This is a genomic window from Geopseudomonas sagittaria (assembly GCF_900115715.1).
Lineage (GTDB): Bacteria > Pseudomonadota > Gammaproteobacteria > Pseudomonadales > Pseudomonadaceae > Geopseudomonas > Geopseudomonas sagittaria.
The window spans coordinates 276262-387685 of the sequence record NZ_FOXM01000001.1; the positions used below are offsets into that span (position 1 = coordinate 276262).

The following is a 111424-nucleotide window of genomic DNA, read 5'->3' on the forward strand; positions in this document are numbered from 1 at the left end:
CTTCGTCGGCATCGAGGCCTTCACCCACCTGGGCGAGGAGTTCCGCAACCCGCGCCGCGATTTCCCCCTGGCCCTGCTGCTCGGCGTGCTGCTCGCAGGGCTGGTGTACTGGGCCTGCTCGGTGGCGGTGCTGAGCTTCGACGCCTACGGCGATGCGCAGCGCAACGCCACCTCGCTGCCCTGGCTGCTGGAGCGGCTGCTCGGCCCGCAGGCCAAGCTGCTGGTGGCGGTGGTCGGCTACCTGGCCTGCTTCGCCTCGATGAACGTCTACGTGCAGGGCTTCGCCCGGCTGATCTGGAGCCTGGCCGACGAGGGCAAGCTGCCTTCTGCCCTGGCGCGGCGCAACCACCACGGCGTGCCGAGTACCGCGTTGCTGCTGGTGGTGCTGGCCTGCGCGCTGTGCGCGATCGGCGCCGCGCTGCTGCAACTGTCCACCGACGCGCTGATCCGCTACGCCAACGGCAACTTCGTGCTGGTCTACCTGCTCAGCATGGCCGCCGGGGCCGTGCTGCTCCGCGGCCGCTGGCGGATCGTCGCCGCCGTCGCCAGCCTGCTCTGCGCGCTGGTACTGGTCATGCTGGGCCGGGATGCCCTCTACGCACTCGGTCTGCTGGCGCTACTCGCACTGCTCGACGTCGGTCGACGCCGCCGCACCGCGGTGACCTGAGCCGCTCCGCGCTGTCCCCGCGGCAGCGTCCTTGGTTATGCTGCGGGCAGAGCCACGAAAGGAATCCCCATGCGCCGTCTGCTGCAGGACCTGTCGATCATGCTGCGCGCCAACCTCTGGCTGGTGCCGGTGCTGGCTGCGCTGGGCAGCGCGCTGTTCTACTTCGTCGCCCCGCCGCCGCCGATGCAGCTGCGCATGAGCAGCGGCTTCGATGGCGGCGGTTATGCCGTCTTCGCCGAGCGGCTCAGGGACGAGCTGGCCAAGGAAGGCTTCGAACTGGAGCTGGTGCCCAGCAGCGGCGCCCGCGAAAACCTCGCCCGCCTGCTCGACGACAACAGCGGCGTGCAGATCGGTCTGGTGCAGAGCGGCCTCGAACTGCAGCTGAACGAGGCCGAGCGCGCCCGCCTGCACAGCCTCGGCGCGGTGTACCAGGAGCCGCTGTGGCTGTTCCAGCGCCGGGAGCTGCACATCGACGGCCTGCGCGACCTGCTGGCGCTGCGCCTGGCCTTTGGCTCGGCGGGCAGCGGCACCGCCGCAGTGAGCGCCGCGATGCTCGCCGCCAACGGCATCGCCCCCGAGCAGTACCCGAGCCACTGGCAGGCGCGCGCCGGCAGCAAGACGGCCGACGCCCTGCTGGCCGGCGAGCTGGATGCGGCCTTCTTCATCGGCCCGGCGGAAAATGCGCTGATCCAGCGCCTCGCCGCCGCGCCCGAACTGACTCTGGTGAACTTCCGCCGCGCCGCCGCCTACCAGGCGCGCATGCCCTTCGTGCGCGCCATCGCGGTGGGCGAAGGCCTGCTCGACCTGGCCAACAACAGCCCGCAGCACGACATGGTCACCCTGGCGCCGGCCGCCTCGCTGGTGGTCAACGACGGTTTCCACCCGGCTCTGACCCCGCTGCTGCTCGCCGCCGCCCGCGAGGTGACCAGTCGCGGCAGCCTGCTCGACGCCCCCGGCGCCTACCCCAGCGCCGAGCCGGCCACCTTCGCGCTGCTCGACGAAGCCGCCTACTTCTACAGCAACGGCCTGCCGCTGCTGCAGCGCTTCCTGCCGTTTCGCATCGCCTCGCTGGCCGACCGCTACATCATCCTGGTGATTCCGCTGCTGGTGGTGCTGATCCCGCTGCTCAAGGCGGTCGGCCCGCTGTACCGCTGGCGCATCCGCGCGCGCATCTACCGCTGGTACAAGTACCTGCGCGAGATCGACCGCCAGCTCGACGCCGGCACCCTGCCGGCGCGGCTGGACGCGGAAATCGACCATCTGGAAAGCCTCGAGGAACAGCTGGCGCGGGTCGAGGTGCCGCTGGCCTACTCCAACGAGCTGTACCAGCTGCACCTGCACCTGCGCTACGTGATCGAGCGCCTGCAGGCGCTGCAGCAGCGACGCAGCGCCGAGTAGCCTTTCAACAAACGCCCATGCCCTGCATCAACAAGACCAGCCCGCCCTGCTGCCAGCCCCACCAAGCCAGGGCGAGCAGCCCCGCCAGCAGCAGGGCCGCGGCCAGCCAGGCCAGCGCGCGGCGCATCAGGCCGACTCCAGCGGCGCCCGCAGGCGCGCCACCGGCTGCTCGCGCACCGGCCAGTTGAGCAGCGCCGCCATCACGCTGAGACCGATGCAGATCTGCCAGACCAGGTCGTAGCTGCCGGTGCGGTCGTACAGCCAGCCGCCCAGCCAGCCGCCGAGGAAGGAGCCGAGCTGGTGGAACAGGAAGACGATGCCGCCGAGCATCGACAGGTTGCGCACGCCGAACAGGGTCGCCACCGTGCCGTTAGTCAGCGGCACCGTGGACAGCCACAGCAAGCCCATCGCCATGCCGAAGGCGTAGGCGCTCCACTCGCTGAGCGGGGCGAAGAAGAACAGCGCGATCACCACGCCGCGGATCAGGTACAGCGCGACCAGCAGTTTGGGCTTGGAATAGCAGCTGCCCAGCCAGCCGGCGGTGTAGGTGCCGAACACGTTGAACAGGCCGACCAGCGCCAGCACCGTGGTGCCAACCTGGGCCGGCAGGTGCTGGTCGACCAGGTAGGCCGGCAGGTGCACGCCGATGAACACCACCTGGAAGCCGCAGACGAAGAAGCCCAGCGCCAGCAGCCAGAAGCCGGGATGCCCGGCTGCCTCGCGCAGCGCCTCACCGAGGGTCTGGTGCTGTTCGGCGAGCGCCGGCGGCCGGGCCGGCGCGCGCAGCAGCGCCGCCAGCGGCACGATCAGGGCGATCAGCACGGCCAGCGCCAGCAGCGCACCCGACCAGCCGAGCCAGCCGATCAGGCCGAGGCTGCCGGGCAGCATGACGAACTGGCCGAAGGAGCCGGCCGCCGCGGCGATGCCCATCGCCATGCTGCGCTTCTCCACCGGCGCCGCCTGGCCCACCGCGCCGAGCAGCACCGAGAACGAGGTGCCGGACAGGCCCAGACCGATCAGCAGGCCGGCGCTCAGCGACAGCGATGCCGGCGAGTCGCTGAAGGCCATCAGCGCCAGGCCGGCGACGTACAGCACGCCGCCGACCAGCACGGTGCGCCTGACCCCGAAGCGGTCGGCGAAGGCGCCGGTGAACGGCTGGATCAGGCCCCAGACCAGGTTCTGCAGGGCGATGGCGAAGGCGAACACCTCGCGCCCCCAGCCGAAGTCGGCGCTCATCGGCGCGAGAAACAGGCCGAAGCCGTGGCGCACGCCCAGCGACAGGGCGAGGATCAGTGAGCTGCCCAGCAGCATCCAGCCGCAGCGGCGCCAAAGCGAGGTCATGGCGGTCTCCATCGGACAAAAGGCGAGGATATCACTCGGGTATGCCGTTGCGGCCGTCTCCGCCGGCCATCGGTTACACTGGCGCATCCGAATTTTCCGCCACGAGAGCGCCATGCCGATCCGTCACGCCATCGTCCACCTGATCGACAAGAAGCCCGACGGCAGCCCCGCCGTGCTGCACGCCCGCGACAGCGAGCTGGCCGAGTCGCCGGCCATCGACAACCTGCTGGCCGACCTCAACGACAGCTACAACGCCAAGCCGAACAAGGTCTGGGGCTACTTCCAGCCCGAGTCCGGCGCCCACCCGTTCAGCGGTTGGCTCAACGAATACCTCGACGGCGGCCTGAGCTTCGTCGCCTTCAGCCGCCAGGCGGTGGAGCACCTGCAGAAGCTGATGGAGGAGTCCAACCTGTCCACCGGCGGCCACGTGCTGATCGCCCACTACCAGCAGGGCATGACCGACTACCTGGCCATCGCTCTGCTCCACCACAGCGAGGGCGTGGCGGTCACCGACAGCCTCGACGTCACCCCGGCCAAGCACCTCGACCTCGGCCAGCTGCACCTCGCCGCGCGCATCAACATTTCCGAGTGGCGCAACAACCAGACCTCGAAGCAGTACATCTCGCTGATCAAGGGCAAGGGCGGCAAGAAGGTTTCCGAGTACTTCCGCGACTTCCTCGGCTGCCAGGAAGGCGTCGATGCGCCGAGCGAGACGCGCACCCTGCTCAAGGCGTTCAGCGACTTCGTCGAGAGCGAGGACCTCGCCGAGGAGCAGGCACGCGAGAAGACCGAGACGCTGGTCGACTACGCCAGCAGCCAGGCACGCCGCGGCGAGCCGATCGCCCTCGAGGAGCTGTCCGAGCTGATGGACGAGGAGCAGCCGCGCGCCTTCTTCGAGCACATCCGCAACAAGGACTACGGCCTGGCCGCGGAGATCCCCGCCGACAAGCGCACCCTCAACCAGTTCCGCCGCTTCACCGGCCGCGCCGAGGGCCTGTCGATCAGCTTCGAGTCGCACCTGCTCGGCTCGAAGATCGAGTACGACGAGGAACACGACACCCTGACCATCCACCAGCTGCCCAGCCAGCTGAAGGACCAGCTCAAGCGGCGTAAGGACTGATCCGCCGGGCGCAGCTACGCTTGGCCCTTGTGGGGGAGCGAACTCGACGCGCGGCGGCTGATCCCTGGCGGAGCTGCATCCCGCATCGCCGCGGGGGCGCGCCTCCTACAGGTTCGCCGTGGCTCCTGCTCTTGTGGGAGGCCCGACCTCGGGGCGATGCTCTTGGGGCTTTATGGAGGGGCTGCACCCCGCATCGCCGCGAGGGCGCGCCCCCTACAGCGCAGGCAACTAGCGCCAGGAGAGATCGCCATGCTGCGCCTGTCCGACACCCTGCTCGACGCCTGTCTGGGCGATCCGTGCGCGCTGGCGGCCGGCGAGGCCGAGCGGCTGTGCGGCCTCGACCACGACGGCGCCAGCACGCAACTGGCGGCGCTCAAGCCGTGGCTGGTCGAGCAGCAGCGCCTGCTCTGGGCACGCCAGCAGGAGTCCCTGCTGATCTGGCTGCAGGGCCCGGACTGCGCCGGCAAGGACGGCGCCATCCGCCGCGTGTTCGGCGGCCTCGACCCGCAGGGCCTGACGGTGCACGGCTTCCGCCAGCCGAACGCGGCGGAGCGCGCCGAGGGCTTTCTCGCACGCTACCGGCGCCGCCTGCCAGCGCCGGGGGAGATCACCCTGTTCAACCGCACGCCCTACGAGGGGGTGGCCTGCGACCTGTTCGACGGCTTCATCGCCGCGCCAGCCATCCCGGAACGCCTGGCGCAGCTGGCCACCTTCGAGGAGCAGCTGGCCGGGCGCGGCATCCGCCTGCTCAAGGTCTACCTGCAGATTTCGCGCACCGAGCAGAAGGCGCGCCTGCGCAAGCGCCTGCTCGACCCGCGCAAGCACTGGAAGGTCGGCGCCGAGGACCTCGAGGCCCATCGCCGGTTCGAGGAACGCGAGGCGCACTGGGCCGCCATCCTCGCCGCCAGCCAGCGCCCGCAGGCGCCCTGGCAGGTGATCCCCGCCAACCACAAGTGGCTGCGCGACCTGCTGGTCGCCAGCCTGGTCGCCCGCGAGTTCGAGCGCCTCGACCAGCGCTGGCCGACCCCGCCGCTGCCGTTCGGTCTCGACGAGCTGGAGCGGGCCTGAACGCGCGCGGTTCGCGCCTGTAGGAGGCCCGACCTCGGGGCGATACTCTTGATCCCTGGCGGGGCTGCGCCCCGCATCGCCCCGAGGTCGGGCCTCCTGCAAGAACCGGCGCTTGACCGGAAACATCCGTTACAACGTCTCGGCCATCTCCGCCCACTGCACCACCAGCCGCTCCTTGGCCGGCTTGCCCAGGCGCTTGATCGCCCGCTCGCGCGACAGCGCCGCGCCCTTGCCTGCGCAGGCCTCCACGTAGACCAGCGCCACTGCCGGGCTGCTATGGAAGAAGCGCGCGCCCTTTCCGCTCTGGTGCACGCCGAAACGCCGCTGCGGATCGTCGCTGACGCCGCAGTACAGCGCACCATTGGCGGCGCGCACCAGATAGACGAACCAGGGTTTGCCGGCGACCGTCATCGGGCCACTCCGTCAGGGAAAGGGCCGCCATTATAGGACGTCGCACGCACGCCTTTTGCCGCACGCGGCAAGCGGCGATAATCGCGACCTTGGCCACCCCCGCCCGGGCACGCCACACCATGCCCTCCAGCCCTTCAGTGCCGGCCGGCTGCACAGCAACCGCGCCGCCGGCGCGTTTCGAGGCTCGCTGAGCTTCTACCTATCAATGGAATCTCCCATGCACGACACCCTGATCCTCGAGCCCGCCCAGCCAGCCACGGCCAGCGTGATCTGGCTGCACGGCCTCGGCGCCGACCGCTTCGACTTCCAGCCGGTCGCCGAGGCGCTGCAGGGCGTGCTGCCCGGCGTGCGCTTCGTGCTGCCGCAGGCGCCGACCCGCCCGGTCACCCTCAACGGCGGCTGGAGCATGCCGTCCTGGTACGACATCATCGCCCTGCAGCCCGAGCGCGCCATCGACATGGACCAGTTGGAGGACTCCGCCAGCCAGGTGCTGGCGCTGATCGAGGCGCAGCGCGCCGCTGGCATCCCCGCCGCGCGGATCTTCCTCGCCGGCTTCTCCCAGGGCGGCGCCGTGGTGCTGCACAGCGCCTTCCGCCGCTGGTCCGGCGAGCTGGGCGGGGTGCTGGCGCTGTCCACCTACGCGCCGACCTTCGCCGTCGACCAGCAGCTGGGCGCCATCCAGCAGAGCCATACGGTGCTGTGCCTGCATGGTCGCGACGACCAGGTGGTCCCGCACGCCCTCGGCCGCCGCGCCCACGACTGGCTGGCCGCGCGCGGCGTCGAGGTGACCTGGCGCGACTATCCGATGGGCCACGAGGTGGTCAACGAGGAGCTACGCGATATCGCCCTGTGGCTGGCCGAACGGCTGGCGGACTGAGCGGGAACAGCCCCGGTCACCGAGCGTGATGGGAACGGCGCAGAAACCGCGTGGCGGCTTCGCCATACTCCCATCTTGCTTTACACTGCAACCTGTATCTTCAATCCAGATCGAGATGACCGTGCTCAAGGCACTCAAAAAATTCCTCAGCAAGGACGCGGCGGCCCAGGTGGCCCAGCCCGTCACCCCAGTGGCTGCCGACGCCGAACCGCGCAGCAGCGCACCGACCAGCACTGCCGCGGCGCCGGCCGAGCAGCCCCGCGCCGAGGGCGGCCGCGCGAAGAAGCCGCGCAGCAACAAGCCCCGTGGCGACAAACCGCGCGACGACCAGCCGCGCGAAGAGACCAGCGTCGCAGGCCAGCCGGCAGGCAGCGAGCAGCCTGCCGCAAGCCAGCCCAAGGCCGACAAGCCGCGCCGCGAGCGCGCCCCGCGCAAGCCGGTGGTGGATAACTGGAAGCCGGAAGACTTCGTGGTCGAGCCTGCCGAAGGCAAGACCCGCTTCCACGACTTCCGCCTCGCCCCCGAGCTGATGCACGCCATCCACGACCTCGGCTTCCCCTACTGCACGCCGATCCAGGCGCAGGTGCTCGGCTACACCCTCAAGGGCCAGGACGCCATCGGCCGCGCGCAGACCGGCACCGGCAAGACCGCCGCGTTCCTGATCTCGACCATCACCCAGCTGCTGGAAACGCCGCCGCCCAAGGAACGCTACATGGGCGAGCCGCGCGCGCTGATCATCGCGCCGACCCGCGAGCTGGTGGTGCAGATCGCCAACGACGCCCTGGCGCTGACCAAGTACACCAAGCTCAACGTGATGAGCTTCGTCGGCGGCATGGACTTCGACAAGCAGCTCAAGCAGCTGGAATCGCGCTACTGCGACATCCTGGTGGCCACCCCCGGCCGCCTTCTCGACTTCAACCAGCGCGGCGAAGTGCACCTGGACATGGTCGAGGTGATGGTGCTCGACGAGGCCGACCGCATGCTCGACATGGGCTTCATCCCGCAGGTGCGGCAGATCATCCGCCAGACCCCGCCGAAGGGCGAACGGCAGACCCTGCTGTTCTCCGCCACCTTCACCGAAGACGTGATGAACCTGGCCAAGCAGTGGACCATCGAGCCGGCGATCGTCGAGATCGAGCCGGAGCACGTCGCCAGCGACACCGTCGAGCAGCACGTCTACGCGGTGGCCGGCAGCGACAAGTACAAGCTGCTGTACAACCTGATCACCCAGAACGACTGGATCCGGGTGATGGTGTTCGCCAACCGCAAGGACGAGGTGCGCCGCATCGAGGAACGCCTGACCCGCGACGGCATCAGCGCGGTGCAGATGTCCGGCGACGTGCCGCAGCACAAGCGCATCAAGGCCCTGGAAGGCTTCCGCGAAGGCAAGATCCGCGTGATGGTCGCCACCGACGTGGCCGGCCGCGGCATCCACGTCGACGCCATCAGCCACGTGATCAACTTCACCCTGCCGGAAGATCCCGACGACTACGTGCACCGCATCGGGCGTACCGGCCGTGCCGGCGCCAGCGGCACCTCGATCAGCTTCGCCGGCGAGGACGATGCCTTCGCCCTGCCGCCGATCGAGGCGCTGATCGGCCGCAAGATCCAGTGCGAGATGCCGCCCGCCGAGCTGCTCAAGCCGGTGCCGCGCAAACACTGAGTCCTGCCCGCACCCTCTCCCGTCCGCGGGAGAGGGGCGCATTTCCTGCTCCCCCGCCCCGCGCCATCCCCTGCCCATGTCCCGATTGCTACCGTTACTGCTCGTCCTGTTCCTCGCCCTGCCCGCCCATGTCCCACCCGTGCAGGCCGAGGGCTTCCTGTCGCGCCTGCTCGACAAGCCGGTCCCCGGCGGCGTCGCCGTGGTCGACCTGGGCGACGCCGCCGAGCGCCCCGCCGCCCGCTACCAGGGCAAGCCGGTGCTGGTGGTCCGGGAGGATGGCCAACGCTGGATCGCCGTGGTCGGCCTGCCGCTGACCGTAAAGGCCGGCCGCGAACAGCTCGAACTGGACGACGGCCGCCGCCTGGCCTTCAGCGTCGGCAGCCGTCACTACAAGGAACAGCGCATCACCCTGAAGGACCAGCAGCAGGTCACCCCGAACGCCGCCAACCTGGCGCGCATCGAGCGCGAACTGGCGGTGCAGACCGAGGCCTATCGCCGCTTCAGCCCGCGCCAGCCGAGCAACCTGCTGTTCGACAAGCCGGTCGCCGGGCCGCTGTCCAGCCCGTTCGGCCTGCGCCGCTTCTTCAACGGCGAGGAACGCAACCCGCACTCGGGCCTCGACTTCGCCGTGCCGGCCGGCACCCCGGTCAAGGCACCGGCGGCGGGCAAGGTGATCCTGGTCGGCGACTACTTCTTCAACGGCAAGACGGTGTTCGTCGACCACGGCCAGGGGCTGATCAGCATGTTCTGCCACCTGTCGCAGATCGGCGTGCAGGTCGGCGACGAACTGGCGCGCGGCGCGGTGCTCGGCAAGGTCGGCGCCACCGGCCGCGCCACCGGACCGCACCTGCACTGGAACGTCAGCCTCAACGACGCCCGGGTCGACCCGAGCATCTTCATCGGCGCCTTCCGGCCCTGACGGGCACCCTCCTGCACGGCTCGCCAAGCGGCCCACGCCGGCTAAGCTGCACCAGAGGCACGTATCCGGGAGCGCCGCCGCGGCGGCTCGCTTCCGGCGCCCAGGAGTAGCTCATGCCCGAACTCGCGCTGGCCCTCGACTGGCTGCAGACCCGGCCCTACCTGCTCACCGCGCTGAGCGCCGCCCTGCTGCTGGGCATCGCCTGGCTGGCCAACTGGCTGGTCAAGCACCTGCTGGCGCGCGCCCTGCACCGCAGCCTGAGCGCCACGCCACTGGGCCGCCACCTGCCCAGCTACGAGCAGAGCATCGTCCGCCGCCTCGCCAACATCGTGCCGGCGCTGATCCTGTCCAACGGGGTGGACCTGGTCCCCGGCCTGCACCCGGCGGCGGTGACCGTGGTGGAGAACGTCTGCCGCGCCTTCATCGTGCTGACCATCGCCCTGGCCATCGGCGGTGCACTGCGCCAGGCCAACCGCCTCTACGAGCAGCGCCCGGGCGCCCACCTCAAGCCGATCAAGGGCTACCTGCAGGTGCTGGAGATCGCCGTGTACACCCTGGCCAGCATCCTGATGATCGCCACGCTGGTCGACCGCTCGCCGCTGATCCTGCTCTCCGGCCTCGGCGCCATGGCCGCGGTGCTGATGCTGATCTTCCAGCACACCCTGCTGTCCGTGGTGGCCAGCGTGCAGATCTCCTCCAACGACATCATCCGCGTCGGCGACTGGGTGGAGATGCCGCAGCTCAACGCCGACGGCGACGTGATCGACATCGCCCTGCACACCGTCAAGGTGCAGAACTGGGACAAGACCATCACCTGCATCCCCACCAAGCGCTTCATCAGCGACCCGTTCAAGAACTGGCGCGGCATGCACGAGTCGGGCGGGCGACGGATCAAGCGCAGCCTGTACCTGGACCAGGACAGCGTGCGCTTTCTGGTTGCCGCGGAGGTCGAGCAGCTGCGCCACTTCGCCCTGCTGCGCGACTACCTCGCTCAGAAGGAGAGCGAGCTGGAGACGTGGAACCGGCAGCTGCGCGCGCAGGGCGCCGCGCCGCTCAACCAGCGCCGCCTGACCAACCTCGGCACCTTCCGCGCCTACGTGGAGGTCTACCTGCGCCACAACCCGCAGATCCGCCAGGACATGACCCTGCTGGTACGCCAGCTCGCCCCCACCGCCACCGGCCTGCCGCTGGAGCTGTACTGCTTCACCGCCACCACCGTGTGGGCCGACTACGAGCGCATCCAGGCGGACATCTTCGACCATCTGCTGGCGATCCTCCCGGAGTTCGGCCTGCGCGTATTCCAGTATCCGAGCGGTGCCGAACTGCGCGAGTGGCGGCTGCCGCACACCGAGTAGCGCGAACGGCAGACTGCACACGCCTGACGCCCCGGTGGGGCGGCAGTGCCTGTGGGAGGCCCGACCTCGGGGCGATGCTCTTGATCCCTGACGGGCCTGCGGCCCACATCGCCGCGAGGTCGCGCCTCCCACCAGGGCCAGGCGCGCATGGCCGGGATCAGAAGCTCAGATCCACCCGCGTCCAGTAGGTACGCCCTGGCTCGTTGATGCGGGTCTCGGCGGGGAAGCCGAAGCCGGCGTTGCCGGCCAGGTTGAGGTGCTCGGAGTAGGCCTTGTCGAGCAGGTTGTCGACGCCGGCGCTGAACTTGAGGTTCCGGCTCAGCCGATAGGCGCCGTTCCACGACAGCACGCCGAAGCCCGAGCTCTCGTCGAAGTCCTTGCCGACCACGGTGCCCTGGTTCTCGGCGATGCGCTTCTGCGCCGCCACCACGCGCCACAGGCCGCTGGTGCTCCAGTTGTCACGCTCGTAGGTGAGAGCGAAGCGCGCTTCCAGCGGCGGGATCTGCGGCAGGGCGCGGTCGTCCGAGGTGTTCTCGCCCCAGGCGTAGGCCAGGGTGGCGTCGCCCTTCCAGTTCGGGGTGAAGCGGTAGGCCACGCCGGCCTCGGCGCCGGCGATGCGCGCGTCGACGTTCTCCACCACGGTGCGGGTCATGCCGGCCATGATCCCCGGCACGTAGTCGAACAGGATGTAGTCCTCGACCACCCCGGCATAGGCAGAGGCCCAGGCCTCAAGCCCCCCCTGGCGGTACTGGATGCCCAGGTCGAGCTGGGTGGTCTTCTCCGGCTTGACCGTCTCGAAGGCCTGGATGCTGCCCACCGGGCCGGCGCTGGCGGAGAACAGCTCCCAGTAGTCGGGGAAGCGCTCGCTGTGGCCGAGGCCGAGGTAGGTGGTGGCCGGCAGGCGCTGCAGGTCCTCCTCGTAGCGCAGGAAACCGCTGTACAAGGTGTCGTGGCGCTCCTCGTCGGCGCTGGGGTTGGCCCAGGTCTGGCTCAGCATGGTCATCGGGTTGTGGCTGGTGAAGGTCTGCCGGTAGTCGTGGGCCTCGGCGCGGTCCAGGCGCGCGCCGCCGATCAGACGCTGGTCGTGGTCGAGCTGCCAGGTCAGCTCGCCGAACAGCCCATAGTTGTGGGTGTCGGCGTCCTTGTTCCAGGCGAACTGGTCGGCATCGGTGTAGGTGCGGGTCATCATGTTGAAGGTCGAAGCGCGCTTGCGGTGCTCGCTGCGCTGGGCATCGATGCCGCCGACCAGCTCGACTTCGTCCCAGCGCCAGGTGCCGGCCAGGCGCCCGCCGAGGGTACGGCGATCGACCTGGCTGGCCATGGGGTTGCGCATCATCGCCATGCTGGCGCTCGGGTCCGGATCGCGCAGACGGAAGTTGTCCATGACGTGGTCGGCATAGTTGTAGTAGACGTTGGCCTCGAGGCCGTGGAACACCTCGCCGATGTACTCCTTCTTGAAGCGCAGGCCGAGGCTCTCGCGGGCGAACTGGGTGCCGTCCATGCCGCGCCCGGCGTAGCGCGACTCGCCGTCGCCCTTGCCGGCGGTCAGCTCGACCAGGGTGTTGGCGTCCGGAGTCCAGCCCAGTGCCACGTCGCTGTTCCACTTGTCGAAGCGCGACGGCACCGTGTCGCCGTTGCCATCCGCGTAGTCGTCGGCCTGCGAGCGGTTGGCCAGCACCCGCGCATAGCCGTCCTGGCTGCCGGCGGCGGCGTCGATGCTGCGGTCGAAGCGGCCGTTGGAGCCGGCCAGCAGGCTGGTGTTCAGGCGCCAGTCCGGCGCACTGAACTGCTCCGGGTCGCGCTCGAACAGCACGGTGGCCGCCGAGGCGCCCGGCCCCCACAGCACGGTCTGCGGGCCCTTGATCACGGTCAGGCGGTCATAGCTCGCCGGGCTGATGTACGAACTCGGCGCGTCCATGCGGTTGGGGCAGGCGCCGAGCATCTCGCCGCCGTTGGTGAGCAGCTTGATCCGCGAGCCGAACATGCCGCGGAACACCGGGTCGCCGTTGACCCCGCCGCTGCGCACCGCGGAGAAGCCGGGGATGGTCTTCAGGTAGTCGGCGCCGTCGCTGGCCGGCGCCGGCTGGCGCGGCTGCCGCGGATCGGTGACCACGGTCAGCGGCGACTGCGGCGCCACCGTGGTGATCACCAGCGGCGCGACCTCCTCTTCGCCGCTCTCGGTATTCTGCGGCTCGGCCGCCTGCAGCGGCAGGGCCAGCACGCCGAGCAGCGCGGCATGCGCCGGCCACCAGCGGCGCTGGAACGGATGGAGGGCGAACGGACGGGACAGGCGCGACTGCGCCAGGGACGGACGGGCGATAACGGACATGTAGGTATTCCACGCAAAAAGACGGACTGCAGGTCGTCAGGCGTGCGCGCACGGGCACGCACGCGGGCAGACGGCCGGGTTCAGGACGGTTTCAGGCGTGGAAGAAGGGCGGACCGCGCGGCTCGCGGCTGGACGGCGGCGCCTGGGGCAGGCTCTGGCGCGGCGGCAGGAACTGGTGGACGACGCTGGACGGCGCCGGCAGGGCCAGCTGCACGGCCGGCGGCAGCGCGGGCGTGCCGGCCAGCAGGTTGCAGTAGCCGCACTGCTCGAGGCACTGCACCCACTCGGGCGGGCCCTGCTCCTGCGCGGAATACTCCGCCAGGGCCTGGCCCTCGCCGCAGTGCAGGGCTTCCAGGTCGATGGCGAACGCCAGCGGCAGGCTGTCCAGCGCCCGCAACTGCGAGTACAGCGGACCGGCGAACGCCATGAGCATGGCGAACAGGCCAAGCCAGGCTGCCAGACGCATGCGCCCTTGCCGAATCACCCGATGCCGTCTCCCTGGAAAGAATTGCGCGGCCAGTCACCGCGGTAAGCGCTCGAAATGATCGCACAGGGCCACGCGCCCACCCTAGTGCGACACGGCGCCGCAGCGAAAAACGCCGCGCAAGCGAGCACAACAAAGCGCGCAGCAAACAGCATGGCAATGCGCCAAAAAGCAATTCTTGGTGAAAAATTCCAATTTTCAGACAATGCTTGCCATCCATGCGCAGCAGCCACTAGGGTTTACGCCATGAACACGGCCTCCCCCCGCATCCCGCAGCGGCAATACCTGGGACTGCGTGACTGAAGCGGCGCCGTTCACCCCGTTATGCCCGCCGCCCTGCGGCCACCGATTTCAGGAATTCGCCATGCCCATGCTGAAAGATCCGTCGACCAAGTACCGCGCCTTCCCGCAGATCGCCATCCCCGACCGCACCTGGCCGAGCAAGGTGATCGACAAGGCGCCGATCTGGCTGAGCTCCGACCTGCGCGACGGCAACCAGTCGTTGATCGAGCCGATGGATGCCGACAAGAAGCTGCGCATGTTCCAGATTCTGGTCGCGGTCGGCGTCAAGGAAATCGAGGTGGGCTTCCCGTCCGCCTCGCAGACCGACTTCGACTTCGTCCGCGAGCTGATCGAGGGCGGCCACATCCCCGACGACACCACCATCCAGGTGCTGACCCAGGCCCGCGAGGACCTGATCCAGCGCACCTTCGAGTCGCTCAAGGGCGCCAAGAAGGCCATCGTCCACTACTACAACGCCACCGCGCCGAGCTTCCGCCGCATCGTCTTCAACCAGGACAAGGCCGGGGTGATCCAGATCGCCGTGAATGCCGGGCAGATCATCAAGCGCCTGGCCGAGCAGAACCCTGACACCGAGTGGCGCTTCGAGTACTCGCCGGAGATCTTCAGCTCCACCGAGCCGGAGTTCGCCGTCGAGGTGTGCAATGCGGTGATCGGCGTGTTCCAGCCGACCCCTGCGCAGAAGCTGATCCTCAACCTGCCGGCGACCGTCGAGGCGGCCACCCCGAACGTCTACGCCGACCAGATCGAGTGGTTCTGCCGCCACATCGACAAGCGCGACAGCGTGCTGGTCAGCCTGCACACCCACAACGACCGCGGCACCGGCGTGGCCGCCACCGAGCTGGGCCTGCTGGCCGGCGCCGACCGCGTGGAAGGCTGCCTGTTCGGCAACGGCGAGCGCACCGGCAACGTCGACCTGGTCACCGTGGCACTGAACATGTACACCCAGGGCGTCGACCCGCAACTGGACTTCTCCGACATCGACGGCGTGCGCAAGGTGGTCGAGGAGTGCAACCAGCTGCCGGTGCACCCGCGCCATCCCTACGTCGGCGATCTGGTGCACACCGCCTTCTCCGGCTCGCACCAGGACGCGATCCGCAAGGGCTTCGCCCAGCAGGACCCGGACGGCGTCTGGGAAGTGCCCTACCTGCCGATCGACCCGGCCGATATCGGCCGCAGCTACGAGGCGGTGATCCGCGTCAACAGCCAGTCCGGCAAGGGCGGCATCACCTTCCTGCTCGAGCAGGAGTACGGCATCAGCCTGCCGCGGCGCATGCAGATCGAGTTCAGCCAAGTGGTGCAGCGCGAGACCGACCGCCACGGTCTGGAGATGAGCGCGCGGCAGATCCACGAGCTGCTGGTCGCCGAATACCTCGACGGCCCGGCGACCTACGCCCTCAAGGGCCATCGCCTGCAGGAAGCCGACGGCGTCACCGCGGTGGAGGTGGAGATCGAGCACGACGGTCGCGTGCAGACCCTGAAAGGCACCGGCAACGGCCCGCTGGAGGCGCTGGTCGCCGCCCTGCCGGTCGCCGTGGAGGTGATGGACTACAGCGAGCACGCCATCGGCGGCGGCAGCAACGCCAAGGCCGCGGCCTACCTCGAGCTGCGCGTCGACGGCGGCCGTCCGCTGCACGGCGTCGGCATCGACGCCAACCTGACCACCGCCAGCTTCCGCGCCCTGTTCAGCGCCCTCAACCGCGCCCTGCAGCAGAGCGAGGCGCAGGCGGCCTGAGCCTGAGCCTGAGCCTGAGCCGAGCGCGACCCCGAGCGCCCCGCACCGCAAGGTCCGGGGCGTTTTTCATTCCCGCTCAGAAATCCACCTTGCCCCGCCCCGCCTTGATCGCCCCGCGCTTGCTCTTGCCCTCCAGGCGACGCTTCTTCGAGCCCAGCGTCGGCTTGGTCGGCCGGCGCGCCTTCTCCACCTTGGCCACGCTGCGGATCAGCTCGGCCAGGCGCTGCAGGGCATCGGCGCGGTTCTGCTCCTGGGTGCGGTACTGCTGGGCCTTGATGACGATCACCCCCTCTGAGGTGATGCGGCTGTCGCGCAGCGCCAGCAGACGCTCCTTGTAGAACTCCGGCAAGCTTGATGCGTGGATGTCGAAGCGCAGGTGCACCGCGCTGGACACCTTGTTGACGTTTTGCCCGCCGGCACCCTGGGCACGGATCGCGGAAAGCTCGATCTCGCTGTCGGGCAGGTGGACGGCATTGGAGATTTCCAGCATGGCGGGCTCGGCACGGGGGGGGACCCGCACAGGATACCCCGTCGCACCCCGCGCTGGACGGCCCGCCGCGCCCTGCAGTAGGGTGACGGCGAAGCCGGATTGGCCTGCGGAGATGGATATGCAGCACGAGCGTCTGTATTGGACACTGGGCCTGAGCGTACTGGCCGCGCTGATCGTCTCCGGCATCTCCCCCTACGACCGCGCCACCTGGTGGCTGGAGGTCTCGCCGGTGCTGATTGCCGCGCCGCTGCTGCTGGCCACCGGGCGGCGCTTCCCGCTGACCACCCTGCTCTATGTGCTGATCACCCTGCATTGCCTGGTATTGATCCTCGGCGGCGCCTATACCTACGCACGGGTGCCGGCGGGTTTCTGGGTGCAGGAGCTGTTCGACCTGGCCCGCAATCCCTACGACAAGCTCGGCCACTTCATGCAGGGCCTGGTGCCGGCGCTGATCGCCCGCGAGATCCTCCTGCGCGGAGGCTTCGTCGCCCCGGGGCGCATGCTGGCCTTCCTGGCGGGCTGCGTGGCCATGGCGATCAGTGCCTTCTACGAGCTGATCGAGTGGTGGGTGGCGCTGCTCGCCGGCGGCGGCGCCATCGAGTTCCTCGGCACCCAGGGCGACCCCTGGGACACCCAGGCGGACATGTTCTGGGCGCTGATCGGCGCCAGCGCCGGCCTGCTCGGCCTGACCCGCCTGCAGGACCGGCAGATCGCCGCGCTGCGGCCAACCGACCAGCACAAGGGGTAAACCGGCCATGCCCTACCGTCTCGCCGCTGACGCCATCCTGGTCGTACACCTGGGCTTCGTGCTGTTCGCGCTGTTCGGCGGCCTGCTGGCGGCCTGGTGGCGCGGCTTCCTGCTGCTGCATCCACCGGCGGCGGTGTGGGCGATCTTCGTCGAGCTGACCGGCCGCGGCTGCCCGCTCACCGGCTGGGAGCAGCAGCTGCGCCTGCGTGCCGGCGAGGCCGGCTACAGCGAGGGCTTCGTCGAGCACTATCTGCTGCCGCTGCTCTACCCGGACTGGCTGACCCTGCCGGTGCAGTACGTGCTGGCGGCGTTCGTGCTGCTGGTGAACCTCGCGATCTACGCCTGGGTGTGGCGCCGCCGGCGCCGCCGCTAGCGCATCTTCGAGCCGCTCTGCACCTCGTCGCCGGCGATCATGAACTTGCCGTAGCCGCGGTGGTGCAGGGTGCGCGGCACCTTCACCGTCGGATCGTGCCAGGCCTGCAGCACCTCGAGGACGAAGAAGTTGTAGCTGCCGACCAGCTGGCGATCGACCACCCGGCACTCCAGGTTAGCCCAGCACTCCTCCACCCGCGGCACCGCCACCTGCGCCGAGGGCTCGGCGGTGAGACCGTATTTCGCGAACTTGTCGACCTTGTCGCCATGGCTGTTGCCGCAGGCCACCAGTTGGTCGAGCAGCTCGGCGGACGGCACGTTGAGCACGCACTCGCCGGTCGCCTCGAGCGCGGCGAAGGAGTGGTTGGCCGCGCTGACCACGCAGCCGACCAGCGGCGGCTCGAACTCCAGCATCGTGTGCCAGGACATCGGCATCAGGTTGGCCCGTCCGGCCTGCGCGGTGCCGAGCAGCACCACCGGGCCGGGTTCGAGGATGGCGTAGACTTCGGCGAGAGGCAGGAACTCTTTCATCGGGTGGCTCCGGGAAGGAAGACGCTGACCCGATCAACCATAGCCCCACGGGAGGCATGCCGCGTGACCCGCTCGACCGATAGCGGCGCGCAGCCGGGCCGCTGGCTGCTCTACCGCATCGACGACAACGGCAACGAGGTGGCCATGCGCCGCTTCGCCAAGCGCGCCGACGCGGAGGCCGCCATGCGCGACTACGAAGCGCGCGGCCACAAGCAGGCCTACCTGGTGCGCGAGGAGCGCGGCCCCCCGTCGCCTTGACAGGGGGGCGCCCCCTGCCTAAACCCCTAGGTACCCTGTCCGAGCACACCGAGAGGATGGGTGTCATGCCCGGACTGACGGCGCCACCAGGCGCTGCGTCATTCGGCATCCCTAGCCGCTGCCCTGCGCCGGCAGCCATTCCCGGAGAGGTTCCATGCCAGAACCCATCGATCTGCGCCGCCGCCAGCTGCTGGCAGGAACGGCCACCGCCATCGCCGCCGTCAGCCTGTCCGGTCTGCCGTGGCGGGTGCAGGCCCAGGAAGCCCTGCCCCTGCCGGACTACGTGAAGTGGAAGACGGCCGAGACGCTGATCGTGCACAGCGCCAACACCCTGGAAACCCGCCGCGGCGCCATCGGCACCAGCGTGGTCACCGCCAGTGATCGCCTGTTCGTGCGCAACAACCTGCCGGCGCCGGATGCCGCCATCGTCGCCGACCGCGACGCCTGGGGCGTCGCCTTCGCCGGCGTCAAGCAGCCGCGCAGCCTGACCGTGGCCGAGCTGAAGAGCCTCGGCGTGGAGACCGTGGCCTGCGTGCTGCAGTGTTCCGGCAACGGCCGCGGCTTCTTCCCCCACAAGCCGAGCGGCACCCCCTGGACGGTCGGCGCGGCCGGCTGCGTGTTCTGGAGCGGGGTGCCGCTGAAGGCGGTGGTCGAGGCGCTCGGCGGCGTCGCGGACGGCATGGCCTTCATCACCGGCACCGGCGGCGAAACCCTGCCGCCGGGGATCGATGCGACGACCGTGGTGGTAGAGCGCTCGGTGCCGCTGCGCGCCCTGGAGCAGGCCCTGCTGGCCTGGGAGCTGAACGGCGAGCCGATCTCCCTGGCCCACGGCGGCCCGCTGCGCCTGGTGATCCCCGGCTACTACGGGGTCAACAACATCAAGTACGTCAGGCAGCTGGCCTTCACCGCCGAAGAGACCAAGGCCAACATCCAGACCAAGGGCTACCGGCTGCGCCCGGTGGGCGTGCAGGGCGCGCCGGATCAGCCGTCGATGTGGGAGATGAACGTCAAGTCGTGGATCAGCCAGCCGCTGGAGCAGATGAAGGCCGGCCGGGTGGTGATCCAGGGCGTGGCCTTCGGCGGCGCCCGGGCGGTGAAGAGCGTCGAGGTGTCGCTGGACGGCGGACAGAGCTGGCGGCCGGCGCCCTTCGTCGGCCCGGACCTCGGCCCCTACGCCTGGCGGCCGTTCGTCCTCGCCGTGGAACTCAAGCCCGGCAACTACAGTCTCGCCAGCCGCGCCACCGACGTCGATGGCAACGTGCAGCCGCGCGAGCGCATGGACAACGACAACGGCTTCGCCCACAACGGCTGGGAAGACCACGCGGTGAAGCTCGCCGTGGTCTGATCCGGCGGCGGGCGCGCGGTGCGGCGCCCGCCCGTCCCTACGCCTGCGGAGACCCGCCCATGGCTCGCCAGACGCTCTGCGTACTCGCCCTGCTGCTCGCCGCGCCGGCCGTGGCCGACGACGACCTGTTAGCCCAGGGCCGCCAGGTGTTCCTCGAACAGGCGCAGCCCTCCTGCAGTCTGTGCCATACCCTGCGCGAGGCCGGCGCCAGCGGCGCGGTCGGCCCCGATCTGGACCAGCTCAGGCCCGACGCCGCGCGGGTGGAGTCCGCCGTGCGCAACGGTCTCGGCGTCATGCCGCCCTTCGCCGAAAGTCTCAGCGACGAGCAGATCCGCGCCGTGGCGGCCTACGTGTCCAGCGTGGCGGGGCAGTGACGGCTCAGATCTTCAGCTCGAAGGCATCGGCATCCCGGTAGGCCGGGAAACGGGTGCGGAACTTGGCCAGCGCCTGCGCCGACAGGGTCACCTGAAACACCCCATCGGCGTCGCCAGCCGCCAGCAGGCTGTCGCCCTGGAAGTCGAGGACCTGGCTGTCGCCGGCGTGCGGGTAGCCGTTGCCGTCGGCCCCGATGCGGTTGACCGCCGCCACGTAGCAGAGGTTCTCGATGCCGCGCGCCGGCAGCAGGCGGTTCCACGGATTGCGCCGCGCCGCCGGCCAGCTGGCGATGTACAACAAGAGGTCGGTGTCGTGGGGGTCGCGGCTCCACACCGGGAAGCGCAGGTCGTAGCAGACCAGCGGGCGCACCTGCCAGCCCTTCAGCTCCAGCAGCACGCGCTCGGTGCCCGCCGCATAGTGCTCGTGTTCGCCGGCCATGCGGAACAGGTGGCGCTTGTCGTAGTGGGCGCAGCTGCCGTCCGGACGCGCCCAGTACAGGCGGTTGCGGTAGCTGCCGTCGCTGGCGCGGGTGATCACGCTGCCGACCACCACGGCATTCAGGCGCGCGGCCTGCGCCTGCAGCCAGGCGCGGCTCGGGCCGTCCTCGGCCTCGGCCAGCGCCGCAGCGTCCATGGAGAAGCCGGTGCTGAACATCTCCGGGAGGATCACCAGATCGGCGCCCTCGGCCTGATCCAGCAGCCAGGCGAAGTGGGCATGGTTGGCGGCCGGGTCCTGCCAGACCGGCGCGGTCTGCACCAGGGCCAGCTTGAGGTCGGGCAAAGTGCTCAGGTCACGCATGGGGAGTCTCCAAATTCGATGAATCCGCAAGTCGCCCCCTCTCCCGCCTGCGGGAGAGGGCTGGGGTGAGGGCCTGAATGGCAGGGCGCCCCTCTCCCCCGGCCCCTCTCCCCCAAGGGGCGAAGGGAGCAGAGCAGGTCATACCCGGCACAGCTTGTCGGCCGCCTGGCGCAGGGTGTCCTCGCGCTTGGCGAAGCAGAAGCGCACCAGGCGCAGGTCCTTGGGCGGGCTCTGGTAGAACACCGACACCGGAATGGTCGCCACGCCGTGCTCGCGGGTCAGCCACAACGACATCTCCACGTCGTTCAGGTCGTCGCGGATCGCCGAGTAGTCGGCCAGCTGGAAGTAGGTGCCGGGGGTGCGCTTGAACTGGAAGCGCGAGCCCTTGAGCAGGTCGCAGAACAGGTCGCGCTTGGTCTGGTAGAAGGCCGGCAGCTCGGCGACGTGCTCGGGATGGGCGCTCATGTAGTCGGCCAGCGCCCACTGCAGCGGGGTGATGCCGCAGAAGGTGACGAACTGGTGGACCTTGCGCAGCTCGGCGCTGAGCGCCGGCGGCGCCACCACGTAGCCAGTCTTCCAGCCGGTGACGTGGTAGGTCTTGCCGAACGAGCTGACCACGAAGGCGCGCTGGTACAGCTCCTCGTGGGCCAGCACGCTGGCGTGCTGCACACCGTCGAACACCAGGTGCTCGTAGACCTCGTCGCTGATCAGGTAGATCTCGCGCTCGCGGATCAGCGCCGCCAGCTGGGCCAGTTCGGCAGAGGAAATCCGCGCGCCGCTGGGGTTGTGCGGGCTGTTGAGGATGATCAGCCGGGTGCGCGGGCTGATGGCGTCCTGCAGGCGCTGCCAGTCGATGGCGAAGTCCGGCAGCGCCAGCGGCACGTGCACGCAGCGCCCGCCGGCCAGCTCCACCGAGGGCTCGTAGCTGTCGTAGCAGGGATCGAAGACGATCACCTCGTCGCCGGGGCGCACCAGCGCCTGCACCGCGCAGAAGATCGCCTCGGTGGCGCCGGGGGTGATGGTCACCTCGCTGTCCATGTCCACGCTGCGGCCGTAGCTGCGGGAGATCTTCGCCGCCACCTGCTCGCGCAGCGCCGGCAGGCCGGTCATCGGCGCGTACTGGTTGTGCCCGGCCATCACGTGGCGGCCGACCGCCTCGCGCAGTGCCTGCGGGCCGTCGAAATCGGGAAAGCCCTGCGACAGGTTGAGCGCGCCGGTCTGCGCGGCGAGCTGGGACATGGTGGTGAAGATGGTGGTGCCGACGTTGGGCAGTTTGCTGACGATCATCGGAGTTCCTGAGCGAATACGGAGCGCGGACGCAAGCGGCGAGGATAGCCGATCCGTTGGCGCAGGGCAGCCGCGGCGGCGGCAATTTGTCCCCGCGCGGGCCTAGCGCGCTGCGCTATGCTGAGGCCCAGTCCAGCGAGAAAGGATGCTCCCATGAACAAGGCCCAACGCCGCTCCGAGAAGTTCTTCCGCCTCGCCCTGTGGGCGGTGGCGGTGGTGTTCGCCGGTTTCCTGATCAACCTCGGCGGCGCCGTGGTGAAGAACCTGCCGCTGGTCGAGCAGCGCTTCACGGTGGAGGACTTCCTCGACAAGGAGGCCGCCGAGCGCATCGAGCAGGAGATCAAGCGCCAGCGCGAGCTGGCCCAGGATGCCCAGGACGCCCTCGAGCAGAGCCGCCTCAAGCTGGAGGCGGCGCGGCAGAACAGCCAGACCGCCCGCGACAGCCTGAGCGCCTGGCTGGCCAGCCGTCAGGTGACCCAGCAGTCGGCGCGCGACGAGGAGCTGCTGCAGCGCACCGAGGCGCTGGAGCACCTCCGGCTGGCCGAACGCCAGGTGCGCAGCGCGGTGGAGGCCGAGCAGCAGCGCCTGCTCGACGCCCAGCAGGCGCAGCAGCGCGCGCAGCGCCAGCTCGACGCGCTGCGCGGCGCGGCCTTTGATCAGATGAGCAGCGAACAGAGCCGGCAGGAGCTCAAGGTGTTCCTGATCCGCCTGGCGCTGACCCTGCCGCTGCTGCTGATCGCCGGCTGGCTGTTCGCCCGCCAGCGCAAGAACACCTGGTGGCCCTTCGTGTGGGGCTACATCTATTTCGCGCTGTTCGTGTTCTTCGTCGAACTGGTGCCCTACCTGCCGAGCTACGGCGGCTACGTGCGCAACATCGTCGGCGTGGTGATCACCGTGCTGGTCGGCCGCCAGGCGATCGTCTCGTTCAACCGCTACCGCCAGCGCCAGCTGGAGGCCGAAGCCAAGCCCGACGCCGAGCGACGCAAGGAGATTTCCTACGACACCTCGCTGCTGCGCCTGGCCAAGAAGGTCTGTCCCGGCTGCGAGCGGCCGGTCGAGCTGGACAACCCGCAGATCGACTTCTGTCCGCACTGCGGCCTCAGCCTGTTCGACCACTGCGGGCAGTGCCAGACGCGCAAGAGCGCCTTCGCGCGCTTCTGCTTCGCCTGTGGCAGCGGCGCGGCCCAGCCATCCGAGCCGCCGGCGACGTAAAGACTACTTCTTGCCGGAGCGCTTGCCGCCGCCCAGGCTGGGCATCTTGCGCACCGCCTTGACCCTCGGTTCGCTGCTGTCGATCCAGTTGCCCAGCGGCTTGCCGGCCTTGCCCGGCTTACCCAGCTCGACCTTCGGTTTCTTGGGTTTCTTCGGCTTCTTCAGCACCAGGCCGTCGATGGTGGTCTGCGGCACGCGGTGCTCGGGGATGAAGTCCGGCTCGTCGCGGCGCGGCAGCACCTGGCGGATCAGCGCCTCGATGGCGGCGAGCAGCTGCACCTCGTCGGCGCAGACCAGCGAGATCGCCTCGCCGGTTGAGCCGGCGCGGCCGGTGCGACCGATGCGGTGCACGTAGTCCTCGGCGACGATCGGCAGATCGAAGTTGACCACCTGCGGCAGGTCGTCGATGTCCAGGCCGCGGGCCGCCACGTCGGTGGCCACCAGCACCTGCACCTCGCCGGCCTTGAAGCGCTCCAGCGCGCGCAGGCGCGCCGGCTGCGGCTTGTCGCCGTGGATCGCATCGCTGCTGACGCCGAGGCGCTGCAGCTCGGCGACCAGTTCGTCGACGCCCTTGCGGGTCTTGACGAACACCAGCACCTGGCCCCAGCGCCGCGCCTTGAGCAGGTGGCAGAACAGCTCGCTCTTGCGCTTCTTGTCCACCGGAATCAGCCACTGCTTGACCGACTGCGCCGCGGCGTTGCGCGGACTGACCTCGATCGACAGCGGGTCGCGCAGCAGCACGCGGGACAGCTCGCGGATGGTCTCGGAGAAGGTGGCGGAGAACAGCAGGGTCTGCCGGCGCTGCGGCAGCATGGCGAACAGCTCGTTGAGCTCGCGGGCGAAGCCGAGGTCGAGCATGCGGTCGGCCTCGTCGAGCACCAGGGTCTCTACCTGCTCGAAGCGCACCGCGTTCTGGCGGAACAGGTCGAGCAGGCGGCCGGGGGTGGCCACCAGCACGTCGACGCCCTTGCGCAGGCGCATCATCTGCGGGTTGATGCTCACCCCGCCGTAGGCGGCCAGGGTGCGCAGCGGCAGGTGCTGGCCATAGACGCGGAAGCTCTCGTGGACCTGCTCGGCCAGCTCGCGGGTCGGCACCAGGATCAGCGCGCGCACCGAGTTGGGCGCCACCTGCCCTGCCAGGCTCAGGCGCTGCAGCAGCGGCAGGGCGAAGCCGGCGGTCTTGCCGGTGCCGGTCTGCGCCGCCGCCATCAGATCGCGGCCCTTGAGCACGGCGGGAATCGCCTGGCTCTGCACCGGCGTGGGCGTTTTGTAGTCGAGGGCGTCGAGCGCGCGCAGCAGGGGATCGATCAGGCCGAGGGAGGCGAAGGTCATGACAGGGGCAACCGGCAGGGAAAACAGGGCGCCAGTTTACCTGCAATGCTCGCCGGCTGCCGGGCAAGCGCATCAGCGGTGCAGGTGCGAATTCATTCGCGACCTGCGCCCGCGGCACGGCGAACCGGCGAACCCCAATGCGGGTCGGTCGCAGATGCATCGGCTCCTACAGGCAGGATCAGCCGCGCAGCAGCAGGCTGCCCTCGATCGGCACGTAGCGGTCGGCGGCGCGCACCAGAGACTGCGCGGTGAGGCCCGGCACGCCGTACACGGTGGCCGCGGTGCCGCCGCGGCGCACGCGCTCGAGCAGCAGGTCGAAGTCGCCGTCGCCGGAGGCCAGCACCACCTCGTCGACCCGCGCCGCGGCGTCGAGCACGTCGATGGTGATGCCGACGTCCCAGTCGCCCTTGGCCGTGCCGTCGCTGCGCTGGATGTACGGCTTGAGCTTCACGGTGAAGCCGAGCTTGCGCAGGGTCTGCTGGAACTGCTGCTGGCGCGGGTCGCCGCGCTCGATGGCGTAGGCGTACGCCTCGACGATCTTCCCGCGTGCCGCCAGCTCGGCCCACAGCGCGGCGTAGTTGAAGTGGCAGCCGTGCGCCTGGCGCACCGTGTAGTAGAGGTTCTGCACATCGGCGAACAGGGCGATGGTCTTCAACGGGATTCCTTGCGGCGAGGCGGCCCCACCATTATCCGGCCAATCCGCAGCCTGGGGCGAATTCATTCGCCAACGCGGCCATGTCAGGCGAATGAATTCGCCCCTACGAGGGCTTCAGCCCCGACAGCCGCGGCACCAGCACCCGCTCGAACAGCCGCGGCGCGAGGCGCGCCAGCAGCTGCGCGCCCCAGTTGACGTTGGACAGCACCAGCAGGCGCTTGCGGCGCACCGCGCCGCGGTAGATCGCCTCGGCGGTGTCCTGCGGCGAGTAGACCTTGCCAAGCAAGGGCAGCGGCGACGGCGTCACCGAGCCGTCGCCGACCAGCGCGTGTTTGCGCAGGTCGGTGGCGGTGAAGCCGGGGCACACCAGCATGACGTTGACCCCGCTGTCCGCCAACTCCAGGCGCAGGGTGTCGAACAGCCCATGCAGGGCATGCTTGCTGGCGTTGTAGGCACTCTGATAGAGCATCGGCGCGAAGCCGGACAGCGAGCTGAGCACGACGATCTGCCCGCGCCGGGCCTGGATGCTCGTCAGCGCCGCCTGGGTGCAGTGCAGGGCGCCGAAGAAGTTGACCGCCATGACCCGCTCGAACACGGCCAGATCGGTTTCGGCGAACGGGCTACGCTGGGCGATGGCCGCGTTGTTGACCAGCACGTCGATGCCGCCGAAACGCTCCACCGCCAGCGCCACTGCGGCGCGCACCGCCTGGGCGTCGGCGACGTCGCAGCGCAGCGCGAGGGTTTCCGCGTTGTGATGGTCGGCCAGGTGCTGGGCCAGGCTGTCCAGCGCCGCCTGGTCGAGATCGAGCAGCACCAACCGCGCACCGCCCTGGGCGAAGCGCACCGCCAGGGCGCGACCGATGCCGGCGCAGCCGCCGGTGATCAGCACCACCTTGCGGTCGAAGACCTTGTTGCGAAATACCTTGCGGATGACTCGGCGCATGGGTCCCTCCTGGCGTGCTCGATGGTTTTCCTACTTCAGCCGCTGGTGCGTACCGTCACACAGTGGCGGCGTGCCGGTGTGCTTGCAGCCGCAGAAGTACAGGGTCTCGCTGCGCTGGGCGTGAAACAGTAGCGGGGTGAACTCGCTGCCCTTGTGCGAGCCGTCGCAGAACGGCTGGCTCTGGCTACGGCCACAGCGGCACCACCAGTAGTCCTTGCCGGCCTCGACCGCCACGCCATAGGGGCTGCGCCGGGCAATATGGGGTTCGCTCATGACGGCGTCTCCGGCTGCTTCACCTTTCCAGCATAGCCGGCCGTCCGCCGCGCACCGTTCAGAATCCGCTCGCCTGCCACAGCAGGCGCAACGCCAGCAGCGTCACTATCCAGGCAAACGCCCGCTTGAAGTGCGCCGCCGGAATCCGGTCGAGCAGCCTCAGGCCGAGCCAGCTGCCGGCCACGCCCGCCACGATCATCAAGCCCACCAGCGGCAGCCAGTCCCAGAAGGCGAAGCCGACCGCCGAGAACACCGCCATCTTCAGCAGATGCTGGGCGCTCATGCAGCCGGCGAAGGTCGCGGTGGTCGCCAGCTTGTCCATGTCGTGGCGATGGATGAAGCCGGCCACCAGCGGGCCGGTGGCACCGACGAACATCGACACCAGCGTGGTCAGCGCTCCGGCCAGCAGTTGCCCGGCGGTACCCAGGCTGTGCCGACCCGGCTTGGGTCCCCAGACCAGATAGAGGATGAAGGCGGCGACGCTGAACTGGATCCACTGCAGCGGCAGCTGGACGACGATCAGCGAGGCGAGCAGCGCGCCGACCAGCGCGCCGAGGGCGAAGCGCTTGAGCAGTCCCAGGTCGATGTGTCGGCGGGTCATCCAGGCGCGGTTGCCGTTGGAGCCCAGCTGCACCAGCCCGTGCACCGGAATCAGCGCCGCCGCCGGCACGATGCCGGCCATGATCGCCAGCAGCAGGACACCGCCGCCGATGCCCATGGCGGCGGTGAGCAGCGAGGTGAAGCCGGCACTGACGATCAGGATGCTGGCGTCCAGCTGGGAGATGGAGGCGGGCAGCAGGTCCATGGCCGGGTCTCGTGGCAGAAAGGAAGCGGGCATTGTAGGAGGAAGCGTACCCTCGGCACGACACCACCTTCGCCCGATGGCTCCCACGCTCCGCGTGGGAGCCCGAGCCATGGACGCGTGGGCACGATCAAGCGCCGTCCCTACCCATCCTGTCTCAACTCGGCCGGCGTGGCTTGGCCCGTGCGGTGGGCTCGGCGACCAGCGGGTCATCCGGCCAGTAGTGCTTGGGATAGCGGCCCTTGAGGTCCTTCTTCACTTCCGCGTAGGTGTTGGCCCAGAAGCTGGCCAGGTCCTGGGTGACCTGCACCGGGCGCTGCGCCGGCGACAGCAGGTGCAGCTTGACGCCGAGGCGCCCGCCAGCGATGCGCGGCGTGGCGGCCAGGCCGAACAGCTCCTGCAGGCGCACCGCCAGCACCGGCGGCTCCTCGCCGTAGTCGAGGCGGATCTTTGATCCGGACGGCACCTCGAGGGTTTTCGGCGCCAGCTCGTCGAGGCGCTGCGGCAGCGGCCAGGGCAGCAGGCCGTGGAGGATCGAGCCCAGATCCAGGGCGGCGAAGTGGCTGAGGCGGCTGACCTTGTCCAGATAGGGCAGCAGCCAGTCCTTCAGCGTCGCCAGCAGCGCCGCGTCGGAGACGTCAGGCCACTCGCTGGCGCCCTTGCCCGCCAGGTCGAGGCGGCGCAGCAGCAGGATGCGCGCCTGCCACTGGCGCAGCTCGGGGGTCCACGGCAGCAGCTCGAGGCCCTTGCGCCGCACCAGGGCGAGCAGCGCGCGGCCGCGCGCCGCCTCGTCCAGCCCGCTCAGCGCCTCGCTGGACAGCACCAGCTCGCCGACCTTGCGCTGGCGCTCGGCGCGCAGCACGCCCTCGCGCTCGTCCCAGTCGAGCAGCTCGGCGACGCTGACCTGCTCGGCCAGCGGGCCGTCGAACAGCATGGGGTCGAGGTCGGCGGCCAGGTAAATGCGCTCCTCGCGCTGGCCCTGGCGACTGCCCAGATCGGCGATCACCAGCCACTCGTGCTTCATCAAGGCGTCGGGTTCGCCGAACTGCGCGGCGCGGCCGTTGGCCAGCCGGTAGTCGGCACCGCCGGCGCGCCGCTGGCGGGCGATGCGGTCGGGATAGGCGAAGGCCAGCAGGCAACCGAGCCAGCGCGGCTGCTCGGGATCGCTGACCGCCTGCTCGACCCGCTTCGGCAGCAGGCTGCGGAACTGCCGGGCCAGCTGGCGGGCGCGCTGCACGCCCCCGTGGGCGCCGCGCGCGGCGCGGCTTTCGCCACTGAGCAGGGCCAGGCGCGAGTGCAGGTCGGCGCCGGCGCCGCGCAGGATGTCGCGCTCGGAGAGCAGCGCGGCCAGATCGGCGGCCAGCGCGCCGAGGCCCAGCGCCAGGCCGCGCAGCAGCAGGTGGGCGAGGCGCGGATGGGTCGGCAGCGTGGCCATCGCCTGGCCGTGGGCGGTCAGCACCCAGCCGTTGCCGCGCGGCGCCAGCGCGCCGAGGCGCTGCAGCAGCTCGCGGGCCTGGGCCAGCGCGGCGGCCGGCGGCGGATCGAGCCAGACCAGCTCGCTGACGTCGTCGACACCCCAGCGCGCCAGCTGCAGGGCGAGGCCGGTCAGGTCGGCCTGGAGGATCTCCGCGCTGGCGTGGGCGGCCAGTTGCTCGTGCTGGCTCTGCGACCACAGCCGGTAGCACACGCCCGGCTCGAGGCGCCCGGCGCGGCCGGCGCGCTGGGTGGCCGAGGCCCGCGAGATGCGCTGGGTGTCCAGGCGGGTCATGCCGCTGGCCGGGTCGAAGCGCGGCACCCGCTCGAGGCCGGCGTCGACCACCACCCGCACGCCGTCGATGGTCAGGCTGGTCTCGGCGATGTTGGTGGCCAGCACCACCTTGCGCTGCCCCGCCGGCGCCGGTTCGATGGCCGCGCGCTGGGCGGTGAGATCCAGCTCGCCGTGCAGCGGACAGAGCAGAATGTCGGCGCGGCCGCCCAGCGCCTCCTCCAGCGCCGCCTGCACCCGGCGGATCTCGGCCTGGCCGGGCAGGAACACCAGCAGGCTGCCGGCCTGCTCGGCCAGCGCCTGCAGCACGGTCTGGGTCACCCGCGGCTCCAGCGCCTCGCCGGGCTGGCTGGCGCGGCCCCACTGGATGTCCACCGGGAACATGCGCCCCTCGCTGCGCACCACCGGCGCGTCGCCCAGCAACGCGGCCAGGCGCTCTCCCTCGAGGGTCGCCGACATCGGCAGCACCTTGAGCGGCGGGCCGTCGCGCAGCAGTTCGCGGCCGTTGAGCGCCAGCGCCAGCGCCAGGTCGGCGTCCAGACTGCGTTCGTGGTATTCGTCGAAAATCACCAGACCGACGCCCTCCAGCCCCGGGTCGTCCTGCAGGCGACGGGCGAGGATGCCTTCGGTGACCACCTCGATGCGCGTGCGCGGGCCGACCTTGCTGTCCAGGCGGATGCGGTAGCCGACCGTCTCGCCGACCGGCTCGCCCAGCTCGCTGGCCAGGCGCTCGGCAGCGGCGCGGGCGGCCAGGCGGCGCGGCTCGAGCATGACGATGGTCTGCCCGTCCAGCCAGGCTTCGCCGAGCAGGGCCAGCGGCACGCGGGTGGTCTTGCCGGCGCCGGGCGGCGCTTCCAGCACCACTTCGTGGCGGCGGGCGAGCGCCGCGCGCAGCGCAGGCAGGACGGCATCGATGGGCAGGGCGGACAGGCTCATGGGGGCTCGCAACGGCAGACGGCAAGGGCGGCGATTATAGCGGCGAAGCGCGCGCGCCTTTCGGGTGTCATGGCCGAGCGCGTAAACTGTCGCCTCGCTTCTGGCACGGGTCCTGCACCCTGCCAGCCCCGCCGACCTTTTCAAGGAGAAGATGCATGCGTACCCCCCAACGGATCGTCAGCGGCCTGCTCGCCGCCGCCCTGCTCGTTCAGCTGAGCGGCTGCGGAACCCTGTTCTATCCCGAGCGCCGCGGCCAGCTCAAGGGCCAGATCGACCCGGCGGTGGCGGCGCTGGACGCCATCGGCATCCTATTTTTCGTGATCCCCGGGCTGATCGCCTTCGCCATCGACTTCGGCACCGGCGCCATCTACCTGCCGGAGGGCCGCTACTCGGTAGCCCCCGAACGCCTGCAGGATGCTCTCGGCAGCGACGGCCGCGTCGACCACGCCCGCCTGCGCGCCATACTGCAAGAGGAGCTGGCCCGCGACCTGCCGCTGGACGACCCGCGCCTGATCCACCGCGACGGCAACGCCAGCCAGCTGGCCGCCTACGGCCTGCGCCCGACCGCCTGAGGAGAACTGCGATGAGTCTGAGCCGCGAACACGGCCGTCTGATGCGCCTGGCCTCGGGCGCCGCCCTGGCCACCGCGCTGACCCTGGTCGCCGCCAAGGCCTTCGCCTGGTGGCTGAGCGGCTCGGTCAGCCTGCTCGCCGGCCTGACCGACTCGCTGCTCGATGGCGCCGCCTCGCTGCTCAACCTGATCGCGGTGCACTACGCGCTGCGCCCGGCCGACGAGGACCACCGCTACGGCCACGGCAAGGCCGAGGCGCTGGCCGGTCTCGGCCAGGCGGTGTTCATCGCCATCAGTGCGGTGCTGGTCGGCATCCGCGGCTTCGAGCGCCTGCAGGAGCCGCAGGAGATCACCGCCACCGGCATCGGCGTGGCGGTGATGCTGCTGTCGCTGGCGATGACCGGCGTGCTGCTGGTGTTCCAGCGCCATGTGGTCAAGGTCACCGGCTCCACCGCGATCCGCGCCGACTCGCTGCACTACGCCTCCGACCTGCTGCTCAACGCCAGCATCCTGGTGGCGCTGCTGCTCGCCGCCTACGGCTGGACGCGCGCCGATGCACTGTTCGGCATCGCCATCGCCGCCTACATCCTGTGGAGCGCACTGACCATCGTCCGCGAGTCGGCGGCGGTGCTGATGGACAAGGAGCTGCCGCTGGAGATCAGCGAGCGCATGATGCAGCTGGCTCTCGGCATCCCCGGCGTGCTCAACGCCCACGACCTGCGCACGCGCATGTCCGGCACCCGCTGGTTCGTCCAGCTGCATCTGGACCTGCCGGCCAGCCTGACCCTCAGCGAAGCCCACGATCTGTGCGAGGCTGCCGAGTTCGCCATCCGCGCCGAGTTTCCGCGTGCCGAGGTACTGGTGCACGCCGACCCGCAGCACTGAACGCGTCCTGAAATGCCGGGCAAGAAAAAGGGGCCTGACGGCCCCTTCAGATGGTTTCTTCCGGATCGCGGCTGCGGTGACAGCCTGCTCTTCGCAGCACCTTGTGGGTGGTGCGGGCCTGGGGCCGCAACCTGGTGGGTTGCCGGCGGCGCGGTGCCTGATCGGGCTCTGCGCGGGGTGAGCGTCCGGGCCGTGAAACTGATTCAAACTGTACGCGCAGCGGCGCGGCAGATGTTTGCGAAAATTGCACAAATAACCCACGCTTGCGCAATCATTCACCAATAAAGCATGCTTTGGCGCAATCAAACGGAAATAACCCGCTGTCATGAGCAAACTCGACCGCTACGATCTGCGCATCCTTGCCGAACTGCAGCGCGATGCACGCATCTCCAACCAGGAACTGGCCGAACGCATCGGCCTGTCACCCTCGCCGTGCTCGCGGCGGGTCAAGCAGCTGGAGGACGACGGCTACATCCTCCGCCAGGTCGCCCTGCTCGACCGCAAGAAGCTCGGCCTGACCCTCACCGTGTACGTGCTGGTCGGCATGGACCGCCACACCCCGGAGCGCTTCGAGCACTTCGAGTCGGCCATCCGGCGCTGCCCGCAGGTGCTCGAATGCAGCCTGGTCACCGGCATGGAGGCCGACTACCAGCTCAAGGTGGTGGTGCCGGACATGGACCATTACCAGCAGTTCCTGCTCGGCACCCTGACCCGCATCGAGGGCGTGTCCAGCGTGCGTTCGAGCTTCGTGCTCAATCAGGTGCTGGCCGGCACCGAACTGCCGCTGGAGCATCTGCGCTGAGAACCGGAGTGACAAAAATGTGACGCTCTCGGTTTTTTGCATTTGCCTGAAACTGATCAGGGTCTATAATTCGCCCGCGTTTTTATGCATGCCTGCGTGGCCGAACACATAACAACATCGCCCGCCCCCTGATCGTTACCCCTTATCCTGCAGGAGGGATCGATGGACCCTGAAGTATTCGAGCACTGGATGATGACCGGACTGATTGCCGTCCTGGTCGGCTTCATGGCTTTCATCGTCTGGGACCTGGCGAAAAAATCCAATGCCGGCAAATTCGGCACAATGATTCTCTTCTTGGCCCTCGGTTTGGGCGTACTAGGCTTCGTCATCAAGACCGTGGTGATTGGCAGCCTCGAAGGCGTGTAACCCCAAGCATTCGCAAGCCATACCACAGCCCCCAGCCAGGATGATGCGGGGTTGCGGAGCTTATTTGCCCCCAAGGAAAATCATGACCCCTGCCAACCGAGTGATGCAAAGCTATGGCCGCTGCTGCGCCAGCCCGAGCTTTTTCGACACTTTCTACCAGCACTTCCTCGCCAGCTCGCCGGCGATCCGTGACAAGTTCACCAAGACCGACATGAGCTCCCAGAAGCACCTGCTGCGTGCCGGCATCCTCAACCTGGTGCTCTACGCTCGCGGCATGTCCGACACCAAGCTGCGCGCCCTCGGCCAGAGCCACTCGCGCGAAGGCTTCGACATCCGCCCGGAACTCTACGACCTGTGGCTGGACTCGCTGATGCTGGCGGTCCGGGAGCACGACTCGGCAGCCACCAGCGAAGACCTGAGCGCCTGGCGCGAAGTGCTCAACAAGGGCATCAACGTGATCAAGTCGTTCTACTGATCCGCCCGCCGGCGAATGCTTTCAGCTCGCCGGTCGCTCTCCCGCGCAGCCGCTCACAGCTGCGCCGGCACCTCCCGCCACTCTCCCGGCGCCAGCCCGTCCAGGCTCCAGGGACCGATGCGCACCCGCACCAGACGCAGGGTCGGCAGCCCCACCGCCGCGGTCATCCGCCGCACCTGGCGGTTGCGCCCCTCGCGGATGGTCAGTTCCAGCCAGCTGGTCGGCACGCTCTTGCGAAAGCGCACCGGCGGCTGGCGCTCCCACAACGCGGGCTCGTCGATCTGCCGCGCCTCGGCCGGCAGGGTCGGCCCGTCATTGAGTAGCACCCCGGCGCGCAGCCGCTGCAGCTGCGCGTCGCTCACCTCGCCCTCCACCTGCACCCAGTAGGTCTTCGCCAGCTTGAACTGCGGATCGGCAATGCGCGCCTGCAGGCGGCCGTCGTTGGTCAGCAGCAGCAGACCTTCGCTGTCGCGATCCAGACGTCCGGCCGGATAGACGCCCGCCACCTTGACGTAATCCTTGAGGGTGGCGCGGCCATCGGCATCGGCGAACTGGGTGAGCACGTCGAACGGCTTGTTGAGCAGCAGCAGCCGCGGCTCGGCGGGTGGCGCCTTGGCCACGCGCCGCGCTGCCGGCGCCTTCGCCACGCCAGAACGACCACCAGCGGCACCCCGCGGGGCGCGAACGGCGGACGGGCTACGGGGGGGACGCGACATCGGCACTGCTCCTGCAACAAGGGTGCGCCGCGGCGCTGCGCAACGGACGGGGGGCGGCATTCTAGCCGCCACACGCTGCTCAGTCGAACGCCTGCAGGCGACTGCGTGCCAGCAGCGCCGCCACTTCCACGCCCCGCGGCAGACAGCCGTAGACCGGCGCCGAGGCATCCACCCGCGCGGCGATGAAGGCGTCGCTGACCACCTGCGGCGCGCCCTGCAGCAACAGGCTGGCCTGCAGTGCCACGGCGATCTCGCCGCACAGCTGGCGCGCGCGGTACTCCAGCCCCTCGCGATCCTGCAGGGCCAGCTTGAGGCGCAGCACCTGCGCCTTCAGCCGCGCATCGCCGTGGCCGTCGCCCAGCTCGGCGAACAGCGCCTCGGCCACCGCCGGCACCTTCTCCAGGGTGCGCAGCACGTCGAGGCACTGCACGTTGCCCGAGCCCTCCCAGATCGAGTTGACCGGCGCCTCGCGGTACAGCCGCGGCAGGATGCTTTCCTCGACGTAGCCGGCGCCGCCTAGGCACTCCTGCGCCTCGCCGATGAACGCCGGCGCACGCTTGCACACCCAGTACTTGCCGACCGCGGTGAGCAGGCGGGCGAAGTGGCGCTCCTGCTCGTCCTCCGGGCGCTCCAGGGCGTGGCCGAGGCGCAGGCTGAGGGCCAGCGCGGCCTCGCTGTCCAGGGCCAGGTCGGCCAGCACGTTCTGCATCAGCGGCTGCGCCTCGAGCACGCGACCGCCGACCTGGCGCTGCGCGCAGTGGTGCAGGGCCTGGCTCAGCGCCTGGCGCATCAGCGCCGCCGAGCCGGTCATGCAGTCGAAGCGGGTCAGCGCGACCATCTCGAGGATGGTGGCGATGCCACGGCCCTCCTCGCCGACCATCCAGGCCAGGGCGCCGCGGTACTCGAGCTCCGCCGAGGCGTTGCTGCGGTTGCCCTGCTTGTCCTTGAGACGCTGGATATAGATGCGGTTGTGGCTGCCGTCCGGGCGCAGGCGCGGCAGCAGGAAGCAGCTCAGGCCCTGCTCGCTGTACGCCAGGGTGAGGAAGGCGTCGGACATCGGCGCCGAGCAGAACCACTTGTGGCCGAGCAGCTCGTAGGCCTGCCCGGGACCGGGCGCGCCGAGGGCGAAGGCGCGGGTGCTGTTGGCGCGCAGGTCGGTGCCGCCTTGCTTCTCGGTCAGCGCCATGCCCAGGGTCAGGCCGCGCTTTTCCCCGGCCGGCAGCGGACGCGGGTCGTAGTCGAGGCTGAGGATCCCCGGCAGCCAGGCCTCGGCCAGCTCGGGCTGGCGGCGCAGCACGGCGACGCCGGCGCAGGTCATGGTCAGCGGGCAGGCGCTGCCGGCCTCGGCCTGGTTGTGCAGGTAGAACAGCCCGGCGCGCAGCGCCTGGGCGCCGGGGCGCGGCTCGCGCCAGGGCAGCGCGTGCAGGCCGTGGCTGATCCCCGCCTGCAGCAGGCGGTGCCAGGCCGGATGGAACTCCACCTGATCGATGCGGTAGCCGAAGCGGTCGTGGCTGTGCAGCTCGGGCGGCTGGCGATTGGCGGCGAAGCCGGCGGCCAGCAGCGGGCCGCCGGCCAGCTCGCCGTACTCCGCCAGGCGCGCCTCGCCCCAGCCGGCACCGAAGCGCTGCAGCCACTCCTGCAGCGGTCGGTCGCCGCGGTACAGGTTGCTGCCGTCCAGCGGGGTCGGCTGGTTGGTGACTGTGTGGGTTTCCGCGTATTGCTCCAGACTCATCGTCCACCTCCGCCATGCTGCATCTGTTGCAGTGAAGCAGAACCATCCGTTTTCGCCCGCCAGCCCCCTCTGGCCGGCCGGTTCGGGCAGCCAGCCGCGCGACTTTGATGTAAGCTCGACAGCCATGAACAGATACCCTTCGCGCCCCGTTGTCCTCTGTCTTTCCGGCCACGACCCCAGTGGCGGCGCCGGCCTGCAGGCGGACATCGAAGCCCTGCTCGCCCAGGGCTGCCACGCTGCGCCTGCGGTCACCGCACTGACCGTTCAGGACACCGTCAATGTCAGCGACTTTCGCGTCCTCGACCGCGCCTGGGTGCTCGCCCAGGCCCATGCGGTGATCAGCGACCTGCCTGTCGCCGCGGTCAAGCTGGGCATGCTCGGCTCGCTGGAAATGGTCGACACCGTGGTCGAGATCATGCAGTCGCTGCCCGGCGTGCCGCTGGTCTGCGATCCGGTGCTGCGCGCCGGCGGTGGCGGCGCCCTCGGCAAGGACGAGGTCGGCTACGCCATGCGCGAACGCCTGCTGCCGCTGTGCCGCATCGCCACGCCGAACCTGCCGGAAGCGCGCATCCTCGCCGAACTGCCCGAGGGCAGCGCCGACCAGTGCGCCGCCAGACTGCTGGCGCACTGCGAGCACCTGCTGATCACCGGCGGCCATGGCGACGAGCACGAGGTGCACAACCGCCTGTACTCGCGCGACGGCAGCCAGCACACCTTCACCTGCATGCGCCTGCCCGGCAGCTACCACGGTTCCGGCTGCACCCTGGCCAGCACCCTGGCCGGGCGCCTGGCGCTGGGCGAGGAGCTGGTCAGCGCGGTGCGCACCGCGCTTGCCTACACCTGGCGCACCCTGCGCGATGCCGAGCAGCCCGGTCACGGCCAGTACGTGCCGCGCCGCCTGCCGCTGGATTTCTGCTCCTGACCCTTACTGCCGTGACTCCTTGCCTGGAACAGCGCCGATGAAAACCCTGCGCGGACTCTACGCCATCACCGACAGCCAGCTGCTGGCCGATGGCCGCCTGCTGCCCTACGTCGAAGCCGCGCTCAAGGGCGGGGCGAAGCTGCTGCAATACCGCGACAAGTCCGAGGACGCCGCACGTCGCCTGCGCCAGGCCGAGGCGCTGCGCGAGCTGTGCCTGCGCCACGGCGCGCAGCTGATCATCAACGACGACGCCGAGCTGGCCGCGCGCCTGGGCGTCGGCCTGCACCTGGGCCAGGAGGACGGCTCGCTGGCCGTCGCGCGCGCCCTGCTCGGCCGCGACGCGATCATCGGCGCCACCTGCCACGCGCGCCTGGAGCTGGCCGAGCAGGCCCGCCAGGAAGGCGCCAGCTACATCGCCTTCGGCCGCTTCTTCGACTCGCAGACCAAGCCCGGCGCGCCGGCCGCCACCCCCGAACTGCTCGAGCAGGCCCGCGCCCGCTTCCGCCTGCCGATCGTCGCCATCGGCGGCGTGACCCTGGACAACGCGCCAGCACTGATCAACCGCGGCGCCAGCATGGTCGCGGTGATCCATGCCCTGTTCGCCGCCGAGAATGCCGCCGAAGTCGAGCGCCGCGCGCGCGCCTTCAGCCAACTGTTCGCCGACATCTGACCTTTCGAGAGACTTTTCCATGTCCCGCTCCGAGATCCTGTTCCACAACGCCCAGAAGCACATCCCCGGCGGCGTCAACTCGCCGGTGCGCGCCTTCCGCAGCGTCGGCGGCACTCCGCTGTTCTTCAAGCATGCCGAAGGCGCCTACGTCACCGACGAGGACGATAAGCGCTACGTCGACTACGTCGGTTCCTGGGGGCCGATGATCCTCGGCCACAGCCATCCGGCGGTGCTCGACGCGGTGCGCGAGCAGCTGCAGCACGGCCTGTCCTATGGCGCACCGACCGCCATGGAAACCGAGATGGCCGAGCTGGTGTGCAGCCTGGTGCCGTCGATGGAGATGGTGCGCATGGTCAGCTCCGGCACCGAGGCGACCATGAGCGCCATCCGCCTGGCCCGCGGCTACACCGGGCGCGACAGCATCATCAAGTTCGAGGGCTGCTACCACGGCCACTCCGACAGCCTGCTGGTCAAGGCCGGCTCCGGAGCGCTGACCCAGGGCGTGCCCAGCTCCGCAGGGGTGCCGGCGGACTTCGCCAAGCACACCCTGACCCTGCCGTTCAACGACATCAACGCGGTGGAACAGACCTTGGCCGAAGTCGGCCAGAGCGTGGCGTGCATCATCGTCGAGCCGGTGGCCGGCAACATGAACTGCGTGCCGCCGGCGCCGGGCTTCCTCGAGGGCCTGCGCACGCTGTGCGATGCGCACGGCGTGGTGCTGATCTTCGACGAGGTGATGACCGGCTTCCGCGTCGCCCTCGGCGGCGCCCAGGCCCACTACGGCATCACCCCGGACCTGTCGACCTTCGGCAAGATCGTCGGCGGCGGCATGCCGGTCGGCTGCTTCGGCGGCAAGCGCGCGATCATGGAATGCATCGCCCCGCTCGGCCCGGTCTACCAGGCCGGCACCCTGTCCGGCAACCCGCTGGCGATGGCCGCCGGCCTGACCACCCTCAAGCTGATCAGCCGCCCGGGCTTCCACGTCGAACTGAGCGACTACACTGCACGCATGCTCGACGGCCTGCAGCAGCGCGCCGCCGCCGCCGGCATCCCGTTCGTCACCACCCAGGCCGGCGGCATGTTCGGCCTGTACTTCAGCGGCGCCGACGACATCGTCACCTTCAATGACGTGATGGCCAGCGACGCCGAGCGCTTCAAGCGCTTCTTCCACCTGATGCTGGACGGCGGCGTGTACCTGGCGCCGAGTGCCTTCGAGGCCGGCTTCACCTCCATCGCCCACGGCGACGCCGAGCTGAAGATCACCCTGGACGCCGCCGAGCGGGCCTTTGCCGAACTGAGCAAGGGTTGAACCTGCGGCACGGACGCCCCGCCTTGCGGGGCGTCCGTGCCGCAAACTGCGCCGGCCGGCAGATACTGGCCAATGGCCGGCAGGAAAAGCCGCTATTGCCCCTGTCATGACCCGGCCGCTTATTCCATAATGGGAACGCCAGCACGCCACGCTGGCCGAGCCTCCGCCCGCCGAACCAGGAGATGTCCGGATCGCCATGAACCGTGCTGGCTGCACCCTGCTGATGGGTTGCCTGTTGTCGACCGCCCCGCTGCTTGGCCATGCCGAGAGCAACTCCCTGCTGATTCCGGCGACCAGCCGCTGCGTGCTCGATACCCGCCCCGAGGATCTCGGGCAGGCGCTGGCCCACTGCCGCAGCCTGGCGGAGAGTGGCGACAGCCAGGCGCAGTACGAGCTGGGCGAATACTTCTACGATGCCAGCCGTCACCCGCAGGACCTGCCGCAAGCGCTGCACTGGTACGAGCAGGCCTCGCTGCAAGGCCATGCCGAAGCGCAGCTGCGCCTCGGCACGCTGTTCTGGCGCGGCGAAGGCGTGCCGGCCAACAAGGTGCAGGCTTACGTGGTGCTGAAGATGGCGGCGGTCAACGGCGCCGAAGAGGCGATGGACAGCGCCGACCTGGTCGCCGAAGAGATGAACCGCGAGCAGCTGGAGCAGGCCAACCGCGTGCTCGGCGAGATCTTCCGCAACTACCTGCAGGAGCTGCAGGCCAGCGACATGCGCTCGCCGTTCGCACCGCTGCCCTGAGGGCAGCCGCGCGCGCTGGATCCGACTTGCAGGAGGCGCGCCCTCGCGGCACTGCGAGCCATCAGGCCGGCCCAACCGCTAGAGCATCGCCCCGAGGTCGGGCCTCCCACCAGAGCTGCGAATCATCCGCTATGCCTATCAGCGCTCCGGCATCGGCGGCATGGGGAACGGCATGACATTGCTGCCGCCCTTGGCCTCGCTGATCTTCGCCGTGCCCAGGCGCTCGACCTCGTCGATGCGGATGATCGCGTGCATCGGCACGAAGCTGCGCAGCACGCCGTCGAACTGCGCCTTGAGCTTCTCCTCGCTGGGATCGACCACCACCTGGGTGCGCTCGCCGAAGACGAATTCCTCGATCTCCAGGAAGCCCCACAGGTCGCTCTGGTAGATGGCCTTGGCGTACATCTCGTACACCTGACCCTGGTTGAGGAAAATCACCTTGAAGATGGGGGCGGGCTTGCTCATGGTTTGACGAACCGACGGGGACTGCGGGAAAGGCGCGCATGTTAGCACGTCCTTCTGGCCGCCAAGCCTAGGAAGGCCCGGCGGCGCTCCCTATAATGCGCGGTCCATTGATCCTCCCGACGAGCACCCATGGCCAAGAAGCTTTTCATCGAAACCCACGGCTGCCAGATGAACGAGTACGACAGCTCGCGCATGGCCGACCTGCTGGGCGAACATCAAGCCCTGGAGCTGACCGAGCGCCCGGAAGAGGCCGACGTCATCCTGCTCAACACCTGCTCGATCCGCGAAAAGGCCCAGGAGCGGGTGTTCTCCCAGCTCGGCCGCTGGCGCGAGCTGAAACAGCAGAACCCGGCGCTGGTGATCGGTGTCGGCGGCTGCGTGGCCAGCCAGGAAGGCTCGGCGATCCGCGAGCGTGCGCCCTACGTCGACGTGGTGTTCGGCCCGCAGACCCTGCACCGCCTGCCGGAGATGATCGACGCCGCGCGCAGCACCAAGAAGCCCCAGGTGGACATCTCCTTCCCCGAGATCGAGAAGTTCGACCGCCTGCCCGAGCCGCGCGTCGACGGCCCCAGCGCCTTCGTCTCGGTGATGGAAGGCTGCAGCAAGTACTGCACCTTCTGCGTGGTGCCCTACACCCGCGGCGAGGAAGTCAGCCGGCCGCTGGCCGACGTGCTCAGCGAGGTCGTGCACCTCGCCGAGAACGGCGTGCGCGAGGTGAACCTGCTCGGCCAGAACGTCAACGGCTACCGCGGCGATGCCGGCGACGGGCGCAGCGCCGACTTCGCCGAGCTGCTCCATGCGGTGGCGGCGATCGACGGCATCGAGCGCATCCGCTATACCACCAGCCATCCGCTGGAGTTCTCCGACGCCATCATCCAGGCCCACGCCGAGATTCCCCAGTTGGTGAAGTTCGTCCACCTGCCGGTGCAGTCGGGCTCCGACCGCATCCTCGCGGCGATGAAGCGCAACCACACCGCCCTCGAGTACAAGTCGCGGATCCGCAAGCTCAAGGCCGCGGTGCCGGACATCAGCATCAGCTCGGACTTCATCGTCGGCTTCCCCGGCGAGACCGAGCGGGACTTCGAGCAGACCATGAAGCTGATCGAGGAGGTCGGCTTCGACTTCTCCTACTCGTTCGTCTACAGCGCCCGCCCCGGCACCCCGGCCGCGGATCTCGCCGACGACACCCCGGAGGAGGTGAAGAAGCAGCGCCTGGCGATCCTCCAGGCGCGCCTCAGCCAGCAGGGCTTCGAGATCAGCCGGCGCATGGTCGGCTCGACCCAGCGCATCCTGGTCAGCGACTACTCGAAGAAGGACCCCGGCCTGCTACAGGGCCGCACCGAGAACAACCGGGTGGTCAACTTCCGCTCCAGCAACCCGCGCCTGATCGGCCAGTTCGTCGACGTGCACATTGACGAGGCGCTGCCGCACTCGCTGCGCGGCAGCCTGCTCGGCGAAAGCGGCGCCTGATACCGCGCCAGCCCGCGGTGCCGGCCCCCATGGCCGGCACCGCACGACCTCCCGACCATGGCAGCGCTTTCCCCCCCGGGCACCTGCGGTTATTCTTCATCCATCACTCAGCCGAATGGCGGCCAACAGAAGACCTTGAACGCTCCCCTGGAACACCATCGCTTCATCCTGGAACCCTTCGAAGCACGCCGCTTCGCCAACCTCTGCGGACAGTTCGACGAGCATCTGCGCCTGATCGAACAACGCCTGGCCATCGAGATCCGCAATCGCGGCAACCAGTTCGAACTGGTCGGCGATGTCCAGCGCACCCAGACCGCCGAGCGCCTGCTGCGCCGCCTGTACCGCGAAACCCACAACGGCACCGAGCTGAGCCCGGAGATCGTCCACCTGTTCCTGCAGGAATCCGGCCTCGAAGACATCGCCATGCCCGGACAGGTGTCGAGCGTCACGCTGAAGACCCGCAAGGTGCACATCACCCCGCGCGGCACCAACCAGCAGCGCTACGTCAAGGCAATCCTCGACAACGACATCAACTTCGGCATCGGCCCGGCCGGCACCGGCAAGACCTACCTGGCGGTGGCCTGCGCGGTGGACGCCCTGGAACGCGAGCAGGTGCGCCGCATCCTGCTGGTGCGCCCGGCGGTGGAAGCCGGTGAGAAGCTCGGCTTCCTGCCCGGCGACCTGGCGCAGAAGATCGACCCCTACCTGCGCCCGCTGTACGACGCCCTCTACGAGATGCTCGGCTTCGAGCAGGTGGCCAAGCTGATCGAGAAGCAGGTGATCGAGATCGCCCCGCTGGCCTACATGCGCGGACGTACCCTGAACAACAGCTTCATCATCCTCGACGAGAGCCAGAACACCACCCTGGAACAGATGAAGATGTTCCTCACCCGCATCGGCTTCGGTTCCACCGCGGTGATCACCGGCGACGTCACCCAGGTCGACCTGCCGCGCGGCACCAAGTCGGGCCTCGCCCACGTGGTCGAGGTGCTGCGCGACGTGCCGGGGATCAGCTTCACCCACTTCAAGGCCAAAGACGTGGTGCGCCACCCGCTGGTGCAACGCATCGTCGAGGCCTACGACCGCCACGAGCAGCGCCTGCAGGGCCTGGACGCCAGCGCCGGCGAACGCGAGAGGAACGACCGCGATGCAGGTTGAACTGGATCTGCAGCTGGCCACCGAGGCCGCCAACCTGCCCAGCGAGGCGCAGCTGCGCCAGTGGTGCGAGCTGGCCCTGCGCCAGCGCAGCGCGCCGTCGGAGCTGACCATCCGCATCGTCGACGAAGCCGAAGGCCGCGAGCTCAACCTCACCTGGCGCGGCAAGGACTACGCTACCAACGTGCTGTCGTTCCCGGCCGAGATTCCCGAGGGTCCGGGCGGCGTTCCGCTGCTCGACATCCCGCTGCTCGGCGACCTGGTGATCTGCGCCCAGGTGGTCGCCCGCGAGGCGGGCGAACAGGGCAAGAGTCTGGATGCCCACTGGGCACACCTGACCCTCCACGGCTGCCTGCACCTGCTCGGCTACGACCACATCGACGACGACGAAGCCGAGGAAATGGAAGCGCTGGAACGACAATTGCTGGCCGAACTTGGCTATCCCGACCCCTATGCGTGTGACGAAGAGTAAGGACACATGAGCGACGACCGATCGAGCCAGGGGCAGAAGTCCTGGCTGGAAAGAATCACCCAGGCTTTTGCCCATGAACCGAAAAGTCGCCAGGAGCTCCTCGAGGTCCTGCGTGACGCCCATGACAACAAGCTGCTCGACACCGAGGCGCTGGCGATCGTCGAAGGCGCCATCCAGGTCTCCGACCTGCAGGTGCGCGACATCATGATCCCGCGCTCGCAGATCATCACCATCAAGGCCAGCCAGAGCCCGCAGGAGTTCCTCCCCGCGGTCATCGAGGCCGCCCACTCGCGCTACCCGGTGATCGGCGAGAACCTCGACGAGGTGCTCGGCATCCTGCTCGCCAAGGACCTGCTGCCGCTGCTGCTGCACGGCAACGAGCTGTCCTTCGACCTGCAGAAGATGCTCCGTCCGGCCACCTACGTGCCCGAATCCAAGCGCCTCAACGTGCTGCTGCGCGAGTTCCGCAGCACCCACAACCACATGGCCATCGTCATCGACGAGTACGGCGGCGTCGCCGGCCTGGTGACCATCGAGGACGTGCTCGAGCAGATCGTCGGCGACATCGAGGACGAGCATGACGTCGAGGAAGACAGCTTCATCAAGGCGCTGCCCAGCGGCGACTTCATCGTCAAGGCGCTGACCCCGGTGGATGAATTCAACGAGTTCTTCGAGGCCGAGTTCTCCGAGGAGGAATTCGACACCATCGGCGGCGTGGTGATGAGCGCCTTCGGCCACCTGCCCAAGCGCAACGAGGTGATCGAACTGGGCGACTTCCGCTGCCGGGTGCTGAATGCCGACAGCCGGCGCATCCACCTGCTGCGCCTGACCCCGCGGGCGCGCTGAGGCACCGCGCCCAGCGTAAGCTGCTGAGCGCCCCCACGCTCCCGCGTGGGGGCGCTCAGCGTCCAGCCACGGCTACCCGCCCGCGCCCCGCTCCTTTAAGCTGCCCTGCCCCGCATTCTGCAAGGATTCCCCATGCGCTGGATCTCCCGCCCCGGCTGGCCGGGCCACCTGCTGGCCCTCGCGGCCGGCGCCCTCACCCCGCTGGCCCTGGCGCCCTTCGACCTGTGGCCGCTGGGCCTGCTGTCGCTGGCGCTGCTCCACCTCGGCCTCGGCCAGCTGGACGGCAAGGCCGCCGCCTGGCGCGGCTGGCTGTACGGCTTCGGCCTGTTCGCCGCCGGCACCAGCTGGGTCTACGTCAGCATCCATGACTACGGCGCCGCCTCCGCCCCGCTGGCGACGCTGCTGACCCTGCTGTTCGCCGCCGGGCTGGCACTGTTCTTCGCCCTGTTCGCCTGGGTCTGGGTGAAATGGCTGCGCCGCGAACGCGCCCCGCTGGGCAATGCGCTGGCCTTCGCCGCCCTGTGGCTGGCCCAGGAAGCCCTGCGCGGCTGGATCTTCACCGGCTTCCCGTGGCTGTACATCGGCTACAGCCAGCTGCACGGTCCGCTGGCCGGGCTGGCTCCGCTCGGCGGGGTGTGGCTGCTGTCGTTCGCCATGGCGCTGAGCGCCGCCCTGCTGGCCAACCTGCCGGCGCTGCTGCCGCGCGGGCGCTGCGTCCTGGCCGCCGCGCTGCTGCTGGCTGGCCTGTGGGGCAGCGGCCTGTGGTTCAAGGACCATCCCTGGACCTCTCCGGCGGGCGCGCCGCTGAAGGTTGCCGCCTTCCAGGGCAATGTCGAACAGAACCTCAAGTGGGATCCCGAGCAGCTCAACGCCCAGCTCGCCCTGTACCGCGACCTGACCTTCGCCGAGGCGCCGGCCGATCTGTACGTATGGCCGGAAACCGCGGTGCCGGTGCTCAAGGAGTACGCCGAGGGCTACCTGGCGGTGATCGGCCGCTTCGCCAGCGAGCGCAACGCGGCGCTGATCACCGGCGTGCCGGTGCGCCAGGCCGACGCCGCCGGGCAACCGCGCTACTACAACGCCCTGCAGGTGGTCGGCCAGGGCGCTGGCACCTACCTCAAGCAGAAGCTGGTGCCGTTCGGCGAGTACGTGCCGCTGCAGGACCTGCTGCGCGGGCTGATCGCCTTCTTCGACCTGCCGATGTCCGACTTCGCCCGCGGCCCGGCCGACCAGCCGCTGCTGCAGGCACGCGGCTACCGCATCGCGCCCTACATCTGCTACGAGGTGGTCTATCCGGAGTTCGCCGCCGGCCTCGCCGCGCAGAGCGAGCTGCTGCTGACGGTGAGCAACGACGCCTGGTTCGGCACCTCGATCGGCCCGCTGCAGCACCTGCAGATGGCGCAGATGCGCGCCCTGGAAAGCGGCCGCTGGATGATCCGCGCCACCAACAACGGCGTCACCGCGCTGATCGACCCGTTCGGGCGCATCGCCGCCGAGGTGCCGCAGTTCGAGCGCGCCGTGCTGCGCGGCGAGGTGGTGCCGATGCACGGTTTGACGCCCTACCTGCAGTGGCGCACCTGGCCACTGGCCGGGGTCTGCGTCCTGCTGCTCGGCTGGAGCCTGGTCGCCGCCCGGCGCAAGCGTCGGTTGTTTGCCGCCCTCGGCTGAGCCGTGTAGAAACAAGAAGGGCGACCCGCGGGTCGCCCTTCTTGTTGGAGCTCTCTGCCTCGCCGTATGGGTTTGGCCACCCAGCAACCGGCCGCCAGGCAGGCCATGGCGATGCCTGACGGCATCGATGGTGGGTTACGCCGCTGCGCGGCTAACCCACCCTACAAGACGGGCGCAGGCTCGCTCATCAGCCCTTGGTGTGGCCGTGGGCCTGCTGGTCGGCATGGTAGGACGAGCGCACCAGCGGACCGGAGGCGACGTTCTTGAAGCCCATCTTCTCGCCCTGCTCGGCGAACCAGGCGAAGGTGTCCGGGTGCACGAAGCGCTGCACCGGCAGGTGGTTGCGCGAGGGCTGCAGGTACTGGCCGAGGGTCAGCATGTCGATCTCGTGCTCGCGCATGCGCTGCATGGTCTCGATGACTTCCTCGTCGGTCTCGCCGAGGCCGAGCATCAGGCCCGACTTGGTCGGCACGCCCGGCACGCGCTTCTTGAACTCTTCCAGCAGGTCCAGCGACCACTCGAAGTCCGAACCCGGACGCGACGACTTGTACAGGCGCGGCACGGTTTCCAGGTTGTGGTTGAACACATCCGGCGGCTCGCTGGCGGTGATGTCGAGGGCGATTTCCATGCGCCCGCGGTAGTCCGGCACCAGGGTTTCCAGCTGCACGCCCGGCGACAGCTGGCGGATCTCGCGCAGGCAGTCGGCGAAGTGCTGGGCGCCGCCGTCGCGCAGGTCGTCGCGGTCCACCGAGGTGATCACCACGTACTTCAGGCGCAGGTCGGCGATGGCCACCGCCAGGTTCTTCGGCTCGTCGGGGTCCAGCGCATTCGGCCGGCCGTGGCCGACGTCGCAGAACGGGCAGCGGCGGGTGCAGATGTCACCCATGATCATGAAGGTGGCGGTGCCGCCGGAGAAGCACTCGCCGAGGTTCGGGCAGGAGGCTTCCTCGCACACGCTGTGCAGCTTGTGCTTGCGCAGCAGCTGCTTGATCCGCTCGACCTCCGGGGTGACCGGGATGCGCACGCGGATCCAGTCCGGCTTGCGCGGCAGTTCCTCGGTGGGAATGATCTTCACCGGAATGCGCGCGACCTTCTCGGCACCGCGCAGCTTGACCCCGGCTTCCACCTTGCTCGGGCCCTTGCCCGCCGTGTCCATAGAACTCATATGCTTTCGATTCCGCCCGTCTGGGTCTTCGGTTCAGCGTAGCCGAGCTGGGTCACCAGCTGCGCACGCAGACGCGCACGCACTTCGGCAAATTCGATCGGTTCCCGGGCCACGTCCTTGAGCTGGGTCATCGCCATCCCGGCATAGCCGCAGGGGTTGATGCGCCGGAACGGTTCCAGGTCCATGTCGACGTTCAGCGCCAGGCCATGGAAGGAGCGGCCGTTGCGGATGCGCAGGCCGAGCGAGGCGATCTTCGCCGCGCCGACGTAGACGCCGGGGGCATCCGGCTTGGCATAGGCGTCGACGCCGTAGCTGTCCAGCAGCGCGACCAGGCTGCGTTCCATGCGGCTGACCAGTTCGCGCACGCCCACGCCGGAGCGGCGCACGTCGAGCAGCAGGTAGGCGACCAGCTGGCCGGGGCCGTGATAGGTCACCTGACCGCCGCGATCCGCCTGGATCACCGGAATGTCGCCGGGCATCAGCAGGTGCTCGGCCTTGCCGGCCTGGCCCTGGGTGAACACCGGCGGGTGCTCGAGCAGCCAGATCTCGTCGCTGGTATCGGCGTCGCGCTGGTTGGTGAAGCGCTGCATGGCCTGCCAGGCCTGCGGGTAGTCCACCAGGCCCAGCTCGCGCACGCCGAGGACGGCGGGCATCAGAGCACCACGTGCACGCGGCCGGTGGCGCGCAGCTCGACATGCAGCGCCTGCAACTGCTCGACGCCGGTGGCGCGGATGGCCACCTGCACCGAGACGAAGCGGCCATTGCTGCTGTCGCGCATGCTCAGGGTGGTGACATCCAGATCCGGCGCGTGGCGGCGGACGATGTCGAGCACCAGATCGGCAAACCCCTCGCCGGCGTCGCCGATCACCTTGATCGGGTAGCCCTCGCAAGGAAATTCGATTTTCGGCGCCTGGATTTCGCTATCGGTGTTGGTATCGGTCATGGTCACTTCGGGCTTGTGGCCCGCCATGCGGACGCCCCCGGTCGGAGCGTCACGCGCAGGTCAATCGGTCAGTTGAACAAACCATAGAAAAACAGTCGGATACTATCCCACACGCGGCGGAAGATACCACCCTCCTCGACGGCCTCGAGGGCCACCAGCGGCGCGCTGTGCAGCACCTGCTCGCCGAGGCGCACCTCGACCTTGCCGACTTCCTGGCCGGCAGCCACCGGCGCCTCGATCATCGGCTGCAGGGTCATGCTGGCTTGCAGCTGCTGCAACTGGCCACGCGGCAGGGTCAGGGTCAGGTTCTCGGCCAGGCCGGCCTTGAGCTGCCGCTCGGCGCCCTTCCACACCGGCGCCTGGGCCAGTTCGGCGCCCTTGGCGTAGAACTGGCGGGTCTCGAAGAAGCGGAAGCCGTAGGTCAGCAGTTTCTGGGTCTCGGCGGCGCGGGCCTGCTCGCTGTTGGTGCCGAACACCACGGCGATCAGGCGCTGGCCGTCACGCACGGCGGAGGCCACCAGGCAGTAGCCGGCTTCCTCGGTGTGGCCGGTCTTCAGGCCGTCGACGGTCTTGTCGCGCCACAGCAGCAGGTTGCGGTTGGGTTGCTTGATGTTGTTCCAGAGGAACTCCTTCTGCGCGTAGAGGGCGTAATGCGCCGGATCCTCGTTGATGATCGCGCGCGCCAGCAGGGCCATGTCGCGGGGCGAGGAATGGTGCTCCGGATGCGGCAGGCCGGTGGCGTTCATGAAGTGGCTGTTGGCCATGCCGAGACGGGCCGCCGTGGTGTTCATCAGGTCGGCGAAGGCGTCCTCGCTGCCGGCGATGTGCTCGGCGACCGCCACGCTGGCGTCGTTGCCGGACTGGATGATGATGCCTTGCAGCAGGTCGCCGACGCTCACCTGGGTATTGACCTGGACGAACATCCTCGAGCCGCCGGTACGCCAGGCGTTCTCGCTGATGGTCACCAGGTCGCTCTCGCCGATCTGGCCACGGTTGATTTCCAGGGTGGCGATGTAGGCGGTCATCAGCTTGGTCAGGCTGGCCGGCGGCAGGCGCTCGTCGCCGCTCTGCTCGACCAGAACCTTGCCGCTGTCGGCATCCATCAGCAGCCAGGCCTTGGCCGCCAGTTGCGGCGGCGCGGGGACGACCTGCTCGGCCGCCCAGGCGCTGGGCATGGCGGTGAACAGGACTAGCAGGAACAGGCGGTGCACGAAGGTAGTGATGTTCATCCGTCTCTCGAATAGCGAAGTAGGTCAGTCAGGCCCCTGCGGGCATTACCACGAATGCGGCTTCAGTCCGGCCGCACCAGTCGCGGCTGGCCGAGGCTGGCCAGCCGCAAGGTGTCCTGCAGCTGCAGGACCTCATCCTGAGTGTCGATCGGCCCCAGCCTCACGCGGTGCAGCACCTGCTGGTTGTGCACGACCGAGCTGATAAACACCGGGGCAGTCCCCACCAGGCCGTTCAGCTTGGCCTTGAGGAGTTCCGCAGCGTCCGGGTTGGCGAAGGCGCCCACCTGGAGATACAGCCCAGCGGCTGGGACAGAAGCGTTTTTTTTTACCGCCAGCTCGACCGGCAGCACCGCGGCGGCATGCTGCGCCGGCGGAGGAGTATAGGCCTCGATCGGCGCGCCGACCGGCTGGGCGACAGTGCGCACCGCGCCCGGCGCCGGCAGCGTCAGCGGCTTGCTGCTGCGCGGTGCGTTGCTGGCCAGCATCATCGGTACCGGACGGCCCTGCTGGGCCCACCACTGGTGGGGATCGATGCCCTCGACCTTGACCCGCGCGGTGCCGCTCTCGGCGTAGCCGAGCTTCTTCGCCGCGGCGAAGGACAGGTCGATGATGCGGTCGGAATAGAACGGCCCGCGGTCGTTGACCCGCAGGATCACGCTGCTGCCGTTGTCGAGGTTGGTCACCTTGACGTAGCTGGGCAGCGGCAGGGTCTTGTGCGCGGCGGTCATGCCGTACAGGTCGAAGGTCTCGCCGTTGGCGGTGGCCTGGCCGTGGAACTTGGTGCCGTACCAGGAGGCGGTACCGGTGGCCCGGTAGTTGCGCGCATCGTTGATCGGGTAGTAGGGCTTGCCGAACACCGTGTAGGGGCTGGCCTTGACCGGGCCGTTGTGCGGCATCGGTACGGCATCGGGGATGCGCGACACGTCGACGTCCCACCAGGGCGCGCCGTCGCGATGCGGCCGGGCGTAGCTCGCCGGGCCGGAGATCCGCCCGTCGGCACCGGCTGGTTGCGGTGCCTGGGTCGAGCTGCAGCTGGCCAGCAGCAGGCCGCTCAGTGCCAGGGCCAGCGGGGCAATCGCGCCAGGACGCATGCTCAGGGCTCCTGACGCTGGGTCAGCAGCGCGGTGGACAGCTGGTGCACGGCCATGGCGTACATCACGCTGCGGTTGTAGCGGGTGATCACGTAGAAGTTGGGCAGGCCCATCCAGAACTCGTCGCCCTGGGCGCCTTCGAGGCGGAAGGCGGTCACCGCGTAGTTGTCGTCCACCGTGTCCAGCGGCGTCCAGCCAAGCTGGCGCAGGTCGCCGACCGACTTGACCGGCTCCAGGCCCTGGGTCAGGCCGTCGGCGAAGCGGGTGCCTTCGATGCGCGCGCGGGTCACCACCGGGTCGCCGGCGACCCAGCCGTGGCGCTGGAAGTAGCTGGCCACGCTGCCGATGGCGTCCACCGGGTTGTTCCAGATGTCGATGCGCCCGTCCTTGTCGAAGTCCACCGCGTAGGCGCGGAAGCTGCTCGGCATGAACTGCGGCAGGCCCATGGCGCCGGCGTAGGAGCCGCTCAGGGTCAGCGGGTCGACCTGCTGCTCGCGGGTCAGCAGGAGGTACTCGCGCAGCTCCTTGCGGAAGAAGTCGGCGCGCGGCGGATAGTCGAAGCCGAGGGTGGCCAGCGCGTCGAGCACGCGCCAGTTGCCGGTGTGGCGGCCGAAGAAGGTTTCCACGCCGATGATCGCCACGATCACCTGCGCCGGTACGCCGTACTCGCGCTCGGCGCGCGCCAGCGTCTCGGCATGGCGGTTCCAGAACTCCACGCCCTGGGCGACGCGCGCGTCGGTGATGAAGATCGGCCGGTACTCCTTCCACGGCTTGACCCGCTCGGCCGGCCGCGAAATCGCGTCGAGGATCGGCTGCTTGCGCTCGGCGCCGGCGAACAGCTGGCGCAGCGGGGCCTCGGCGAAGCCGTGCTCGCGGGTCATCTCGGCGATGAAGGCGTCGACCTGCGCCGCATTCTCGTAGGCACCCGCCAGCCCCGGCGCGGCGCCGATGGCGCCGAGCAGCCCGATGGCCGACAGTTTCACCCACTCTCGCAGTTTGTGCATTGTGCTCTTCACTCTCGGCCTCAAACCTGGGCGATCCATTTACGGTGTGTGTGGATCGCCATCAAAATGCCAAATCCTGACAGCAGCGTCACCAACGAAGTTCCGCCGTAGCTGATGAAAGGCAAGGGCACCCCCACCACCGGCAGCAGTCCGCTGACCATGCCGATGTTGACGAATACGTAGACGAAGAAGGTCAGGGTGATGCTGCCCGCCAGCAGTTTGCCGAACAGCGTCTGCGCCTGCACGGTGATCACCAGGCCGCGGGCGATCAGCAGCAGGTAGACCACCAACAGCAGGCACACGCCCACCATACCGAACTCCTCGCTCAGCACGGCAATGATAAAGTCCGTGTGACTTTCCGGCAAAAAGTCCAGATGCGACTGGGTGCCGAACAGCCAGCCCTTGCCGAACACCCCGCCGGAGCCGATCGCCGCCTTGGACTGGATGATGTTCCAGCCGGTGCCCAGCGGGTCGCTCTCCGGATCGAGGAAGGTCAGCACTCGCTGCTTCTGGTAGTCGTGCAGCACGAAGTACCACATGGCCACCGCGATCGGCACCGCCGCCGCCACCGCGCTGGTGATCCACAGCCAGCGCAGGCCGGCGATATACAGCACGAAGGCGCCGGAAACGAGGACCAGCATCGCCGTGCCGAGGTCGGGCTGCTTGAGGATCAGCACGAAGGGCACGCCGATCAGCGCCAGGGCGATGGCCAGGTGCTTGAAGCTGGGCGGCAGGCTGCGCCCGGACAGGTACCAGGCGATGGTGATCGGCATGATCAGCTTCATGAACTCCGAGGGCTGGAAACGGATCACCCCGGGAATGTTGATCCAGCGCGTGGCACCCATCGCCGTGTAGCCGAAGAACTCGACGCCGAGCAGCAGGCCGACCCCGCCGGTGTAGGCCAGCGGCGCCCAGCGTGCCATCAGGCGCGGCTCGATCTGGGCGATGACCACCATCGCCAGCAGGCCGATGCCGAACGAGGTGGCCTGCTTGAACAGCAGCCCCCAGTGCTTGCCGCCGGCCGACCAGAGGATGAACAGGCCGACCGCGCCCAGGGTCAGCAGCAGCAACAGCAGGGGCCCGTCGATATGCAGGCGCTGCAGCAGGCTGGCGCGCCGGCGCAGCACGTCCTCGCCGGACAGGGTACGGTCGAAACTACTGCTCACGGGCAACCTCCGCCGTCTGGGGCGCTGCGAACTCGGCCTTCAGCCGGCCCTGTTCGTCGAGCAGCCAGGCATCCAGCACCTGCTTGGCCACCGGCCCGGCCACGCCGGAGCCGGACTCGCCGTTCTCCACCATCACCGCTACGGCGATCTTCGGGTCGTCGGCCGGGGCGAAGGCGACGAACAGCGCATGGTCGCGGTGCCGCTCGCGAACCTTGTTGCGGTCGTAGCGCTCGCCCTGGCGGATCGCCACCACCTGCGCCGTACCGCTCTTGCCGGCGATCAGGTACGGCGAGCCGAGACCGATCTTGCGGGCGGTACCACGCTCGCCATGCACCACCTCGACCATGCCGTGGGTGACCTGATCCCAGTAGCGGGGATCCTTGGCGACGATGTCCGGCGGTGGCTCGCGAGCCTCCAGCAGATCGCTGGCCACCAGCTGCTCGGGGGTCATGCCGTCGGCATCCATGAGCAAACGCGGGCGCCGCCACTGGCCGCGGCTGGCGACCAGCGCGGTGGCCTGGGCCAGCTGCAGCGGCGTGGTCAGCATGTAGCCCTGGCCGATGCCGGTGATCACCGTCTCACCCGGGTACCAGGCCTGGCGGCGGTTGATGCGCTTCCATTCGCGCGAGGGCATCAGTCCCGAGGCTTCCTCGAACAGGTCGAGGGACACCCGCTGACCGATACCGAAGGCGCTCATGTAGTGGTGCAGGCGGTCGATGCCGAGCTTCATCGCCAGGTCGTAGAAATAGGTGTCGTTGGAGCGCGCCAGGGCCAGATCCAGGCTCACCCAACCGTCACCACTGCGGTTCCAGTTGCGGTACTTGTGGGTATTGCCGGGCAGCTGATAGAAGCCCGGGTCGTAGACCCGCGATGCCGCGTTGATCACCCCGGCATCCAGGCCGGCCAGCGCCACCTGCGGCTTGACCGTCGAGCCGGGCGGATACAGGCCACGCAGCACGCGGTTGTACAGAGGCCGGTCGATGGAGTCGCGCAACGCGGCGTACTCCTTGAAGCCGATGCCGGTGACGAACAGGTTGGGGTTGTAGCTCGGCTGACTGACCATCGCCAGCACCCCGCCGGTAGCCGGCTCGAGGGCGATGATCGCCCCACGTCGACCGGCCAGCGCCGCCTCGGCGGCCTCCTGCAGCTTGAGATCGAGGTGCAGGCGGATGTCCTTGCCCGGCACCGGGTCGGTGTGCTTGAGCACCCGCAGCACGCGACCGCGGGCGTTGGTCTCGACTTCCTCGTAGCCGACCTGGCCGTGCAGCAGGTCCTCGTAGAACTTCTCTGTTCCGGTCTTGCCAATATGGTGGGTGCCGCTGTAGTCGACCGGATCGAGCTCCTTCAGCTCGCGCTCGTTGATCCGTCCGACATAGCCGACCGAATGGGCGAAGTGCTCGCCCTGCGGGTAGTGGCGCACCAACTGGGCGACCACGTCGACCCCCGGCAGGCGGAACTGGTTGACCGCGATGCGGGCGATCTGCTCCTCGGAGAGTTCGAACAGGATCGGCACCGGCTCGAACGGCCGGCGCCCCTGGCGCAGGCGCTTCTCGAACAGCGCACGCTCCTCCTCGCCCAGTTCGAGCACCTCGACGACGGTATCCAGCACCTGCGGCCAGTCGCCGGCGCGCTCGCGGCTCACCGTCAGGCTGAAGCTCGGCCGGTTGTCGGCGATGATCACTCCGTTGCGATCGTAGATCAGCCCGCGGGTCGGCGGCAGCGGCTGCACGTGGATGCGGTTGTTCTCCGCCAGGGTCGAGTGGTGCTCGTACTGGATCACCTGCAGGTAGTACATGCGCGCCACCAGCACGCCGGTGAGCAGCAGCACGAACAGCGCGCCGACGATCGCGCGGCTGCGCACCAGGCGGGCGTCGCGTTCGTGGTCCTTGAGCTGGATCGGCTGCGGCATGGGCGGGGGCGGACGCTACTTGTGGTACGGATGGCCGGACAGCACGGTCCAGGCCCGGTAGATCTGTTCGCCGAGCAGCACCCGCACCAGCGGGTGCGGCAGGGTCAGTGGCGACAGCGACCAGCGCTGCTCGCTGCGCGCGCAGACCTCCGGCGCCAGCCCTTCCGGGCCGCCGACCATCAGGTTGACGGTGCGCGCATCGAGGCGCCAGCGATCCAGTTCGACGGCCAGCTGCTCGGTGCTCCACGGCTTGCCGTGGACCTCGAGGGTGACCACCCGCTCGCCGGGCTGCACCCGCGCCAGCATCGCCTCGCCCTCCTGACGGATCAGGCGGGCGATGTCGGCGTTCTTGCCGCGGGTGCTGAGCGGAATCTCCACCAGCTCGAGGGTCAGCTCCGGCGGCAGGCGCTTGACGTACTCCTGCCAGCCGTCCTCGACCCAACGCGGCATGCGCGAGCCTACGGCGATCAGTCGGATGCGCATGCCCGCCGCTTACTCGTCGGCGTGCTGGGCGCGGCTCTGCTCGGCGCCCTGCCACAGGCGCTCGAGGTCGTAGAACTGGCGGGTGGCCGGCTGCATCACGTGCACCACCACGTTGCCGAGGTCGAGCAGGCCCCACTCGCCGCTGTCCAGACCTTCGCTGCCGATCGGCTTGACGCCCTGCGCCTTGACCTTCTCCAGCACGGTGTCGGCCAGCGACTTGACGTGACGGCTGGAGCTGCCCGAGGCGATCACCATGAAGTCGGTGATGCTGGTTTTATCGCGCACGTCGATGGTGGTGATGTCCTGGGCTTTCATGTCTTCCAGGGCGGCAATCACCACCTGGACCAGTTGTTCGGATTGCATTGTCAAAGGTTCACTCTTGTGTCGAAGGGGTGGCACGGTACAGACCGTGCTCATGGATGTAGGCCAGCACCGCGTCGGGCACCAGAAAACGAACGGAGCGAGCGCCAGCCAGGCGCTCGCGGATCTGCGTGGCGGAAATCGCCAACGGCATCTGCCAGACGAAGGCGATCTGCCCGGCCGGGCCCTTGAGCGCCTGCGGATCGGCCACGCTGCGCGCGGCCAGCAGGTCGCGCAGCATCTCCGGCGCCTCGCTGTCGGCATCCGGCCGCTGCAGCACCAGAATGTGGCAGTGGTCGAGCAGCTCCTGCCAGCGATGCCAGGTCGGCAGGCCGCAGAAGGCGTCCCAGCCGACCAGCAGCAGCAGTTGGACCTCGCTGCCCAGCTCGGCACGCAGCGACTCCAGGGTATCGATGGTCCACGACGGCTTGTCGCGCCACAGCTCGCGATCGTCTACCAGCAGCGGCGCCACGCCTTCCACCGCCAGGCGCACCATGTCCAGGCGCGCCTGGGCGCTGACCTGCGGCGTGCCGCGATGCGGCGGACGCGCGCTGGGGATCAGGCGCAGCTCGTCGAGGGCGAACTGTTCGGCCACCTCCAGTGCGGCACGCAGGTGGCCGATGTGGATGGGGTCGAAGGTGCCGCCGAGCAGACCGATGCGCTGGGTCATCAGCCGCGCACGTGACCGTCGCCGAACACCACGTACTTCTCGCTGGTCAGCCCCTCCAGGCCGACCGGGCCGCGGGCGTGCAGCTTGTCAGTGGAGATGCCGATCTCGGCGCCCAGGCCGTACTCGAAGCCGTCGGCGAAGCGGGTGGAGGCGTTGACCATCACCGAGCTGGAGTCGACCTCGGTGAGGAAGCGCCGCGCATCGGTGAAGCTTTCGGTGATGATTGAGTCGGTGTGGTGCGAGCCGTAGTGGTTGATGTGCTCGATGGCCTGCTCGAGGCCATCGAGCACGCGGATCGACAGGATCGGCGCATTGTACTCGGTGTGCCAGTCCTCCTCGGTCGCCTCCAGCACGTCGGCACCGAGCAGCGCGCGGGTCGCCGCACAACCACGCAGTTCGACGCCCTTGGCGCGGTAGATCTCGGCCAGCGGCGGCAGCACGCGGGCGGCAATGCCCTGGTGGACCAGCAGGGTCTCCATGGTGTTGCACGGCGCATAGCGCTGGGTCTTGGCGTTGTCGGCGACGCGGATCGCCTTGTCCACGTCGGCGGCGATGTCGATGTAGACGTGGCAGATGCCATCGAGGTGCTTGATCACCGGCACCCGCGCGTCGCGGCTGATGCGCTCGATCAGGCTCTTGCCGCCGCGCGGCACGATGACGTCGACGAACTCGGGCATGGTGATCAGCGCACCCACCGCGGCGCGGTCGGTGGTTTCCACCACCTGCACGCAGGCCGCCGGCAGGCCGGCCTCGGCCAGGCCCTGCTGGATGCAGGCGGCGATGGCGCGATTGGAATGGATCGCCTCGGAACCGCCGCGCAGGATGGTGGCGTTGCCGGACTTCAGGCACAGGCTGGCGGCGTCGATGGTCACGTTGGGACGCGACTCGTAGATGATGCCGATCACGCCCAGCGGCACGCGCATCTTGCCGACCTGGATGCCCGAGGGCAGGTAGCGCATGTCGCGGATGGTGCCGATCGGATCGGGCAGGCCGGCTACCTGGCGCAGGCCCTCGATCATGTCGTCGATGCGCGCCGGGGTCAGCGCCAGGCGGTCGAGCATGGCCTCGTCGAGACCGCTGGCACGGCCGTTGTCGAGATCCTGCGCGTTGGCGCGGATCAGCTCGTCGCGGGCCGCGTCGAGGGCGCGGGCGGCGGCCAGCAGGGCGTTGTTCTTCTGCGCGGTGGTGGCGCGTGCAGTGACGCGCGAGGCTTCACGTGCGGCGCGACCCAGGCGGGTCATGTAGTCGAGTACGGACTCGGTCATGGTCTCGGCGATCCGGCGGCTGGAAAAAGTGGATGATTATAGCCCTGCCGCCACCGCATAGCCCAGCGCCGCGGACGGCCGGGTGCGTCGCCCGCTTGCTATGCTGGCCTCATCACCCTGCCGACCGAGCGCCCATGCCGTCTCCCGCCCTGCCATCCGGCCTGCCCTGGCCCGGCGCCCATCCGCTGGCCGACGCCTTCTTCGACCGCGACGCCTGCCTGGTCGCCCGCGAACTGCTGGGCAAGGTGATCCGCCACCGCTTCGACGGCCTGTGGCTGAGCGCGCGGATCATCGAGACCGAGGCCTACTACCTGGCCGAACGGGGCAGCCATGCCTCGCTGGGCTACACCGAGAAACGCCGCGCGCTGTTCCTCGATGGCGGACACATCTACATGTACTACGCCCGCGGCGGCGACTCGCTGAACTTCAGCGCCCACGGCGCCGGCAATGCGGTGCTGATCAAGTCCGCCCTGCCCTGGCAGGATGCGCGGAGCGGCGCGGATGCGCTGGCGCGCATGCAGGCCAACAACCCCGACCGCCAGGGCCGGCCGCGACCGCCGGAACAGCTCTGCGCCGGGCAGACCCTGCTGTGCCGCGCGCTCGGCCTCAAGGTGCGCGACTGGGACGGCCGGCGCTTCGACTGGCAGCGCCTGTTCGTCGAGGATGTCGGCGAACGGCCGGCGCAGATCGTGCAGACCACCCGCCTGGGGATTCCGCACGGACGCGACGAGCACCTGCCCTATCGCTTCGTCGATGCGACCTACGCGCGCCACTGCACACGCAATCCGCTGCGCCGCGGCCAGGTCGCCGGAACGGACTTCCACCTGATCGACCCGCAGGAGCACAACGCATGAGCCAATGGCTCGATACCCTGACCACCTGGCTCGGCGCTCAGCCCGAATGGCTGGGCCTGGCGATTTTCCTGATCGCCTGCATCGAATGCCTGACCATCGTCGGCATCGTGGTACCGGGCACCGTGGTGCTGTTCGCCGTCGCCGCGCTGGCCGGCAGCGGTGTCCTCACCCTGTGGCAGACCCTGCTGATCGGCTACGCGGGCGGCCTGCTCGGCGATGCGCTGTCCTATGCCCTCGGCCGGCGTTTCCACCAGGACATCCGCCGCCTGCCGCTGCTGCGCCGCCACCCGGAGTGGCTGGCCCAGGCGGAGTTCTACTTCCAGCGCTACGGGGTGGCCAGCCTGCTGCTCGGCCGCTTCATCGGCCCGCTCAGGCCGATGCTGCCGACCGTGGCCGGGATGCTCGACATGCCGCTGCCGCGCTTCATCACCGTCAGCCTGCTCGCCGCCGCCGGCTGGGCGGTGGTCTACCTGCTGCCCGGCTGGATGGCCGGCGCGGCCCTGGGCCTGGCACTGCCGGAAGGCTTCTGGTGGCAGGCCGGATTGCTCGGCGGCAGCCTGGCCGCACTGTTGGCGCTGATCGCCCAGGCCAGCCTGCGCGAACGGCGGGCGGCGGCGCCGCTGGCCGCCGCACTGAGCACGCTCCTGCTGCTCGCCCTGTTGCTCGGCTGGCGTCACTTCGCCCTGTTCGACCAGATCCTGCTCGAACTGCTGCAGGGCCTGCGCACCGCGGAGCGGGACGTGTGGATGATGCAACTGAGCCGCCAGGGCGATGCTGCCGTGCAACTCGGCGCCGGCCTGCTGCTCGGCCTGCTGTTGCTGGCGGCCCGCCAGTGGCGCACGCTGCTGTTCGCCACCCTGAGCCTGGGCGGCAGCGCCCTGGCCAATCAGGGCCTCAAGCTGCTGCTCGCCCGTGCCCGCCCGGACATTCTGCTGCAGCCGCTGGATAGCTTCAGCCTGCCCAGCGCGCACAGCTCGGCAGCCTTCGCCTTCTGCCTGACCCTCGGCGTGCTGGTCGGCCGTGGCGCCGCGGCGCGCATCCGTCTGGCCTGGCTGCTGCTGGCCTGCCTGCCGGCCGCCGCCATCGCCATCTCGCGGGTCTATCTCGGCGCGCACTGGCCGACCGACGTGCTGGCCGGCGCCCTGCTCGCCGGCTGTGTCGGCGCCCTCGCCCTGCTGCTGGCGCAGCGCCGAACACCGCTGCCGGCGCTGCCGCGGCGGCTGTGGTGGGCGCTGGCGCCAAGCCTGCTGTTCGGCGCCGTGCTCGCCGGACTGACCAGCGACGGCAACGCACAGCAGCGCTACCAGACCGCTCAGGCGACCATGGCCACCACCAGCGGCAGCAGGATCGCCGTGGCGCCGCCCATCAGGCTCATCGCCAGGGCCGAGAAGGCACCGGTTTCCTCGCCCTCCTGCAGCGCCTGGGCGGTGCCCACCGCATGGGCGGTGATGCCCAGCGCCATGCCGCGCGCCGCCGGGCTGTGCACGCCGATGCCGGTCAGCAATCCGGGGCCGAAGATCGCCCCGATCACCCCGACGATCAGCACGAACACCGCCGCCAGCGCGGCGATGCCGCCGAGCTGCTCGGCGATCAGCATGGCGATCGGCGAGGTCACCGACTTGGGCAGTACGGTCATCTGCATCACCTGGTCGGCGCCGAACAGCCAGGCGAAACCGATGCCCAGCGCGGTGGCCAGGCTGCCGGCCAGCGCCAGGGTCAGCAGGATCGGCCAGAGCAGCTGGCGGATGCGCCTGAGGTTGAGGAACAGCGGAATGGCCAGGGCCACCGTGGCCGGACCGAGGAATACCGAAAGCATGCTGACGCTGGCGCGGTACTCGGCGTAGTCGATGCCGCACAGCAGCAGCACGCCGACCACCAGGGTCATCGACAGCAGCACCGGCTGCAGGAATACCCAGCGGGTGCGCTCGAACAGCGCCAGGGCCAGCTGGTAGGCGCCGAGGGTGATGCCGAAGCCGAACAGCGGATGCTCGAGGATTGCCTGCAGGGCGGCAGCCAGTGTGCCACTCATGCCCCTCCCTCCTCGCGACGCTGCTGACGATCGATCAGCTTCTGCATCAGCCAGCCGGCAAACAGCATGGCCAGCAGCGTCGACAGCACCAGGGTGCCGGCCAGCGCCCAGAAGTCGGCGGCGATCGCCTCGGCATAGGCCATCACCCCTACCGCCGGGGGCACCAGCAGCAGCGGCAGGTAGCGCAGCAGGGCGCCGCCCGCCTCGCCGACCGGCGCCGGCACCTCGCCACGCCAGACCAGGAAGGCGAACAGCAGCAGCATGCCGATGATCGGCCCCGGCAACATCGGCAACAGCAGCACGTTCAACCCCGTGCCCAGCAGCTGGAACAGCACCAGCCAGCTAATACCTCGCAACAGCATCGCAACACCTCCATGAACTCGGCCGCATTATAGGGCCACCAACACCAATTACACTTGGGTCGACTTGACCGCAGCCGAGCGCCCATGCTGATCTAGAGACATGACCGCGCGACACGCGCGGGCAAGCATAACAAGCAGAACGAGCAGCCCATGCCGCACAACAACAGTCCCCGCAACCTGCTCATCCTCGGTGCCAGTGGCCTGACCGGCGAGCACCTGCTGGACCGCGTGCTCAGCGAGCCCACGGTCCAGCGGGTACTGGCGCCCAGCCGCCGGCCACTGTCGACTCACCCGCACCTGGAAAATCCGCGCGGCAACCTGCTGGAAATCCTCCAGCAGCTGCAGGGCCCGATCGACACCGTGTTCTGCTGCCTGGGCACCACCCTGCGCCAGGCCGGTTCCGAATCCGCCTTCCGCGCCATCGACCACGACCTGGTGATCGCCTGCGCCCAGCGCGCGCGCGAACTGGGCGCGCGCCACTTCGTGGTGCTCAGCTCGCTGGGCGCCGATCCGCACTCGCGGGTGCTCTACAGCCGGGTCAAGGGCGAGATGGAGGAAGCCCTCAAGGCCCAGGGCTGGCCACAGCTGACCATCGCCCGCCCCTCGCTGCTGCTCGGCGAGCGCTGCCAGCGCCGCCTGCTCGAACAGGTCACCGCACCACTGGCACGTGTATTGCTTGGAAAATGGCGCGCCATTTCCGTGTGCACACTGGCGCGCGCCCTCTGGCGCCTGGCGCTGGAAGAGGGACAAGGCGTGCGCATCGTCGAGTCCGACGAACTGCGCCGCCTGGGCCGCTAGACCAGCAGCACCATCGTCCTGTCACAACCGGCGGCTAGTCTGGCCGGCGCAACACCGCAAGCCGCGACTACAGCGGCGCCTAGATAAAGATGGATTCTTACCCAAGGGGACACCACATGACCAATTTCACACCCTGGACCGAGCAAGGACTGCATGGCATCGCCGTCATCCAGGCCCAGCGTTGCTGGCTGACTCAGCTGGCGGAAACCCTCAGCGCACACCTGCACCTCGACAGCTCGCGGGACGCGGTCGGCGAATGCCTGACGCATCTGATGAGCGGCCTGCTGCAATCGCTGGTCAGCGAGGAGCAAGCCTTTGTCGAACTGGGCAGCCCGGTCGACGACGCCCATCTCGCCGAACACAACGCGCTGTGCCTGGAGGTGCTCGAACTGATCAAGCACCACGAGCGCGGCGAGCTGGTCGGCCTGCCACTGCTGCAGCGCCTGCAGGACTGGCTCAGCCAGCACTGCGACGGCACCCCGCACCGCTCCGTCCTGCACTGAGACGCCGCTCGGCGCTTGGCCGGACCGATCAGGTCGCTGCGCCCATGGCCCTCAGCGCCTCGCGCAGCAGCGGCCAGTTCCTCGCGTAGGGTCCCGGCTGGTCGGCGCTGGAGTTGATACCCTTTGGGTCCTCCCCGGCCAGGCGACGGCCGGGAGGCCTCTGGCCGCCCAACTGTTCAAAAAACAGCCAATCGCGTAAAGCCCCCACCACATCAGGCCTGCAGCCATCGCCGCACAAGTTGTCCACAGACTGCCGCACCGAAACTGTGTTCAGTCGCGCGAGCCCTCCTGCAGTGACCGCTCGAAATTTGCGCAAGCGCCGGAAGACCGCGCCACGCCTGGCACGCAGGCGGCTGCCAACAAGTTATTCACAGCCCCGCCCACTGCCCATGTGTACAACTTCCGCAACCGTCCTGCGGACAACCACGCAGGGCGAATGCGGACACTTTCGCGTCGAACCTGGACAGTTGTTCCGCGCCGCCGCCACCGACAATCAGCGCAACCCGCGTCATCGGTTAAGGAGTCCGTCATGGCCATCAGCGTGTTCGACCTGTTCAAGATCGGTATCGGCCCTTCCAGCTCGCATACCGTCGGCCCCATGCGCGCCGCCGCCCTGTTCATCGGCGCCCTGCGCGAGCGCCGCCTGCTCGAGCGCATCACCCGCATCGAGGTGCGCCTGTACGGCTCGCTGTCCGCCACCGGCGTCGGCCACGGCAGCGACCGCGCGGTGATCATGGGCCTGATGGGCGAATGGCCCGATCTCATCGACCCCGCCAGCATCGCCCCGCGCATCGACGAACTGCACACCTCCGGCGAGCTGCTGCTCGGCGGCCAGCAGCCGGTGCCCTTCGACTGGGCGCGCGACATGCGCCTGCTCGACGAGAACCTGCCCTACCATCCCAACGCCATGACCCTGATCGCCTGGGGCGAGGACCGCGAGCTGCGCCAGGACACCTACTACTCGGTGGGCGGCGGTTTCGTGGTCGATGCCGAACAGGCCGCCGCCGGACAGCTCGATCAGGACCATTCGGTGCTGCCCTACGACTTCTCCAGCGGCGACGAACTGCTGCGCCTGTGCCGCCAGCACGGCCTGCGCGTTTCCGAACTGATGCTGGCCAACGAGAAGGTCTGGCGCAGCGAGGCCGAGATCCGCGCCGGCCTGCTCAAGCTGTGGGGCGTGATGCAGGAGTGCGTGGCCAACGGCCTCAAGCACGACGGTCTGCTCCCCGGCGGTCTCAAGGTACAGCGCCGCGCCGCGCGCCTGCACCGCAGCCTGCAGGAGATCGGCAAGCCCAACGTGATCGGCTCGACCCTGTCGGCGATGGAGTGGGTCAATCTGTACGCCCTGGCGGTCAACGAGGAGAACGCCGCCGGCGGGCGCATGGTCACCGCGCCCACCAACGGCGCGGCGGGGATCATCCCGGCGGTGCTGCATTACTACATGCGTTTCAACCCCGAGGCATGCGAGGACGACGTGGTCGACTACCTGCTCGCTGCAGCGGCAGTGGGCATCCTGTGCAAGAAGAACGCCTCGATCTCCGGTGCCGAGGTCGGCTGCCAGGGCGAGGTCGGTTCGGCCTGCGCGATGGCCGCGGCCGGTCTCGCCGAGGTGCTCGGCGCCACGCCGGGGCAGCTGGAGAACGCCGCCGAGATCGGGCTCGAGCACAACCTCGGGCTGACCTGCGACCCGGTCGGCGGCCTGGTGCAGATACCGTGCATCGAGCGCAACGCCATCGCCGCGGTGAAGGCAATCAACGCGGCGCAGATGGCCCTGCGCGGCGACGGCGAGCACTTCATCTCACTGGACCGGGTGATCCGCACCATGCGCGACACCGGCGCCGACATGCACGACAAGTACAAGGAAACCTCTCGCGGCGGCCTGGCGGTCAGCGCCATCGAGTGTTGATAGCCGCGCCCCATTTCCGGAGAACCGCCCCCATGACCGCCATGCCAAACCGGGCGTCCGAGCCACGCCCCCTGGAGTCCATCGCCTTCCTGCTGGTCGAGCACTTCAGCCTGGTCGCCCTGGCGGCAGCGGTCGAGCCGCTGCGAATGGCCAACCAGCTGAGCGGCCGCGGCCTGTTCCGCTGGCACACCCTGACCCTCGACGGCCGCCCGGTGCGCGCCAGCAACGGCATGCTGGTTTCCCCGGACGGCACCGCGCGCGGCCAGGCCGCGGCGGATGCCCTTATCCTCTGCGGCGGCGAGGGCGCGAGCGGGCACGACGACCCGGCGCACGCCCGCCTGCTGCGCGAGCAGGCCGCCCGCGGCGTGCACCTCGGTGCACTCGGCACGGGCAACTGGACGCTGGCGCACGCCGGCCTGCTCGACGGCTACCACTGCAGCAGCTGGGAGTGCCGGCCGGACCTGCACAAGGACTTCCCGGCCATCTCCCTCAGCCCGCGACACTTCGTCCTCGACCGCGACCGCTACACCGCGGCAGGCGGCACCGCCGGGCAGGCGATGATGCTGCAGCTGATCGGCCGCAGCCACGGCGCCGAGCTGATGGCGGCGATCGACGAAACCCTGGCCTTCGCCCACCTGCCTGCCGAGCCGGCTGACCGACGCCTGGCGCCGGTGCGGCTGCGCGGCACCGGTCATCCCAAGCTCGCGGTAGTGATCCCGCTGATGGAGCACAACCTCGAGAAACCCATCGAACTCGAGCTGTTGGCCGGTTACATCGCGTTGTCGCGGCGCCAGCTGGAGCGGCTGTTCCAGAAACACCTGAACTGCTCGCCGTCGCGCTACTACCTCAAGCTGCGCCTGCTGCGTGCCCGCCAGCTGCTCAAGCAGACCGACCAGCCCATCATCGCGGTGGCCCGCAGCTGCGGATTCCTGTCGGCGCAGAGCTTTTCGCGCTGCTATCGCGAGCACTTCGGCATCCCGCCCAGCACCGAGCGCCCGACCAGTCCGCACGCGGACCACCCGCTCCTGCACTGATCCCGCGTTCACCCACCCTCGGGCCCGCCCGTGCAGACCGCACGGTCCGGGCCTTTTTTGCAGCGCGCGCCCCGCCCCGGCAGGAAGCCGTGCGGACGTCGCAAGCAACACACCGCTCATCTCGTGGCGAGGGTGCCCTTCACGGCGCCCTCCCCCGGGGCTATACCGACGGCCATTTTTCCGACGCCACGCGAGCCCCGCGGGGAAAGTTGACCCGCCGGCCAACGACAGCGGATCCGATCAACTTCAGGTCGGAAACGTGCAAAAACCAACCGGTTGGCTCTGTTGCAATGCAATCCAACGGCACGCCAGAACCGGCGCGTCGTCCACACAACGATCACAAGGATTCACGCCATGCAGATGCCCAAAACCATCCGGATCCGGAACGGCGAAAAGGTCAAGTCGACGTTCTCCGCCCAGGAATACGCCAACCGCCAGGCCAAGCTGCGCGCCCATCTGGCGGCGGAAAACCTCGACGCGGCGATCTTCACCTCGTACCACAACATCAACTACTACAGCGACTTCCTGTACTGCTCGTTCGGCCGCCCCTACGCCCTGGTGGTGACCCAGGACGACGTGGTGACCATCAGCGCCAACATCGACGGCGGCCAGCCGTGGCGCCGCACCCAGGGCACCGACAACATCGTCTACACCGACTGGCAGCGCGACAACTACTTCGTCGCCATCCAGCAGGCGCTGCCCAAGGCACGGCGCATCGGCATCGAGTTCGACCACCTGAACCTGCAGAACCGCGACAAGCTGGCCGCCCGCTATCCGGAAGCCGAGCTGGTCGACGTCGCCGCACCGTGCATGCGCATGCGCATGATCAAGTCCGCCGAGGAACACGTGATGATCCGTCACGGCGCGCGCATCGCCGACATCGGCGGCGCCGCGGTGGTCGAGGCGCTGCGCGACCAGGTGCCGGAATACGAAGTGGCCCTGCACGCCACCCAGGCCATGGTCCGCGCCATCGCCGACACCTTCGAGGACGTCGAGCTGATGGACACCTGGACCTGGTTCCAGTCCGGCATCAACACTGACGGCGCGCACAACCCGGTGACCACCCGCAAGGTGAACAAGGGCGACATCCTCAGCCTGAACTGCTTCCCGATGATCGCCGGCTACTACACCGCGCTGGAACGCACCCTGTTCCTCGATCACTGCTCCGACGACCACCTGCGCCTGTGGCTGGCCAACGTCGAGGTACACGAAGCCGGCCTCAAGCTGATCAAGCCGGGCATGCGCTGCTGCGACATCGCCAAGGAGCTGAACGAGATCTTCCTCAGCCACGACCTGCTGCAGTACCGCACCTTCGGCTACGGCCACTCCTTCGGCACCCTCAGCCACTACTACGGCCGCGAGGCCGGGCTGGAACTGCGCGAGGATATCGACACCGTGCTGGAGGCGGGCATGGTGGTGTCCATCGAGCCGATGATCATGCTGCCCGAGGGCCTGCCGGGCGCCGGCGGCTACCGCGAGCACGACATCCTGATCGTCACCGAGGACGGCGCCGAGAACATCACCAAGTTCCCCTACGGTCCGGAGAAAAACATCATCCGCAAGTAACCCGCAGAAGAGGCGGGCGCCAGGGTCGGCCTGTCGCCCCGCCATTACGACCGGCTCAGTCCGGCCGTCTGCGCCCCCCCAGAAGGAGGATACAGAACGACACTCAGCGGCGACCGCCAGGGCCAGGCCCGGCGTCCTCCGCAACACATGAACTACCAGCTGCCGAACAATCCATTACATAACAACAGAGGTGTGGGCGATGGTCAGGTTAAACTGCAGCACTCTCCGCCACGGAGAGCGCCGCGCGACATGTGCAGTGAACGAGCAGGGTGACCCGAGGCGGCCACCAGTTGAGACGACAGGGATCGAAACGGGTCAGCCGACCTGCGGAGGTGCCCGATGAGCACGCTCAACGATTCCCTGGCCTACGGCCAGCCCAGCCGTAGCGAGACCGCGGCCGAACGCAGCACCCTGCGCCGCGCCGCCACCGCCAGCTTCATGGGCAACTTCGTCGAATGGTTCGACTACGCCGCCTACGGCTACCTGGCGGCGGTGATCGCGGTGGTGTTCTTCCCGGCGACCGACAAGACCACCGGCCTGCTGGCCACCTTCGCGGTGTTCGCCATCTCCTTCATCGTCCGCCCGATCGGCGGCATCGTCTGGGGCCACATCGGCGACCGCTACGGCCGGCGCAACGCCCTGTCGCTGTCGATCCTGATCATGTCCGGCTCGACCTTCTGCATCGCCTTTCTGCCCACCTACGCCCAGGTGGGCATGCTCGCCCCGCTGCTGCTCCTGCTGATCCGCCTGGTGCAGGGCTTCTCCGCCTCCGGCGAGTACGCCGGCGCGGCGGCCTTCCTCGCCGAGTACGCCCCGGACCGCAAGCGCGGCTTCTACACCTGCCTGGTGCCGGCCAGCACCGCCGCCGGCCTGCTGTTCGGCTCGCTATTCGCCGCCGGCCTCTACTCCCAGCTCGACAGCGAACAGCTGCACGGCTGGGGCTGGCGCCTGCCGTTCCTGCTCGCCGCCCCGCTGGGCCTGATCGGCCGCTACATCCGCCTGCATCTGGAGGACACCCCGAAGTTCCGCGAGATGGAAAAGGCCCTGGAGCACAAGGCGACCAAGCACAGGGCGCCGATCGGCGAGCTGCTCGGCGTGTACCGCAAGCGCGTGCTGGTGGCCATCGGCGTCACCTGCCTCAACGCGGTGGCCTTCTACCTGATCCTCAGCTACATGCCCACCTACCTGTCCACCGAGATGGGCATGACCGAGACCGACTCGTTCCTCGCCTCCACGGTGTCGCTGGCCACCTACATCGTCTTCATCTTCCTGATGGGCATGCTGTCCGATCGCTTCGGCCGCAAGACCATGCTGATCGCCGCCTCGCTGCTGTTCCTCGCCATCACTGTGCCACTGTTCAGCGCGCTGGAGGGCCAGACCTTCGCCTTCATCCTGCTGATCCAGATCGCCTTCGGCCTGATGCTGGCGATGAACGACGGCACCCTGCCGTGCTTCCTCGCCGAGGTGTTCCCCACCCGCGTGCGCTACAGCGGCTTCGCCTTCAGCTTCAACACCGCCAACGCACTGTTCGGCGGCACCGCGCCGTTCATCGCCACCTGGCTGATCAGCCAGACCGGCGACAAGCTGGCGCCGGCCTGGATGCTGGTAGCCGCCGCGGGGGTGGCGCTGCTGGCGATGCTGTGCATCCGCGAGACCGCCCACCAGGCGCTGAGCGACTGAAACACGGGATCCTGCCAACTTCGGGTCGGATTCGTGCAAAAAAACTTAACCGATATCTGCTATCAGGTGCGCAGCCACGCAGCGTGGCTCCCTCCGGAGCCTGCGCTGCCCTGCGAACAAAGGACACGGGCCCGGCCTCGGGCCTGTCCGCTCCATGGAGAACAACAATGAGCAAGAGCGTTTTCGTTGGCGAACTGACCTGGAAGGAATACGAAGCGCAGGTCGCCCAAGGTGACTGCGTGCTGATGCTGCCGGTCGGCGCCTTGGAACAGCATGGCCACCACATGTGCATGAACGTCGACGTGCTGCTGCCCACCGCGGTCTGCCAGCGGGTCGCCGAGCACATCGGCGCCCTGGTGCTGCCCGGCCTGCAGTACGGCTACAAGTCGCAGCAGAAGTCCGGCGGCGGCAACCACTTCCCCGGCACCACCAGCCTGGACGGCGCCACCCTGACCGGCACGGTGCAGGACATCATCCGCGAACTGGCCCGCCATGGCGCGCGGCGCCTGGTGCTGATGAACGGCCACTACGAGAACTCGATGTTCATCGTCGAGGGCATCGACCTGGCCCTGCGCGAGTTGCGCTACGCCGGCATCCACGACTTCAAGGTGGTGGTGCTGTCCTACTGGGACTTCGTCAAGGACCCGGCGGTGATCGAGCAGCTCTACCCCGAGGGCTTCCTCGGCTGGGACATCGAGCACGGCGGCGTCTTCGAGACCTCGCTGATGCTCGCCCTCTACCCCGGCCTGGTGCACCTGGACAAGGTGGTCGACCACCCGCCCGCCACCTTCCCGCCCTACGACGTCTTCCCGGTCGACCCGGCGCGCACGCCGGCGGCGGGCACCCTGTCGTCGGCGAAGACCGCCAGCCGGGAAAAGGGCGAACTGATCCTCGAGGTGTGCGTCAGCGGCATCGCCGAGGCCATCCGCCAGGAGTTCCCGTAAACCAACCGCGCCCGAGGCGCGCCAAGCCTCGCCCTGAACTGCCGATCAGCGACTTCAACAACAAATACAAAAGGATCCGCGCGATCCGAGAGGAAGTTTCCGCCATGTCGAATTCAGACGCACACAAAGAGTACGGTCTCAGCAAGATAGCCCCGCACGAACGCAGCTATGGCTTCGTCGACACGGTCTGGCTCTGGTTCGGCTCGGGAGTCAACACCGGATCCTGGTTCTTCGGCGGCATGGCCGCGGCGCTGGGCATGATGTTCGTGCTGCAGTACAGCGTGCTGTGGCTGCCGCTGATGATGATTCCCTGGGCGGCGGTCGCCTACATCGGTTACCGCTACGGCGCCAGCACCGCGGTGGTGGCGCGTCCGTCGCTGGGCACCAAGGGCTCGCGGCTGACCGGCATCGCCCAGTTCCTGGTGCTGATCGGCTGGCCCAGCGTGAACAGCTTCATCGCCGCCATCTCGCTGAGCCACGTGTTCGGCGCCGCCTTCGACTGGCCGGTGTTCGGCCAGCCGGGCTCCACGGGACCGATGGTGCTCGGCATCCTGCTGACCGCCGTGGCCCAGGGGGTGATCGCCTTCCTCGGTCATGAGGCGATCCGCTACCTGGAGCGCATCGCCGGCTTCCTGCTGCTGGTGCTGGGCGGCTGGGTCACCTACATCGTCCTGTCGAAGTGGAACCTCGAGCAGATCATGGCCTTCCAGGTCCAGAATCCGACCCACAGCGTGGCCTTCTTCATCGACCTGGCGTTCGGCTTCTCCTGGACCTGGGCGCAGGTGGCGGACTTCTCGCGCTTCGCCAAGACCGGCCGGGCGGCCACCGTGGGCAGCTGGCTGGGCCTGAACATCGGCCAGGGCTGGTTCATGCTGATCGGCGCGATCGGCACCATCGGCGTCGCCTTGCAGACCGGCAGCATCGACCCGAACAACTCCGACCCGAGCTCCACCCTGGCCACCCTCGGCCTGGGCATGGTGTCCTTCCTGGTGCTGATCTTCGCCACCGTGAGCACCAACGTCAGCGTGCTTTACGGTTCGGGCATGGGCCTGCTCAGCGCCTTCAAGGGTCTGACGCCGAAGAAGGCCCTGGCGATCATCGTGGTGCTGCAGCTGGCGCTGTGCTTCGTGCCGATGGCGTTCGACTCGTTCCTGCACTACTTCGAAACCTTCCTCGGCGTGATCGGCGGCCTGTTCATTCCTCTATGGACCATCATCCTGATGGACTACTTTGGCGTGCGCGGCAAGCGTCTTTCCGATGCTGACCTGTTCGCCGAGGCCGGTGGGGCCTACTACGGCAGCACGGGATGGAACGCGGCGGGGATCACGTCGCTGGTATTGGGCTTTGCGGTGTACTTCGTCCTGGCCCACGTCTTCAAGGATGTTGCCGCCCAGACTACCGCGAGCATCCCGGCGATCCTGGTGTCTGGCTTGGCCTACGCGCTGCTGGTGAAGAAGCCTGCCGTGGCGCTTAGCGCGAGTTTCGAGCGAGGCGCCTGACAGGCCCGCGATCTCGATGCTGAAGCATGCCGCCCCCTGAGAAGGGGGCGGCATCGTTGTTTTCAGGGGACATGGGCCGCGGTTGGCCCCATTGGCTTTGCAGGTGCGCTGTCGGCGCTGGTTGGTCGGCGCGGTGCCCACTGATGGCCATCACGAAGGGCTACGCGGCTGCCCCTCAACTGTGCAGCGGACTCTGCTTGCGCTCGCCGCGCGGCGAGTGGCCGAAGAAGCGGCTGTAGCACTTGGAGAAGTGCGCCGGCGAGGCGAAGCCGCAGGCCAGGGCGACGTCGCGTACCTGCGACTCGCTGCGCAGCAGCAGATCGCGAGCGCGGCTCAGACGCAGCTGCAGGTAGTACTGGCTCGGCGTGTGCTCCAGGTACTTGTGGAACAGCCGCTCCAGCTGGCGCACCGACACCTCGTTGAGCTGAGCCAGCTCCTCCAGCTCCAGCGGCTCTTCCAGATTGGCCTCCATGATCGCGACTATCTGGCTCAGCTTGGGCTGGGCGTGGCCGAGCTTCTGGCGCAGCGGCACGCGCTGCTGCTCACGGGCGCCGCGCATGCGGTCGCAGAGCAGCAGTTCGGCCGCGCGGGTGGCGATCTCCACGCCGTTCGGCTCGCGGGCGATCAGCTGCAGGGTCATGTCCATCGACGCGGTGCCGCCGGAACAGGTGTAGCGGTCGCGGTCCAGCTCGAACAGCTGGTTGGAGATGACGATGTCCGGGAAGCGTTCCTTGACCTGCTCGATATCCTCCCAGTGCAGGGTGCAGCGATAACCGTTGAGCAGGCCGGAACAAGCCAGCAGGTGGCTGCCCGTACAGATGCCAGCCAACGGTATGCCGTGCGCGGCCTGGCGGCGCAGCCAGTTGATCAGCTCGCGGGGATATTTCGCTGGCATGGGGTTGGAGCCGACCACGAAGATCGCATCCAGCTGCGGTACATCCGCGAGGTAATGATCGGGCACCACGCGCATGCCGTTGCTGGCCTGTACCGGCTCGAGGTCCTGGGCGATCACCAGGGTACGGTACAGCGGTCGGCGGGCCGCCAGGTTGGTCATGCGCAAGGTCTCGATCGCCGAGGCGAAACCGATGGTGGTGAAGTTGGGGATCAACAGGAAACCGAAGGTCTTGGCCTGCCCGCTGTCCGAGCTGACCGTCGCAGCCAGATTCGCTGCCGTCGACACACGCGCCATTACTGCTACTCCTCACGGGCCGTGCCGCAGCGGACAGGGACTGCCCCAGGCGTTTCGGCCGATTCTTGTTCTTGTTTTCAGGGAGGTCTGCGAGCCTCCGCAACCGATCTTACACCCATTCGCGACATCCTCCAGTGCCGTCCGACGATGCCCCCCGCCATCGACCTGGGACACACGTGCCGCGCTGTGTCGCGCGCTGCGCACCTGACCCGCCCTGCCCGTGCAGGCCAGTTTGAGCATTTTCACGTCGCAAATAGGCAAATGGGCCGCCGGGCTATTTCGCACAATCGGCTCAACAAGCTTTCCAGCCGGCTCGCGCCGGCGGCGCCAGCTCTCTCCGGACAAGTGGCGACACGGACCGGCGAGGCGCCCCACTCAGCTTAGGGGGGGCGGAAGGTACGCCCCGATCAACCCGGGCCTGGGCAGCCCGATTCCAACTGGCGACCACGAATGTCGCAGGGAGATCCGAGATGTTCAGCAAGCAAGACCAGATCCTGGGTTACGACAACGAACTGCTCGACGCCATGGACGCCGAAGAGGCGCGCCAAGAGCACCACTTAGAGCTGATCGCCTCGGAGAACTACACCAGCAAGCGCGTCATGCAGGCCCAGGGCAGCGGCCTGACCAACAAGTACGCCGAAGGCTATCCGGGCAAGCGCTACTACGGCGGCTGCGAGTACGTCGACAAGGTCGAGGCGCTGGCCATCGAGCGTGCCAAGCAGCTGTTCGGCGCCGACTACGCCAACGTCCAGCCGCACTCGGGCAGCCAGGCCAACGCCGCGGTCTACCTGGCCCTGCTCAATGCCGGCGACACCATCCTCGGCATGAGCCTGGCCCACGGCGGCCACCTGACCCACGGCGCCAAAGTGTCGTCCTCCGGCAAGCTGTACAACGCCGTGCAGTACGGCCTGAATCCCGAGACCGGGTTGATCGACTACGACGAGATCGAGAGCCTGGCCCTGGAGCACAAGCCGAAGATGATCGTCGCCGGCTTCTCCGCCTACTCCAAGACCCTCGACTTCGCCCGCTTCCGCGCGATCGCCGACAAGGTCGGTGCCTACCTGTTCGTCGACATGGCCCACGTCGCCGGCCTGGTCGCCGCCGGTCTGTACCCCAACCCGATCCCCTTCGCCGACGTGGTCACCACCACCACCCACAAGACCCTGCGCGGCCCGCGCGGCGGCCTGATCCTGGCCAAGTCCAACGAGGAGATCGAGAAGAAGCTCAACTCCGCGGTGTTCCCCGGCTCCCAGGGCGGCCCGCTGATGCACGTGATCGCGGCCAAGGCGGTGTGCTTCAAGGAAGCCATGGAGCCCGGGTTCAAGGACTACCAGGCACAGGTGATCAGGAACGCCCAGACCATGGCCCAGGTGTTCATCGAGCGCGGCTACGACGTGGTCTCCGGCGGCACCGACAACCACCTGTTCCTGCTCAGCCTGATCAAGCAGGGCCTGACCGGCAAAGCCGCCGACGCCGCCCTCGGCCGCTGCGGCATCACCGTGAACAAGAACGCCGTGCCCAACGACCCGCAGTCGCCCTTCGTGACCTCGGGCATCCGCATCGGCACCCCGGCGATCACCACTCGCGGCCTCAAGGAGGCGCAGAGCGCCGAACTGGCCAGGTGGATCTGCGACGTGCTCGACCATCTCGGCGATGCCGACGTCGAGGCCCAGGTCGCTCGCCAAGTGGCCGGACTGTGCGCCGACTACCCGGTTTATCGCTGATTCGTTAGCCCCCGGGGCGGTTGAGGGGCATGCCGGCCAACCCGCCGAGCCCCTCACCCCGGCCCTCTCCCCACGGAGAGGGCGACAAGTATCAGGAGCCTCCCAGATGCAACAATATTCCGGCTTCGGCCTGTTCAAGCACTCTCTGAGCCACCACGAAAACTGGCAACGCATGTGGCGCAATCCGACGCCGAAGCCGGTCTACGACGTGATCATCGTCGGCGGTGGCGGTCACGGCCTGGCTACCGCCTACTACCTGGCCAAGGAATTCGGCGTGAAGAACGTCGCGGTGGTGGAGAAAGGCTGGCTGGGCGGCGGCAACACCGCGCGCAACACCACCATTGTCCGCTCCAACTACCTGTGGGACGAGTCCGCGCAGCTGTACGAGCACGCGATGAAACTGTGGGAAGGCCTGTCCCAGGACCTGAACTACAACGTGATGTTCTCCCAGCGTGGCGTCTACAACCTGTGCCACACCCTGCAGGACATGCGTGACTCGGCGCGCCGGGTCAACGCCAACCGCCTGAACGGCGTCGACGGCGAACTGCTGGACGCCCGCCAGGTGGCCGAGGAGATCCCCTTCCTGGACTGCAGCAAGAACACCCGCTACCCGATCATGGGCTCCACCGTCCAGCGTCGCGGCGGCGTGGCCCGTCACGATGCCGTGGCCTGGGGCTACGCCCGTGCCGCCGACGCCCTGGGCGTCGACCTCTTGCAGAACACCGAAGTGCTCGGTTTCCGCAAGCAGGATGGCGCGGTGATCGGTGTCGAGACCAATCGCGGCTTCATCGGCGCCAAGCGTGTCGGCGTGGTCACCGCCGGCAACTCCGGGCACATGGCCAAGCAGGCAGGTTTCCGCCTGCCGCTGGAATCCCACCCGCTGCAGGCCCTGGTGTCCGAGCCGATCAAGCCGGTCATCGACAGCGTGATCATGTCCAACGCCGTGCACGGCTACATCAGCCAGTCCGACAAGGGCGACCTGGTCATCGGTGCCGGTATCGACGGCTACAACGGCTACGGTCAGCGCGGTTCCTACGGGACCATCGAGCACACCCTGCAGGCCATCGTGGAGATGTTCCCGATCCTCTCCCGGGTGCGCATGAACCGCCAGTGGGGCGGCATCGTCGACACCACCCCGGACGCCTGCCCGATCATCTCCAAGACCCCGGTGAAGAACCTGTTCTTCAACTGCGGCTGGGGCACCGGCGGCTTCAAGGCCACCCCCGGCTCGGGTCATGTGTTCGCGGCGAGCCTGGCGCGCGGCGAGATGCATCCGCTGGCCAAGCCCTTCTCCATCGACCGTTTCCATACCGGCGCACTGATCGACGAGCACGGCGCCGCCGCCGTGGCTCACTAAGGAGACCCGCCATGTTGCACATCTTCTGCCCCTACTGTGGCGAGCTGCGCTCCGAAGAGGAATTCCATGCCAAGGGCCAGGCACACATCCCGCGCCCCCTGGAGCCGAATGCCTGCACCGACGAGGAGTGGGGCGACTACATCTTCTTCCGCGACAACCCGCGCGGCATCCACCACGAGCTGTGGGTCCACGCCGCCGGCTGCCGCAAGTACTTCAACGCCACGCGCCACACCGTGAGCTACGAAATCCTCGAAACCTACAAGATCGGTGAGAAACCCACCGTCACCGAGGCCACCGTCGGCGAGAAGAAAGCCCCGACCGCAGGAGTAACGGCATGAGCCAGGTCAACCGTCTTCCCAAGGGTGGCCGCGTCGATCGCAGCCAACCGCTGACCTTCACCTTCAACGGCGAGAACTACCAGGGCTTCGCCGGTGACACCCTGGCCGCAGCCCTGCTGGCCAACGGCGTCGACATCGTCGGCCGCAGCTTCAAGTACTCCCGTCCGCGCGGCATCGTCGCTGCCGGTGCGGAAGAGCCCAACGCCGTCCTGCAGATCGGTTCCACCGAAGCCGCCCAGGTGCCCAACGTGCGTGCCACCCAGCAGGCGCTGTACGCCGGTCTGGTGGCGACCAGCACCAACGGCTGGCCAAACGTGAAAAACGATGTCATGGGCATCCTCGGCAAGGTCGGCGGCGGCATGATGCCGCCCGGGTTCTACTACAAGACCTTCATGTATCCGCAGAACCTGTGGCTGACCTACGAGAAGTACATCCGCAAGGCCGCCGGCCTCGGCCGTGCGCCCCTCGAGGCCGACCCGGACATCTACGACCACCTGAACCAGTACTGCGACGTGCTGGTGATCGGCGCCGGCCCGGCTGGCCTGGCCGCGGCCCTGGCCGCCGGCCGCAGCGGTGCCCGCGTGATCCTGGCCGACGAACAGGAAGAGTTCGGCGGCAGCCTGCTGGACACCCGCGAAACCCTGGACGGCAAGCCCGCTGCCGAGTGGGTGGCCAAGGTCATCGCCGAGCTGGAAAAAATGCCGGAAGTGACCCTGCTGCGACGCGCGACCGTGAACGGCTATCACGACCACAACTTCCTCACCATCCACCAGCGCCTGACCGACCACCTGGGCGAGATCGCGCCCCGCGGCCAGGCCCGTCATCGCGTCCACCGCGTCCGCGCCAAGCGCGTGGTGCTGGCCGCCGGCGCCCACGAGCGGCCGCTGGTGTATTCGAACAACGACGTACCCGGCAACATGCTCGCCGGCGCCGTCTCCACCTACGTGAACCGCTACGGGGTAGCCCCAGGCAGCCAACTGGTGCTGTCCACCAACAACGACTATGCCTACCGCGTTGTGCTGGACTGGCTGGATGCCGGCCAGCGGGTGGTGGCCGTGGCCGATGCCCGCAGCAACCCGCGTGGAGCCTGGGTGGAGGAGGCGCGTGCCCGTGGCGTGCGCGTCCTCACTGGCAGCGCCGTGGTCGAAGCCCGTGGCAGCAAGCGCGTCAGCGGTGCCCGCATCTGCGCCATCGACCTGAAGAACCACAAGGTCACCAGCTCCGGCGAACTGGTCGAGTGCGACCTGATCGTCAGCTCCGGCGGCTACAGCCCGGTGGTGCACCTGGCGTCGCACCTGGGCGGCAAGCCGATCTGGCGTGAAGACATCCTCGCCTTCGTCCCCGGCGAAGGCTTCCAGAAGCGCCACTGCGCCGGTGCCGTGAATGGCGTATTCAGCCTGGGCGATGTCCTCGCGGACGGTTTCGCAGCCGGTGCCAAAGCCGCTGCGGGAGCAGGCTGCAAAGCGGTCGAAGGCACCCTGCCGAAAACCGAGAAACGCAAGGAAGAAGCCACGCTTGCGCTGTTCCAGGTGCCCCACGAGAAGGCCACTTCCCGTGCGCCGAAGCAATTCGTCGACCTGCAGAACGACGTGACCTCCGCCGGTATCGAACTGGCTACCCGCGAGGGCTTCGAGTCGGTCGAGCACGTCAAGCGCTACACCGCGCTGGGCTTCGGTACCGACCAGGGCAAGCTGGGCAACATCAACGGCCTGGCCATCGCGGCCAAGTCGATGGGCATCAGCATCGCCGAGATGGGCACCACCATGTTCCGCCCGAACTACACTCCGGTGACCTTCGGTGCCGTGGCCGGCCGTCACTGCGGCCCCCTGTTCGAGCCCAAGCGCTACACCGCCATGCACCGCTGGCACCTGCAACAGGGCGCGGAATTCGAGGACGTCGGCCAGTGGAAGCGCCCGTGGTACTTCCCCAAGCGCGGCGAAGACATGCACGCCGCGGTGGCCCGCGAATGCAAGGCCGTGCGTGACAGCGTGGGCATCCTCGACGCCTCCACCCTGGGCAAGATCGACATCCAGGGCCCGGATGCGCGCGAGTTCCTCAACCGGGTCTACACCAACGCCTGGACCAAGCTGGATGTGGGCAAGGCCCGCTACGGCCTGATGTGCAAGGAAGACGGCATGGTCTTCGATGACGGCGTGACCGCCTGCGTCGGCGAGAACCACTTCATCATGACCACCACCACCGGCGGTGCCGCCCGGGTGATGGAATGGCTGGAGATCTACCACCAGACCGAATGGCCGGAGCTGAAGGTCTACTTCACCTCGGTCACCGACCACTGGGCGACCATGACCCTGTCCGGCCCCAACAGCCGCAAGCTGCTGGCCGAAGTCACCGACATCGACCTGGACAAGGAGGCCTTCCCCTTCATGACCTGGAAGGAAGGCCTGGTAGGTGGTGTACCGGCGCGGGTGTTCCGTATCTCCTTCACCGGCGAGCTGTCCTACGAGGTGAACGTGCAGGCCGACTATGCGCTCGGCGTGTGGGAGAAGATCATCGAGGCCGGCAAGAAGTACAACCTGACCCCCTACGGCACCGAAACCATGCACGTGCTGCGGGCCGAGAAGGGCTTCATCATCATTGGCCAGGACACCGACGGCTCGGTGACCCCGGACGACCTGAACATGGGCTGGTGCGTCGGTCGCAACAAGCCGTTCTCCTGGATCGGCTGGCGCGGCATGAACCGCGAAGACTGCCTGCGCGAAAACCGCAAGCAACTGGTGGGGCTCAAGCCCATCGACCCGGACAAGGTGCTGCCGGAAGGCGCCCAGCTGGTGTTCGATGCGAAGCAGTCCATCCCGATGAAGATGGTCGGCCACGTCACCTCCAGCTACATGAGCTCGACCATGGGCTACTCCTTCGCCATGGCCGTGGTCAAGGGCGGCCTCAAGCGCATGGGCGAGCGCGTGTTCGCACCGCTGGCCGATGGCAGCGTGATCGAAGCCGAAATCTGCAGCTCCGTGTTCTATGACCCGAAAGGGGACCGCCAGAATGTCTAACGTGAACGTCTACAAACAGCGTCCTGATGCCGCCCGTGCCGAATCGCCGCTGTTCCATGCCGGCCTCGATGAGCTGGCGCGCAAGGGCAAGAGCAGCGCAGGTGTGATCCTGCGCGAGAAGAAGCTCCTCGGCCACCTGGTGATCCGTGGTGACGCCAAGGACCCGGCCTTCGCCGGCGGCGTGCACAGCGCCCTGGGCCTGGAGCTGCCGGTGGCACTCACCCTGACGGCCAAGGGCGACACCTCGCTGCAATGGCTCGGCCCGGATGAGTGGCTGTTGATCGTGCCCGGCGGCCAGGAGTTCGAGATCGAACAGCGCCTGCGCAAGGCACTGGACGGCCAGCACATCTCGGTCGTGAACGTCAGCGGTGGCCAGACCATCGTCGAACTCTCCGGCGCCAATGCCCGTGACATGCTGATGAAGTCGACCGCCTACGACGTGCACCCGAGCAACTTCCCGGTGGGCAAGGCCGTGGGCACCACCTTCGCCAAGGCTGGCGCGGTGATCCGCCACACCGGCGAAGACACCTGGGAACTGCTGATCCGCCGCAGCTTCTCCGACTACATCTGGCTCTGGCTGCAGGATGCCAGCGCCGAGTACGGACTGGCGGTGAAAGCCTGACGGAAACACCCAACCCCCTCCCGCATGCGGGAGGGGGTTGGGCTGGGGAAGGCGCAGCAGCACCTGGAGCAGCCCTCCCCCCCCGCCCCTCCCCCAGCGGGAGAGGGCAGACAAAACATCCGAGTCCGCATATGAGCCGCACACCCGATACCTGGATTCTCACCGCCCACAGCCCGAGCCTGCTCGGCACGGTGGACGTGATCACCCGCTTCCTGTGCGAACAGGGCTGCTACGTCACCGAGCACCACAGCTTCGACGACCGCCTGGCCTGTCGCTTCTTCATCCGTGTCGAGTTCCGCGCCCCGGCCGGCCTCAGCGAGGCGGACTTCCGCGCCGAGCTGGCGAAGCGGGTCGCGCCCTTCTCGATGGAAACCGAGCTGACCCCGCCGGGCTACCGGCCCAAGGTGGTGATCATGGTCTCCAAGGCCGACCACTGCCTGCACGACCTGCTCTACCGCCAGCGCATCGGCCAGCTGCCGATGGATGTCGTCGCGGTGGTCTCCAACCACCCGGACCTCGAACCGCTGGCCCGCTGGCACGGCATCCCCTTCCACCACTTCCCCCTCGAGCCGCTGGACAAGCCCGCCCAGGAAGCGCGCGTGCTCGAGGTGGTCGAGTCCAGCAGCGCCGAGCTGGTGATCCTCGCCCGCTACATGCAGGTGCTCTCCGCCGAGCTGTGCAGCCGCCTGGAAGGCCGGGCGATCAACATCCACCACTCGCTGCTGCCCGGCTTCAAGGGCGCCAAGCCTTACCACCAGGCCTACCTGAAGGGGGTCAAGCTGGTCGGCGCCACCGCCCACTTCATCAACAACGACCTCGACGAGGGTCCGATCATCACCCAGGGCGTCGAGACGGTGGACCACGCCCACTACCCCGAGGACCTGATCGCCAAGGGCCGCGACATCGAGTGCCTGACCCTCGCCAAGGCAGTCGGCTACTTCCTCGAGCGCCGGGTGTTCCTCAATGCCAACCGCACCGTGGTTCTCTAAAAAGCAAAAGGCCGGAGCCATGAGCTCCGGCCTTTTGCCGTCCATCGAATGAGGAGGACGCCTCAGCGCGCGCCGGGACGCTTGCCGCTCGGCTTCTTCCTGCCCTTGGCAAAGGCCTGCGCCTTGCCCTCCTCACCCTTGCTCCACGGCTGGCTGCCATCGCTGGCGCGCGGCGGCAGGCCGTTGTGCTGGGTCAGCAGCGGCTTGCCTGAGGCGGCCCCACCGATCTTCTTGCTGCCCACCGGCGTGGAGTTCTTGCGCCGCGCACTCTGGTAGGCACCCTCGCCGGCCGGCTGGGTGGCCGGAATCAGCTGGTGCTTGGCCGGACCGATCAGGTCGCTGCGCCCCATGGCCTTCAGCGCCTCGCGCAGCAGCGGCCAGTTCTTCGGGTCGTGGTAGCGCAGGAAGGCCTTGTGCAGGCGGCGCTGGCGCTCGCCCTTGACGACGGTGACGCTCTCGCTCTTGTAGGTGACCTTGCGCAGCGGATTGCGCCCCGAGTGGTACATGGCGGTGGCGGTGGCCATCGGCGACGGGTAGAAGGCCTGCACCTGGTCGGCGCGGAAGCCGTTGCGCTTGAGCCACAGGGCGAGGTTCATCATGTCCTCGTCGGTGGTGCCCGGGTGCGCTGCGATGAAGTACGGGATCAGGTACTGCTCCTTGCCCGCCTCCTTGGAGAACCTCTCGAACATCTTCTTGAAGCGGTCGTAGGTGCCGATGCCCGGCTTCATCATCTTGTCCAGCGGACCGCGCTCGGTGTGCTCCGGAGCAATCTTCAGGTAGCCGCCGACGTGGTGGGTGACCAGCTCGCGCACGTACTCCGGCGACTCCACGGCGAGGTCGTAGCGCAGGCCGGAGGCGATGAGGATCTTCTTCACCCCGGGCAGCGCGCGGGCGTCGCGGTACAGCTGGATCAGCGCCGAGTGGTCGGTATTCAGGTTCTGGCAGATGCCCGGGTACACGCAGGACGGCTTGCGGCAGGCGGCCTCGATCTCCGGGCTCTTGCAGGCGATGCGGTACATGTTGGCGGTCGGTCCGCCGAGATCGGAGATCACCCCGGTGAAGCCCGGCACCTTGTCGCGGATCTCCTCGATCTCGCGCAGGATCGACTCCTCCGAGCGGTTCTGGATGATCCGCCCCTCGTGCTCGGTGATCGAGCAGAAGGTGCAGCCGCCGAAGCAGCCGCGCATGATGTTCACCGAGAAGCGGATCATCTCGTAGGCGGGAATCTTCTCGCCGTTGTAGGCCGGGTGCGGCACGCGGGCGTAGGGCAGGCCGAAGACGTAGTCCATCTCCTCGGTGGTCAACGGGATCGGCGGCGCATTCAGCCACACGTCGCTGTCGCCGTGGCGCTGCACCAGCGCGCGGGCGTTGCCCGGGTTGGTCTCCAGGTGCAGCACGCGGTTGGCGTGGGCGTAGAGCACCGCATCGCCGCGCACCTTCTCGTAGGACGGCAGGCGGATCACCGTCCTGTCGCGCTCCAGGTGCGGATGCGGCAGCAGCTCGACCGGCCGCGCCTCATTGGGGTCGGCCACCTCGCCTTTCGCCTGCTCGATGACGCAGGCCTCGAGATCCTGGGTGTTGACGTAGGGGTTGATGATCTTGTCGATCTTGCCCGGGCGGTCGATGCGCGTGGAGTCGATCTCCAGCCAGCCCGCGGGGGTGTCGCGGCGCACGAAGGCGGTGCCGCGCACGTCGGTGATCGCCTGCACCGGCTGGCCGGCGGCCAGGCGCTGGGCGACCTCGACGATGGCCCGCTCGGCGTTGCCGTACAGCAGCAGGTCGGCCTTGGCGTCCATCAGGATCGAGTGGCGCACCTTGTCCTGCCAGTAGTCGTAGTGGGCGATGCGGCGCAGCGAGGCCTCGATGCCGCCGAGGATGATCGGCACGCCCTTGTAGGCCTCGCGGCAGCGCTGGCTGTAGACCATGCTGGCGCGGTCCGGACGCTTGCCGGCCATGCCGCCGGCGGTGTAGGCGTCGTCCGAGCGCGCCTTGCGGTCGGCGGTGTAGCGGTTGATCATCGAGTCCATGTTGCCGGCCGCCACGCCGAAGAACAGGTTCGGCTCGCCGAGCTTCATGAAATCGTCTTTCGACTGCCAGTCCGGCTGGCTGATGATGCCGACGCGAAAGCCCTGGGCCTCGAGCAGACGGCCGATGATCGCCATGCCGAACGACGGATGGTCGACGTAGGCATCGCCGGTGACGATGATCACGTCGCAGGAATCCCAGCCGAGCAGATCCATCTCATCCCGACTCATCGGCAGGAAGGGTGCGGGCCCGAAACACTCGGCCCAGTACTTGGGATAGTCGAACAGCGGCTTGGCGGCGTGCATGGCGATAACCAGGAACTCTCGGAGGGATTTACGCGGGCGCGGAGGATAGCACAAAAAATGAGCAAACCCGACGCCCGGAGTCGGGATTAGCGCCTCAGTAGCGGTGGCGACGCGGCACCCGCGCGGCGACCTTGCTGAGCAGCTCGTAGCCGATGGTGCCGCAGGCCGCGGCCACCTCGTCCACCGGCAGCTGCGCGCCCCACAGCTCCACCGGCGAACCGACCTGCGCCTCGGGCAGCGCGGAGAGGTCGACGGTCAGCAGGTCCATGGACACCCGACCGACCAGCGGCACGCGCTGCCCGCAGACCAGCACCGGCGTGCCCGCCGGGGCGCTGCGCGGATAGCCGTCGGCGTAGCCGCAGCTGATGGTGCCGATGCGCGTCGGCCGTTCGGCGACCCAGCTGGCGCCGTAGCCGACGCTGTCGCCGGCCGGCACCTCGCGCACGGCGATCAGCGCGCCACTGAGGGTCATCGCCGGCTTGAGACCCAGCTCGGCTGCCGAGCGGTCGGCGAACGGGCTGGCGCCGTAGAGCATGATGCCCGGCCGCAACCAGTCCAGGTGCGCCTCGGGACGACTGAGGATCGCCGCCGAGTTGGCCAGCGAGCGGCTGGCGAACGGCAGATCGTCAAGACTGCGAAACACCGCCAGCTGCGCCGCGTTGAGCGGATGCTCGGGCTGATCGGCGCAGGCGAAGTGGCTGAGCAGGTTGAGTTCGGCGACCTGCTCGGCGCCGCTCAGCCGGGCATGCCAGGCACGCAGCTCGGACTCTGCGAAGCCCAGACGATGCATGCCGCTGTCCAGCTTGAGCCAGACGTTCAGCGGCTGGGCCAGCGTCGCGCCGAGCAGCGCCTCGGCCTGTTCGGCGCTCTGCACCACCACGTCCAGCGCCAGCTGCGCCGCCATGCGGTACTCGGCCGCCTCGAAGCAGCCCTGCAGCAGCAGCAGCCGCGCCTTGCCGTGCAGGCCGCGCACCTCGCCGGCCTCCTCCAGGCAGGCAACGATGAAGCCGTCGGCCTCCGGCAGGGCGCTGACCACCTCGCGCGCGCCATGGCCATAGGCATTGGCCTTGACCACCGCGAAGACCTGCCGCTGCGGCGCACAGGCCCTGGCCTGCGCATAGTTGTGGCGGATGGCGGACAGATCGATGGTGGCAACCAGGGGGCGCATGACGGTTCGGCCTCGAAACGGAAAACGGGCGCCCATCTTACCCGCTGGGCGCCCGTTTTCCTTGATCTGACCGCTGGATGCCGATCACTCGTCCTCGAAGTTGTACATTCCCGCCGCCAGGTTCTCGAAGCGCGTGTACTTGCCGAGGAAGGCCAGGCGCACGGTGCCGATCGGGCCGTTCCGCTGCTTGCCGATGATGATCTCGGCGACGCCCTTGTGCTCGGTTTCCGGGTGATAGACCTCGTCGCGGTAGACGAACATGATCACGTCGGCGTCCTGCTCGATGGCGCCCGATTCGCGCAGGTCGGAGTTGATCGGCCGCTTGTTGGGGCGCTGCTCCAGCGAGCGGTTGAGCTGCGACAGGGCGATCACCGGGCAGTTGAACTCCTTGGCCAGGCCCTTCAGCGAGCGGGAGATCTCGGAGATCTCGTTGGTGCGGTTCTCGCCGCCGGAACCGCCGATCTGCATCAGCTGCAGGTAGTCGACCATGATCAGCGCCAGCTCGCCGTGCTCGCGCACCAGGCGGCGGGTGCGCGCGCGCATTTCCGAAGGGGTGATGCCGGCGGTGTCGTCGATGAACAGCTTGCGTTCGTTGAGCAGGTTGACCGCCGAGGTCAGCCGCGGCCAGTCGTCGTCGTCGAGGCGCCCGGAGCGCACCTTGGTCTGGTCGATGCGCCCCAGCGAGGACAGCATACGCATCACCAGCGATTCGCCGGGCATCTCCAGCGAGTAGACCATCACCGCCTTGTCGCTGCGCAGCACGGCGTTCTCCACCAGGTTCATGGCGAAGGTGGTCTTGCCCATCGACGGACGGCCGGCAACGATGATCAGGTCGCCGGGCTGCAGGCCGCTGGTCTTGTCGTCCAAGTCGGCGAAACCGGTGGAGATGCCGGTGATCGCCTCATGGGTGTTGAACAGGGTGTCGATGCGGTCGATGGCCTTGGTCAGCAGCTCGTTGAGGCCGACCGGACCGCCGCTCTTCGGCCGCGCCTCGGCGATCTGGAAGATCTTGCGCTCGGCCTCGTCGAGGATCTCGTCGGCGCCACGCCCCTGCGGGTTGTAGGCGCTGTCGCCGATCTCGTTGCTGATGCCGATCAGCTGCCGCAGGGTGGCGCGCTCGCGGATGATCTGCGCGTAGGCCTTGATGTTGGCCACCGAGGGGGTGTTCTTGGCCAGCTCGCCGAGATAGGCCAGACCGCCGGTCTGCGCCAGCTGCCCCTCCTTGTCCAGTTGCTCGGACAGGGTGACCACGTCGAACGGCTGGTTGCGCTCGGCCAGCTTGTAGATGGCGCGGAAGATCAGGCGATGGTCGTGGCGATAGAAATCGCCATCGGAGACCAGATCCAGCACCCGCTCCCAGGCATTGTTGTCCAGCATCAGGCCACCGATCACGGCCTGTTCGGCCTCGATGGAATGCGGCGGCACCTTGAGGGCGGCGGTTTCCAGATCGTACTGTTCGGGGACGCTGATTTCGTTCATGGGCTCGCGATGTTCTTGTGCTGCAGAAAGACAAAGGGCACGCCTGCGAAGACGCAGGTCGTGCCCGATGTTAACCGCCCGGCATCATCGATGCACGGGCGCTGGGTGGCTGCCTCAGGCAGCCACCACCACCACGCGAACGGTGGCCTCGACGTCGCTGTGCAGGTGCACGGCCACGTCGTATTCGCCGACCTGACGGATGGTACCGTTGGGCAGGCGGACTTCGCTCTTGGCCACTTCCACGCCGGAGGCGGTCAGGGCGTCGGCGATGTCGTGGGTACCGATGGAACCGAACAGCTTGCCTTCATCGCCAGCGGTGGCGGTGATGGTGACTTCCAGTTCGGCCAGCTCGGCAGCGCGGGATTCGGCGTAGGCCTTCTTCTCGGCAGCCAGCTGCTCCAGCTCGGCACGGCGGGCTTCGAAGGCAGCGACGTTCTCGGCGCTGGCCACGGTGGCCTTGCCCTGCGGCAGCAGGAAGTTACGGCCGTAACCGGCCTTGACGTTCACCTTGTCGCCCAGGTTGCCCAGGTTGGCGATTTTTTCCAGCAGGATGATTTCCATTTGGCTCTAACCTCTTAACTTTTAACCTTCACCGTCCGTGGGACCCTGCGCACCATCGCGCGCAGCACGCCCACGGAAATCAAACAGACTGTCGACAACGGCCAACACGACCAACAACGGATACACCAGCTGCATGAACAACAGCAGCGACACGTACAGCCCCACCAGCCAGAAGCGCCCCAGGCGCTGCTGGGCCACCAGCCCGTGCAGCAGGGCCACCCCGGCGAACGCCAGTGGCACACTGCACAGCGGCGTCAGCATGGCCAGCTCGATACCCAGACCCGGCAGCAGGAAGATTCCCACCAGCAGGGCCACGGCGATCGGCGCCGGCAGTCGTACCGCGCGAAACTCGCGGGCAAAACCACCCGGGTTGTACAGCAGCGCCTGCCAGTAACGCCCCAGCAGCAGGCTGAGCAGACTGAGCAGCTGCAACAGGGCAGCCATCAGACCGGTCAGCACCGGCGTCAGCAGACTGCCGACCCGCGCCTGTTCGTCTGCACTCATCTGCTGGTAGGCGTCACCCAGCATCTGCGGCATCAGTTCGAGCAGCTCGGCGGCATTGCGCTTGACCGTCTCGCCGAATACGGCATCGATGATCACGCCATACAGTACGCCGAGCAGCACGCTGGCCAGCAGCACCCGCGTCCAGGAGACGCTGGCACGCAACACCAGGGCCAGGACCAGCGTGCCGAACAACACCAGCAGCGGCCGCGGCTCGCCGAAGTGCCACCACAGCAGGGTCGGCAGCAGCGCCCAAACCACGATACCCAGGGCATCGTTGAGACCGCGGCGCAGCAACACCAGCGAGCCGGCGGCCGCGCTCACCCAGAACAGCAGGGGCAGCGCCGCCGCGATGACCACCGCGAAGGTGGCCTGCAGGCGTCCACGCATGACGAAGTCAGCCAGTGCCCGCATCTATTGCGTCCGTTGACCTGTCGACGGCCGGGCCTTAACGGCCGTGGCTGTCGGTGTAGGGCAGCAGGGCCAGGTAGCGGGCGCGCTTGATAGCGGTAGCCAGCTGACGCTGATACTTGGCTTTGGTACCGGTGATACGGCTCGGAACGATCTTGCCGGTTTCGGAAACGTAGGCCTTCAGGGTGTTGAGATCCTTGTAATCGATCTCCAGAACACCTTCAGCGGTGAAACGGCAGAACTTGCGACGACGGAAAAAACGTGCCATGAAAGTGGCTCCTCAAAACTGGTTACGAAGATTACTCGTCGGCGCTGTCGCCGTCGCTGCCTTCAGCGGCGCCATCGGCGCTGTCGCTGCGGTCACGACGCTCGCGGCGCTCGTTGCGGCTTTCTTCGGCCTTGAGCATCTCGGACTGTTCGGTCACGGCTTCGTCGCGACGGATGACCAGGTTACGGATCACGGCGTCGTTGTAGCGGAAGTTGTCTTCCAGCTCGGCCAGGGCAGCACCGCTGCACTCGACGTTCATCAGCACGTAGTGAGCCTTGTGGACGTTGTCGATGGCGTAGGCCAGCTGACGACGACCCCAGTCTTCCAGACGGTGGATCTTGCCGCCGTCTTCTTCGATGGTCTTGGTGTAACGCTCGACCATACCGCCAACCTGCTCACTCTGATCCGGGTGAACCAGGAAGACGATTTCGTAATGACGCATAAATGCTCCTTACGGTTATGCAGCCTGCCGCCAGGGCGGTCAGGCAAGGAGTGAATGTTTCGTATGTGCTTGCCGGCCGCGGGCGCGCATGCGCCTGCCAGAACGACAAGGGGTGGCATTGTACGGACGGCCGTGCCGCCCCGCAAGCAATGCGGGGCGCTATTCAGGCGCCGGTGGACGGCCGGCGCTGGCGCACCGCCTCGAACAGACAGACGCCGGTAGCCACCGAGACGTTGAGACTGCTGACGCTGCCACCCATCGGCAACTTGGCCAGGTAGTCGCAGTGCTCACGGGTCAGGCGGCGCATGCCACTGCCCTCGGCGCCCATCACCAGCACGGTAGGGCCGCGCAGGTCGAGATCATAGATCTCCTGGGTCGCCTCGCCGGCGGTGCCGACGATCCACAGCCCCTGCTGCTGCAGCTTCTCCAGGGTGCGCGCCAGGTTGGTTACCGCCACCAGCGGAATCACTTCCGCGGCGCCACAGGCGACCTTGCGCACCGTGGCATTGAGGGTGGCCGACTTGTCCTTGGGCACGATCACCGCCTGCACGCCGGCCGCATCGGCTGTGCGCAGACAGGCACCGAGGTTGTGCGGATCGGTGACCCCGTCGAGCACCAGCAGCAGCGGCACCGACTCCTTGCGCGCCAGCAGCTCCTCGAGGAAGTTCTCGCCCCACACCTGGCTGGGGCTGACCTCGGCGACCACGCCCTGGTGCACGCCCTCGGCCCACTCGTCCAGCTCGCGCCGCTCGCGCTGACCGACCGGCACGCGCGCCGCGCCGGCCAACTGCACCAGCGCCTGCACCCGCGGATCCTGACGCCCCTCGGCCAGCCACAACTGCTTGACCCGTTTGGGATGATGGCGCAGCAAGGCCTCCACGGCATGCACGCCGTAAACCCGTTCCCACTGACTCATTCTTTGACCTTGCGTTTACGTATGGCTCGCCCGCCCGGCGCATCCGCTGCGGGCGTCTTGTCGGCGGCTCCAGCCGCCTTGCCGGCCTTGCTCGGCTTGGCGATCTTCACCGGCCGGTGGGTGACCTTCTTGCCTGTCGCCTTGCCTGGCACCTTGCCGGCGCCGGCCGCCTTGGCCTTGCCGCCCTTGCCGTCCTTGGCCGCCTTCGCCGGTGCTCGCGACTCGTCGAGCAGCTTCTTCTTCAACGCGCGACTCTTCTCCACTTCGGTATTGCCCAGCAGCATGTCGGCCTGCTCCAGCAGCTGCGGGGCCACTTCCGGCAGGGCCTGCACCCGCCCGGTCTTGCCCGCCCGGCTGCGCGACACCGGCTCCACCGGCGCCTCGCTCGCCCGCGGCGCATCCGCCTGGCGGGTATCGGGCTTGCGCCCGCCCGCCTTGGCCTTGCCAGCCCGGGTCTTGCCCGAGCCAGCCTTGCCTACAGCCGACTTGCCGGCCTCACGCTGGCGGGACGGCGCCGCCGTCGGAATGGCGCCGGCGATCTCGAAATCGATCTTGCGCTCGTCCAGATCGACCCGCGCCACCAGCACCTCGATGGTGTCGCCCAGGCGGTAGCTGCGCCCGGAGCGCTCGCCGCTCAGGCGGTGATGGACCGGATCGAAGTGGTAGTAATCGCCCGGCAGCGCGGTCACGTGGACCAGGCCCTCGACATAGATGTCGGTCAGCTCGACGAACAGGCCGAATCCGGTGACCGCGGTGATCACCCCCGGGAAGCTGTCACCCACCCGCTCGCGCATGTACTCGCACTTCAGCCAGTTGACCACGTCGCGGGTCGCCTCGTCGGCGCGCCGCTCGGTCATCGAGCACTGCTCGCCGAGCTGCGCCAGGCGACCCTCGTCGTAGGGATAGATGCGCGCCTTGGGCATGCTCGCCGCACCGACCCGGCGCACCTTCTCGCTTGCGCGCTTGGAGCGGATCACGCTGCGGATCGCCCGGTGCACCAGCAGGTCCGGATAGCGACGGATCGGCGAGGTGAAGTGGGTGTAGGCCTCGTAGTTGAGGCCGAAGTGGCCGGCATTGTCCGGGCTGTACACCGCCTGACTCAGCGAACGCAGCATGACCGTCTGGATCAGGTGCTGATCCGGACGCTCGCGCACCGCCTCGAGCAGGTTCAGGTAGTCCTTGGGTGTCGGTTCGCCCTTGCCGCGATACAGGGTCAGCCCCAGCTCACCGAGGAAGCTGCGCAGCTTTTCCAGCTTCTCCGCCGGCGGGCCGTCGTGCACGCGGTACAGCGCCGGCACCTCGTGCTCCATGAGAAAACGCGCGGTGGCGACGTTGGCGCAGAGCATGCACTCCTCGATCAGCCGATGCGCATCGTTGCGCTGGGTCGGACGGATCTCGGTGATCTTGCGGTCGGCACCGAAGACGATGCGCGTCTCCTGGGTCTCGAAGTCGATGGCGCCGCGCACCTGGCGCGCCGCCAGCAGCGACTTGTACAGCGCATACAGCTGACGCAGGTGCGGCACCAGGTGCGGCATCTGCTGGCGCTGGTACTTGGCTTCGGTGGAGTTGGGCTTCTCGAGCAGCTGGCTGACCTTGGTGTAGGTCAGGCGCGCATGGGAGTGGATCACCGCTTCGTAGAACTGGTAGCCGGTCAGCTCGCCGCTCTTCGACACGGTCATCTCGCAGACCATGGCCAGGCGATCGACCAGCGGATTGAGCGAGCACAGGCCGTTGGACAGCTCCTCGGGCAGCATCGGGATCACCCGCTCGGGGAAGTACACCGAGTTGCCGCGCTTGACCGCCTCCTCGTCCAGCGCCGAGCCTACCTTCACGTAGTGCGACACGTCGGCGATGGCAACGAACAGACGCCAGCCTGCGCCCTTGATCGCCTCGGCGTACACCGCGTCGTCGAAGTCGCGGGCATCCTCGCCGTCGATGGTGACGAAGGGCAGCTCGCGCAGATCGACGCGCTTCGCCTTGTCCTTCTCCTCCACCTCCGGCTTGAGCTTCTTCGCTTCGGCGAGCAGCGCCTGCGGCCACTCGTGGGGCAGATCGTAGCTGCGCATGGCAACCTCGATCTCCATGCCGGGCGCCATGTAGTCGCCGAGCACCTCGACCACTTCGCCCTGGGCCTGACGGAACACCGTCGGCCACACATCGATGCGCACCTGGACGAACTGGCCGTGGTGCGCCGCGCCCTGTTTGCCCGGCAGGATCAACACCTGCTGCTGGATCTTCGGATTGTCGGCCACCACCATGGAAATGCCGCTCTCCTCGAAGAAGCGGCCAACCAGGGTTTCGTGGGCGCGCTCGAGCACCTCGACCAGCGCACCTTCGCGGCGGCCACGCCGGTCGAGACCGGAAACCCGCGCCAGCGCACGATCGCCGTCGAACACCAGGCGCATCTGCGCCGGACTGAGGAACAGGTCGTCACTGCCGTCGTCGGGAATCAGGAAGCCGAACCCGTCGCGATGGCCGCTGACCCGCCCGCGGATCAGATCCAGCTTGTCCACCGGCGCATAGGCGCCGCGGCGGGTATAGATCAGTTGACCGTCGCGCTCCATGGCGCGCAGCCGGCGGCGCAGGGCCTCCTCGGCCTCCTCGCCTGCCAGACCCAGCTCTTCGAACAACTGGGCACGGGAAGCCGGCGCACCGCGCTCGGCCAGATGCGCGAGGATCAGCTCGCGACTGGGGATGGGGTTTGCGTATTTTTCCGCCTCGCGGGCGGCCTCGGGATCGAGGGTTTGCCAATCATCGGCCATGTGTCCGGTTTTACCTGTGGTTGTCTTGCTCGTGATCATGCCTATATTGAAGCGCGAAAGGGTTGCTTCGTGCAGCCTCATCGGCACAATAAAATTTTTTCATATCAGGGGTTTACAAGCCCCCGCAGGCTCCGTATAGTTTGCGCCCACAGCAGCAGTGAACGCTGTAAAGATAGAGCAGATGAGCGATCATCGCACTATTGCCCAGGTGGCGGAATTGGTAGACGCGCTGGTTTCAGGTATCAGTGGTGGCAACACCGTGGAAGTTCGAGTCTTCTCCTGGGCACCAATTCTAAACATCAGCTTCGGCTGATGTGCAGTAAGAAGCAGTCAGCTTCGTCGTGTAACGGCAAAAATGGCACGCCCAGATGGCGGAATTGGTAGACGCGCTGGTTTCAGGTATCAGTGGTGGCAACACCGTGGAAGTTCGAGTCTTCTTCTGGGCACCAATTCAAAAAAAACCGGATCTCACGATCCGGTTTTTTTTCGCCTGCAGAAAAGTATTCTCCTCTACCGCACCCGCCGCCAGCCTCACTCATTTTTGCCGGGCAAAAAAAGACCGCCCGCAGGCGGTCTTTCTCATGCAACCAGCGATCAGGCGTACGGGTGACGCAGGACGATGGTTTCGTTGCGGTCCGGACCGGTGGAGATGATGTCGACCGGCGCACCGACCAGCTCTTCCACCCGCGCGATATAGGCGCGCGCATTGGCCGGCAGTTCGTCGAGCGACTTGGCGCCCACGGTGGACTCGCTCCAGCCCGGCATTTCCTCGTAGACCGGAACCAGGCCGACATAGCTGTCGGCATCGGTCGGCGCTTCGCTCACCAGCTCGCCAGCCGCGTTCTTGTAGGCCACGCACAGCTTGACGGTTTCCAGGCCGTCGAGCACGTCGAGCTTGGTCAGGCACAGACCGGAGACCGAGTTGATCTCGATGGCGCGACGCAGGATCACCGCATCGAACCAGCCGCAGCGACGGGCACGACCGGTGGTGGAGCCGAACTCGTGACCCTTCTCGGCCAGGCGCGCACCGACGTCGTCGAACAGCTCGGTGGGGAACGGGCCGGAGCCGACGCGGGTGGTGTAGGCCTTGGTGATGCCGAGGATGTAGTCCAGGTACAGCGGACCAACGCCAGAGCCGGTGGCGACGCCGCCAGCGGTGGTGCTGGAGCTGGTCACGTACGGGTAGGTGCCGTGATCGATGTCCAGCAGCGAGCCCTGCGCGCCCTCGAACATGATGCAGGCGTCAGCCTTGCGCAGCTCGTGCAGACGAGCCGTGACGTCGACGACCATCGGCTTGAGGATCTCGGCGTAGGCCAGCGCCTCGTCGAGGGTCTTCTGGTAGTCGACCGGATCGACCTTGTAGAAGTTCTCGAGCACGAAGTTGTGGTAGGTCAGCAGTTCCTTGAGCTTGACCGCGAAACGCTCCGGATTGAACAGGTCGGCGATGCGCAGACCGCGACGCGCCACCTTGTCCTCGTAGGCCGGACCGATGCCGCGACCGGTGGTGCCGATCTTGCCTTCGGAACGGGCCGCTTCGCGGGCCTGGTCCAGCGCCACGTGGTACGGCAGGATCAGGGTGCAGGCCGGGCTGATGCGCAGGCGCTCGCGCACCGGCACACCCTTCTCTTCCAGCTTGGTGATTTCCTTGAGCAGCGCGTCCGGCGCCACCACCACACCGTTGCCGATCAGGCACTGCACGTTTTCGCGCAGGATGCCGGACGGAATCAGGTGCAGCACGGTCTTCTCGCCATCGATCACCAGGGTGTGACCGGCATTGTGGCCACCCTGGTAGCGCACGACAGCGGCAGCCTGGTCGGTCAGCAGATCGACGATCTTGCCCTTGCCCTCATCACCCCACTGGGTGCCCAGGACCACGACATTCTTACCCATAACACTTGTCCCCTCGTGGAAGGTCGGTACCGGCGCGCACGCCGGTGAAAAAACTCAGGAAGCCAGCGGCGAGACCTGCCAGCCACCCTCCTGTAAACGCAATTCGCTGTCGCAGCCGGCCTCGCGGGCATCCGCCAGGGTCTGCCCCGGCAGCGCCTGGACCACGCGGCGACCACTGCGACGCAACTCGAGCACCACCTGCCACAGCTGCGCATCACCATCCAGCGGCGCCCAGACGCCCAGCGGGTCGGCGGCCTGGATGGCCTGGCCCAGCGTCACCAGGGTCTTCAGATCGGTGGAGAAGCCGGTGGCCGGACGCGCGCGACCGAAGTCGGCGCCGATATCGTCGTAACGGCCACCCTGGGCGATGGACTGGCCAACACCCGGCACGAAGGCGGCGAACACCATGCCGGTGTGGTAGTGATAGCCGCGCAGCTCGCCCAGATCGAAATACAGCGGCAGCGCCGGGTAGCGCGCGCTCAGCTCGCTCGCCACCTCGTCCAGCTCGGCCAGCGCCGCCAGCACATCGGCCGGGGCCGCCGCCAGCTGCTCGCGCGCCTGCGCCAGCACTTCACGCCCGCCACACAGTTCGGCCAGCGCGCGCAGCATGGCCGCCTGCGCGGCCGGCAGCGCCGCGGTCAGTGCCGCCACTTCGTCGATGGCCTTGCGCTGCAGGGCGTCGAACAACTGCTGTTCGGTTTCGCCGGACAGGCCGGCAGCGCGGGCCAGGCCGCGGTAGATGCCGACATGACCGAGGTCCATGTGCACCTCGGCGACCCCTGCCAGCTCCAGCACCTCGAGCATCAGGCCGATGACCTCGCGATCGCTGGCCGTGCTGGCGTCGCCGTACAGCTCGGCACCGATCTGGATCGGGCTGCGCGAGGTGGACAGGGCCGCCGGACGCGCATGCAGCACGCTGCCGGCGTAGCACAGGCGGCTCGGCCCTTCCTGGCGGTGGGTATGGGCATCGAGTCGCGCCACCTGCGGCGTGATGTCGGCGCGAAAGCCCATCTGCCGACCGGACAGCGGATCGGTGACCTTGAAGGTGCGCAGATCGAGATCCTGAGCGGCTCCGGTGAGCAGCGACTCCAGGTATTCGACATGCGGGGTGATGACGAGCTCGTAGCCCCAGTTGCGGAACAGGTCCAGCACCTGACGGCGAGCCGTCTCTATGCGCGCTGCCTCAGCCGGCAGCACCTCTTCGATTCCGTCCGGCAGCAGCCAGCGGTCCAGCGTTGCCATATTGCCTCTCCCCTTTCGGCCGGGCGTGGTGTTCAACGTAGCCAGTACAGCAGACCCGTTCCCAGCAGCATGCTGCCCAGTCCGATCAGCCGCAGCTGGCGATCCTCCAGCCCGGCCAGACTGATGACAGCCTCGCGCCAGCGCCGCGGACAGAGGAACGGCAGAATGCCTTCCAGTACCAGCAGCAGACAAAAAGCGATGCCAAGTTCTTGCCACATGGTTCCCGCAGACGCAAAAAAGCCGGGAAATCCCGGCTGACTCATGATAACACGTTTTCCCCGCGGTCACCCCGGCGGCTGCGCAGCAACCGCCGGGTGGCCCGATCAGGGACGGGCCTTCTCCAGATAACGGAAGAAGTCGCCCTTGGGGTCCAGCACCATCACGTCGCGCTTGCCGGCGAAGCTCTCGCGATACGCCTGCAGACTGCGATGGAAGGCATAGAACTCCGCATCCTGGCCGTAGGCCTTGGCGTAGATCGCCGCCGCCTGGGCATCGCCCTGACCGCGCAGCTCTTCCGACTCGCGATAGGCCTCGGCCAGCAGCACGCGACGCTGACGATCGGCGTCGGCACGGATGCCCTCGGCCAGCTCGCGACCCTTGGCACGGTGCTCGCGGGCTTCACGCTCACGCTCGGTGCTCATGCGCTCGAACACGCTGCGGTTGACTTCCTTGGGCAGGTCGATGGCCTTGACCCGCACATCCAGCACCTCGATGCCCAGCTCGCGGCGCGCCATGCGATCCAGCAGCTGGGTGATGTCGGCCATCAGCGCATCGCGCTCGCCGGACACCACCTCGTGCAGGGTGCGCTTGCCGAACTGGTCGCGCAGGCCGGACTCCAGACGCCGCGACAGGCGCTCGTCGGCGATCTGCTTCATGCCCGAGGTCGCGGTGTAGAAGCGCTCGGCGTCGGCCACCCGCCACTTGGCGAAGGAGTCGACCATCACCGCCTTCTTCTCCAGGGTGAGGAAGCGCTGGGTCGGCGTGTCCAGGGTCAGCAGGCGCGCGTCGAACTTGCGCACCTGGTTGACGTAGGGAATCTTCACGTGCAGCCCCGGCTGCACGTCGGCTTCGACGATGCGACCGAACTGCAGCAGCACTGCCTTTTCGGTCTGCAGGACGATGTAGAAGCAGTTCCAGCCCACCAGCGCCAGCACAGCGGCGGCAATCAGGGCGATCAGCGACTTGTTGCTCATCAGCGGCTCTCCCTCGAACGCAGATCACGCTGCAGATCGCTATTGATCCGCGGCATCGCCTCCGCCGCGCCAGACTGAATGCTCGGCGCAGCGGACCCGGCCGCTGCGGAGCGACCCTCCATCATCTTGTCCAGCGGCAGGTAGAGCAGATTGTTCCCCCCCTGCTCGCCGGTGATCAGTACCTTGCTGGTATTGCCCAGCAGGTCCTGCATGGTTTCCAGGTAGAGACGCTCGCGGGTCACTTCCGGGGCCTTGCGGTACTCGGCCAGCAGGCGACTGAAACGATCGGTCTCACCCTGGGCGCGGGCCACCACTTCCTCGCGGTAGCCGTTGGCGTCCTCGACGATGCGCTGGGCCTGGCCGCGCGCCTCCGGAATCACGCCATTGGCGTAGGCCTCGGCCTGGTTCTTCTCGCGCTGCTCATCCTCGCGGGCGCGGATCACGTCGTCGAAGGCTTCCTGCACTTCGCGCGGCGCGGCGGCGCTCTGGATGTTCACCTGGGTCACGGTGATGCCGGTCTTGTAGGTATCGAGGAAGCGCTGCAGGCGTTCGCGCACGTCGATGGCCATCTGCTCGCGGCCCTCGGTCAGCACCTGATCCATCGAGGTCGAACCGACCACGTGGCGCAGGGCGCTGTCGGTGGCGTGCTGCAGGCTGACTTCCGGCTGGTCGACGTTGAGCACGAACTCCTGCAGGTTGCTCACCCGGTACTGCACGGTCAGCGGCACTTCGATGATGTTCTCATCCTCGGTGAGCATCTGCCCCTGCTTGCTGTAGGCGCGCTCGCGGGTGACGTTTTCCTGGAACTTGCGGTCGATCGGCGGCAGATAGAGGTTCAGGCCCGGCCCTACGGTTTCGTAGTACTTGCCGAAGCGCAGGATGACGGCCTGCTCCTGCTCATCCACCACGTAGACGGCACTGTACAGCCAGAGCGCAGCGAGCACGCCGAAGCCGATCAGCAGCAGGCCGATACCGCCCTTGCCACCGCCCGCGCCATCGTCGCCACCACGCTTGCGTCCGCCGAACAGCCTGTTGAGGTTGTCCTGCAGCTTGCGCAAGGCTTCGTCCAGATCCGGTGGCCCCTGACGACCGCCGCCACGGCGGCCACCCCAGGGATCCTTGTCGTTCGAGTTGCCACCCGGCTCGTTCCAGGCCATAGCGTTCTCCCCACTGATAACGCATCGACGCGCAATTGGCGCACATCCATCCATGCTACAGAAAGCCCCCAAGCAACGGCAAAGCCAGCCGCCCGGGCTTTATTGCAAAGTATGTTGTGCCAGAAATTCTTCGGGCTTCCAGCCTTCGCGACTGACCAGCCGATTCAGCTCCACCCGCGGCAGACGCACCTTCAACAGGGTAGCGCCCCCTTCGTCGTGCCCCTCTTCCTGCACGGCACCGAGCGAGAAGAACTGGGCACGCAGACGGCCAAGCTGCTGCGGCAGGCACAGCGTACCGATGAACAGGTCGTCGGCGAGCAGTTCGCTGATGGCCTGGTGCAGCAGATCCAGCCCCAGTCCCTCGCGCGCCGACAACCACACGCGCACCGGCTTGCCGCTGTCGTCGCGCTGGATCTGCGGCATCACCCCGGGCAGCAGGTCGAGCTTGTTGTAGACCTCGAGGGTCGGCAACTCGTCCGCGCCGATCTCCTTGAGGACCGAATACACCTGCTCGATCTGCAGCTGGCGCTCCGGCTCGTGGGCATCGATCACGTGCAGCAGCAGGTCGGCATTGCTCGATTCCTCGAGCGTGGCGCGGAACGCCTCGACCAGCTTGTGCGGCAGGTGGCGGATGAAGCCTACGGTATCGGCGAGGATCACCGGGCCGACGTCGGCGAACTCCAGACGGCGCAGGGTCGGGTCGAGGGTGGCGAACAGCTGGTTGGCGGCGAACACATCCGCCTCGGTCAGCGCGTTGAACAGCGTCGACTTGCCGGCGTTGGTATAGCCAACCAGCGAGACCACCGGCACTTCCGCTCGCTTGCGCCCGCGGCGTGCCAGCTCGCGCTGGCCGCGCACCTTCTCCAGGCGCTGCTTGATCTGGCGAATGCGCACGCGCAACAGGCGGCGGTCGGTTTCCAGCTGGGTCTCGCCCGGACCGCGCAGGCCGATACCACCCTTCTGCCGCTCCAGGTGGGTCCAGCCACGCACCAGGCGCGTGCTCAGGTGATCCAGCTGGGCCAGCTCGACCTGCAGCTTGCCTTCGTGGGTGCGCGCGCGCTGGGCGAAGATGTCGAGAATCAGACCGGTACGGTCCAGCACGCGACACTCGAAAACCCGCTCGAGATTGCGCTCCTGACTGGGCGTAAGGGTGTGATTGAAGATGACCAGGTCGGCAGCGTCGCGCTTGACCTGCTCGCAGATCTCCTCGACCTTGCCGCTGCCGATCAGGAAGCGGGCGCTCGGCTGGTGCCGCGGAATGTTGACGAAGCCAACCACCTCGGCGCCTGCCGAACGAGCCAACTCGAGGAACTCGTCGGGATCTTCACGCGCCTCGGGCGCCTGACCTTCCAGATGAACCAGAATGGCCCGGTCACCGCCCTCATGGCGCTCAAAGAACAAGACTGGCGACTCCGCTTATTCGTCGTTGCCCGACTCGCCCTGCTCGCTGCTAGGCAGACGCACCGGACGGCTCGGAACAACGGTGGAAATGGCGTGCTTGTAGACCATCTGGCTGACGGTGTTCTTCAGCAGGATGACGAACTGGTCGAACGATTCGATCTGACCCTGCAGCTTGATGCCGTTGACCAGATAGATGGAAACCGGAACGCGCTCTTTGCGCAGGGTGTTCAGGTAAGGGTCTTGTAGCGAATGCCCTTTTGACATTGTCCACACTCCTTCAGGGGATAAGTAATTGTATGTAGTAGGTCGGAATCGACAAAGTAAGTAATGGCTTGCTGCTGCGCTTCCCCACAGGATAGCCGGCTGCGGGCCGAAACTCAGCCTTTAATGGAGACCGCGTGCAGGTATTTCAAGGTGCGTGCCAGATTGTCGCAGGCCAGACTGTCCAGCCAGTGCAACTGCGACCAACTGCGCAACCAGGTGAATTGTCGTTTGGCCAGCTGGCGGGTAGCGATGATGCCGCGCTCGGCCATCTCCTCTCGACTCAGAAGTCCTTCGATATATTCCCATACCTGCCGGTAACCCACCGAACGAATCGAGGGCAATCCGGCATGCAGGTCGCCGCGGGCGTGCAGTGCTTCGACTTCGGCAATGAAACCTTGTTCCAGCATCAGCTGAAACCGCCGAGCGATGCGCTCATGGAGCAGCTGACGCTGCCCCGGAGCGATAGCCAAGTGGGCGACAGTATAGGGCAAAGCCTGTCCCTGCGGCGTACCCGCGTGCAGATTTTGCAACACCTGCCGGCGGCGGTGCTCGCTCATGCTCAAGCCGCTGACCCGGTACACCTCCAGCGCCCGCACCAGGCGCTGCGGATCGTTGGGATGGATGCGCGCGGCCGACTCCGGATCGACCCGCGCCAGCTCCGCATGCAGGACCGCCAGCCCTTCGGCGGCGGCCTGCGCCTCGAGCTGGGCGCGCACCGCGGGATCGGCCGCGGGCATGTCGGCCAGCCCTTCGAGCAGCGCCTTGAAGTACAGCATGGTGCCGCCGACCAGCAGCGGAATCCGCCCGGCGGCGGTGATTTCGGCCATCGCCGCCAGCGCATCGCTGCGAAACTCCGCCGCCGAATAGCTCTCGGCCGGGTCGCGGATGTCGATCAGGCGGTGGGGAAATTCGTCCAGCAGCTCGCGCGAGGGCTTGGCCGTGCCGATGTCCATGCCGCGATAGACCAGCGCCGAGTCGACACTGACGATCTCGCAGGGCAGCACCCGCGCCAGCTCGATGGCCAGGTCGGTCTTGCCCGAGGCAGTCGGACCCATGAGGAAGATGGCAGGAGGCAGCGCGGACATCGGCAAACTCTGTGATCGGGGAAGGAAACGGGGCGCTCAGCGCCCGCGCAGGAACAGCTTGTCGAGATCGTCCATGCCCAGCTGGGTCCAGGTCGGCCGGCCGTGGTTGCACTGGCCACTGCGCTCGGTCTGCTCCATGTCGCGCAGCAGGGCGTTCATCTCAGGCACGGTCAGGCGCCGATTGGCACGCACCGCGCCATGGCAGGCCATGGTCGCCAGCAGCTCGTTGAGATGGGCCTGGATGCGATCGCTGGAGCCGTACTCGAGCAGATCGCTGAGCACGTCGCGCACCAGCTGGCTGGCTTCGGCCTGCTTGAGCAGGGCGGGGATCTGGCGAATCGCCAGGGTTTCCGGGCCAAGGCGCTGCAACTCGAAGCCGAGCCGGGCGAACCAGTCGGCATGCTCCTCGGCGCAGTCGGCCTCGCGCTGGCTGAGGGCGATGGATTCGGGCACCAGCAGCGGTTGGCCGCGCAGGCCCTCGCTGGCCATCGCGCTCTTCAGCCGCTCGTAGGTGATCCGCTCGTGGGCCGCATGCATGTCCACCAGCACCAGCCCCTGCGCATTCTCGGCGAGGATGTACACACCCTTGAGCTGCGCCAGCGCATAGCCCAGCGGCGGCACGTCGCCCTGGCCCTGCGGCAACGCCTGCGCGCCCGCCTCGCCCAGCGGGGCGAAGAACTCGCGGTAGGCGCCCTGCAGCTCGGCCTGTGGCTGGCCGCTCGGCGCCGGAGAGGGACGATAGCCGCCCGCACCGCCAGACACACTCTGCCCGCCCGGCGGCGGCTGCCAGCGCGGCGCCTCGAGCGGCGCGGCGGACGGCACATGCACGGCCAGGCTCATCTCGTTCTGCCCGGCGAACTCGCCGGCCGCCAGGCCGCTGACCTGCGTCTCGCTGCGCAGGGTGGCCGGTGCGGCGAGCTGATCCTCGGGGCGCACATCGGCCAGCGCCCGATGCAGGGTGCCGTAGAGGAAGTCGTGGACCATGCGGCTGTCGCGGAAGCGCACCTCGTGCTTGGTCGGGTGCACGTTGACGTCGACCACCGTGGGATCGATCTCGAGAAACAGCACGAAGGCCGGGTGGCGGCCGTTGTAGAGCACGTCGCGATAGGCCTGGCGCACCGCATGGGCGACCAGCTTGTCGCGCACCATGCGGCCGTTGACGTAGAAGTACTGCAGGTCGGCCTGGCTGCGCGAGAAGGTCGGCAGGCCGACCCAGCCCCACAGACGCAGGCCGCCACGCTCGATGTCGATGGGCAGCGCCTGCTCGAGGAACGCCGGGCCGCAGACGCTGGCCACCCGCCGCGCACGGCTGGTCTCGTCGGCCGCCGGATGCAGGGACAGCACGCTCTTGCCGTTGTGGCGCAGGTGGAAGCCGACCTCGAAGTGGGTCAGCGCCAGGCGCTTGATGACTTCCTGCAGGTGATCGAACTCGGTCTTCTCGGCGCGCAGGAACTTGCGCCGCGCCGGGGTGTTGAAGAACAGGTCGCGCACCTCGACGGTGGTGCCGTCCGGATGCGCCGCCGGCTGCACCCGGGGCTGCATGTCGCGCCCTTCGGCCTCGACCTGCCAGGCCTGCGGCGTGCCGCGCCGACGCGAGGTCAGGGTCAAACGGGCGACCGAACTGATCGAGGCCAGCGCCTCGCCGCGAAAGCCGAGACTCAGCACCCGCTCGAGATCCTCCAGCTCGCGGATCTTGCTGGTGGCATGGCGGGCCAGCGCCAGCGGCAGGTCGTCCGCCTCGATGCCGGCGCCGTCGTCGCGCACGCGCAGCAGCTTGATGCCGCCCTGCTCGACCTCGACGTCGATGCGCGCGGCGCCGGCGTCGAGGCTGTTCTCCAGCAGCTCCTTGGCCACCGAAGCCGGCCGCTCGACCACCTCGCCGGCGGCGATCTGGTTGGCCAGCCGCGGCGTCAGCAGCTGGATCCGCGCCGGCGCACTCATGGCTGCACCGCCAGGGCCTGCGCCGGAATGATCAGCAGCTGACCGGCCTTGAGACTGTCGTTGCCCAGTCGGTTGGCGCTGCGCAGCGCCGGCAGGCCGACCTGATAGCGCTGGGCGATCAGCGCCAGGCTCTCACCGGGAGCGACCACATGCTCACGCCGGCCGATCTTGATCTTGCCCTGGTCACGCAGCCAGGCGATGTAGCTGCCCGGCGGCGGGTTCTCGTGGAAGAACTGGCGGATACCGCTGTGGATCGAGTGCGCCAGCGCCTGCTGGTGGCTCTTGGTGGACAGCTTCTGCGACTCGCCGGGATTGGAAATGAACCCGGTTTCCACCAGGATCGACGGAATGTCCGGCGACTTCAGCACCATGAACCCGGCCTGCTCGACCCGCCGCTTGTGCAGCGGCGCGATGCGACCCATGTTCGACAGCACCTTGTGGCCGACGTCCAGGCTGGAGGACAGGGTCGCGGTCATCGACAGATCGAGCAGCACGCCGGCGAGCATGCGGTCCTTGTCGTCGAGGCTGACGCTGCCGACGCCACCGACCAGGTCCGAGCGGTTTTCCTTGTCGGCCAGCCAGCGCGCGGTCTCCGAGGTGGCGCCACCGTCGGAGAGGGCGAACACCGAGGCCCCGAAGGCCGCCGCCCGCGGCGCTGCGTCGGCATGGATCGAGACGAACAGGTCGGCGCCCTTCTTGCGGGCGATCTCGGTACGCTTGCGCAGCGGGATGAAATAGTCGCCGCTGCGTACCAGCTCGGCGCGAAAGCCACGCTCGCTGTTGATCTGGCGTTGCAGCTCGCGGGAAATCGCCAGTACCACGTCCTTCTCGCGCAGGCCGCGCGGACCGAGGGCCCCCGGATCCTCGCCGCCGTGACCGGCGTCGATGGCGATGACGATGTCGCGTTTGCCGCTCGGCACCGGGGGCAGCCGTGCGGGCGGGCTCGGCTCGGCCACGCTGGTTTTCGGCGGCAGGCTGGCGACCGGCGGCGCGGTCACCAGCGGCTTGTCCGGCAGCGGACGGGCCGGCGCGGCACTCACCGGGCTGCTGGCCGGGCTAGCGGCCGGCTGCGGCGGCGTGCTGGCCTGGGGCGCGGCCTCGTCCTGATCGAACAGGTCGACCACCAGGCGGTGACCGTACTGCTGGTTGGGCGCCAGGCTGAAACTCTTCGGCGTCACCGCGGCCGTCATGTCGAGGACGATGCGCAGTTTCCCGGGCGCACGCTCGGCCACGCGCAGGCTGCTGATCGGCGTCTTCGCGGTGGCCAGCTGCTCGAGACGGGTCTTCAGCTGCGCCCCGTCGACGTCGATGACGATACGCTCCGGCGCGCTCAGGGTGAACACGCTGTGCTGCACCGGCCCGCTCAGGTCGAACACCAGGCGCGTGTTGTCCGGCGCGCGCCACAGGCGCACGCTGCGGATCTCGCTGGCCGCCAGTACCGCCTCGGCCGCCAGCATGGCCAGCGTCGTGCTCAGCACGGCAAGCAGTGCCCGGGGGCGAATGGCCCATCGCATGTTCATTGAACTCCCACAGTCGTCAGGACGGCGCACCAGGACTCGCCACGCGCGCCGTGGGGCTGCAGGCGCAACACCCGGCCCTCACCCTGCACGTCGATGGTAATGTCCAGATCCGCCTTTGGCAGAATGCCGGCGCCGCGCTCGGGCCACTCGATCAGGCACAGCGCGTCGCCGTCGAAATAGTCGCGGATGCCGAAGAACTCCAGCTCCTCCGGATCGGCCAGGCGATACAGGTCGAAATGATAGACGTAGCGGGCGCCCAGCTCGTAGGGCTCGACCAAGGTGAAGGTCGGACTCTTCACCGCGCCGGCATGGCCCAGACCGCGCAGGATACCGCGCGACAGGGTGGTCTTGCCCATCCCCAGGTCGCCGTGCAGGTAGATCACGCCGACGCCGGCGGTCACCTCGGCCAGGCGAGCGCCCAGCGCCAGCATGGCGGCCTCGTCGGCGGCATACAGGGTCACTTCAGGCACGGGCTGTGCTCCTCCAGCAGTTCACGTAGGGGTTCAATCAGATCGGCGGCGGCCAGACCCCGCCCGCCGCGGCCCAGACGCTCGCCGGCGCGGGCATGCAGCCACACGCCGAGACGCGCCGCCGCCGCCACGTCCAGCCCCTGGGCCAGCAGGGCGCCGAGCAGGCCGGCGAGGACATCGCCCAGCCCGGCTCCGGCCATCGCCGGGTGGCCATGGTCGCACAGATGCAGCTCGCCTGCCGGGGTCGCCACCAGGCTGCCCAGCCCCTTGAGCAGCACCACCGCATTGAGCCGGCGCGCCAGCGCCAGCGCTGCCGCTGGCCGGTCGGCCTGCACCTCGGCCGTAGTGCAGCCGAGCAGGCGTGCCGCCTCGCCGGGGTGCGGCGTGACCAGCCAGTTGCCGCTCGGCGGCGCCAGCCGACCGGCAGCGAGCAGATTGAGCGCATCGGCGTCCCAGACCTGCGGCTTGTCCAGCGCGCCCAACCCGGCCAGCAGACCGCAGCCCCAGGCGCCCTGCCCGCAGCCCGGGCCGAGCACCAGCACGTCGGCCTGGGCGAGCAGATCCTGCAGCTGGAAGGACGACTGCACGCCACGCGCCATCACCTCCGGACGGCGCGCCAGCACGGCCGGCACATGCTCGCCGCGGGTGGCCAGACTGACCAGCCCGGCGCCGCTGCGCAGGCAGCTTTCCGCCGCGAGCAGCGCCGCTCCGCCGAAACCGAGATCGCCGCCGACCAGCAGCACGTGGCCGAACAGGCCCTTGTGGCCGTTGCGCGGGCGCGGCGCCAGCCGCGGCAGGCTCGCGCCAGACAGGCGCAGCGCCGCCGGCGCCACGCTGGCGAGCAGCGCCGGATCGCCGCGCAGGTCGTCGAACACCAGCGTGCCGCAACAATCCGGCCCGTCGAGACAGAACAGGCCGAGCTTGAGGCCGATGAAGCTCACCGTCAGTTCGGCCTGCAGCGCCACGCCGAGCACCCGTCCGCTATCCGCGCACAGGCCGGAAGGGATATCCACCGCCAGCCGCGGCAGCCCGCTGGCATTGGCCAGACGAATGGCCTGGGCATAGGGCTCGCGCACCGCGCCGCTGAGGCCGGTGCCGAGCAGCGCATCGACCAGCACGCCACGCAGCGGCGCGCACTCGCTCCATGGTTCGATGACCACCCCAGCGGCGCGCGCCTCGGCGCAGGCGGTCGCGGCGTCGCCACCCAGCTGCGCCGGATCGCCGGCCGCCGGATCAGCGACCGCCAGCACGCGCACGCGCCAGCCGGCGCGCTGCGCCAGCACGGCGAGCAGATAGCCGTCACCGGCATTGTTGCCGCGCCCGGCCAGCACGGTGACCTCCCCGGCCTGCGGCCAGCGCCGGCGCAGGGCGCGCCACACGGCCTGGGCGGCGCGGCGCATCAGTTCGCAACCGGGCGTGCCGGCGGCGATAAGGCGCGCGTCCAGCTCGCGGACCTGGGCGGCGCGATACAGGGCAAGGGGCAGGGGATCGTTGCGGTGCGACATGGGCCATTCGACTCCGGGCTCTGGCACAATTATACCCACCCTGCCCCGGACCACCGCCAGCCATGTCGACCACCGCCCCCGATCTTGTCGCCCTCGCCCAGTCGATCCGCGACTGGAGCCGCGAACTGGGCTTCCAGCAGGTCGGCATAGCCGGCATCGAACTGGACGAACACGAGGCGCATCTCCAGCGCTGGCTGGCCGCCGGCCATCACGGCGAGATGGACTACATGGCCGCCCACGGCCACAAGCGCTCGCGCCCGGCCGAACTGCTGCCGGGCACCCTGCGGGTGATCTCGCTGCGCATGGACTACCTCCCCGGCGACACGCGCATGACCGAGGTGCTGGCCAGCCCGGACAAGGCCTACGTGTCGCGCTACGCGCTGGGCCGCGACTATCACAAGCTGATCCGCAAGCGCCTGCAGCAACTGGCCGAGCGCATCCAGCAGGCCATCGGTCCGTTCGGCCATCGCGCCTTCGTCGACAGCGCACCGGTGTTGGAAAAGGCCCTCGCCCAGCAGGCCGGGCTCGGCTGGATCGGCAAGAACACCCTGCTGCTGAACAGGAAGGCCGGCAGCTGGTTCTTTCTCGGCGAACTGTACGTCGACCTGCCGCTGCCCGTGGATGCGCCCCACGCCAGTGAACACTGCGGACGCTGCCAGGCCTGCCTGGACATCTGCCCGACCGCCGCCTTCGTCGGTCCGCAGCAGCTGGATGCGCGGCGCTGCATCTCCTACCTGACCATCGAGCTCAAGGGGCCGATCCCCGTCGAGCTGCGCCCGCTGATCGGCAACCGCGTGTTCGGCTGCGACGACTGCCAGCTGGTCTGCCCGTGGAACCGCTTCGCCCGCCCCACCGCGCAGGGCGACTTCCAGCCGCGCCACAACCTCGACAACAGCGAACTGGCCGCACTGTTTCGCTGGAGCGAGGAGGAGTTCCTCGCCCGCACCGAAGGCTCGCCGCTGCGCCGCGCCGGCTACCCGCGCTGGCTGCGCAACCTGGCGGTGGGCCTGGGCAATGCGCCGAGCAGCATTGCGGTCATCGAGGCCCTGCGCCTGCGCCGCGACGACCCGTCCGAGCTGGTGCGCGAGCATGTCGAATGGGCGCTGGCGCGCCATGGCGTGGCCTGAGCCGTCGCTCAACGATGGAGCAGCGGATAGACCAGCAACCCCGCCGCCTCGTGGAGCAGCAGGCCGCTCTGCCACAGCGCCTTGCTCTCCGGCAGCCAGCCGCCCAGCGGCCGGCCGTTGGGCACGCCGAGAAAGCCCAGCGGCGCCGGCACCACCTCGAAGCCGTGGCGCTCGAAGCACCAGCGCGCCCGCGGCATGTGCCAGGCCTGGGTGACCAGCACGATGCGCCGCACCCCGGCGTCGCGCAGCAGCGGCGCACTCAGCGCGGCGTTTTCCCAGGTGTTGCGGCTGCGCCCTTCCTGCCAGCGCGCCACCACGCTGAAGTCCTCCTGCAGCACCTGGGCGAACAGCTCGGCTTCGCTGGGCGGCGCGCCGAAGTGCAGCCCGCCGCTGGCCAGGATCGGCAGGCCGCTGGCCCAGTGCAGCCGCGCCGCCAGACGGGCGCGCTCCAGCGCCAGCAGACTCGGCTGATCGCCGCCCCAGCCCGGGTCGCCACGCTCGCGGCCGCCGCCGAGCAGCACGATGGCGTCGGCGCGCCGCGACAGCGTCGGCCACTCGCTCGTCGCCAGCGCCGGCTCGCGCTCCAGCAGCCGCGCGCCCAGCTCGACCACCACGGGCAGGCTCATCAGCCACAGGCCGCCGAGGCCCAGCACCCCGCAGGCCAGCGCCAGCCGCGGGCGGCGCAGTCGCCACCACCAGACCAGCAGCAACAGCAGGAACAGGCCGCCCGGCGGCAGCAGCAGTTGCTTGAACAGATAACCCAGTGGCACGGCGATCCTCCCCCGCATGGGCCGCGACGATCGCCCCGGCAGCCGACGGTGCACGCCCGCCATCCCATAGCTTAGCGGTGCAACCCGTGTAGCACGCTACACCGGGCCACAGCGTGGCCGCCAAGTCCCCGCAGGCGCCGCCGACGCACGCCCTGCCACCCGCCAATCAGGGTTTCCCCAGATCCGCGGGGGTCATGTATGCTTGGAAGCTTTGATTACCCCCCTTTTTCCAGTCCGGCAGAGCCATGCACGAACAGTATCAGCCCCGCGAAATCGAAGCCGCCGCGCAGTCCCACTGGGACGCGCACCAGTCCTTTGAAGTAAGTGAACAGCCCGGCAAGGACACCTTCTATTGCCTGTCGATGTTCCCCTACCCGAGCGGCAAGCTGCACATGGGCCACGTGCGCAACTACACCATCGGTGACGTGATCGCGCGCTACCAGCGCATGCAGGGCAAGAACGTGCTGCAGCCGATGGGCTGGGACGCCTTCGGCATGCCGGCGGAAAACGCCGCCATGCAGAACCAGGTCGCCCCGGCCGCCTGGACCTACGCCAACATCGACTACATGAAAACCCAGCTGAAGAGCCTGGGCCTGGCCATCGACTGGTCGCGCGAAGTCACCACCTGCAAGCCGGACTACTACCGCTGGGAACAGTGGCTGTTCACCCGCCTGTTCGAGAAGGGCGTGATCTACCGCAAGAACGGCACCGTCAACTGGGACCCGGTGGACCAGACCGTGCTGGCCAACGAGCAGGTGATCGACGGCCGCGGCTGGCGCTCCGGCGCGCTGATCGAGAAGCGCGAGATCCCGATGTACTACTTCAAGATCACCGCCTACGCGGATGAGCTGCTGCAGTCCCTCGACGATCTGGATGGCTGGCCCGAGCAGGTCAAGACCATGCAGCGCAACTGGATCGGCAAGTCGCGCGGCATGGAAGTCAGCTTCCCCTACGACGCCGCCAGCATCGGCAGCGAAGGCGTGCTCAAGGTGTTCACCACCCGTCCGGACACCCTGATGGGCGCCACCTACGTGGCGGTGGCTGCCGAGCACCCGCTGGCCAGCATCGCCGCCCAGGGCAACGCCGAGCTGCAGGCCTTCATCGACGAGTGCAAGCGCGGCGGCGTCGCCGAAGCGGACATCGCCACCCAGGAGAAGAAGGGCCTGGCCACCGGCCTGTTCGTCCTGCACCCGCTGAGCGGCGAGAAGCTGCCGGTGTGGGTCGCCAACTACGTGCTGATGAACTACGGCGAAGGCGCGGTGATGGCCGTGCCGGCGCACGACGAGCGCGACTTCGAGTTCGCCCACAAGTACGCCCTGCCGATCAAGGCGGTGATCCGCACCAGCGCCGGCGACGAGACCCCGGCGCCGTGGCAGGACGCCTATGCCGAGCACGGCCAGCTGATCAACTCCGGCGACTTCGACGGCCTGGACTTCCCGGGCGCCTTCGACGCCCTCGAGGTGGCCCTGCAGAAGAAAGGCCTCGGCCAGGCGCGCACCCAGTTCCGTCTGCGCGACTGGGGCATCAGCCGCCAGCGCTACTGGGGCTGCCCGATCCCGATCATCCACTGCGACGCCTGCGGCGACGTACCGGTGCCGGAAGACCAGCTGCCGGTGGTGCTGCCCGAAGACGTGGTGCCGGACGGCGCCGGCAGCCCGCTGGCGCGCATGCCCGAATTCTACGCATGCAGCTGCCCGAAGTGCGGCGCCGCCGCGCGGCGCGAAACCGACACCATGGACACCTTCGTCGAGTCGTCCTGGTACTACGCCCGCTACGCCTCGCCCAAGTTCGAAGGCGGCATGGTCGACAAGGCCGCGGCCAACCACTGGCTGCCGGTCGACCAGTACATCGGCGGCATCGAGCACGCCATCCTGCACCTGCTGTACGCGCGCTTCTTCCACAAGCTGATGCGTGACGAAGGCCTGGTGGACAGCGACGAGCCGTTCACCAACCTGCTGACCCAGGGCATGGTGATCGCCGAAACCTACTACCGCCTGCAGGATAACGGCAGCAAGCTGTGGTTCAACCCGGCCGACGTCGACCTCGAGATGGACGCCAAGGGCAAGCCGCTGTCCGCCAAGCTGAAGAGCGACGGCCTGCCGGTGGAAATCGGCGGCATCGAGAAGATGTCCAAGTCGAAGAACAACGGCGTCGACCCGCAGACCATGATCGAGCAGTACGGCGCCGACACCTGCCGGCTGTTCATGATGTTCGCCTCGCCGCCGGACATGAGCCTGGAGTGGTCCGACTCCGGCGTCGAGGGCGCCAACCGCTTCCTGCGCCGCGTCTGGCGCCTGGCTCATACCCATGTCGGCGCCGGCCTGCCGGGCGCGCTGGACAGCGCCAGCCTGAACGACGCACAGAAGGGCATCCGCCGCGCCATCCACCTGGCCATCCGCCAGGCCAGCCAGGATATCGGCCAGCACCACAAGTTCAACACCGCCATCGCCCAGGTGATGACCCTGATGAACGTGCTGGAAAAGGCGCCGCAGAGCGAGGCCCAGGACCGCGCCCTGCTGCAGGAAGGCCTCGAGGCCGTCGCCCTGCTGCTGGCGCCGATCACCCCGCACATCAGCCACGCGCTGTGGCAGCAACTGGGCCACGCCGAGCCGATCATCGACGCCACCTGGCCGGTCGTGGACGAAGCCGCCTTGGTGCAGGACAGCCTGACCCTGGTGGTGCAGGTCAACGGCAAGCTGCGCGGCGAAATCCAGGTCGCCGCCACCGCCTCCCGCGAGGAAGTGGAAGCCGCCGCCCGCGCCAACGAGAACGTGCTGCGCTTCACCGCCGGCACCACCATCCGCAAGGTGATCGTGGTGCCGGGCAAGCTGGTCAACATCGTCGCCAACTGACCGACATCGTCCAATCTGCCGCCCGCCGCGTGCGGGCGGCGTTTCACATGAGGGAAGCCTGATGAAACGTAGCCTGTCCGGCCTGCTGCTGGTAATGCTGGCCACCCTGCTCGGCGCCTGCGGCTTTCAGCTGCGCGGCACCGGCAGCAACGATTTTGCCCTGACCGAACTGGATCTCGCCGCACGCAACGCCTACGGCGATACGGTCAAGGATGTGCGGCGCATGCTGGAAAACAGCGGCGTGCGCGTGCACGGCGGCGCTCCGTACCAGCTGGTGCTGGTCAACGAGCGCGAGCAGCAGCGCACCGCCAGCTACACCAGTTCGGCGCGCAGCGCCGAGTACGCACTGAGCAGCAGCCTCGACTACGAGATCCGCAGCGGCGACCTGCGTCTGCTCGGCGACAAACTGGAAGTGCAGAAGGTCTACGTGCACGACTCCAACAACCTGATCGGCTCCGACCAGGAAGCCCAGCAACTGCGCACGGAAATCCGCCGCGAGCTGGTGCAGCAACTGGGCATGCGCCTGCAACAGCTGAGCCCGACCCGCCTGGCCGCGCTGCAGGAAACCGCCCAGGCCAAGGCCGACGCCGAGGCCCGCGCCGCCGAAGAAGCCGCGCGTCAGCCGGTTCCGGCCGTGCCGGCACGCTGATCGAGTACGGGGCCTGCGGGCCCCGTTTTCCCTGCCGATGAAACTCAATCCCGCACAACTGGCCAAGCACCTGCAGGGCCCGCTGGCTCCGCTGTACGTGGTCAGCGGCGACGACCCGCTGCTATGCCAGGAAGCCTGCGACGCCATCCGCGCCGCCTGCCGCGCCCGCGAGTTCAGCGAGCGCCAGGTCTTCCACGTCGACGCCAGTTTCGACTGGAACCTGCTGCGCGAGGCCGGCGCCAGCCTGTCGCTGTTCGCCGACAAGCGCCTGCTGGAGCTGCGCATCCCCGGCGGCAAGCCCGGCGACGACGGCACCCGCGCGCTGCTCGACTACCTGGCGCGCCCGGCCGAGGACACCGTGCTGCTGCTCAGCCTGCCGCGGCTCGACGGCAAGACGCAGAAGACCAAGTGGGCCAAGGCGCTGATCGACGGCGACAACTGCCAGTTCGTGCAGATCTGGCCTGTGGACGCCGCGCAGCTGCCGCAGTGGATCCGCCAGCGCCTGGCCCAGGCCGGGCTTTCCGCCAGCGCCGAGGCCGTCGACCTGCTGGTGGCGCGCATCGAGGGCAACCTGCTGGCCGCGGTGCAGGAAATCGAGAAGCTCAAGCTGCTGGTCGAGGGCAACCAGCTGGATGCGGCCACCGTGCAGGCCAGCGTCGCCGACAGCGCACGCTTCGACCTGTTCGGCCTGCTCGATGCGGCACTGGCCGGCGATGCCGCACACGCCCTGCGCATGCTCGAGGGCCTGCGCGGCGAAGGCGTGGAAGCGCCGGTGATCCTCTGGGGCCTGGCTCGCGAGCTGCGCCTGCTCGCCACCCTCGCCCAGCAGCACGCCCAGGGCCAGCCGCTGGAGCGCCTGATCGCCCAGGCCAAACCGCCGATCTTCGGCAAGCGCCAGGCCCTGGTCGGCCGCGCCGTGCAGCGCCATCCGGCAAGTCGCTGGAACCAGCTGCTGCGCGACGCCCAGTTGATCGACGCCCAGATCAAGGGCCAGGCGCCCGGCAATGTGTGGAATGCCCTGGCGCAACTGACCCTGCAGATCGCCGGCACGCGCCTCAATCTGCCCACCGAGTAGGCCTGCGCGCCTTTTGCACAACCCGCTGGACATTTTTCGTACAGCCGCCGATGATGCGCGCGCCTGCAGCCCGCAGGCTCCTCGCGAGGAACGGTCATGGCCAAGCAACGCAAATCCGGCCCGAACAAGGCCAAATCCCTGGTAGCGCAACCGCTGTTTCGCTGTCGCCAGGAAAAACCCGCCAAAGGCAAGGGCAGCTACCGCCGCGAAGCCTTCCGGTCCACCGACCGGGAGGCTTCTTCCTTTGCGGGCGCGGAAAAACTCGCCGCCTGAGCCGTCTCAGCGCCCCTCCCCGTCATTACCGCCCTCCTTGTCCTCCTCCTTCCACGGCGCCTGCAGGTAGCGGGTGCGGTTGAAGGTCTCCAGCCACTCCGGGTAGTAGACCACCAGCGCGGTGACCACGGTGCCGTTGATGAAGGCCTCGGGGAACATGATCAGCCACATGAAGCCGGCGAAGTCGTCGAGCCAGGGCGGCATCTGGTAGATGCCGTCGACCAGCAGCACGCCCAGACCGGCCAGCAGCACCAGCAAGGCGATCAGCGCGGCCGGGAAGAAACCACTGAAGAAGATGTAGACGAACAGGTTGCGCGGCTGCCGACGCTCGACCCAGCGCGCGCAGGCCTCGGTGACCAGCACCGGGATGAGGATCAGCAGCACCGCGTTCACCCCCAGCGCCGACCAGTCCTGGCGGCCGAGGACCGCCAGCCCCAGCTGCGCGGCGAAGGCCGACAGCACCGCCAGCGGCCAGTCGAGCAGCAGGGTTACCGCGGTCATGCCGATGAAGTGGAAGGACAGCCCGGAGGCGAAGTCGCGGCGCACCAGCCACAGCAGGAACAGCGCCAGCACGGTGCCGAACAGCAGGTGCTGGCGACGGAAGTCGCTGAACAGCTCGACCCAGGGCGCCTGCCAGAGGGCGGCGAGCAGCAGCGGCAGAAACAGCGCGGAGCCCAGCCACAGGCTGGTCTCGCTGAGCAGGGCCGCAGCGATCACGGCGCGGCCTGCTCCAGGGCGGCCCGCAGCGCTGCGGCATCGCCGAACACCCGGCGCTCCTGCAGCATGCCGCGCTCCAGCTGCAGCCAGAGCACACCCTCTTCAGGTGCGGCGTACTGCGGTACCACCTGCGCCTCGCGATCGAGCAGCACGCGGTAGCGGTAGTCGCGCATCGCCGGAATGGCAAACAGCTGGCCGATCAGGCCGGGCATGCCACTGATGTCGGCAACGAACAGCGCCTGGCGCGCTTCCAGATAACCCTCGGCCTGCCCCTCCAGCGCGGCATCCAGCAGCTTGGCGCCCTCCATGCTGCGCGCCACCAGCAGGATGCGCAGATCGTCGTCGAGCGTGTAGGGCTGCTCGAACTGGTCGCTCAGCGTCCAGGGCGCCAGGCGCTCGCCCGGCTCGACGGCCTGTACGCCTGCCGCCAGCAGGGCCAGGCCCAGCAATATCCAGCGTTTCATCGTATTTGCTCCACAGTGGAAAAGACCCGGATATCCCCGCGCTCGCTCCAGTCATCGCGAGCGCGCCAGAACGCCAGCGCCTCGGGGGCGGCGTCGAGGACGAAGACGTGACTCTTGGCGATACCCTGCACTGCCAGGCGCTGCAGCACCGCCGCGATCAGCGCACTGGCGATGCCGCGCCGCCGATAGCCGCAAGCCACCGCCAGATGCTGCAGGTAGCCGCGCCGGCCATCATGGCCG

At 68.3% G+C, this 111424-nt stretch carries 107 protein-coding genes, 2 tRNA genes and 1 pseudogene (2 of these 110 running past the window's edge); 52 read left to right on the forward strand and 58 right to left on the reverse strand.

Annotated elements, in window-relative coordinates:
* On the forward strand, window positions 1–667 hold the 3' portion of the coding sequence (yjeH, locus tag BM297_RS01410) for an L-methionine/branched-chain amino acid transporter (protein WP_092427561.1). 587 nt of this gene lie to the left of the window's left edge; the window shows 667 of its 1254 coding nt (coding positions 588–1254); its start codon lies off the left edge, out of view; it ends in the stop codon at window positions 665–667.
* A 69-nt stretch (window positions 668–736) separates the two neighbouring features.
* A complete protein-coding gene (locus tag BM297_RS01415) occupies window positions 737–2065 on the forward strand; it encodes a TAXI family TRAP transporter solute-binding subunit (protein ID WP_092427563.1) in 1329 nt (442 codons plus the stop codon).
* Window positions 2066–2069: 4 nt separating this feature from the next.
* On the opposite strand, the gene BM297_RS22245 is transcribed toward BM297_RS01415, so the two are convergent.
* Both BM297_RS22245 and BM297_RS01420 read right to left on the reverse strand, forming a co-directional pair.
* Window positions 2070–2192: a hypothetical protein gene (locus BM297_RS22245; protein ID WP_281250230.1), complete on the reverse strand. Its 123-nt coding sequence runs from the start codon at window positions 2190–2192 to the stop codon at window positions 2070–2072.
* On the reverse strand, window positions 2192–3406 hold the full coding sequence (locus tag BM297_RS01420; protein WP_092427565.1) for an MFS transporter: 1215 nt from the start codon (window positions 3404–3406) through the stop codon (window positions 2192–2194). The genes BM297_RS22245 and BM297_RS01420 overlap by 1 nt, the downstream gene beginning before the upstream one ends.
* Window positions 3407–3518: 112 nt before the next feature.
* On the opposite strand from BM297_RS01420, the gene yejK reads away from it, so the two are divergent.
* Together yejK and BM297_RS01430 are read left to right on the forward strand one after the other, a co-directional pair.
* Window positions 3519–4526: a nucleoid-associated protein YejK gene (gene yejK, locus BM297_RS01425; protein WP_092427567.1), complete on the forward strand. Its 1008-nt coding sequence runs from the start codon at window positions 3519–3521 to the stop codon at window positions 4524–4526.
* 252 nt (window positions 4527–4778) lie between these two features.
* Window positions 4779–5594, forward strand: a complete 816-nt coding sequence (locus BM297_RS01430) for a polyphosphate kinase 2 family protein (protein WP_394328002.1) — start codon at window positions 4779–4781, stop codon at window positions 5592–5594.
* Between the two features lie 129 nt (window positions 5595–5723).
* Here the strand turns inward: BM297_RS01430 and BM297_RS01435 are convergent, their stop codons facing one another.
* Entirely contained in the window at window positions 5724–6005 is a 282-nt protein-coding gene (locus BM297_RS01435; protein WP_092427569.1) for a GIY-YIG nuclease family protein, read from the reverse strand.
* A gap of 217 nt (window positions 6006–6222) precedes the next feature.
* On the opposite strand from BM297_RS01435, the gene BM297_RS01440 reads away from it, so the two are divergent.
* From BM297_RS01440 to BM297_RS01455, 4 genes are all read left to right on the forward strand, one after another.
* Window positions 6223–6882 (forward strand): alpha/beta hydrolase, encoded by a 660-nt coding sequence (locus BM297_RS01440; protein ID WP_092427571.1) that lies wholly within the window; start codon window positions 6223–6225, stop codon window positions 6880–6882.
* Window positions 6883–7003: 121 nt separating this feature from the next.
* Window positions 7004–8545 (forward strand): ATP-dependent RNA helicase RhlB, encoded by a 1542-nt coding sequence (rhlB, locus tag BM297_RS01445; protein ID WP_394327999.1) that lies wholly within the window; start codon window positions 7004–7006, stop codon window positions 8543–8545.
* A 76-nt stretch (window positions 8546–8621) separates the two neighbouring features.
* The gene (locus BM297_RS01450; protein WP_092427575.1) at window positions 8622–9464 is read left to right on the forward strand and encodes a peptidoglycan DD-metalloendopeptidase family protein; all 843 of its coding nucleotides are present in this window, start codon (window positions 8622–8624) and stop codon (window positions 9462–9464) included.
* Between the two features lie 113 nt (window positions 9465–9577).
* On the forward strand, window positions 9578–10819 hold the full coding sequence (locus BM297_RS01455) for a mechanosensitive ion channel family protein (RefSeq protein WP_092427577.1): 1242 nt from the start codon (window positions 9578–9580) through the stop codon (window positions 10817–10819).
* Between the two features lie 157 nt (window positions 10820–10976).
* Here BM297_RS01455 and BM297_RS01460 read toward each other — a convergent pair whose 3' ends face one another.
* Window positions 10977–13148 (reverse strand): TonB-dependent copper receptor, encoded by a 2172-nt coding sequence (locus BM297_RS01460; RefSeq protein ID WP_092427579.1) that lies wholly within the window; start codon window positions 13146–13148, stop codon window positions 10977–10979.
* 91 nt (window positions 13149–13239) lie between these two features.
* Complete coding sequence (locus BM297_RS01465) at window positions 13240–13614, reverse strand: DUF2946 domain-containing protein (RefSeq protein ID WP_092427581.1); 375 nt, start codon at window positions 13612–13614, stop codon at window positions 13240–13242.
* Window positions 13615–13996: 382 nt separating this feature from the next.
* Between BM297_RS01465 and leuA the strand changes: the two genes are divergently transcribed.
* Window positions 13997–15667, forward strand: a complete 1671-nt coding sequence (leuA, locus tag BM297_RS01470) for a 2-isopropylmalate synthase (RefSeq protein ID WP_092427583.1) — start codon at window positions 13997–13999, stop codon at window positions 15665–15667.
* A 76-nt stretch (window positions 15668–15743) separates the two neighbouring features.
* Here leuA and arfB read toward each other — a convergent pair whose 3' ends face one another.
* Window positions 15744–16157 (reverse strand): alternative ribosome rescue aminoacyl-tRNA hydrolase ArfB, encoded by a 414-nt coding sequence (gene arfB / locus BM297_RS01475; protein WP_092427585.1) that lies wholly within the window; start codon window positions 16155–16157, stop codon window positions 15744–15746.
* A gap of 118 nt (window positions 16158–16275) precedes the next feature.
* Between arfB and BM297_RS01480 the strand changes: the two genes are divergently transcribed.
* Both BM297_RS01480 and BM297_RS01485 read left to right on the forward strand, forming a co-directional pair.
* Window positions 16276–16905: a DUF2238 domain-containing protein gene (locus BM297_RS01480; protein WP_092427587.1), complete on the forward strand. Its 630-nt coding sequence runs from the start codon at window positions 16276–16278 to the stop codon at window positions 16903–16905.
* Between the two features lie 7 nt (window positions 16906–16912).
* A complete protein-coding gene (locus BM297_RS01485) occupies window positions 16913–17278 on the forward strand; it encodes a DUF2784 domain-containing protein (RefSeq protein WP_092427589.1) in 366 nt (121 codons plus the stop codon).
* Here the strand turns inward: BM297_RS01485 and BM297_RS01490 are convergent.
* Complete coding sequence (locus BM297_RS01490; protein ID WP_092427591.1) at window positions 17275–17808, reverse strand: flavin reductase family protein; 534 nt, start codon at window positions 17806–17808, stop codon at window positions 17275–17277. The genes BM297_RS01485 and BM297_RS01490 overlap by 4 nt on opposite strands.
* Window positions 17809–17871: 63 nt before the next feature.
* On the opposite strand from BM297_RS01490, the gene BM297_RS01495 reads away from it, so the two are divergent.
* The 3 genes from BM297_RS01495 (at window position 17872) to sorU (ending at window position 19785) form a co-directional block, all read left to right on the forward strand.
* Window positions 17872–18066, forward strand: a complete 195-nt coding sequence (locus tag BM297_RS01495) for a hypothetical protein (protein WP_092427593.1) — start codon at window positions 17872–17874, stop codon at window positions 18064–18066.
* Window positions 18067–18220: 154 nt separating this feature from the next.
* Window positions 18221–19411, forward strand: coding sequence for a SorT family sulfite dehydrogenase catalytic subunit (sorT, locus tag BM297_RS01500; protein WP_092427595.1), 1191 nt, complete (start codon window positions 18221–18223; stop codon window positions 19409–19411).
* 59 nt (window positions 19412–19470) lie between these two features.
* A complete protein-coding gene (gene sorU / locus BM297_RS01505; RefSeq protein WP_092427597.1) occupies window positions 19471–19785 on the forward strand; it encodes a SorU family sulfite dehydrogenase c-type cytochrome subunit in 315 nt (104 codons plus the stop codon).
* A 4-nt stretch (window positions 19786–19789) separates the two neighbouring features.
* On the opposite strand, the gene BM297_RS01510 is transcribed toward sorU, so the two are convergent.
* Entirely contained in the window at window positions 19790–20584 is a 795-nt protein-coding gene (locus tag BM297_RS01510; protein WP_092427599.1) for an amidohydrolase, read from the reverse strand.
* A 138-nt stretch (window positions 20585–20722) separates the two neighbouring features.
* Entirely contained in the window at window positions 20723–21871 is a 1149-nt protein-coding gene (locus BM297_RS01515) for a pyridoxal phosphate-dependent aminotransferase (protein WP_092427601.1), read from the reverse strand.
* A gap of 153 nt (window positions 21872–22024) precedes the next feature.
* Between BM297_RS01515 and BM297_RS01520 the strand changes: the two genes are divergently transcribed.
* Window positions 22025–23083 carry a serine endopeptidase gene (locus BM297_RS01520; protein WP_092427603.1) on the forward strand — a complete coding sequence of 353 codons (1059 nt, stop codon included), beginning with the start codon at window positions 22025–22027 and terminating at the stop codon, window positions 23081–23083.
* Window positions 23084–23086: 3 nt separating this feature from the next.
* Here the strand turns inward: BM297_RS01520 and BM297_RS01525 are convergent, their stop codons facing one another.
* From BM297_RS01525 to hrpB, 6 genes are all read right to left on the reverse strand, one after another.
* Window positions 23087–24415, reverse strand: a complete 1329-nt coding sequence (locus BM297_RS01525; RefSeq protein WP_092427605.1) for an RNA helicase RhlE1 — start codon at window positions 24413–24415, stop codon at window positions 23087–23089.
* Window positions 24416–24593: 178 nt separating this feature from the next.
* Window positions 24594–25070: a LabA-like NYN domain-containing protein gene (locus tag BM297_RS01530; protein WP_245768177.1), complete on the reverse strand. Its 477-nt coding sequence runs from the start codon at window positions 25068–25070 to the stop codon at window positions 24594–24596.
* Between the two features lie 103 nt (window positions 25071–25173).
* Window positions 25174–26013 (reverse strand): SDR family oxidoreductase, encoded by an 840-nt coding sequence (locus tag BM297_RS01535; protein WP_092427609.1) that lies wholly within the window; start codon window positions 26011–26013, stop codon window positions 25174–25176.
* A 30-nt stretch (window positions 26014–26043) separates the two neighbouring features.
* Window positions 26044–26286 carry a CDGSH iron-sulfur domain-containing protein gene (locus BM297_RS01540; RefSeq protein ID WP_092427611.1) on the reverse strand — a complete coding sequence of 81 codons (243 nt, stop codon included), beginning with the start codon at window positions 26284–26286 and terminating at the stop codon, window positions 26044–26046.
* 58 nt (window positions 26287–26344) lie between these two features.
* The gene (locus BM297_RS01545) at window positions 26345–27091 is read right to left on the reverse strand and encodes a sulfite exporter TauE/SafE family protein (RefSeq protein ID WP_092427613.1); all 747 of its coding nucleotides are present in this window, start codon (window positions 27089–27091) and stop codon (window positions 26345–26347) included.
* Window positions 27092–27245: 154 nt separating this feature from the next.
* Window positions 27246–29783: an ATP-dependent helicase HrpB gene (hrpB, locus tag BM297_RS01550; RefSeq protein WP_092427907.1), complete on the reverse strand. Its 2538-nt coding sequence runs from the start codon at window positions 29781–29783 to the stop codon at window positions 27246–27248.
* Between the two features lie 161 nt (window positions 29784–29944).
* Here hrpB and BM297_RS01555 point away from each other — a divergent pair, with 161 nt between their 5' ends.
* The 5 genes from BM297_RS01555 (at window position 29945) to BM297_RS01575 (ending at window position 32888) form a co-directional block, all read left to right on the forward strand.
* The gene (locus tag BM297_RS01555) at window positions 29945–30361 is read left to right on the forward strand and encodes a polyribonucleotide nucleotidyltransferase (RefSeq protein ID WP_092427615.1); all 417 of its coding nucleotides are present in this window, start codon (window positions 29945–29947) and stop codon (window positions 30359–30361) included.
* A gap of 11 nt (window positions 30362–30372) precedes the next feature.
* Window positions 30373–31245, forward strand: coding sequence for a cation diffusion facilitator family transporter (locus BM297_RS01560; protein ID WP_092427617.1), 873 nt, complete (start codon window positions 30373–30375; stop codon window positions 31243–31245).
* A gap of 325 nt (window positions 31246–31570) precedes the next feature.
* Complete coding sequence (locus BM297_RS01565) at window positions 31571–32047, forward strand: Lrp/AsnC family transcriptional regulator (RefSeq protein WP_092427619.1); 477 nt, start codon at window positions 31571–31573, stop codon at window positions 32045–32047.
* Window positions 32048–32209: 162 nt separating this feature from the next.
* The gene (locus BM297_RS01570; protein ID WP_090305430.1) at window positions 32210–32413 is read left to right on the forward strand and encodes a DUF2788 domain-containing protein; all 204 of its coding nucleotides are present in this window, start codon (window positions 32210–32212) and stop codon (window positions 32411–32413) included.
* 82 nt (window positions 32414–32495) lie between these two features.
* Entirely contained in the window at window positions 32496–32888 is a 393-nt protein-coding gene (locus BM297_RS01575) for a globin (protein WP_092427621.1), read from the forward strand.
* Window positions 32889–32941: 53 nt separating this feature from the next.
* On the opposite strand, the gene BM297_RS01580 is transcribed toward BM297_RS01575, so the two are convergent.
* Window positions 32942–33604: a pseudouridine synthase gene (locus BM297_RS01580; RefSeq protein WP_092427623.1), complete on the reverse strand. Its 663-nt coding sequence runs from the start codon at window positions 33602–33604 to the stop codon at window positions 32942–32944.
* 79 nt (window positions 33605–33683) lie between these two features.
* The gene (locus tag BM297_RS01585; RefSeq protein ID WP_092427625.1) at window positions 33684–35336 is read right to left on the reverse strand and encodes an acyl-CoA dehydrogenase family protein; all 1653 of its coding nucleotides are present in this window, start codon (window positions 35334–35336) and stop codon (window positions 33684–33686) included.
* Window positions 35337–35460: 124 nt separating this feature from the next.
* Between BM297_RS01585 and BM297_RS01590 the strand changes: the two genes are divergently transcribed.
* The 4 genes from BM297_RS01590 (at window position 35461) to BM297_RS01605 (ending at window position 38982) form a co-directional block, all read left to right on the forward strand.
* Complete coding sequence (locus BM297_RS01590; RefSeq protein ID WP_092427627.1) at window positions 35461–36258, forward strand: hydroxymethylpyrimidine/phosphomethylpyrimidine kinase; 798 nt, start codon at window positions 35461–35463, stop codon at window positions 36256–36258.
* Window positions 36259–36295: 37 nt separating this feature from the next.
* Window positions 36296–36928: a thiamine phosphate synthase gene (gene thiE / locus BM297_RS01595; protein WP_092427629.1), complete on the forward strand. Its 633-nt coding sequence runs from the start codon at window positions 36296–36298 to the stop codon at window positions 36926–36928.
* A 19-nt stretch (window positions 36929–36947) separates the two neighbouring features.
* Window positions 36948–38237: a glutamate-1-semialdehyde 2,1-aminomutase gene (hemL, locus tag BM297_RS01600; protein WP_092427631.1), complete on the forward strand. Its 1290-nt coding sequence runs from the start codon at window positions 36948–36950 to the stop codon at window positions 38235–38237.
* 196 nt (window positions 38238–38433) lie between these two features.
* Complete coding sequence (locus tag BM297_RS01605; RefSeq protein WP_092427633.1) at window positions 38434–38982, forward strand: tetratricopeptide repeat protein; 549 nt, start codon at window positions 38434–38436, stop codon at window positions 38980–38982.
* Window positions 38983–39120: 138 nt separating this feature from the next.
* Here the strand turns inward: BM297_RS01605 and BM297_RS01610 are convergent, their stop codons facing one another.
* Window positions 39121–39447 carry a DUF1820 family protein gene (locus BM297_RS01610; RefSeq protein ID WP_090305403.1) on the reverse strand — a complete coding sequence of 109 codons (327 nt, stop codon included), beginning with the start codon at window positions 39445–39447 and terminating at the stop codon, window positions 39121–39123.
* A gap of 129 nt (window positions 39448–39576) precedes the next feature.
* Here BM297_RS01610 and miaB point away from each other — a divergent pair, with 129 nt between their 5' ends.
* From miaB to lnt, 5 genes are all read left to right on the forward strand, one after another.
* Entirely contained in the window at window positions 39577–40917 is a 1341-nt protein-coding gene (gene miaB, locus BM297_RS01615) for a tRNA (N6-isopentenyl adenosine(37)-C2)-methylthiotransferase MiaB (RefSeq protein WP_092427637.1), read from the forward strand.
* Between the two features lie 135 nt (window positions 40918–41052).
* The gene (locus BM297_RS01620; protein ID WP_092427639.1) at window positions 41053–42075 is read left to right on the forward strand and encodes a PhoH family protein; all 1023 of its coding nucleotides are present in this window, start codon (window positions 41053–41055) and stop codon (window positions 42073–42075) included.
* The gene (gene ybeY, locus BM297_RS01625; RefSeq protein ID WP_092427641.1) at window positions 42065–42544 is read left to right on the forward strand and encodes an rRNA maturation RNase YbeY; all 480 of its coding nucleotides are present in this window, start codon (window positions 42065–42067) and stop codon (window positions 42542–42544) included. Before BM297_RS01620 ends, ybeY begins: the two co-directional genes overlap by 11 nt.
* 6 nt (window positions 42545–42550) lie before the next feature.
* The gene (locus BM297_RS01630) at window positions 42551–43390 is read left to right on the forward strand and encodes an HlyC/CorC family transporter (RefSeq protein ID WP_092427643.1); all 840 of its coding nucleotides are present in this window, start codon (window positions 42551–42553) and stop codon (window positions 43388–43390) included.
* 132 nt (window positions 43391–43522) lie between these two features.
* Entirely contained in the window at window positions 43523–45058 is a 1536-nt protein-coding gene (gene lnt / locus BM297_RS01635) for an apolipoprotein N-acyltransferase (protein ID WP_092427645.1), read from the forward strand.
* A gap of 187 nt (window positions 45059–45245) precedes the next feature.
* On the opposite strand, the gene lipA is transcribed toward lnt, so the two are convergent.
* The 12 genes from lipA to BM297_RS01695 form a co-directional block, all read right to left on the reverse strand.
* Window positions 45246–46223 (reverse strand): lipoyl synthase, encoded by a 978-nt coding sequence (lipA, locus tag BM297_RS01640; protein ID WP_092427647.1) that lies wholly within the window; start codon window positions 46221–46223, stop codon window positions 45246–45248.
* The gene (gene lipB, locus BM297_RS01645; protein ID WP_092427649.1) at window positions 46220–46876 is read right to left on the reverse strand and encodes a lipoyl(octanoyl) transferase LipB; all 657 of its coding nucleotides are present in this window, start codon (window positions 46874–46876) and stop codon (window positions 46220–46222) included. The genes lipA and lipB overlap by 4 nt, the downstream gene beginning before the upstream one ends.
* Complete coding sequence (locus tag BM297_RS01650; RefSeq protein WP_092427909.1) at window positions 46876–47166, reverse strand: DUF493 domain-containing protein; 291 nt, start codon at window positions 47164–47166, stop codon at window positions 46876–46878. The genes lipB and BM297_RS01650 overlap by 1 nt, the downstream gene beginning before the upstream one ends.
* Window positions 47167–47234: 68 nt before the next feature.
* Window positions 47235–48395, reverse strand: a complete 1161-nt coding sequence (locus BM297_RS01655; RefSeq protein WP_092427651.1) for a D-alanyl-D-alanine carboxypeptidase family protein — start codon at window positions 48393–48395, stop codon at window positions 47235–47237.
* A 62-nt stretch (window positions 48396–48457) separates the two neighbouring features.
* Window positions 48458–49486: a septal ring lytic transglycosylase RlpA family protein gene (locus BM297_RS01660; protein WP_092427653.1), complete on the reverse strand. Its 1029-nt coding sequence runs from the start codon at window positions 49484–49486 to the stop codon at window positions 48458–48460.
* A 2-nt stretch (window positions 49487–49488) separates the two neighbouring features.
* Window positions 49489–50490, reverse strand: a complete 1002-nt coding sequence (gene mltB, locus BM297_RS01665) for a lytic murein transglycosylase B (RefSeq protein WP_217648230.1) — start codon at window positions 50488–50490, stop codon at window positions 49489–49491.
* A 20-nt stretch (window positions 50491–50510) separates the two neighbouring features.
* Window positions 50511–51656: a rod shape-determining protein RodA gene (gene rodA / locus BM297_RS01670; RefSeq protein ID WP_092427657.1), complete on the reverse strand. Its 1146-nt coding sequence runs from the start codon at window positions 51654–51656 to the stop codon at window positions 50511–50513.
* A complete protein-coding gene (gene mrdA, locus BM297_RS01675; protein ID WP_092427659.1) occupies window positions 51646–53565 on the reverse strand; it encodes a penicillin-binding protein 2 in 1920 nt (639 codons plus the stop codon). The genes rodA and mrdA overlap by 11 nt, the downstream gene beginning before the upstream one ends.
* 15 nt (window positions 53566–53580) lie before the next feature.
* Window positions 53581–54048, reverse strand: coding sequence for a 23S rRNA (pseudouridine(1915)-N(3))-methyltransferase RlmH (gene rlmH / locus BM297_RS01680; RefSeq protein WP_090305363.1), 468 nt, complete (start codon window positions 54046–54048; stop codon window positions 53581–53583).
* 9 nt (window positions 54049–54057) lie between these two features.
* Window positions 54058–54411 carry a ribosome silencing factor gene (gene rsfS / locus BM297_RS01685; protein ID WP_092427661.1) on the reverse strand — a complete coding sequence of 118 codons (354 nt, stop codon included), beginning with the start codon at window positions 54409–54411 and terminating at the stop codon, window positions 54058–54060.
* Between the two features lie 10 nt (window positions 54412–54421).
* A complete protein-coding gene (gene nadD / locus BM297_RS01690) occupies window positions 54422–55078 on the reverse strand; it encodes a nicotinate-nucleotide adenylyltransferase (protein WP_092427663.1) in 657 nt (218 codons plus the stop codon).
* Window positions 55078–56343 carry a glutamate-5-semialdehyde dehydrogenase gene (locus BM297_RS01695; RefSeq protein WP_092427665.1) on the reverse strand — a complete coding sequence of 422 codons (1266 nt, stop codon included), beginning with the start codon at window positions 56341–56343 and terminating at the stop codon, window positions 55078–55080. The genes nadD and BM297_RS01695 overlap by 1 nt, the downstream gene beginning before the upstream one ends.
* 134 nt (window positions 56344–56477) lie before the next feature.
* On the opposite strand from BM297_RS01695, the gene BM297_RS01700 reads away from it, so the two are divergent.
* Together BM297_RS01700 and BM297_RS01705 are read left to right on the forward strand one after the other, a co-directional pair.
* A complete protein-coding gene (locus BM297_RS01700; protein ID WP_092427667.1) occupies window positions 56478–57197 on the forward strand; it encodes a DNA-3-methyladenine glycosylase in 720 nt (239 codons plus the stop codon).
* Window positions 57194–58507 (forward strand): annotated as a pseudogene (locus tag BM297_RS01705) (bifunctional DedA family/phosphatase PAP2 family protein); the annotation flags it as partial. The gene BM297_RS01700 and the pseudogene BM297_RS01705, both read left to right, overlap by 4 nt.
* A gap of 2 nt (window positions 58508–58509) precedes the next feature.
* Here BM297_RS01705 and BM297_RS01710 read toward each other — a convergent pair.
* Both BM297_RS01710 and BM297_RS01715 read right to left on the reverse strand, forming a co-directional pair.
* Window positions 58510–59226, reverse strand: a complete 717-nt coding sequence (locus BM297_RS01710) for an LrgB family protein (protein ID WP_394328000.1) — start codon at window positions 59224–59226, stop codon at window positions 58510–58512.
* Window positions 59223–59588 (reverse strand): CidA/LrgA family protein, encoded by a 366-nt coding sequence (locus tag BM297_RS01715; protein WP_092427669.1) that lies wholly within the window; start codon window positions 59586–59588, stop codon window positions 59223–59225. Before BM297_RS01715 ends, BM297_RS01710 begins: the two co-directional genes overlap by 4 nt.
* 150 nt (window positions 59589–59738) lie before the next feature.
* Between BM297_RS01715 and BM297_RS01720 the strand changes: the two genes are divergently transcribed.
* From BM297_RS01720 to BM297_RS01760, 8 genes are all read left to right on the forward strand, one after another.
* Window positions 59739–60386 carry an oxidoreductase gene (locus BM297_RS01720; RefSeq protein ID WP_092427671.1) on the forward strand — a complete coding sequence of 216 codons (648 nt, stop codon included), beginning with the start codon at window positions 59739–59741 and terminating at the stop codon, window positions 60384–60386.
* A gap of 116 nt (window positions 60387–60502) precedes the next feature.
* The gene (locus BM297_RS01725) at window positions 60503–60889 is read left to right on the forward strand and encodes a hypothetical protein (protein ID WP_092427673.1); all 387 of its coding nucleotides are present in this window, start codon (window positions 60503–60505) and stop codon (window positions 60887–60889) included.
* Between the two features lie 529 nt (window positions 60890–61418).
* Window positions 61419–62795 carry an L-serine ammonia-lyase gene (locus BM297_RS01735; protein ID WP_092427677.1) on the forward strand — a complete coding sequence of 459 codons (1377 nt, stop codon included), beginning with the start codon at window positions 61419–61421 and terminating at the stop codon, window positions 62793–62795.
* 32 nt (window positions 62796–62827) lie between these two features.
* A complete protein-coding gene (locus tag BM297_RS01740) occupies window positions 62828–63829 on the forward strand; it encodes a GlxA family transcriptional regulator (RefSeq protein ID WP_092427679.1) in 1002 nt (333 codons plus the stop codon).
* 354 nt (window positions 63830–64183) lie between these two features.
* On the forward strand, window positions 64184–65395 hold the full coding sequence (locus tag BM297_RS01745; RefSeq protein WP_092427681.1) for a M24 family metallopeptidase: 1212 nt from the start codon (window positions 64184–64186) through the stop codon (window positions 65393–65395).
* A gap of 339 nt (window positions 65396–65734) precedes the next feature.
* Complete coding sequence (locus BM297_RS01750) at window positions 65735–67075, forward strand: MFS transporter (protein ID WP_092427683.1); 1341 nt, start codon at window positions 65735–65737, stop codon at window positions 67073–67075.
* A 167-nt stretch (window positions 67076–67242) separates the two neighbouring features.
* The gene (locus tag BM297_RS01755; protein ID WP_092427685.1) at window positions 67243–68019 is read left to right on the forward strand and encodes a creatininase; all 777 of its coding nucleotides are present in this window, start codon (window positions 67243–67245) and stop codon (window positions 68017–68019) included.
* 104 nt (window positions 68020–68123) lie between these two features.
* On the forward strand, window positions 68124–69518 hold the full coding sequence (locus tag BM297_RS01760) for a purine-cytosine permease family protein (protein WP_092427687.1): 1395 nt from the start codon (window positions 68124–68126) through the stop codon (window positions 69516–69518).
* Between the two features lie 175 nt (window positions 69519–69693).
* Here the strand turns inward: BM297_RS01760 and BM297_RS01765 are convergent, their stop codons facing one another.
* The gene (locus tag BM297_RS01765) at window positions 69694–70707 is read right to left on the reverse strand and encodes a GlxA family transcriptional regulator (protein ID WP_092427691.1); all 1014 of its coding nucleotides are present in this window, start codon (window positions 70705–70707) and stop codon (window positions 69694–69696) included.
* 470 nt (window positions 70708–71177) lie between these two features.
* On the opposite strand from BM297_RS01765, the gene glyA reads away from it, so the two are divergent.
* The 6 genes from glyA to purU all read left to right on the forward strand — a co-directional run bounded on the left by glyA (window position 71178) and on the right by purU (window position 78751).
* Entirely contained in the window at window positions 71178–72431 is a 1254-nt protein-coding gene (glyA, locus tag BM297_RS01770) for a serine hydroxymethyltransferase (protein WP_092427693.1), read from the forward strand.
* A 106-nt stretch (window positions 72432–72537) separates the two neighbouring features.
* Entirely contained in the window at window positions 72538–73788 is a 1251-nt protein-coding gene (locus tag BM297_RS01775; RefSeq protein WP_092427695.1) for a sarcosine oxidase subunit beta, read from the forward strand.
* An 11-nt stretch (window positions 73789–73799) separates the two neighbouring features.
* Window positions 73800–74126, forward strand: coding sequence for a sarcosine oxidase subunit delta (locus BM297_RS01780; protein WP_092427697.1), 327 nt, complete (start codon window positions 73800–73802; stop codon window positions 74124–74126).
* Window positions 74123–77140: a sarcosine oxidase subunit alpha gene (locus BM297_RS01785; RefSeq protein WP_092427699.1), complete on the forward strand. Its 3018-nt coding sequence runs from the start codon at window positions 74123–74125 to the stop codon at window positions 77138–77140. The genes BM297_RS01780 and BM297_RS01785 overlap by 4 nt, the downstream gene beginning before the upstream one ends.
* Window positions 77133–77762, forward strand: a complete 630-nt coding sequence (locus tag BM297_RS01790; RefSeq protein WP_092427701.1) for a sarcosine oxidase subunit gamma — start codon at window positions 77133–77135, stop codon at window positions 77760–77762. The genes BM297_RS01785 and BM297_RS01790 overlap by 8 nt, the downstream gene beginning before the upstream one ends.
* 131 nt (window positions 77763–77893) lie before the next feature.
* Complete coding sequence (gene purU / locus BM297_RS01795; RefSeq protein WP_092427703.1) at window positions 77894–78751, forward strand: formyltetrahydrofolate deformylase; 858 nt, start codon at window positions 77894–77896, stop codon at window positions 78749–78751.
* 62 nt (window positions 78752–78813) lie between these two features.
* Here the strand turns inward: purU and BM297_RS01800 are convergent, their stop codons facing one another.
* From BM297_RS01800 to rnr, 9 genes are all read right to left on the reverse strand, one after another.
* Window positions 78814–81081, reverse strand: a complete 2268-nt coding sequence (locus tag BM297_RS01800; RefSeq protein WP_092427705.1) for a YgiQ family radical SAM protein — start codon at window positions 81079–81081, stop codon at window positions 78814–78816.
* 94 nt (window positions 81082–81175) lie between these two features.
* The gene (gene alr, locus BM297_RS01805; protein ID WP_092427707.1) at window positions 81176–82249 is read right to left on the reverse strand and encodes an alanine racemase; all 1074 of its coding nucleotides are present in this window, start codon (window positions 82247–82249) and stop codon (window positions 81176–81178) included.
* A gap of 84 nt (window positions 82250–82333) precedes the next feature.
* Window positions 82334–83728, reverse strand: a complete 1395-nt coding sequence (gene dnaB / locus BM297_RS01810; RefSeq protein ID WP_092427709.1) for a replicative DNA helicase — start codon at window positions 83726–83728, stop codon at window positions 82334–82336.
* Between the two features lie 114 nt (window positions 83729–83842).
* Complete coding sequence (gene rplI, locus BM297_RS01815; protein ID WP_090305281.1) at window positions 83843–84289, reverse strand: 50S ribosomal protein L9; 447 nt, start codon at window positions 84287–84289, stop codon at window positions 83843–83845.
* Between the two features lie 21 nt (window positions 84290–84310).
* Entirely contained in the window at window positions 84311–85204 is an 894-nt protein-coding gene (locus BM297_RS01820; RefSeq protein WP_092427711.1) for a YybS family protein, read from the reverse strand.
* A 34-nt stretch (window positions 85205–85238) separates the two neighbouring features.
* Window positions 85239–85469: a 30S ribosomal protein S18 gene (gene rpsR / locus BM297_RS01825; RefSeq protein ID WP_090213622.1), complete on the reverse strand. Its 231-nt coding sequence runs from the start codon at window positions 85467–85469 to the stop codon at window positions 85239–85241.
* Between the two features lie 31 nt (window positions 85470–85500).
* Window positions 85501–85911 (reverse strand): 30S ribosomal protein S6, encoded by a 411-nt coding sequence (gene rpsF, locus BM297_RS01830; protein ID WP_092427713.1) that lies wholly within the window; start codon window positions 85909–85911, stop codon window positions 85501–85503.
* A 163-nt stretch (window positions 85912–86074) separates the two neighbouring features.
* Window positions 86075–86827, reverse strand: coding sequence for a 23S rRNA (guanosine(2251)-2'-O)-methyltransferase RlmB (gene rlmB / locus BM297_RS01835; RefSeq protein WP_092427715.1), 753 nt, complete (start codon window positions 86825–86827; stop codon window positions 86075–86077).
* Window positions 86824–89589 (reverse strand): ribonuclease R, encoded by a 2766-nt coding sequence (rnr, locus tag BM297_RS01840; RefSeq protein ID WP_092427717.1) that lies wholly within the window; start codon window positions 89587–89589, stop codon window positions 86824–86826. Before rnr ends, rlmB begins: the two co-directional genes overlap by 4 nt.
* Window positions 89590–89791: 202 nt before the next feature.
* Here rnr and BM297_RS01845 point away from each other — a divergent pair.
* Together BM297_RS01845 and BM297_RS01850 are read left to right on the forward strand one after the other, a co-directional pair.
* Window positions 89792–89878 (forward strand) — tRNA-Leu (locus BM297_RS01845).
* A gap of 73 nt (window positions 89879–89951) precedes the next feature.
* Window positions 89952–90038, forward strand: a tRNA-Leu gene (locus BM297_RS01850).
* 145 nt (window positions 90039–90183) lie between these two features.
* Here BM297_RS01850 and BM297_RS01855 read toward each other — a convergent pair.
* From BM297_RS01855 to BM297_RS01910, 12 genes are all read right to left on the reverse strand, one after another.
* Window positions 90184–91479: an adenylosuccinate synthase gene (locus BM297_RS01855; RefSeq protein ID WP_092427719.1), complete on the reverse strand. Its 1296-nt coding sequence runs from the start codon at window positions 91477–91479 to the stop codon at window positions 90184–90186.
* 54 nt (window positions 91480–91533) lie between these two features.
* Entirely contained in the window at window positions 91534–92721 is a 1188-nt protein-coding gene (locus tag BM297_RS01860) for an ATP phosphoribosyltransferase regulatory subunit (protein ID WP_092427721.1), read from the reverse strand.
* A gap of 32 nt (window positions 92722–92753) precedes the next feature.
* Window positions 92754–92939 (reverse strand): DUF2065 domain-containing protein, encoded by a 186-nt coding sequence (locus tag BM297_RS01865; protein WP_090305260.1) that lies wholly within the window; start codon window positions 92937–92939, stop codon window positions 92754–92756.
* A gap of 105 nt (window positions 92940–93044) precedes the next feature.
* A complete protein-coding gene (hflC, locus tag BM297_RS01870; protein WP_090305258.1) occupies window positions 93045–93914 on the reverse strand; it encodes a protease modulator HflC in 870 nt (289 codons plus the stop codon).
* Window positions 93914–95071 carry an FtsH protease activity modulator HflK gene (gene hflK / locus BM297_RS01875; protein ID WP_092427724.1) on the reverse strand — a complete coding sequence of 386 codons (1158 nt, stop codon included), beginning with the start codon at window positions 95069–95071 and terminating at the stop codon, window positions 93914–93916. The genes hflC and hflK overlap by 1 nt, the downstream gene beginning before the upstream one ends.
* A 99-nt stretch (window positions 95072–95170) precedes the next feature.
* Window positions 95171–96472 carry a ribosome rescue GTPase HflX gene (gene hflX, locus BM297_RS01880; protein ID WP_092427726.1) on the reverse strand — a complete coding sequence of 434 codons (1302 nt, stop codon included), beginning with the start codon at window positions 96470–96472 and terminating at the stop codon, window positions 95171–95173.
* Between the two features lie 15 nt (window positions 96473–96487).
* Window positions 96488–96736 (reverse strand): RNA chaperone Hfq, encoded by a 249-nt coding sequence (hfq, locus tag BM297_RS01885; protein ID WP_090305249.1) that lies wholly within the window; start codon window positions 96734–96736, stop codon window positions 96488–96490.
* 113 nt (window positions 96737–96849) lie between these two features.
* Window positions 96850–97821 carry a tRNA (adenosine(37)-N6)-dimethylallyltransferase MiaA gene (gene miaA, locus BM297_RS01890; RefSeq protein ID WP_092427728.1) on the reverse strand — a complete coding sequence of 324 codons (972 nt, stop codon included), beginning with the start codon at window positions 97819–97821 and terminating at the stop codon, window positions 96850–96852.
* A gap of 36 nt (window positions 97822–97857) precedes the next feature.
* Entirely contained in the window at window positions 97858–99762 is a 1905-nt protein-coding gene (gene mutL, locus BM297_RS01895) for a DNA mismatch repair endonuclease MutL (protein WP_092427730.1), read from the reverse strand.
* Window positions 99759–101276 (reverse strand): N-acetylmuramoyl-L-alanine amidase, encoded by a 1518-nt coding sequence (locus BM297_RS01900; RefSeq protein WP_092427732.1) that lies wholly within the window; start codon window positions 101274–101276, stop codon window positions 99759–99761. The genes mutL and BM297_RS01900 overlap by 4 nt, the downstream gene beginning before the upstream one ends.
* Window positions 101277–101278: 2 nt before the next feature.
* Complete coding sequence (tsaE, locus tag BM297_RS01905) at window positions 101279–101752, reverse strand: tRNA (adenosine(37)-N6)-threonylcarbamoyltransferase complex ATPase subunit type 1 TsaE (protein WP_092427734.1); 474 nt, start codon at window positions 101750–101752, stop codon at window positions 101279–101281.
* Window positions 101740–103257 (reverse strand): NAD(P)H-hydrate dehydratase, encoded by a 1518-nt coding sequence (locus tag BM297_RS01910; RefSeq protein ID WP_092427736.1) that lies wholly within the window; start codon window positions 103255–103257, stop codon window positions 101740–101742. The genes tsaE and BM297_RS01910 overlap by 13 nt, the downstream gene beginning before the upstream one ends.
* 62 nt (window positions 103258–103319) lie before the next feature.
* Here BM297_RS01910 and queG point away from each other — a divergent pair, with 62 nt between their 5' ends.
* Complete coding sequence (gene queG / locus BM297_RS01915) at window positions 103320–104384, forward strand: tRNA epoxyqueuosine(34) reductase QueG (protein ID WP_092427738.1); 1065 nt, start codon at window positions 103320–103322, stop codon at window positions 104382–104384.
* An 8-nt stretch (window positions 104385–104392) separates the two neighbouring features.
* Here the strand turns inward: queG and BM297_RS01920 are convergent, their stop codons facing one another.
* A complete protein-coding gene (locus tag BM297_RS01920; RefSeq protein ID WP_092427740.1) occupies window positions 104393–105154 on the reverse strand; it encodes a YdcF family protein in 762 nt (253 codons plus the stop codon).
* A 245-nt stretch (window positions 105155–105399) separates the two neighbouring features.
* On the opposite strand from BM297_RS01920, the gene leuS reads away from it, so the two are divergent.
* The 4 genes from leuS to arfA all read left to right on the forward strand — a co-directional run bounded on the left by leuS (window position 105400) and on the right by arfA (window position 110003).
* Complete coding sequence (leuS, locus tag BM297_RS01925) at window positions 105400–108006, forward strand: leucine--tRNA ligase (protein ID WP_092427742.1); 2607 nt, start codon at window positions 105400–105402, stop codon at window positions 108004–108006.
* 61 nt (window positions 108007–108067) lie between these two features.
* Window positions 108068–108655 carry an LPS-assembly lipoprotein LptE gene (locus tag BM297_RS01930; protein ID WP_092427744.1) on the forward strand — a complete coding sequence of 196 codons (588 nt, stop codon included), beginning with the start codon at window positions 108068–108070 and terminating at the stop codon, window positions 108653–108655.
* A 37-nt stretch (window positions 108656–108692) separates the two neighbouring features.
* On the forward strand, window positions 108693–109730 hold the full coding sequence (gene holA / locus BM297_RS01935; RefSeq protein WP_092427746.1) for a DNA polymerase III subunit delta: 1038 nt from the start codon (window positions 108693–108695) through the stop codon (window positions 109728–109730).
* Window positions 109731–109826: 96 nt separating this feature from the next.
* Window positions 109827–110003 carry an alternative ribosome rescue factor ArfA gene (arfA, locus tag BM297_RS01940; RefSeq protein ID WP_092427748.1) on the forward strand — a complete coding sequence of 59 codons (177 nt, stop codon included), beginning with the start codon at window positions 109827–109829 and terminating at the stop codon, window positions 110001–110003.
* Between the two features lie 6 nt (window positions 110004–110009).
* Here the strand turns inward: arfA and BM297_RS01945 are convergent, their stop codons facing one another.
* The 3 genes in view from BM297_RS01945 to BM297_RS01955 are tightly spaced (each overlapping or abutting the next) and all read right to left on the reverse strand, a layout consistent with a single transcriptional unit that may run on beyond the window.
* Window positions 110010–110720 carry an energy-coupling factor ABC transporter permease gene (locus tag BM297_RS01945; protein ID WP_092427750.1) on the reverse strand — a complete coding sequence of 237 codons (711 nt, stop codon included), beginning with the start codon at window positions 110718–110720 and terminating at the stop codon, window positions 110010–110012.
* A complete protein-coding gene (locus BM297_RS01950) occupies window positions 110717–111184 on the reverse strand; it encodes an FAD/FMN-containing dehydrogenase (protein ID WP_092427752.1) in 468 nt (155 codons plus the stop codon). The genes BM297_RS01945 and BM297_RS01950 overlap by 4 nt, the downstream gene beginning before the upstream one ends.
* Window positions 111181–111424: the 3' portion of a GNAT family N-acetyltransferase gene (locus tag BM297_RS01955; RefSeq protein WP_092427754.1), read on the reverse strand. The gene runs 182 nt beyond the window's last position; the window shows 244 of its 426 coding nt (coding positions 183–426); its start codon lies off the right edge, out of view; the stop codon is at window positions 111181–111183. Before BM297_RS01955 ends, BM297_RS01950 begins: the two co-directional genes overlap by 4 nt.

Bases quoted from the DNA above. Each gene is read 5' to 3' on its own strand.
- BM297_RS01415 (WP_092427563.1), top strand. From the start codon at position 737: ATGCGCCGTCTGCTGCAGGACCTGTCGATCATGCTGCGCGCCAACCTC.
- BM297_RS22245 (WP_281250230.1), bottom strand. From the start codon at position 2,192: ATGCGCCGCGCGCTGGCCTGGCTGGCCGCGGCCCTGCTGCTGGCGGGG.
- BM297_RS01420 (WP_092427565.1), bottom strand. From the start codon at position 3,406: ATGACCTCGCTTTGGCGCCGCTGCGGCTGGATGCTGCTGGGCAGCTCA.
- yejK (WP_092427567.1), top strand. From the start codon at position 3,519: ATGCCGATCCGTCACGCCATCGTCCACCTGATCGACAAGAAGCCCGAC.
- BM297_RS01435 (WP_092427569.1), bottom strand. From the start codon at position 6,005: ATGACGGTCGCCGGCAAACCCTGGTTCGTCTATCTGGTGCGCGCCGCC.
- BM297_RS01440 (WP_092427571.1), top strand. From the start codon at position 6,223: ATGCACGACACCCTGATCCTCGAGCCCGCCCAGCCAGCCACGGCCAGC.
- BM297_RS01450 (WP_092427575.1), top strand. From the start codon at position 8,622: ATGTCCCGATTGCTACCGTTACTGCTCGTCCTGTTCCTCGCCCTGCCC.
- BM297_RS01455 (WP_092427577.1), top strand. From the start codon at position 9,578: ATGCCCGAACTCGCGCTGGCCCTCGACTGGCTGCAGACCCGGCCCTAC.
- BM297_RS01460 (WP_092427579.1), bottom strand. From the start codon at position 13,148: ATGTCCGTTATCGCCCGTCCGTCCCTGGCGCAGTCGCGCCTGTCCCGT.
- BM297_RS01465 (WP_092427581.1), bottom strand. From the start codon at position 13,614: ATGCGTCTGGCAGCCTGGCTTGGCCTGTTCGCCATGCTCATGGCGTTC.
- leuA (WP_092427583.1), top strand. From the start codon at position 13,997: ATGCCCATGCTGAAAGATCCGTCGACCAAGTACCGCGCCTTCCCGCAG.
- arfB (WP_092427585.1), bottom strand. From the start codon at position 16,157: ATGCTGGAAATCTCCAATGCCGTCCACCTGCCCGACAGCGAGATCGAG.
- BM297_RS01480 (WP_092427587.1), top strand. From the start codon at position 16,276: ATGCAGCACGAGCGTCTGTATTGGACACTGGGCCTGAGCGTACTGGCC.
- BM297_RS01485 (WP_092427589.1), top strand. From the start codon at position 16,913: ATGCCCTACCGTCTCGCCGCTGACGCCATCCTGGTCGTACACCTGGGC.
- BM297_RS01490 (WP_092427591.1), bottom strand. From the start codon at position 17,808: ATGAAAGAGTTCCTGCCTCTCGCCGAAGTCTACGCCATCCTCGAACCC.
- sorT (WP_092427595.1), top strand. From the start codon at position 18,221: ATGCCAGAACCCATCGATCTGCGCCGCCGCCAGCTGCTGGCAGGAACG.
- sorU (WP_092427597.1), top strand. From the start codon at position 19,471: ATGGCTCGCCAGACGCTCTGCGTACTCGCCCTGCTGCTCGCCGCGCCG.
- BM297_RS01510 (WP_092427599.1), bottom strand. From the start codon at position 20,584: ATGCGTGACCTGAGCACTTTGCCCGACCTCAAGCTGGCCCTGGTGCAG.
- BM297_RS01515 (WP_092427601.1), bottom strand. From the start codon at position 21,871: ATGATCGTCAGCAAACTGCCCAACGTCGGCACCACCATCTTCACCACC.
- BM297_RS01520 (WP_092427603.1), top strand. From the start codon at position 22,025: ATGAACAAGGCCCAACGCCGCTCCGAGAAGTTCTTCCGCCTCGCCCTG.
- BM297_RS01525 (WP_092427605.1), bottom strand. From the start codon at position 24,415: ATGACCTTCGCCTCCCTCGGCCTGATCGATCCCCTGCTGCGCGCGCTC.
- BM297_RS01535 (WP_092427609.1), bottom strand. From the start codon at position 26,013: ATGCGCCGAGTCATCCGCAAGGTATTTCGCAACAAGGTCTTCGACCGC.
- BM297_RS01540 (WP_092427611.1), bottom strand. From the start codon at position 26,286: ATGAGCGAACCCCATATTGCCCGGCGCAGCCCCTATGGCGTGGCGGTC.
- BM297_RS01545 (WP_092427613.1), bottom strand. From the start codon at position 27,091: ATGGACCTGCTGCCCGCCTCCATCTCCCAGCTGGACGCCAGCATCCTG.
- BM297_RS01555 (WP_092427615.1), top strand. From the start codon at position 29,945: ATGCGTACCCCCCAACGGATCGTCAGCGGCCTGCTCGCCGCCGCCCTG.
- BM297_RS01560 (WP_092427617.1), top strand. From the start codon at position 30,373: ATGAGTCTGAGCCGCGAACACGGCCGTCTGATGCGCCTGGCCTCGGGC.
- BM297_RS01565 (WP_092427619.1), top strand. From the start codon at position 31,571: ATGAGCAAACTCGACCGCTACGATCTGCGCATCCTTGCCGAACTGCAG.
- BM297_RS01570 (WP_090305430.1), top strand. From the start codon at position 32,210: ATGGACCCTGAAGTATTCGAGCACTGGATGATGACCGGACTGATTGCC.
- BM297_RS01575 (WP_092427621.1), top strand. From the start codon at position 32,496: ATGACCCCTGCCAACCGAGTGATGCAAAGCTATGGCCGCTGCTGCGCC.
- BM297_RS01580 (WP_092427623.1), bottom strand. From the start codon at position 33,604: ATGTCGCGTCCCCCCCGTAGCCCGTCCGCCGTTCGCGCCCCGCGGGGT.
- BM297_RS01585 (WP_092427625.1), bottom strand. From the start codon at position 35,336: ATGAGTCTGGAGCAATACGCGGAAACCCACACAGTCACCAACCAGCCG.
- BM297_RS01590 (WP_092427627.1), top strand. From the start codon at position 35,461: ATGAACAGATACCCTTCGCGCCCCGTTGTCCTCTGTCTTTCCGGCCAC.
- thiE (WP_092427629.1), top strand. From the start codon at position 36,296: ATGAAAACCCTGCGCGGACTCTACGCCATCACCGACAGCCAGCTGCTG.
- hemL (WP_092427631.1), top strand. From the start codon at position 36,948: ATGTCCCGCTCCGAGATCCTGTTCCACAACGCCCAGAAGCACATCCCC.
- BM297_RS01605 (WP_092427633.1), top strand. From the start codon at position 38,434: ATGAACCGTGCTGGCTGCACCCTGCTGATGGGTTGCCTGTTGTCGACC.
- BM297_RS01610 (WP_090305403.1), bottom strand. From the start codon at position 39,447: ATGAGCAAGCCCGCCCCCATCTTCAAGGTGATTTTCCTCAACCAGGGT.
- miaB (WP_092427637.1), top strand. From the start codon at position 39,577: ATGGCCAAGAAGCTTTTCATCGAAACCCACGGCTGCCAGATGAACGAG.
- ybeY (WP_092427641.1), top strand. From the start codon at position 42,065: ATGCAGGTTGAACTGGATCTGCAGCTGGCCACCGAGGCCGCCAACCTG.
- BM297_RS01630 (WP_092427643.1), top strand. From the start codon at position 42,551: ATGAGCGACGACCGATCGAGCCAGGGGCAGAAGTCCTGGCTGGAAAGA.
- lnt (WP_092427645.1), top strand. From the start codon at position 43,523: ATGCGCTGGATCTCCCGCCCCGGCTGGCCGGGCCACCTGCTGGCCCTC.
- lipA (WP_092427647.1), bottom strand. From the start codon at position 46,223: ATGAGTTCTATGGACACGGCGGGCAAGGGCCCGAGCAAGGTGGAAGCC.
- lipB (WP_092427649.1), bottom strand. From the start codon at position 46,876: ATGCCCGCCGTCCTCGGCGTGCGCGAGCTGGGCCTGGTGGACTACCCG.
- BM297_RS01650 (WP_092427909.1), bottom strand. From the start codon at position 47,166: ATGACCGATACCAACACCGATAGCGAAATCCAGGCGCCGAAAATCGAA.
- BM297_RS01655 (WP_092427651.1), bottom strand. From the start codon at position 48,395: ATGAACATCACTACCTTCGTGCACCGCCTGTTCCTGCTAGTCCTGTTC.
- BM297_RS01660 (WP_092427653.1), bottom strand. From the start codon at position 49,486: ATGCGTCCTGGCGCGATTGCCCCGCTGGCCCTGGCACTGAGCGGCCTG.
- mltB (WP_217648230.1), bottom strand. From the start codon at position 50,490: ATGCACAAACTGCGAGAGTGGGTGAAACTGTCGGCCATCGGGCTGCTC.
- mrdA (WP_092427659.1), bottom strand. From the start codon at position 53,565: ATGCCGCAGCCGATCCAGCTCAAGGACCACGAACGCGACGCCCGCCTG.
- rlmH (WP_090305363.1), bottom strand. From the start codon at position 54,048: ATGCGCATCCGACTGATCGCCGTAGGCTCGCGCATGCCGCGTTGGGTC.
- rsfS (WP_092427661.1), bottom strand. From the start codon at position 54,411: ATGCAATCCGAACAACTGGTCCAGGTGGTGATTGCCGCCCTGGAAGAC.
- nadD (WP_092427663.1), bottom strand. From the start codon at position 55,078: ATGACCCAGCGCATCGGTCTGCTCGGCGGCACCTTCGACCCCATCCAC.
- BM297_RS01695 (WP_092427665.1), bottom strand. From the start codon at position 56,343: ATGACCGAGTCCGTACTCGACTACATGACCCGCCTGGGTCGCGCCGCA.
- BM297_RS01700 (WP_092427667.1), top strand. From the start codon at position 56,478: ATGCCGTCTCCCGCCCTGCCATCCGGCCTGCCCTGGCCCGGCGCCCAT.
- BM297_RS01710 (WP_394328000.1), bottom strand. From the start codon at position 59,226: ATGAGTGGCACACTGGCTGCCGCCCTGCAGGCAATCCTCGAGCATCCG.
- BM297_RS01715 (WP_092427669.1), bottom strand. From the start codon at position 59,588: ATGCTGTTGCGAGGTATTAGCTGGCTGGTGCTGTTCCAGCTGCTGGGC.
- BM297_RS01720 (WP_092427671.1), top strand. From the start codon at position 59,739: ATGCCGCACAACAACAGTCCCCGCAACCTGCTCATCCTCGGTGCCAGT.
- BM297_RS01725 (WP_092427673.1), top strand. From the start codon at position 60,503: ATGACCAATTTCACACCCTGGACCGAGCAAGGACTGCATGGCATCGCC.
- BM297_RS01735 (WP_092427677.1), top strand. From the start codon at position 61,419: ATGGCCATCAGCGTGTTCGACCTGTTCAAGATCGGTATCGGCCCTTCC.
- BM297_RS01740 (WP_092427679.1), top strand. From the start codon at position 62,828: ATGACCGCCATGCCAAACCGGGCGTCCGAGCCACGCCCCCTGGAGTCC.
- BM297_RS01745 (WP_092427681.1), top strand. From the start codon at position 64,184: ATGCAGATGCCCAAAACCATCCGGATCCGGAACGGCGAAAAGGTCAAG.
- BM297_RS01750 (WP_092427683.1), top strand. From the start codon at position 65,735: ATGAGCACGCTCAACGATTCCCTGGCCTACGGCCAGCCCAGCCGTAGC.
- BM297_RS01755 (WP_092427685.1), top strand. From the start codon at position 67,243: ATGAGCAAGAGCGTTTTCGTTGGCGAACTGACCTGGAAGGAATACGAA.
- BM297_RS01760 (WP_092427687.1), top strand. From the start codon at position 68,124: ATGTCGAATTCAGACGCACACAAAGAGTACGGTCTCAGCAAGATAGCC.
- BM297_RS01765 (WP_092427691.1), bottom strand. From the start codon at position 70,707: ATGGCGCGTGTGTCGACGGCAGCGAATCTGGCTGCGACGGTCAGCTCG.
- glyA (WP_092427693.1), top strand. From the start codon at position 71,178: ATGTTCAGCAAGCAAGACCAGATCCTGGGTTACGACAACGAACTGCTC.
- BM297_RS01775 (WP_092427695.1), top strand. From the start codon at position 72,538: ATGCAACAATATTCCGGCTTCGGCCTGTTCAAGCACTCTCTGAGCCAC.
- BM297_RS01780 (WP_092427697.1), top strand. From the start codon at position 73,800: ATGTTGCACATCTTCTGCCCCTACTGTGGCGAGCTGCGCTCCGAAGAG.
- BM297_RS01785 (WP_092427699.1), top strand. From the start codon at position 74,123: ATGAGCCAGGTCAACCGTCTTCCCAAGGGTGGCCGCGTCGATCGCAGC.
- BM297_RS01790 (WP_092427701.1), top strand. From the start codon at position 77,133: ATGTCTAACGTGAACGTCTACAAACAGCGTCCTGATGCCGCCCGTGCC.
- purU (WP_092427703.1), top strand. From the start codon at position 77,894: ATGAGCCGCACACCCGATACCTGGATTCTCACCGCCCACAGCCCGAGC.
- BM297_RS01800 (WP_092427705.1), bottom strand. From the start codon at position 81,081: ATGCACGCCGCCAAGCCGCTGTTCGACTATCCCAAGTACTGGGCCGAG.
- alr (WP_092427707.1), bottom strand. From the start codon at position 82,249: ATGCGCCCCCTGGTTGCCACCATCGATCTGTCCGCCATCCGCCACAAC.
- dnaB (WP_092427709.1), bottom strand. From the start codon at position 83,728: ATGAACGAAATCAGCGTCCCCGAACAGTACGATCTGGAAACCGCCGCC.
- rplI (WP_090305281.1), bottom strand. From the start codon at position 84,289: ATGGAAATCATCCTGCTGGAAAAAATCGCCAACCTGGGCAACCTGGGC.
- BM297_RS01820 (WP_092427711.1), bottom strand. From the start codon at position 85,204: ATGCGGGCACTGGCTGACTTCGTCATGCGTGGACGCCTGCAGGCCACC.
- rpsR (WP_090213622.1), bottom strand. From the start codon at position 85,469: ATGGCACGTTTTTTCCGTCGTCGCAAGTTCTGCCGTTTCACCGCTGAA.
- rpsF (WP_092427713.1), bottom strand. From the start codon at position 85,911: ATGCGTCATTACGAAATCGTCTTCCTGGTTCACCCGGATCAGAGTGAG.
- rlmB (WP_092427715.1), bottom strand. From the start codon at position 86,827: ATGAGTCAGTGGGAACGGGTTTACGGCGTGCATGCCGTGGAGGCCTTG.
- rnr (WP_092427717.1), bottom strand. From the start codon at position 89,589: ATGGCCGATGATTGGCAAACCCTCGATCCCGAGGCCGCCCGCGAGGCG.
- BM297_RS01855 (WP_092427719.1), bottom strand. From the start codon at position 91,479: ATGGGTAAGAATGTCGTGGTCCTGGGCACCCAGTGGGGTGATGAGGGC.
- BM297_RS01860 (WP_092427721.1), bottom strand. From the start codon at position 92,721: ATGGCAACGCTGGACCGCTGGCTGCTGCCGGACGGAATCGAAGAGGTG.
- BM297_RS01865 (WP_090305260.1), bottom strand. From the start codon at position 92,939: ATGTGGCAAGAACTTGGCATCGCTTTTTGTCTGCTGCTGGTACTGGAA.
- hflC (WP_090305258.1), bottom strand. From the start codon at position 93,914: ATGAGCAACAAGTCGCTGATCGCCCTGATTGCCGCCGCTGTGCTGGCG.
- hflK (WP_092427724.1), bottom strand. From the start codon at position 95,071: ATGGCCTGGAACGAGCCGGGTGGCAACTCGAACGACAAGGATCCCTGG.
- hfq (WP_090305249.1), bottom strand. From the start codon at position 96,736: ATGTCAAAAGGGCATTCGCTACAAGACCCTTACCTGAACACCCTGCGC.
- miaA (WP_092427728.1), bottom strand. From the start codon at position 97,821: ATGTCCGCGCTGCCTCCTGCCATCTTCCTCATGGGTCCGACTGCCTCG.
- mutL (WP_092427730.1), bottom strand. From the start codon at position 99,762: ATGAGTGCGCCGGCGCGGATCCAGCTGCTGACGCCGCGGCTGGCCAAC.
- BM297_RS01900 (WP_092427732.1), bottom strand. From the start codon at position 101,276: ATGCGATGGGCCATTCGCCCCCGGGCACTGCTTGCCGTGCTGAGCACG.
- BM297_RS01910 (WP_092427736.1), bottom strand. From the start codon at position 103,257: ATGTCGCACCGCAACGATCCCCTGCCCCTTGCCCTGTATCGCGCCGCC.
- queG (WP_092427738.1), top strand. From the start codon at position 103,320: ATGTCGACCACCGCCCCCGATCTTGTCGCCCTCGCCCAGTCGATCCGC.
- leuS (WP_092427742.1), top strand. From the start codon at position 105,400: ATGCACGAACAGTATCAGCCCCGCGAAATCGAAGCCGCCGCGCAGTCC.
- BM297_RS01930 (WP_092427744.1), top strand. From the start codon at position 108,068: ATGAAACGTAGCCTGTCCGGCCTGCTGCTGGTAATGCTGGCCACCCTG.
- holA (WP_092427746.1), top strand. From the start codon at position 108,693: ATGAAACTCAATCCCGCACAACTGGCCAAGCACCTGCAGGGCCCGCTG.
- arfA (WP_092427748.1), top strand. From the start codon at position 109,827: ATGGCCAAGCAACGCAAATCCGGCCCGAACAAGGCCAAATCCCTGGTA.
- BM297_RS01950 (WP_092427752.1), bottom strand. From the start codon at position 111,184: ATGAAACGCTGGATATTGCTGGGCCTGGCCCTGCTGGCGGCAGGCGTA.